Origin of the sequence: Streptomyces sp. NPDC017676, assembly GCF_044329325.1 — a bacterium.
Classification (GTDB): domain Bacteria; phylum Actinomycetota; class Actinomycetes; order Streptomycetales; family Streptomycetaceae; genus Streptomyces.
Genome location: NZ_JBIRJA010000023.1, coordinates 1 through 115,343, shown reverse-complemented (window position 1 = coordinate 115,343; position 115,343 = coordinate 1). Strand labels below are relative to the sequence as shown.

86 protein-coding genes and 1 pseudogene (1 of these 87 running past the window's edge) are annotated in these 115,343 nt (G+C 73.0%); 51 read left to right on the top strand and 36 right to left on the bottom strand.

What is annotated here, in order from left to right:
• From ACH4LD_RS37395 to ACH4LD_RS37380, 4 genes are all read left to right on the top strand, one after another.
• A protein-coding gene (locus ACH4LD_RS37395) for an LLM class flavin-dependent oxidoreductase (protein WP_398058633.1) crosses the window boundary here: on the top strand, nucleotides 1-207 show its end. It extends 900 nt beyond the left edge of the window; 207 of the gene's 1,107 nt are visible here — the last part of the coding sequence; its start codon lies beyond the left edge, outside the window; it ends in the stop codon at nucleotides 205-207.
• Nucleotides 204-1,604, top strand: coding sequence for an NtaA/DmoA family FMN-dependent monooxygenase (locus ACH4LD_RS37390; RefSeq protein ID WP_398058634.1), 1,401 nt, complete (start codon nucleotides 204-206; stop codon nucleotides 1,602-1,604). The genes ACH4LD_RS37395 and ACH4LD_RS37390 overlap by 4 nt, the downstream gene beginning before the upstream one ends.
• Before the next feature lie 91 nt (nucleotides 1,605-1,695).
• Nucleotides 1,696-2,619, top strand: coding sequence for an LLM class F420-dependent oxidoreductase (locus ACH4LD_RS37385; protein ID WP_398058635.1), 924 nt, complete (start codon nucleotides 1,696-1,698; stop codon nucleotides 2,617-2,619).
• 75 nt (nucleotides 2,620-2,694) lie between these two features.
• Nucleotides 2,695-3,519 carry a DUF1684 domain-containing protein gene (locus ACH4LD_RS37380; RefSeq protein WP_398058636.1) on the top strand — a complete coding sequence of 275 codons (825 nt, stop codon included), beginning with the start codon at nucleotides 2,695-2,697 and terminating at the stop codon, nucleotides 3,517-3,519.
• A 151-nt stretch (nucleotides 3,520-3,670) separates the two neighbouring features.
• Here the strand turns inward: ACH4LD_RS37380 and ACH4LD_RS37375 are convergent, their stop codons facing one another.
• Together ACH4LD_RS37375 and ACH4LD_RS37370 are read right to left on the bottom strand one after the other, a co-directional pair.
• Nucleotides 3,671-4,255 carry a helix-turn-helix domain-containing protein gene (locus tag ACH4LD_RS37375; RefSeq protein ID WP_398058638.1) on the bottom strand — a complete coding sequence of 195 codons (585 nt, stop codon included), beginning with the start codon at nucleotides 4,253-4,255 and terminating at the stop codon, nucleotides 3,671-3,673.
• Nucleotides 4,256-4,409: 154 nt separating this feature from the next.
• On the bottom strand, nucleotides 4,410-4,850 hold the full coding sequence (locus ACH4LD_RS37370) for a hypothetical protein (protein ID WP_398058639.1): 441 nt from the start codon (nucleotides 4,848-4,850) through the stop codon (nucleotides 4,410-4,412).
• A gap of 37 nt (nucleotides 4,851-4,887) precedes the next feature.
• Between ACH4LD_RS37370 and ACH4LD_RS37365 the strand changes: the two genes are divergently transcribed.
• The 4 genes and pseudogenes from ACH4LD_RS37365 (at nucleotide 4,888) to ACH4LD_RS37350 (ending at nucleotide 7,534) form a co-directional block, all read left to right on the top strand.
• Nucleotides 4,888-5,535, top strand: a complete 648-nt coding sequence (locus ACH4LD_RS37365; RefSeq protein WP_398058640.1) for an FMN-binding negative transcriptional regulator — start codon at nucleotides 4,888-4,890, stop codon at nucleotides 5,533-5,535.
• 42 nt (nucleotides 5,536-5,577) lie between these two features.
• Nucleotides 5,578-6,285: a B3/4 domain-containing protein gene (locus ACH4LD_RS37360; protein WP_398058641.1), complete on the top strand. Its 708-nt coding sequence runs from the start codon at nucleotides 5,578-5,580 to the stop codon at nucleotides 6,283-6,285.
• A gap of 73 nt (nucleotides 6,286-6,358) precedes the next feature.
• Nucleotides 6,359-7,032 (top strand): annotated as a pseudogene (locus ACH4LD_RS37355) (class I SAM-dependent DNA methyltransferase).
• A gap of 172 nt (nucleotides 7,033-7,204) precedes the next feature.
• Nucleotides 7,205-7,534, top strand: a complete 330-nt coding sequence (locus ACH4LD_RS37350) for a MazG-like family protein (RefSeq protein ID WP_132787926.1) — start codon at nucleotides 7,205-7,207, stop codon at nucleotides 7,532-7,534.
• Between the two features lie 127 nt (nucleotides 7,535-7,661).
• Here ACH4LD_RS37350 and ACH4LD_RS37345 read toward each other — a convergent pair whose 3' ends face one another.
• Nucleotides 7,662-8,558, bottom strand: a complete 897-nt coding sequence (locus ACH4LD_RS37345; protein ID WP_398058642.1) for a LysR family transcriptional regulator — start codon at nucleotides 8,556-8,558, stop codon at nucleotides 7,662-7,664.
• A gap of 121 nt (nucleotides 8,559-8,679) precedes the next feature.
• Here ACH4LD_RS37345 and ACH4LD_RS37340 point away from each other — a divergent pair, with 121 nt between their 5' ends.
• Together ACH4LD_RS37340 and ACH4LD_RS37335 are read left to right on the top strand one after the other, a co-directional pair.
• Nucleotides 8,680-10,050: an MFS transporter gene (locus tag ACH4LD_RS37340; protein ID WP_398058643.1), complete on the top strand. Its 1,371-nt coding sequence runs from the start codon at nucleotides 8,680-8,682 to the stop codon at nucleotides 10,048-10,050.
• 132 nt (nucleotides 10,051-10,182) lie between these two features.
• The gene (locus ACH4LD_RS37335; protein WP_132787922.1) at nucleotides 10,183-10,743 is read left to right on the top strand and encodes a nitroreductase family protein; all 561 of its coding nucleotides are present in this window, start codon (nucleotides 10,183-10,185) and stop codon (nucleotides 10,741-10,743) included.
• 14 nt (nucleotides 10,744-10,757) lie between these two features.
• Here ACH4LD_RS37335 and ACH4LD_RS37330 read toward each other — a convergent pair whose 3' ends face one another.
• Entirely contained in the window at nucleotides 10,758-11,915 is a 1,158-nt protein-coding gene (locus ACH4LD_RS37330; protein ID WP_398058644.1) for a Dyp-type peroxidase, read from the bottom strand.
• 87 nt (nucleotides 11,916-12,002) lie between these two features.
• Between ACH4LD_RS37330 and ACH4LD_RS37325 the strand changes: the two genes are divergently transcribed.
• Nucleotides 12,003-13,340 (top strand): right-handed parallel beta-helix repeat-containing protein, encoded by a 1,338-nt coding sequence (locus ACH4LD_RS37325; RefSeq protein WP_398058645.1) that lies wholly within the window; start codon nucleotides 12,003-12,005, stop codon nucleotides 13,338-13,340.
• Between the two features lie 7 nt (nucleotides 13,341-13,347).
• Here the strand turns inward: ACH4LD_RS37325 and ACH4LD_RS37320 are convergent, their stop codons facing one another.
• From ACH4LD_RS37320 to ACH4LD_RS37300, 5 genes are all read right to left on the bottom strand, one after another.
• Nucleotides 13,348-14,028, bottom strand: coding sequence for a hypothetical protein (locus ACH4LD_RS37320; RefSeq protein WP_398058709.1), 681 nt, complete (start codon nucleotides 14,026-14,028; stop codon nucleotides 13,348-13,350).
• A 318-nt stretch (nucleotides 14,029-14,346) separates the two neighbouring features.
• Nucleotides 14,347-16,869: an SdrD B-like domain-containing protein gene (locus tag ACH4LD_RS37315; protein WP_398058646.1), complete on the bottom strand. Its 2,523-nt coding sequence runs from the start codon at nucleotides 16,867-16,869 to the stop codon at nucleotides 14,347-14,349.
• Nucleotides 16,870-17,355: 486 nt separating this feature from the next.
• Nucleotides 17,356-17,628, bottom strand: a complete 273-nt coding sequence (locus ACH4LD_RS37310) for a hypothetical protein (protein WP_398058647.1) — start codon at nucleotides 17,626-17,628, stop codon at nucleotides 17,356-17,358.
• Nucleotides 17,629-17,789: 161 nt separating this feature from the next.
• Nucleotides 17,790-18,215 (bottom strand): MerR family transcriptional regulator, encoded by a 426-nt coding sequence (locus tag ACH4LD_RS37305; RefSeq protein WP_398058648.1) that lies wholly within the window; start codon nucleotides 18,213-18,215, stop codon nucleotides 17,790-17,792.
• A gap of 28 nt (nucleotides 18,216-18,243) precedes the next feature.
• Entirely contained in the window at nucleotides 18,244-19,245 is a 1,002-nt protein-coding gene (locus ACH4LD_RS37300; protein WP_398058649.1) for an MDR family NADP-dependent oxidoreductase, read from the bottom strand.
• A gap of 134 nt (nucleotides 19,246-19,379) precedes the next feature.
• Between ACH4LD_RS37300 and ACH4LD_RS37295 the strand changes: the two genes are divergently transcribed.
• The 3 genes from ACH4LD_RS37295 to ACH4LD_RS37285 all read left to right on the top strand — a co-directional run bounded on the left by ACH4LD_RS37295 (nucleotide 19,380) and on the right by ACH4LD_RS37285 (nucleotide 22,092).
• Nucleotides 19,380-20,363 carry a tetratricopeptide repeat protein gene (locus ACH4LD_RS37295; protein WP_398058650.1) on the top strand — a complete coding sequence of 328 codons (984 nt, stop codon included), beginning with the start codon at nucleotides 19,380-19,382 and terminating at the stop codon, nucleotides 20,361-20,363.
• 127 nt (nucleotides 20,364-20,490) lie between these two features.
• Nucleotides 20,491-21,186 (top strand): PASTA domain-containing protein, encoded by a 696-nt coding sequence (locus ACH4LD_RS37290; protein ID WP_398058651.1) that lies wholly within the window; start codon nucleotides 20,491-20,493, stop codon nucleotides 21,184-21,186.
• A 306-nt stretch (nucleotides 21,187-21,492) separates the two neighbouring features.
• Complete coding sequence (locus ACH4LD_RS37285) at nucleotides 21,493-22,092, top strand: DUF6058 family natural product biosynthesis protein (protein WP_398058652.1); 600 nt, start codon at nucleotides 21,493-21,495, stop codon at nucleotides 22,090-22,092.
• Between the two features lie 81 nt (nucleotides 22,093-22,173).
• On the opposite strand, the gene ACH4LD_RS37280 is transcribed toward ACH4LD_RS37285, so the two are convergent.
• On the bottom strand, nucleotides 22,174-22,788 hold the full coding sequence (locus ACH4LD_RS37280) for a ScbR family autoregulator-binding transcription factor (protein WP_132787904.1): 615 nt from the start codon (nucleotides 22,786-22,788) through the stop codon (nucleotides 22,174-22,176).
• Nucleotides 22,789-23,188: 400 nt separating this feature from the next.
• Between ACH4LD_RS37280 and ACH4LD_RS37275 the strand changes: the two genes are divergently transcribed.
• Together ACH4LD_RS37275 and ACH4LD_RS37270 are read left to right on the top strand one after the other, a co-directional pair.
• A complete protein-coding gene (locus tag ACH4LD_RS37275) occupies nucleotides 23,189-23,908 on the top strand; it encodes an HAD family hydrolase (RefSeq protein ID WP_398058653.1) in 720 nt (239 codons plus the stop codon).
• Between the two features lie 225 nt (nucleotides 23,909-24,133).
• Entirely contained in the window at nucleotides 24,134-24,787 is a 654-nt protein-coding gene (locus tag ACH4LD_RS37270; protein WP_398058654.1) for a LuxR C-terminal-related transcriptional regulator, read from the top strand.
• 426 nt (nucleotides 24,788-25,213) lie between these two features.
• Here the strand turns inward: ACH4LD_RS37270 and ACH4LD_RS37265 are convergent, their stop codons facing one another.
• The 10 genes from ACH4LD_RS37265 to ACH4LD_RS37220 form a co-directional block, all read right to left on the bottom strand.
• Nucleotides 25,214-26,560 carry a SidA/IucD/PvdA family monooxygenase gene (locus ACH4LD_RS37265; RefSeq protein ID WP_398058655.1) on the bottom strand — a complete coding sequence of 449 codons (1,347 nt, stop codon included), beginning with the start codon at nucleotides 26,558-26,560 and terminating at the stop codon, nucleotides 25,214-25,216.
• A gap of 54 nt (nucleotides 26,561-26,614) precedes the next feature.
• The gene (locus tag ACH4LD_RS37260) at nucleotides 26,615-27,898 is read right to left on the bottom strand and encodes a diaminobutyrate--2-oxoglutarate transaminase (protein ID WP_398058656.1); all 1,284 of its coding nucleotides are present in this window, start codon (nucleotides 27,896-27,898) and stop codon (nucleotides 26,615-26,617) included.
• 33 nt (nucleotides 27,899-27,931) lie between these two features.
• The gene (locus tag ACH4LD_RS37255; RefSeq protein ID WP_398058657.1) at nucleotides 27,932-28,900 is read right to left on the bottom strand and encodes a TauD/TfdA family dioxygenase; all 969 of its coding nucleotides are present in this window, start codon (nucleotides 28,898-28,900) and stop codon (nucleotides 27,932-27,934) included.
• A gap of 31 nt (nucleotides 28,901-28,931) precedes the next feature.
• Nucleotides 28,932-29,141, bottom strand: a complete 210-nt coding sequence (locus ACH4LD_RS37250) for an MbtH family protein (protein ID WP_398058658.1) — start codon at nucleotides 29,139-29,141, stop codon at nucleotides 28,932-28,934.
• A gap of 85 nt (nucleotides 29,142-29,226) precedes the next feature.
• Nucleotides 29,227-30,465 carry a cytochrome P450 gene (locus ACH4LD_RS37245; protein WP_398058659.1) on the bottom strand — a complete coding sequence of 413 codons (1,239 nt, stop codon included), beginning with the start codon at nucleotides 30,463-30,465 and terminating at the stop codon, nucleotides 29,227-29,229.
• Entirely contained in the window at nucleotides 30,462-51,557 is a 21,096-nt protein-coding gene (locus ACH4LD_RS37240; RefSeq protein ID WP_398058710.1) for a non-ribosomal peptide synthase/polyketide synthase, read from the bottom strand. The genes ACH4LD_RS37245 and ACH4LD_RS37240 overlap by 4 nt, the downstream gene beginning before the upstream one ends.
• An 8-nt stretch (nucleotides 51,558-51,565) precedes the next feature.
• On the bottom strand, nucleotides 51,566-51,820 hold the full coding sequence (locus ACH4LD_RS37235; RefSeq protein ID WP_132787887.1) for an acyl carrier protein: 255 nt from the start codon (nucleotides 51,818-51,820) through the stop codon (nucleotides 51,566-51,568).
• On the bottom strand, nucleotides 51,817-53,517 hold the full coding sequence (locus ACH4LD_RS37230) for an acyl-CoA dehydrogenase family protein (RefSeq protein ID WP_398058660.1): 1,701 nt from the start codon (nucleotides 53,515-53,517) through the stop codon (nucleotides 51,817-51,819). The genes ACH4LD_RS37235 and ACH4LD_RS37230 overlap by 4 nt, the downstream gene beginning before the upstream one ends.
• A complete protein-coding gene (locus ACH4LD_RS37225; protein ID WP_398058661.1) occupies nucleotides 53,514-55,157 on the bottom strand; it encodes an acyl-CoA dehydrogenase in 1,644 nt (547 codons plus the stop codon). The genes ACH4LD_RS37230 and ACH4LD_RS37225 overlap by 4 nt, the downstream gene beginning before the upstream one ends.
• Nucleotides 55,154-56,845 carry a fatty acyl-AMP ligase gene (locus ACH4LD_RS37220; protein ID WP_398058662.1) on the bottom strand — a complete coding sequence of 564 codons (1,692 nt, stop codon included), beginning with the start codon at nucleotides 56,843-56,845 and terminating at the stop codon, nucleotides 55,154-55,156. Before ACH4LD_RS37220 ends, ACH4LD_RS37225 begins: the two co-directional genes overlap by 4 nt.
• 319 nt (nucleotides 56,846-57,164) lie before the next feature.
• On the opposite strand from ACH4LD_RS37220, the gene ACH4LD_RS37215 reads away from it, so the two are divergent.
• From ACH4LD_RS37215 to ACH4LD_RS37190, 6 genes are all read left to right on the top strand, one after another.
• Nucleotides 57,165-58,127, top strand: coding sequence for an ABC transporter ATP-binding protein (locus ACH4LD_RS37215; RefSeq protein WP_398058663.1), 963 nt, complete (start codon nucleotides 57,165-57,167; stop codon nucleotides 58,125-58,127).
• Complete coding sequence (locus ACH4LD_RS37210) at nucleotides 58,124-58,924, top strand: ABC transporter permease (RefSeq protein ID WP_398058664.1); 801 nt, start codon at nucleotides 58,124-58,126, stop codon at nucleotides 58,922-58,924. Before ACH4LD_RS37215 ends, ACH4LD_RS37210 begins: the two co-directional genes overlap by 4 nt.
• A 104-nt stretch (nucleotides 58,925-59,028) precedes the next feature.
• On the top strand, nucleotides 59,029-59,733 hold the full coding sequence (locus ACH4LD_RS37205; RefSeq protein WP_398058665.1) for a thioesterase II family protein: 705 nt from the start codon (nucleotides 59,029-59,031) through the stop codon (nucleotides 59,731-59,733).
• A gap of 8 nt (nucleotides 59,734-59,741) precedes the next feature.
• Nucleotides 59,742-60,566, top strand: a complete 825-nt coding sequence (locus tag ACH4LD_RS37200; RefSeq protein WP_398058666.1) for an SDR family oxidoreductase — start codon at nucleotides 59,742-59,744, stop codon at nucleotides 60,564-60,566.
• Between the two features lie 92 nt (nucleotides 60,567-60,658).
• The gene (locus ACH4LD_RS37195; RefSeq protein ID WP_398058667.1) at nucleotides 60,659-63,250 is read left to right on the top strand and encodes an amino acid adenylation domain-containing protein; all 2,592 of its coding nucleotides are present in this window, start codon (nucleotides 60,659-60,661) and stop codon (nucleotides 63,248-63,250) included.
• A 106-nt stretch (nucleotides 63,251-63,356) separates the two neighbouring features.
• Entirely contained in the window at nucleotides 63,357-63,857 is a 501-nt protein-coding gene (locus ACH4LD_RS37190; RefSeq protein ID WP_132787871.1) for a peptidylprolyl isomerase, read from the top strand.
• Nucleotides 63,858-64,102: 245 nt separating this feature from the next.
• On the opposite strand, the gene ACH4LD_RS37185 is transcribed toward ACH4LD_RS37190, so the two are convergent.
• Nucleotides 64,103-64,639 carry a GNAT family N-acetyltransferase gene (locus ACH4LD_RS37185; RefSeq protein WP_398058668.1) on the bottom strand — a complete coding sequence of 179 codons (537 nt, stop codon included), beginning with the start codon at nucleotides 64,637-64,639 and terminating at the stop codon, nucleotides 64,103-64,105.
• 377 nt (nucleotides 64,640-65,016) lie between these two features.
• The gene (locus ACH4LD_RS37180) at nucleotides 65,017-66,054 is read right to left on the bottom strand and encodes a TIGR03571 family LLM class oxidoreductase (protein ID WP_398058669.1); all 1,038 of its coding nucleotides are present in this window, start codon (nucleotides 66,052-66,054) and stop codon (nucleotides 65,017-65,019) included.
• Nucleotides 66,055-66,443: 389 nt separating this feature from the next.
• Between ACH4LD_RS37180 and ACH4LD_RS37175 the strand changes: the two genes are divergently transcribed.
• A complete protein-coding gene (locus tag ACH4LD_RS37175; RefSeq protein WP_398058670.1) occupies nucleotides 66,444-66,914 on the top strand; it encodes a MarR family winged helix-turn-helix transcriptional regulator in 471 nt (156 codons plus the stop codon).
• A 17-nt stretch (nucleotides 66,915-66,931) separates the two neighbouring features.
• Nucleotides 66,932-67,861 carry an NADP-dependent oxidoreductase gene (locus tag ACH4LD_RS37170; RefSeq protein ID WP_398058671.1) on the top strand — a complete coding sequence of 310 codons (930 nt, stop codon included), beginning with the start codon at nucleotides 66,932-66,934 and terminating at the stop codon, nucleotides 67,859-67,861.
• Between the two features lie 117 nt (nucleotides 67,862-67,978).
• Here ACH4LD_RS37170 and ACH4LD_RS37165 read toward each other — a convergent pair whose 3' ends face one another.
• The 3 genes from ACH4LD_RS37165 to ACH4LD_RS37155 all read right to left on the bottom strand — a co-directional run bounded on the left by ACH4LD_RS37165 (nucleotide 67,979) and on the right by ACH4LD_RS37155 (nucleotide 72,186).
• Nucleotides 67,979-70,702, bottom strand: coding sequence for an AAA family ATPase (locus ACH4LD_RS37165; protein ID WP_398058672.1), 2,724 nt, complete (start codon nucleotides 70,700-70,702; stop codon nucleotides 67,979-67,981).
• Nucleotides 70,703-70,835: 133 nt separating this feature from the next.
• On the bottom strand, nucleotides 70,836-71,669 hold the full coding sequence (locus ACH4LD_RS37160) for an alpha/beta fold hydrolase (protein ID WP_398058673.1): 834 nt from the start codon (nucleotides 71,667-71,669) through the stop codon (nucleotides 70,836-70,838).
• A gap of 163 nt (nucleotides 71,670-71,832) precedes the next feature.
• On the bottom strand, nucleotides 71,833-72,186 hold the full coding sequence (locus ACH4LD_RS37155; RefSeq protein ID WP_398058674.1) for a winged helix-turn-helix transcriptional regulator: 354 nt from the start codon (nucleotides 72,184-72,186) through the stop codon (nucleotides 71,833-71,835).
• Between the two features lie 140 nt (nucleotides 72,187-72,326).
• Here ACH4LD_RS37155 and ACH4LD_RS37150 point away from each other — a divergent pair, with 140 nt between their 5' ends.
• From ACH4LD_RS37150 to ACH4LD_RS37135, 4 genes are all read left to right on the top strand, one after another.
• A complete protein-coding gene (locus ACH4LD_RS37150) occupies nucleotides 72,327-73,358 on the top strand; it encodes a zinc-binding alcohol dehydrogenase family protein (RefSeq protein WP_398058675.1) in 1,032 nt (343 codons plus the stop codon).
• Nucleotides 73,359-73,934: 576 nt separating this feature from the next.
• On the top strand, nucleotides 73,935-74,804 hold the full coding sequence (locus tag ACH4LD_RS37145; RefSeq protein WP_132787853.1) for an aldo/keto reductase: 870 nt from the start codon (nucleotides 73,935-73,937) through the stop codon (nucleotides 74,802-74,804).
• 93 nt (nucleotides 74,805-74,897) lie between these two features.
• Complete coding sequence (locus ACH4LD_RS37140; protein ID WP_398058676.1) at nucleotides 74,898-75,509, top strand: flavodoxin family protein; 612 nt, start codon at nucleotides 74,898-74,900, stop codon at nucleotides 75,507-75,509.
• Nucleotides 75,510-75,575: 66 nt separating this feature from the next.
• A complete protein-coding gene (locus tag ACH4LD_RS37135) occupies nucleotides 75,576-76,847 on the top strand; it encodes an MFS transporter (RefSeq protein WP_398058677.1) in 1,272 nt (423 codons plus the stop codon).
• A 552-nt stretch (nucleotides 76,848-77,399) separates the two neighbouring features.
• Here ACH4LD_RS37135 and ACH4LD_RS37130 read toward each other — a convergent pair.
• Nucleotides 77,400-77,927 (bottom strand): YbhB/YbcL family Raf kinase inhibitor-like protein, encoded by a 528-nt coding sequence (locus ACH4LD_RS37130; RefSeq protein WP_398058678.1) that lies wholly within the window; start codon nucleotides 77,925-77,927, stop codon nucleotides 77,400-77,402.
• A 335-nt stretch (nucleotides 77,928-78,262) separates the two neighbouring features.
• The gene (locus tag ACH4LD_RS37125) at nucleotides 78,263-79,702 is read right to left on the bottom strand and encodes an aldehyde dehydrogenase (RefSeq protein WP_398058679.1); all 1,440 of its coding nucleotides are present in this window, start codon (nucleotides 79,700-79,702) and stop codon (nucleotides 78,263-78,265) included.
• Between the two features lie 254 nt (nucleotides 79,703-79,956).
• On the opposite strand from ACH4LD_RS37125, the gene ACH4LD_RS37120 reads away from it, so the two are divergent.
• Nucleotides 79,957-82,686: an AAA family ATPase gene (locus ACH4LD_RS37120; RefSeq protein WP_398058680.1), complete on the top strand. Its 2,730-nt coding sequence runs from the start codon at nucleotides 79,957-79,959 to the stop codon at nucleotides 82,684-82,686.
• Between the two features lie 58 nt (nucleotides 82,687-82,744).
• Here the strand turns inward: ACH4LD_RS37120 and ACH4LD_RS37115 are convergent, their stop codons facing one another.
• The gene (locus ACH4LD_RS37115) at nucleotides 82,745-83,467 is read right to left on the bottom strand and encodes an SDR family oxidoreductase (RefSeq protein ID WP_398058681.1); all 723 of its coding nucleotides are present in this window, start codon (nucleotides 83,465-83,467) and stop codon (nucleotides 82,745-82,747) included.
• A gap of 277 nt (nucleotides 83,468-83,744) precedes the next feature.
• On the opposite strand from ACH4LD_RS37115, the gene ACH4LD_RS37110 reads away from it, so the two are divergent.
• Nucleotides 83,745-84,119, top strand: coding sequence for a hypothetical protein (locus tag ACH4LD_RS37110; protein WP_398058682.1), 375 nt, complete (start codon nucleotides 83,745-83,747; stop codon nucleotides 84,117-84,119).
• A 52-nt stretch (nucleotides 84,120-84,171) separates the two neighbouring features.
• Here ACH4LD_RS37110 and ACH4LD_RS37105 read toward each other — a convergent pair whose 3' ends face one another.
• Complete coding sequence (locus ACH4LD_RS37105) at nucleotides 84,172-85,122, bottom strand: LysR family transcriptional regulator (protein ID WP_398058683.1); 951 nt, start codon at nucleotides 85,120-85,122, stop codon at nucleotides 84,172-84,174.
• A 173-nt stretch (nucleotides 85,123-85,295) separates the two neighbouring features.
• Between ACH4LD_RS37105 and ACH4LD_RS37100 the strand changes: the two genes are divergently transcribed.
• The 5 genes from ACH4LD_RS37100 to ACH4LD_RS37080 all read left to right on the top strand — a co-directional run bounded on the left by ACH4LD_RS37100 (nucleotide 85,296) and on the right by ACH4LD_RS37080 (nucleotide 89,126).
• Entirely contained in the window at nucleotides 85,296-86,099 is an 804-nt protein-coding gene (locus ACH4LD_RS37100; RefSeq protein WP_398058684.1) for a glycine betaine ABC transporter substrate-binding protein, read from the top strand.
• Nucleotides 86,100-86,173: 74 nt separating this feature from the next.
• Nucleotides 86,174-87,199, top strand: coding sequence for a zinc-binding alcohol dehydrogenase family protein (locus ACH4LD_RS37095; protein WP_398058685.1), 1,026 nt, complete (start codon nucleotides 86,174-86,176; stop codon nucleotides 87,197-87,199).
• A gap of 206 nt (nucleotides 87,200-87,405) precedes the next feature.
• Entirely contained in the window at nucleotides 87,406-87,717 is a 312-nt protein-coding gene (locus ACH4LD_RS37090) for a putative quinol monooxygenase (protein ID WP_103811526.1), read from the top strand.
• A gap of 109 nt (nucleotides 87,718-87,826) precedes the next feature.
• Nucleotides 87,827-88,297, top strand: coding sequence for an indole-3-glycerol phosphate synthase (locus ACH4LD_RS37085; protein ID WP_398058686.1), 471 nt, complete (start codon nucleotides 87,827-87,829; stop codon nucleotides 88,295-88,297).
• A 199-nt stretch (nucleotides 88,298-88,496) separates the two neighbouring features.
• Nucleotides 88,497-89,126 (top strand): cysteine hydrolase family protein, encoded by a 630-nt coding sequence (locus tag ACH4LD_RS37080; protein WP_398058687.1) that lies wholly within the window; start codon nucleotides 88,497-88,499, stop codon nucleotides 89,124-89,126.
• A 39-nt stretch (nucleotides 89,127-89,165) separates the two neighbouring features.
• Here the strand turns inward: ACH4LD_RS37080 and ACH4LD_RS37075 are convergent, their stop codons facing one another.
• The gene (locus tag ACH4LD_RS37075; protein WP_398058688.1) at nucleotides 89,166-89,621 is read right to left on the bottom strand and encodes an ATP-binding protein; all 456 of its coding nucleotides are present in this window, start codon (nucleotides 89,619-89,621) and stop codon (nucleotides 89,166-89,168) included.
• A gap of 426 nt (nucleotides 89,622-90,047) precedes the next feature.
• Between ACH4LD_RS37075 and ACH4LD_RS37070 the strand changes: the two genes are divergently transcribed.
• Both ACH4LD_RS37070 and ACH4LD_RS37065 read left to right on the top strand, forming a co-directional pair.
• On the top strand, nucleotides 90,048-90,899 hold the full coding sequence (locus ACH4LD_RS37070; RefSeq protein WP_398058689.1) for an MBL fold metallo-hydrolase: 852 nt from the start codon (nucleotides 90,048-90,050) through the stop codon (nucleotides 90,897-90,899).
• 668 nt (nucleotides 90,900-91,567) lie between these two features.
• On the top strand, nucleotides 91,568-92,647 hold the full coding sequence (locus ACH4LD_RS37065) for an alpha/beta hydrolase fold domain-containing protein (RefSeq protein WP_398058690.1): 1,080 nt from the start codon (nucleotides 91,568-91,570) through the stop codon (nucleotides 92,645-92,647).
• A gap of 342 nt (nucleotides 92,648-92,989) precedes the next feature.
• On the opposite strand, the gene ACH4LD_RS37060 is transcribed toward ACH4LD_RS37065, so the two are convergent.
• Both ACH4LD_RS37060 and ACH4LD_RS37055 read right to left on the bottom strand, forming a co-directional pair.
• On the bottom strand, nucleotides 92,990-94,408 hold the full coding sequence (locus tag ACH4LD_RS37060; protein ID WP_398058691.1) for an FAD-dependent oxidoreductase: 1,419 nt from the start codon (nucleotides 94,406-94,408) through the stop codon (nucleotides 92,990-92,992).
• A gap of 209 nt (nucleotides 94,409-94,617) precedes the next feature.
• A complete protein-coding gene (locus ACH4LD_RS37055) occupies nucleotides 94,618-95,337 on the bottom strand; it encodes a hypothetical protein (RefSeq protein WP_398058692.1) in 720 nt (239 codons plus the stop codon).
• 251 nt (nucleotides 95,338-95,588) lie between these two features.
• On the opposite strand from ACH4LD_RS37055, the gene ACH4LD_RS37050 reads away from it, so the two are divergent.
• The 11 genes from ACH4LD_RS37050 to ACH4LD_RS37000 all read left to right on the top strand — a co-directional run bounded on the left by ACH4LD_RS37050 (nucleotide 95,589) and on the right by ACH4LD_RS37000 (nucleotide 103,994).
• Nucleotides 95,589-97,085 carry an FAD-dependent monooxygenase gene (locus ACH4LD_RS37050; RefSeq protein WP_398058693.1) on the top strand — a complete coding sequence of 499 codons (1,497 nt, stop codon included), beginning with the start codon at nucleotides 95,589-95,591 and terminating at the stop codon, nucleotides 97,083-97,085.
• Between the two features lie 293 nt (nucleotides 97,086-97,378).
• A complete protein-coding gene (locus ACH4LD_RS37045; protein ID WP_398058694.1) occupies nucleotides 97,379-98,179 on the top strand; it encodes a phosphotransferase in 801 nt (266 codons plus the stop codon).
• Nucleotides 98,180-98,332: 153 nt separating this feature from the next.
• Complete coding sequence (gene rpmG, locus ACH4LD_RS37040; RefSeq protein WP_014669330.1) at nucleotides 98,333-98,497, top strand: 50S ribosomal protein L33; 165 nt, start codon at nucleotides 98,333-98,335, stop codon at nucleotides 98,495-98,497.
• Nucleotides 98,498-98,591: 94 nt separating this feature from the next.
• Nucleotides 98,592-98,852 carry a type B 50S ribosomal protein L31 gene (locus ACH4LD_RS37035; RefSeq protein WP_132787683.1) on the top strand — a complete coding sequence of 87 codons (261 nt, stop codon included), beginning with the start codon at nucleotides 98,592-98,594 and terminating at the stop codon, nucleotides 98,850-98,852.
• A 243-nt stretch (nucleotides 98,853-99,095) separates the two neighbouring features.
• Nucleotides 99,096-99,431, top strand: coding sequence for an SH3-like domain-containing protein (locus ACH4LD_RS37030; protein WP_132791899.1), 336 nt, complete (start codon nucleotides 99,096-99,098; stop codon nucleotides 99,429-99,431).
• Nucleotides 99,428-99,736: an SH3-like domain-containing protein gene (locus ACH4LD_RS37025; protein ID WP_398058695.1), complete on the top strand. Its 309-nt coding sequence runs from the start codon at nucleotides 99,428-99,430 to the stop codon at nucleotides 99,734-99,736. The genes ACH4LD_RS37030 and ACH4LD_RS37025 overlap by 4 nt, the downstream gene beginning before the upstream one ends.
• Nucleotides 99,737-99,740: 4 nt before the next feature.
• Nucleotides 99,741-100,421: a nitrile hydratase subunit alpha gene (nthA, locus tag ACH4LD_RS37020; RefSeq protein WP_398058696.1), complete on the top strand. Its 681-nt coding sequence runs from the start codon at nucleotides 99,741-99,743 to the stop codon at nucleotides 100,419-100,421.
• Nucleotides 100,418-101,335 carry an MIP/aquaporin family protein gene (locus ACH4LD_RS37015; protein ID WP_398058697.1) on the top strand — a complete coding sequence of 306 codons (918 nt, stop codon included), beginning with the start codon at nucleotides 100,418-100,420 and terminating at the stop codon, nucleotides 101,333-101,335. The genes nthA and ACH4LD_RS37015 overlap by 4 nt, the downstream gene beginning before the upstream one ends.
• Nucleotides 101,336-101,339: 4 nt before the next feature.
• Complete coding sequence (locus ACH4LD_RS37010) at nucleotides 101,340-101,729, top strand: hypothetical protein (protein ID WP_132791888.1); 390 nt, start codon at nucleotides 101,340-101,342, stop codon at nucleotides 101,727-101,729.
• A complete protein-coding gene (locus ACH4LD_RS37005) occupies nucleotides 101,716-102,837 on the top strand; it encodes a HoxN/HupN/NixA family nickel/cobalt transporter (protein WP_398058698.1) in 1,122 nt (373 codons plus the stop codon). Before ACH4LD_RS37010 ends, ACH4LD_RS37005 begins: the two co-directional genes overlap by 14 nt.
• Nucleotides 102,838-103,271: 434 nt before the next feature.
• Nucleotides 103,272-103,994, top strand: a complete 723-nt coding sequence (locus tag ACH4LD_RS37000) for a dienelactone hydrolase family protein (protein ID WP_398058699.1) — start codon at nucleotides 103,272-103,274, stop codon at nucleotides 103,992-103,994.
• A 118-nt stretch (nucleotides 103,995-104,112) separates the two neighbouring features.
• On the opposite strand, the gene ACH4LD_RS36995 is transcribed toward ACH4LD_RS37000, so the two are convergent.
• Nucleotides 104,113-105,600, bottom strand: coding sequence for a long-chain fatty acid--CoA ligase (locus tag ACH4LD_RS36995; protein WP_398058700.1), 1,488 nt, complete (start codon nucleotides 105,598-105,600; stop codon nucleotides 104,113-104,115).
• A gap of 409 nt (nucleotides 105,601-106,009) precedes the next feature.
• On the opposite strand from ACH4LD_RS36995, the gene hpnD reads away from it, so the two are divergent.
• Both hpnD and ACH4LD_RS36985 read left to right on the top strand, forming a co-directional pair.
• Nucleotides 106,010-106,846: a presqualene diphosphate synthase HpnD gene (gene hpnD, locus ACH4LD_RS36990; RefSeq protein ID WP_398058701.1), complete on the top strand. Its 837-nt coding sequence runs from the start codon at nucleotides 106,010-106,012 to the stop codon at nucleotides 106,844-106,846.
• Nucleotides 106,847-107,085: 239 nt separating this feature from the next.
• A complete protein-coding gene (locus ACH4LD_RS36985; RefSeq protein WP_398058702.1) occupies nucleotides 107,086-107,943 on the top strand; it encodes a GNAT family N-acetyltransferase in 858 nt (285 codons plus the stop codon).
• Between the two features lie 66 nt (nucleotides 107,944-108,009).
• Here ACH4LD_RS36985 and ACH4LD_RS36980 read toward each other — a convergent pair whose 3' ends face one another.
• The 3 genes from ACH4LD_RS36980 to ACH4LD_RS36970 form a co-directional block, all read right to left on the bottom strand.
• Nucleotides 108,010-108,645, bottom strand: coding sequence for a TetR family transcriptional regulator (locus ACH4LD_RS36980; RefSeq protein ID WP_398058703.1), 636 nt, complete (start codon nucleotides 108,643-108,645; stop codon nucleotides 108,010-108,012).
• Nucleotides 108,646-108,704: 59 nt separating this feature from the next.
• Nucleotides 108,705-109,022: a MoaF-related domain-containing protein gene (locus tag ACH4LD_RS36975; RefSeq protein ID WP_398058704.1), complete on the bottom strand. Its 318-nt coding sequence runs from the start codon at nucleotides 109,020-109,022 to the stop codon at nucleotides 108,705-108,707.
• A gap of 69 nt (nucleotides 109,023-109,091) precedes the next feature.
• Nucleotides 109,092-110,342, bottom strand: coding sequence for a cytochrome P450 (locus ACH4LD_RS36970; RefSeq protein ID WP_398058705.1), 1,251 nt, complete (start codon nucleotides 110,340-110,342; stop codon nucleotides 109,092-109,094).
• Between the two features lie 1,708 nt (nucleotides 110,343-112,050).
• Here ACH4LD_RS36970 and ACH4LD_RS36965 point away from each other — a divergent pair.
• Nucleotides 112,051-115,002: an AfsR/SARP family transcriptional regulator gene (locus tag ACH4LD_RS36965; protein WP_398058706.1), complete on the top strand. Its 2,952-nt coding sequence runs from the start codon at nucleotides 112,051-112,053 to the stop codon at nucleotides 115,000-115,002.
• Nucleotides 115,003-115,343: the final 341 nt, after the last annotated feature.

Sequence of the window (115,343 nt, the reverse complement as noted above, 5' to 3'; positions counted from 1 at the left end):
CGTCACGTCGACGGCGTACGGCTGCGTCCGCTGGTGCTGGACGAGGATCTGCCCGTCCTCTCCCGCCTCGTCCTGCCCGCCCTGTCCGGTCAGCGGCTCGTCGCCCGTCCGCTGCCCGGTACGTCCCTGCGCTCGACCCTGGGTCTGGAGCGCCCCGGCAATCGCTTCGCCACCGCGGCCCCGGCCGCCCAGGAGGACGCCCGATGACCCGCACCGATCCCCTCGACGTCCCCCTGCCGCACGCCCGGCTCCACTTCGGGGTGTTCTTCCAGGGCGTCAACCACTGGACCGTCTGGTCCGCCCCCGACAGCGGCTCCCAGATCGACCCCGCCTCCTTCCGCCGTGTCGCCCAGACCGCGGAACGGGGCCTGTTCGACGCGTTCTTCCTCGGTGAGGGGCTCCGGCTGCGCGAGGTCGACGGCAAGATCCACGACCTGGACGTGGCCGGGCGGCCGGACGCCATCACCCAGCTCGCCGCACTGGCCGCCGTCACCCGCCGCATCGGTCTGGTCTCGACCTCCAACTCCACCTTCAACGAGCCCGCCGATCTGGCCCGCCGTCTGTCCGGCCTCGACCTCCTCTCCGAGGGCCGCGCCGGCTGGAACGTGGTGACCACGGACAACGCCTGGACCGGTGCGAACTTCCGCCGCGGCGGCTACCTCGACCACGCCGACCGCTACCGGCGCGCCGAGGAGTTCCTCACCGTGGCCCGCGCCCTGTGGGACGGCTGGGAGGACGGCGCCGTCGCCGGCTCCGCGGGCGCGCCGGCCTGGTCGACGCCCGGCGCCGTGCACCAAGTGCGCCACAAGGGACCGCAGTTCGACGTCGACCTCGCTCCGACCTTGCCGCGCAGCGCCCAGGGCCACCCCGTGATCTTCCAGGCCGGTGACTCGGGCGAGGGACGCGACTTCGCCGCCCGCAACGCCGACGTCATCTTCTCCGCGCACGGCACCGACTTCGACGACGCGCTGGCCTTCGCCGACGACATCCGGCGCCGGCTGCGGGCGGCCGGGCGCCCCGAGGACGATCTGCGGATCCTGCCCGGCACCGAGATCATCCTCGGCGCGACCGAGGAGGAGGCCCAGGAGAAGAAGCGCTGGGTCCGGCTGCAACAGGTCACCCCGGCAACGGCCTTGGGGATCGCGGGGCTGCTGTGGGGCATCGACCTGTCCGACCGCGACGCCGACGGGCCACTGCCCGAGGAGGATCCGGTCGTCGGTGAGAACGACGGCTCCTTCGGGGCCCGGCGCGTCGCCGACCCGCGCGCGGTCGTGGCCGAGTGGCGTGCGAAGGCGGAGGCGTACGGCTGGTCGCTGCGTGAGACCGTCATCGCGCTCGGCCCGCAGCGCGGGCACGTCGGCACCCCGTCCGCCCTGGCCGACAAGTTCGCCCACTTCGTGCGGCACGGCGCGATCGACGGCTTCAATGTCACGCCCTACCTGATCCCCGACGGCCTCGACGACATCGTCGACCTGCTCGTCCCGGAACTCCAGGAACGCGGGGTCTACCGCACCGAGTACACCGGCAGCACACTCCGCGAACACCTCGGCCTGCGCGAACCCCTCACCCACCGCTGCGCGCCGGACCGGCGGCAGGCGAGCTGAGCCACGGACGGGACCCCGTACACATGACTGACAAGAAGCTGTCACACCCGGACCGGAATGCGGGTCCGACCGGCACCCGTTCTGGACTGACATGACTGTTGGAGTAGCGCTCAACGCGTCCGACGCGCCGAACCAGGTCGACGCCACCGTTCAACTGGCTCGCGAGGCCGCCGAGTTCGGGCTCACGTCGGCCTGGTTCGGCCAGACCTTCGGCGCGGACTCACCCCAGCTCGCGGCGATCGTCGGGCGTGAAGTGCCCGGACTGCACGTCGGCACCTCCGCGATCCCCGTCTTCGGCCGCCACCCGCTGCTGGTCTCCAGCCAGGCCCAGACCGCCCAGGCCGCCACGCACGGCCGCTACCACCTCGGTCTGGCCCTGGGCACGAAACTCCTGACGGAGGCCGGCTTCGGCCTGCCCTTCGAGCGCCCCGTCGCCCGCCTGCGTGAATTCCTCACCGCGCTGCGTCAGTTGACCGAGACCGGCACGGCCGACTTCCACGGTGAACTGCTCACCGCCGCCACCCCGGTCCCGGCGCGGGTACCGGGCGCCGAGAACGGTGTCCCCCTGCTGGTCGCCGCGATGGGGCCGCAGGCGCTGCGGGTCAGCGGTGAGCTGGCGGACGGGATCCTGCCCTACCTGGCGGGACCACGCGCCCTGGCCGACCACATCGTCCCCGCCCTGACCGCCGCCGCCGAGGCCGCCGGCCGCCCCTCGCCCCGGATCGTGGCCCTCGTGCCCGGCGTGGTCACCGACGACGTCGACGCGGTGCGGGCCAAGGCCACCGAGAACCTCGCGTTCTACGAACAGATCCCGTCCTACGCCCGGGTCATCGAACTCTCCGGCGGCCGACGGGCCGCCGACCTGGCCGTGATCGGTGACGAGAAGACCGTCGAGGCCGAGGTACGCCGTTACCGCGACGCCGGGGCCACCGAGGTCGTGTTCTCGGGCACCGAGATCGCCGGAGAGGCCGACCGCCGACGCACCTGGCGGCTCCTCGGCGAACTGGCCCGCTGAGCACGCCGGTCGCGCCGAGGTCCCGGCCGGCCCCGCCCCCGTGCCCCCTCCGCACCCCGTGACGAAGGAGAACCCATGACCACCGAGGCCACCACGACGGACCGCGACGCCTTCACGGAGAACTGGCTGGACTGGTACCGCGCCCAAGAGGCCCGGCTCGCCGCCCCGCACGGGTTCCTGGCGATCACCGGCCTGCACTGGCTCGACGACCGGCCGCAGCGCTTCCCCGACGCTCCCGGTACCTGGCGCACCGGCCCCGAGGGCGTCGTCGTGGACCTCGACGACGGCGAGGAACTGGTCGTCGACGGAACGCCGGTGCACGGTGAACACCACTTCGGCGTGCTTCCCGAGCGCGGCGGCGTCGACGCGGTCTGGGGGGACGCCGTCATCGAGATCGCCCGGCGCGGCGGGCACGACATCGTACGCCCCCGGCACCCGGACGCACCGCTGCGCACCGCCTTCACGGGAACGCCCGCCTACTCCCCCGATCCGCGCTGGGCGGTGACGGGCCGCTACATCCCCTTCGACACGCCACGGCCGACCACCGTGGGCGCCGCGGTCGAGGGCCTTGAGCACGTGTACGACGCCCCGGGCAGGATCGAGTTCGAGCTGGACGGGCACCCGCTGTCGCTGACCGCGTTCCCCGGCCATGGTGCGGGCCGGCTGATGGTGCTGTTCACCGACGCGACCTCCGGGGTCACCACCTACGCCGCCAACCGGGCCCTGACCCTGGAGCCGCCCGCCGCCGACGGTACGGTCGTCCTGGACTTCAACCGTGCCGCGAACCTGCCGTGCGCCTACACGGACCTGGCCACCTGCCCGCTGCCCCCGGCCGAGAACCGGCTGCCGGTGGCGATCGAGGCCGGCCACAAGATCCCCCGCGAGCGCGGCGGTTCCTGAGTCGCACCCGGTTCGACGCCGACGGGCACCCCTCCCTCGCGGCGGGGTGCTCCGGGTGCGGGGGCGGCGCGCTCAGCGGCGATCCCGGACGCGCCACCTCGTCGGCCGGGCGTGACGGGCGCGGTCCCGCGCGGCCGCCCCACCGCGGCGGTCAGCTCGCGGAGCCAGGGCCGGGCGGGATGTGCACCGTCATGATCAGGTGGCAGGTCCCGGTGCCCGCGCCACGGTAGGTGTGCGGGGCGTCGCCGTCGAAGGTGGCCGTCTGCCCGGCCTCGACGGCATGCTCGGTGCCGTCGACGACGAGCACCATCCGGCCGGCGGTGACGCTGACCGTCTCCACGACCCCGGGCTGGTGCGGATGGCTGGGGTACTCCTCCCCCGGCTCCAGTCTCCAGCGCCAGACCTCGACCGGGGCCGGTCCCGAGGTGGTGAGCATGAGCCGCGCCTCGCCGCCCTTCTCCCCGGCCCACAAGGGCATGACGGCGTCGGCGGACACGACCCGGACACGGCCCTCGGCAGGGCCTTCCATCAGCGCGGACACCGAGATGCCGAGGGTGTCGGCGAGGCGGACGAGGGTGGCGAAGTTGGGATTGCCCTGGGCCTTCTCCAGGGCGACCAGGGCACCTTTGCTGACCTTGGCGCGCCGGCCGAGTTCGTCCAGGGACAGCCCGGCGCGGGTACGGGCCGCGCGGACGTTGTACGCGAGCGTCCGCAACGCCGCCTCGGTCTCGGCCATCGCCATCACCCTTCCGGCAGTGGATCAGTTCAGTGCACCGCGCGGTCGTTCGGTTGACGACTACCGGTCGGTGCGCTGTACGGTGTAGTCGTTCCATTGATAGTAAGGGATGACCCGTGATCGCTCTGCTGCCGGCCCTGGGCAGTTCCCCGGCCTACGGTGCGGGTGCGCCGGCTTCCTCGGCGGGCCCGGCGCACGCGAGGAGCGCCCGCCCCTCGCGTACCGCGCCGCTGCCGGCCTTCGGCGCCGGCGCCGCCATCGCGCCGCGGCTGATCTTCCTGCACCAGGCGCCCTCCGGCGGTCGCGTCGGCCCGCTGATCACCGGCCGCGCCGTGTCCAGCCCCGTCACCCTGGCCACGGCCGGGCCGGTGTTCCGGCGGCCGGGGCCCGAGAAGCCGGCGTACGCCATGTCGGCGACGGCCGGGGGCTCGACCCGGTCGCCGGCCTGCTGTTCCTGCTCGCCGCCCGCAGCGGTGACCTCGCCGTCGCCGCCGTGACCACCACTCTGTACCCGGCCGGCACGGTCCTGCCCGCCCGCGGTGTCCGCGCCGAGCGGATCCACCGCCGCCGTCGCCGTCGGCCTCCTCGCCCTCACCTGACCTCCCGCACCTCCGCCCCGTAAGGACCCGCACGTGCTCATCCACCCCTGGGACGCCGCCCTGGACGACGCCGAGTGGCAGACCTGGATCGCCGACGGCCACGACTTCGGCATCCTCAGCGTCAACGGCCTGCCCGGACAGGCGCCCGTCGTCGTACCCACCCACTTCGCCGTCGACGGCGGCACCTTGCTGGTCCACCTCGCCCGGCCCAACCCGGTCTGGAAGACGATCGAGGCCGACCCGAACGTCACCTTCACCGTCACCGGCGACTACGCCTTCATCCCCGGCCCTTGGCGCGCCCAGCCCGGCATCCCGCCCACCGACGGCGTTCCGACCAGCTACTACGCGGCTGTCCAGTTCACCTGCCGGGCCACGATCATCGAGGACCCGGCGGCCAAGGCCGAGCTGCTGCGCCGCCAGATGGCCCACTTCCAGCCCGAAGGGGACCACGCCCCCATCGACCCCGGCCGGCCGCCCTACGGGCGGATGCTGTCCGGCATCCGCGGTCTGCGCCTGGACGTCACCGAGGTCCGCGCGAAGTTCAAGTACGACGACCACAAACCCGTGGAGCAGCGCACCGACACCGCCCGCCGGCTCATCGAGCGCGGCACCGGACTCGACGCGCCCACGGCCGCCCAGCAGCGCCGCCGCCTGGACCGCATCGGCCCCTGGAAGGCCTGAACCCGCCGTACCAGCCCACCCCTTCCGAACGGACCCTCCACGATGACGACCTTCCGTCTCTGCCCCGCCGTGGCCGACGCCTTCCCCGACACCCTCATCGCCGTCGTCACCGCCACCGGGCTGCGCGGCCACGAACCGTGGCCCGCCACCACCGCCGCCCTTGAGGAGCTGGAGCGGCAGCTCGCCGACGGCGCCTGGCAGCCCGCTGACGAGAGCGACCCGCGCATCGAGGCGTGGCACACCGCCTACCGTTCCTTCGGCACCAACCCCCGCCGCGTCCGGCCCAGCGTCGACGCCCTCGGACGCCGGTTCGCCAAGAAGGGCACCCTGCCCCGGATCAACCCGGCCGTCGACTCCTACAACGCCGTCTCCGTCCGCCACGGCCTGCCCGCCGGCGCCTTCGACCTCGACCACGTCACCGGGGACGTCGACATCCGCCACGCCGACGGCGGCGAGACCTTCACCCCGCTCGGCGAACCCGGCACCACGGAACACCCCAAGGCCGGCGAGATCATCTACGCCGACACCACCGACGTACTGACCCGCCACTGGAACCACCGCGACGCCCACCGCACCCGCGTCACCGAGGACTCCACCCACGTCGCCTTCGTCCTCGAAACCCTCCACGCCACCCGCGACGGACACCTCCTCATGACGGCCGCCGGCGAACTGCGGGACCTGCTGGCCCCGCACACCGACCGGACCCAGGTGCACCACCTCACCCGCGCACAGCCACACGCCACCACCTGAACTCCCGCCGCCCGCGAGGACGGCCCCGGGCCGGAGCAGTCCCAAGTCGGCCGTGCCGAACTGTCGTTGGCGGATGCGCGCACACTCCATCGACCGCCCTGCCGATCTCGACGCGGTGCGTGAGTCCTGTGACCGCGTGGCCGACAACTACGCCCACATGGTGGTGACCACGGGGGTCGGTGACATCCGTCGCCATCCCTGGCTGAAGGCGTCGATCGACGCCTTCAGCGGACACCGTGAGGGGGCTCGGGCCGGTCCTCGACGTCGGCTGCGGTCCCGGAACGGTGACCGCGTACCTCGCCGAACGGGGACTCGACGTGTCCGGGGTGGGTCTCTCCCCCCCGCATGATCGAGAACGCGCGCCGTCTTCATCCGCACTGCCGCTTCACTGTCGCCTCCGCCACCGACCTGGACCTCGGTGAAGCCTCCCTCGGCGGCGTGCTCGCGTGGTGGTCACCGTTCAACCTCCCCCGTGACGTCCTCCCCCGCGTCCTGGCCCTGTTCGCACGCGCGTTGAATCCGGGCGGGCACCTCATCACCGGGACACACGTCGGGGACGAGGACGCGGTGCGCACCGAGGCATACGGGGGCGTCCCCGTTCGGTGGACGACGTACCAGTGGCGGCCGGAACGACTCGTGGAGCTGTTGGAGAAGGCGGGGCTGCACCCGGTCGCCGAACTCCGGCTCCCTCCGCAGGAGTACAGCGGGCCGGGTGTGGTCGTCATGGCCAGGCGCCCCGGCCGGTGACCGGCGGTCCGCTCGCGGGCCTCCCGGTCCGGCCCGAGGACCGGCTCACCCGGGGCCCTGGCGCCTGGTTCATCCTGGACCGGGCACGGCCGGGGGCGTGGATGGTCCTCGCCGCCTCGGTCGCCGCCGAACCCGCCCGTGCCCGGCCCACGACACGAAAGGACACCCGTAGATGACCCCGGAGCAGTGGGAGACCATCGGCCGCCTGGTCGACTGGCTCGACAGGGAGAACGGCCGCGACGAGCACGAGCGGGCGCTGCGCCTGATCAAGCTCACGGAGGAGGTCGGCGAGGCCGGGCAGGCGTACGTCGGTCTGACCGGGCAGAACCCCCGCAAGGGCGTCACCCACACGTCGGCCGATGTCGCCGACGAGCTGTGCGACGTGATCGTCACCGCCGCCGTGGCGCTGCACAGCTTCAGCCCCGATCCGGCCGCCACGTTCGCCGCGAAGCTGGACGCGATCGCCACCCGCACCTTCGGCCCCCCGTCCGCCACGCGGTGAACCCCCGACGAGGCCCCCGGCCGCCCCCGGTGACGAGGGGCGTGGCCGAGGGCGCCCCTGTGCGTGCGGTGCCGTCCACCTGATGCGCCACAGGGCACGAGGACGCGTCTCCCAGGTCTCCTGCTGTTCAGGGGCGGGCGGCCGCGTAGAGGACGTCGCGCAGTTCGGGCAGGGTCTCGCGGTCCTTGCGCCACACGAGGCGCAGGCTGAGGTCGGGTACGGGCAGGGCCAGTTCGACGAGGGTGCCGGCGCGGAGGCTGTCGGTGACGGCGAAGCGGGGCAGCAGGGTGACGCCGAGGCCGTGTTCGGCCCAGGCGCGCATCACGGGGACGCCGCCGGCTCGGACGCGTCGGGGGCCGGTGCCGAGGAGGTGCTGTCCGGCCAGCCAGAAGGAGCATTCCGGGACGTTGACCAGGAGCCGTTCGTCGTCGAGGTCGGCGGGGGTCAGCGCGGGCCGGGTGGCCAGGGAGTGGGCCGGGGCCGCGACGAGGGCCAGGGGCACGGGGTCGAGGTCGAGGAAGGCCAGGGGTTCGTCGGGGGCGGGGAAGCCGAGCCCGCCGAGCGCTTCCCCGGCGTCCAGCAGGAGGGCCGCGTCGAGGCGCCCGTCGGCGACGTCGGTGAGCAGCCCCTGGCGGGTGCGGTCGGAGTGGACGTCGACCGTGATGTCGGGGCGGCGTTCGGCCAGCCGGTCGAGGACGAGGGGAACGTGGGAGCCCGCGAGGGTCTCCAGGGCTCCGAGCCGTAGCCGCAAGCGCTCGCCGCGGACGTCGTGGACGGCCTGTTCGGCGGTGTCGAGCAGCGTGCGTGCCCAGCCGCGCAGCCGCTCCCCGGCGGGGGTCGGTTCCATTCCTCTGGGGCCGCGCGTGAACAAGGAGACGCCGAGACCGGCTTCGAGGGTGCGGATCTGCTGCGAGACGGAGGAGGGGGCGAGACCGAGGGCGACGGCGGCGTCCGTGACCGTCCGGTGCCGCATCACGGCCTCGAAGGTGACGAGTTGGCGTAGTTCCACGTACGCGCCCAACACCGTTGGAGCGTACGGAAATTCCGAACGCGGTGTACGGCTGCGCCGGTGGAGGGCCCCACCCGGTCGGACCGAGGGTGGGCGGCGTGACCGATCTGGCTGCTCACCGGAGGCTTCCTCTTCCATGACTGCTGTGAACCCTGTCGCCCCCGCGGTGCCCGCGCCGTCCCGGGCGAGGCGCGCGGCCGCGCTGACCGGCGTGTCGCTGGGCTACTTCATGGTGCTGCTCGACACCACCGTGCTGTCCGTCGCCGAACCCGACCTGGCCGCGTCGCTGCACACGTCGATGGCCGGTCTGCAGTGGGCCACCACCGGGTACACCGTGGTGTTCGCGGCTCTGCTGCTGTCGGCGGGGGCGGCGGCCGACCGGTTCGGTGCCCACCGGGTCTTCCGGACCGGCACGGCCGTGTTCGCGCTCGCGTCCCTGCTCAGCTCCCTGGCCCCGAACCTGGGGGCGCTGCTGGTGCTGCGGGCCGTGTCCGGGGCGGCGGCGGCCGCCTGCGTCCCGGCCTCGACGGCACTGATCGCCCGTCTCTACCCGCGGCCTGCGGCACGGGCCCGCGCGATCTCGGTGTGGGCCGCGGTCAGCGGGGCGGCCGTCGCGGCCGGCCCGATCGCCGGCGGCGCCCTGGTGGAGGCCGCCGGATGGCGGGCCGTGTTCCTGGTCAACGTGCCTCTCGGGCTGCTGGTACTGGCCCTGGCCCGGGGGCGGGCGGTGCGCTGCCCGCGCGGCGCCGACCGCGTCGACTGGCCGGCCCAGGCCGCGGCCGTCGTGGTGCTGGCACTGCTCACGGACGTCCTGATCGCCGCCGGCGCGGGGGCATGGGTCCACACCGCGTGGTCGGCGGGCGGGCTCGGCATCGCGGTGACCGTGTTCACCCTGCTCGAACGACGCAGCCAGGCCCCGGTCGTGAACCGGACACTGCTGCGGTCGGCACCGGTGCGGGCCGGGCTGCTGGCGGGCGCGGTCACCAACTTCGCCCTGTCCGGCGCCCTGTTCGTGCTGCCGTTGCTGCTCCAGCGCGAACGCCACCTGAGCGCCCTGGAAACGGGCCTGGCGTTCCTGCCGCTGACCGTCCCCTTCGCCGTGAACCCGCCGCTGACCGGCAGGATCGTCGCCCGCACCGGCCCGCGGCTCCCGATCCTCGCCGGCCTGGCACTCCTGACCGCCGGAGGCACCGTCCTGGCCGGCACGGTCTTCGCGGCAGGCGCCTACGTCTGGCTCGGGACGGGTCTGCTGCTCACCGGCTTCGGCATCTCCTTCGTCCTGCCGGCCCTCGTCGCGGCCGTCATCGGCGCCGCTCCGCCGGGCACGGCCGGTTCGGTCGGCGGCCTGCTCAACGCCGTCCGCCAGGTCGGCGCCACCCTCGGGGTCGCCCTCATGGGCGCCGCCGCGGCCGCCGGCACGGGGTGGTCACTGCTGCTGTCGGGCGGCCTCTGCGCCCTCGCCTGGCCGGCCTTCGCGCTGACGCCTGGGAGGGGAACACCCCGGTGACGGGCCCGAGTTCGGAACGGCGGTGAGGCGGCCGAGCGGGTCGGGTTCCTTCCGGTGGATCGTCCGGTGTGGGGGGTGCCCGCGCTCGTACGGGCCGGAATACGCGCCGGCGGTCGCCGGTTGCCGCGGAACATGCACCAGTCTCCGGAGCCGCCCAGCGGCATACACCCACTGCTCGCCGGGCGCTTCAGCCCCTACCGGTTCGATCCGTCGGCGGTTGTCGACGACCACGCCGTCGAGCTGCTGCTGGAAGCCGCGCGGTGGGCACCGTCGGCGGGGAACTCCCAGCCCTGGGGCTTCTTCACCGGCCGGCCGGGTGAGCCGGAGCACGACCGGGTGCTCCCCCACCTCGCGCCGAGCTCGGCCCGCTGGGCGACGGACGCGGGCCTGCTCGTCGTCACGCTGGCGCGCCGGCACGTCGACGACTCGCGGTTGCTCTACTCCGAGTTCGCGGACCACGACCTCGGCCAGGCCGTCGCCCACATGACTGTGCAGGCCCAGGCCATGGGACTGGCCGCGCACCAGTTCCGGGCCTTCGACCTGGAAGGGCTCACCAAGGAGCTGGACCCGAACCCGGGCTGGGCGATCGTCTCCATGGTCGCGGTGGGCAAGGCGGCCGGCGGACCTCCGCAGGGCCGGGAGCGGCGCAGCGTCGCGGACCTGCGCTCCGCTCCCTGGTCACCGGCGGAGTGACAGCGGAACCGTGATCAGCCGAACAGCCGGGAGCCCAGCGGGTGTCGCCGGTCGAAGCCGGGGAGGATGAGGAACGTCGCGCTCGCGGTCGTGGTGGTGAAGGGCAGCAGCGCGTCGGAGGCGTCCATGTGGGTGAGGGTGGCCGTGAAGGTCCGCAGATCGTTCTGGAAGCTGATGAAGAGCAGGCCGGGGGCGGGCTGGTCGGTGCTGTAGGAGCGGCGGAGCATCAGGCCGACCCCGACCGCGGTGGCGTGCGCTCTGCGCACGTGGGCGTCCGCGGGGACGAGATAGCGTCCGTCCGGTGTCTTGGCCCCGAGTTCCGGGCCCGAGGCGGCGGTGCCGCCGGAGAGGGGGACGCCGCTGGCCCGGCGCCGCCCGAAGACCGCCTCCTGTTCGGCCACGGACAGGGCGGCGAACCGCGGCAGGTCGAGTTCCATCCGCCGCAGCACGGCAAGGGTGCCGCCGGCGACCGCGGGGGGCCCGGCCAGCCACAGGTCGCGTTCTTGTTCGGCGGTCGTGTGCGGGCCCACGATGCCGTCGAGGAAACCGAGCGGATTGCGTGACGCGGTGAGGCCGTTGCCGACCGACACGTTGGTACCGCGGCGTCCGGACTGGCGCCAGCGTTCGTGGACACGGTCACCGGCGTGGTCCAGGAGCGCGGCGGCGACGACCGGCAGGAGCACCGCGTCGCTGGCGCAGATCTGTATCAGCAGGTCACCGCCGCGTGCGTGCGGGGCGATCCGCTCGCGGGAGAACCGCGGGAGGTCGGCGGCGCCGGGCAGCGAGGCGCCGGCCGCGCGCACCAGCCGGGGGCCCACGCCGACGGTCACGGTGAGGTCGCCCGGCGGCAGGCCCAGCAGCCGCGTGTCGGTCCCCGCTGTCAACGCCTTGATGGCTTGGCCGAGTTCGGCCAGTAACGGGCCGGGGGCCGCGGTGGCGTCGAGGTCGGCCACCACGGCGAGCAGGTGCGGCTGGGCAGCCTGGGGAAGTGTGATGCCGGCCTGATGGCGGCCCGTCGCCGGGACCGGCATCGGCGTGGCCCCCGGGGCAGGGGCGTGCCGGCCTGGCCGGGCGGAGTCCGATGTGCACCCGGCGGTCAGACCGGCGGCCATCATGGCGCCCGTGACATCGAGGAACGTGCGGCGTGACGGGTGCTGGTCGGCTCGGCGCATGGGGTGCAGAGTGCCACACCCGTGTCGTGGGTGCTGGTCAACCTGGCGATTCTGGCGTGGGATCGGGCCTCGTGCCAGACTGGGATCATGCCTCGATTAGCTCTTCGCGTGTTGGCGGCGGTGGTGGGGACGCTGACACTGGTGGCAGGCTGCGGCGGTGACGGCGGATCAGGCAGAGGCCGGCGTCCGGCCGGTGCGCACGTGACGATCCGCGTACCCTCCGACGCCCCGACGATCTCGGATGCGGTGTCCTTGGCCAGGCCCGGTGACCTGGTGCTGGTCGCGCCGGGTGTGTACCACGAGTCGGTGCGGATCGGCACGGAGCGCATCACCCTGCGCGGTCTGTCCCGGGACAAGGTCGTCATCGACGGGCGGTTGCGGCAGCCGAACGGCGTCGTCGTCTCGGCGCCCGGGGTGGCCGTGGAGAACCTGACCGTGCGGAACAACACGCAGAACGGGGTCCTGGTCACCGGTTCGGCGAAGGCGGCCGCCGGACTGCCGGGGGCGAGCGGCGGCTACGACACCGGCGACGAGCCCGTCACCTTCCTGAAGTCGTTCCTGGTCTCCCATGTGACCGCGACCCGCAACGGTCTGTACGGCATCTACGCGTTCTCCGCCCAGAACGGTGTCATCGAGCACTCGTACGCGTCGGGCGGCGCCGACTCGGGGATCTACGTCGGCCAGTGCAAGCCCTGCAACATCGTGGTGCGGGACAACGTCGCCGAACTCAACGCGGTCGGGTACGAGGGCACCAACGCCAGCGAGCACATGTACGTGGTCGGCAACCGCCTGGTCGGCAACCGGGTGGGGCTCACCACCAACTCCGACCACCAGGAGAAGCTGCTCCCGCAGAAGGGCGCCGTGATCGCGGGCAATCTGATCGCCGCCAACCAGCAGACGGCCACCCCGGAGCAGGCCGACGGCGGGTGGGGCACCGGCGTCGGTGTCGACGGCGGCAGCGACAACCGGTTCGTCCGCAACCGCATCGCCGGCAACACCAACGCCGGGCTGGTGATCACCGCGACCGCCGACATACCTCCGGTCGGCAACCAGATCGTGGACAACACGTTCACCGGCAACGGCGTCGACGTCGGCTGGACGTTCCCCACCGCCACGCGGGGACGGGCCAACTGCCTGCGGGGCAACGATCTGCGCACCACCGTGCCCGCCCGGCTCGCGACGACCGCGGACTGCCCGGCTCCGGCCCGGTCGTCCTCGCCGGCCGGCACGTGGGCGGCGCCGACGGCACCCGGGGGCATCCCGTTCTCCGAGGTGGCGGCGCCCGCTCCGCAGCCGCAGTTCCCCGACGCCGCCACCGCGGGCCCCACCGCCGTCCCGCCGGTCCCGGCCCTGCCGAGGATGGAGGGCGTCCGGCTGCCGCCGGTGTCGCTGCTCGCCGCGCACGCGCGGGTGCGGACCTCCTGATCAGCGGTTACCGGGTCGGGGTGGTTCCGGGCACCGGCTCGACCGGAACGTACGTGTGGGTGTCGAAGTCGATGACCACCGGCTCCGGCTGCGAGCCCACGCTGAAGCGGACCCGGTACATGGTGCCGTCGGAGCCGATCCAGTAGCGCACGTTGCCCGCCGTACCGGAGCGGCCGGGGGAGGACGGCCCGGTCATGACGTCCACCGAGCGCCCGTCCACCCGCTCCCGCCCCCACCAGGCGGCGCCGTTCTGCGGCAGCAGTTCGGCGTTGTCCGGCCGGTCGCCGCCGAGACCGAGCGTGATGGACAGGGAGGTGTCCAGCGCGCTGCCGGACGCCAGCAGCGGCCGGTCGTACCAGCCCGTACGGGGCGGCGACGCGGGTGCGTGCGCCGGGGCGTCCGCCATCGGGTGGACGTGCACCGAGGTGGGCGTCCACTGGATCAGCCCGTCGCTGGACCGGTCGCGTCCGGTGCCGTGCACCACGCCGTACCCCACCTTGCGCCGATAGTCGACGGACCCGGTGACGGTCAGCCCGCCGGCGGTGCCCGGTACGGTGATCGTCACCGCGCGGCCGTGCGCCTGGTAGTTGCGGAACCGCGTGATCGCGAGCCTGCTCGCCTCATCCGTCGTCAGCGAGCGCGGACCGCCGGCGTCGGAGCCGTCGTCGGCGAGCAGGAACGCGGCCAGGGCGGCCACCGCGGCCAGGGCGACGGCCGCGATGCCGATGACGGCCGCGTTCCGGCGCGACCGCGGCCATCGGCGCCGGTCGGCCGGACGGCCCGGTGGGGCTTGCCGGGTCCTCACGCCGCGCACGCGGTTCGACGCTGACACTCTCCGCTCCATCCTTTCGATCACCAGCCGTCCGGCCGCCGCGGACTGGCGGCGGCACTCGGCAGTCCGGTGGCGGACCACGCCAGGGCCGGCCCTCCTGGACCGGCCGAGACGTGATCCGCCCGTCCGCGCCGTCCGGATCGCGGACGGCCGGATCACCGTTGTGCGGTGTGTTCAGTGGTGCCGGGCGCGACGATTCCGGGTCACGAACGCGATGACCAGGCCCGCACCCACCAGCAGACCGACGATGCCGATCATCTCCGCCAGCCCGGAGGTACCGGTGCTCGCCAGCGAACCCCCGTCTCCGCCGGCCGGGGCCGGGTGGTTGGCGGGCGGCGCGGCCGACGGCGGCGTGGAGGCCGTGGGCGGCGTCGGAGTCGGTTCCGGTGTGGAGGACGACGTCGCTGTGGGAGTCGGCGTCGGGGCCGGCGTCTTCTTCGGGATGTACACCCCGGCGTCGATCGTGTGATCGACCCCGCCCGCCTTGACCGGAGCCGTGACGGGCGCGTAGCCGTTGCACAGCGGCCCGGTGGTCGGCGGGGTCACATTGGAGTCGTGCACACGGTCGGTACCGGCCCGCGGGAGCGTGAACCTCAGCCTGCTCGCCGGGGGTTGCCCGGGCACCTGGCTGGTGTCCGCGGTGCACACGTCGAACTGCACCGTGTACTTCGCGCCCGGTGTGAGCTCGTACGCGGCGCCCACACCACCGAAGTAGTACTCGCCGGCGGCGTTGGTCCTGGTCGTGGCGACCTGTTTGCCGTCCTTGTCCAGCAGGTTGATCGTCGCCCCCGGCAGCAGCACGTGCCCCGGGTCCTGGATCCCGTTGTGATCGCCGTCGAACCACACGACGTTGCCGATCTGGATCGGCGCGTTCGCCGCCGCGTACGCGATGTCACCGAGCCCGCCGGCCTTGCCGAACCCGCCTTGTGCCTGGCTGACGAACTGGAACCCGTTGGCAGTCGGGTTGTTGCCCGGGCCCTCACCGGTCGTGATGTCGTGGTACCCGGTCCCGGAGGTCGCGACGTTGACGACCGGGTCGAACTCCGTGCTGACGACCCACTGCTGCTGCGGGATGTAGGCCACCGACCCCAGCGCGGTCTCCTGGTGCGCGCCGGCGTAGGAGTCACCCGGGAAGTACTCGACGACACCGGCGGGCTGGCCGCCGCTGTTGGCGGGGGTGGCGTGGTTGGGACAGCTGCCGGTGCCTTCCCACTGGTATTCACCGGTGGGAGTGGCGCAGACCATGGTGATGTCACCACCGGACATGCCGTTCTCCGCCGTGTCGTTCCCGGGGCGGGGGTCCAGCCCGCCCCAGCTGAGCACGTCCATGAACCGGTCGCGGAAGCCCAGGATCATCGAGCCGTCGCGGCCGAAGGCGAGGGAGGACAGCTCCGGTTGGGGATCGATGAAGACGTTGCCCGCCTTCCGGTCGTCCCACGTGTCCAGGCTGGTGTTCCACGGGTTCCAGTGGGTGGCCTTGTCGCCGGTACCGAAGACGCTGCCGCGTTCGTAGGTGAGCGGGTGGCTCAGCACCGTGGTGAACCGGTCGCCGTCGTAGGTGGAGACGACGGCCTTCAGGTCCGCGCGCTGCTGCGTGCTCTCCGCGCTGCACACGCCGCCGACGTACAGCGTGTTGTTGTGGACCTGGAGACCGAACGGCCGCCAGTCGCCGGGGCTCGCGCACCCCGGGTCCGGGATCGGGACCGTCGACTTGGGCGCCGCGGCGGTGGTCCCTGTCGCGTCGAAGCTCACCAGGCTGCGGGTCCGCAGGTTCACCGCGTACAGCGTGGAGCCGTCCTCCGACAGGGCCAGGCCACCGATGCTCTCCTTGCCCGGCGCGTCGGTGAATCCGGCGTCCTTGATCATGTTGGCGGTGTCGTGCCGCGTCACCGCGGCGTCGGGCACCCGCGCGAACAGCTCCGGCGCGGCCGAGCCGTTGACGGGCACCGTGTAGATCGCGCCCCCGCCCTGCGGTCCGTAGGGGGCGTAGCGCCGGGCGAACGCGCTCTGGAACAGCCGGGTCCGGTGCGTGTCGTACGCCAGCCCGAACGTCGTGCCCACCTGGTCCTGTGTGGCCAGCGTGGCCGGGCACGCGACATCGGTGGGACATGTGCCCCGGGTCTTCGTCCCGAAGGCCACCAACGCCCGGTTGTCGGTGCTGTTGGCGCCGCTGTGGACCGGTACGAAGTACCGTGAGTCCGGCAGCGCGTAGTCGGCCGGGTCCCACACCCCCGCCACCACCGAGGCGTTCTTCCCGTCCGACACGTCCACGAACGACGTGAAGCTGTCGAAGTGGTTCTCGCCCGTCGACGCGGGCGCCGCCCGCAGATAGCCGTCGTACGGCGCGGGGACGCTGACGTCGACGCGGTACCGGCCGCCGCTCAGCACGGTCGACGGCGACACCACGACCTTTCCGGTGGCGTCCGTGACGCCGGTGACGACGTGCCCCGCGGGGTCGGAGATCTTCACTTTCATGCCCCGCTGCGGCACGTCCATCGTCGTGTTGATCACGCCGGTGCCGAAGAAGTCGCGCAGCACCTGGACCGTCAGCGTGCCGTCGGCGGCCGAAGCGGCGGCGGGTCCGGCCGTCGCTCCGACGGCGCCGCCCGCGAGCAGGAGAACGGATAACGCTATGCGCGCCGGCGGCTCCGCGAGCCTCCAGGGTAACCGGCGCGGGTCTCTGCCGAGTCGGTTCATGGCATCACTCTCCACACTTCTCTTGTCGTGAGAACGCAGCGAACGGCACGGAAGAAAAAAGGGCCCACTGTTGGTGCGTGGACCGCTCCGCGGTGATCAGATGGGGAAATTGTGGGTGAGTTGTAAGCGTCGCAGGTCGCGTGTTCTCGCAGCTCAATCACGGTGCCTTCCCCCCACCCCCGACCTCACCGACCGCCGTCGCGTGCAGCGCGCGATATCCTATCCCCTGGAGTCTCGTCGCAACCACCAGAACCCGGAATCCCTCGCATCCAGCGGGATCCGCGATATTCCCCGAGCGCCCGGGGAATGGCGACCGGAAGAATGTGCGACAACGAAATGGCCGAATCTGGTCCCGTCGGGTCCGTGCCGTCCGGGCTTACTCGTCCCGGGAGACGGCGAGTTTCCGCGCCGACGGCGGATTCCGCGCACCGTCCCGGAGAATCCACGAAGAACCGGCGTCATCGCTGGACGGGCGGCCCGGGACGGTCACGGGGTGTCGCCGGCCCAGTCGAAACGGGCCGGGTCGCCGGGGCGCGGGTCGTACACCGCGCGGCCGCCGGCGCCGAACTGCCCCAGCTCGGTGGGCAGCGCGACGCCGGTGCCGACTTCGTCATGTTTCCGGCCGGTGACGTCGAGCAGCAGCCCGTCCAGCGGCCCGCCGACCAGTTCGGCGTAGCGCCGGTCCGGCCGCGGGCCGGGGTGATCGTGGTCGGCGCCGTAGACCCGGCGGCGTAGCAGCTCCTCCTCATAACGGTCCATCCGGTCAGCCTCGCATCCGCCACTGACAGCGGGGGTCCGCCGAGCCTGGTACGGCTCTCGGTGCCCGGGCTCGACTTCGTGTCGGGCGGTGACGGCTCCCCGCTCGCAGCCGCCCGATCCGGCGCCTGCGCGGGATGCACCGGTGGGCGGTCCGCCGGGGTTCAGCGCTCGGGCTCAGGCGTGACATCGCTGCCGTCGGGGACGGTCGGCGGGACCGGGGTGTCCCCTGGTCCTCCGGCGGCTGCCGCGAGGCTCTGACGCAGGTGTGTGAGACGGGCGATCTCCGCGTCCAGGACGGCCAGGCGCCCGGCCACGACGTCGCTGAACTCGCCGGAGCCGCCGGTGCAGGCTCTCGGCGGGTCCTGGACGAGGAGGTCGAGGCGGTGGGCGCGGCGGCGGAGGTCGTCGAGGGTGAGGCCCAGCGCCAGCAGGTCGCGGATGACGCGGACGCGGGCCACTTCGGCGGGCCCGTACTCGCGTTGGCCGGACAGGGTGCGTGGCGGGGGCCGGAGGAGGCCGCGGGCCTCGTACAGGCGCAGAGCGCGTGGTGTGGTGCCGGCCGCCGCCGCTGCCTCGCCGATCCGCATGCGCTCTCCCGTCCTACGGCTCCACGTCCTACAGCTCCACGATGGTCGCCCCGAAGGAACGGCCTGCGATCAGTTCGGGCAACGCCTCCGGTGCGCGCTCGATTCCGTGGACCGTGGTGTACGGGAACCGGATGCCGCCCGCGCGCAGCCAGTCCCCGAAGCGGGCCTCCCACTCCTCCTCGACATCCGGGTGGTCCACGCCGCTGTACCCGGCGATCGTGATGCCCCTGTTCAGCAGCCGGTACGTGTCGAGCACAGCCGGCGCGCTGCCGCCCGCTCGGTCCGGGGACAGCTGACCGTCCAGTGCGCCCACCAGGGCGAACCGGGCTCCGCGGTTGGCAGCGTGGACGGCGGCCGTCAGTTGTTCCCCGCCCACGGTGTCCAGGACGACGTCGATGCCGTCCGGCGCGGCCTCGGCGAGCTGCGAGGCGATCGGGGCCGCTCCGCGCACAACTGTGGCGTCGTAGCCGAGTTCCCGCTCAAGTCGCAGGGCCTTGTCCGGTGAGCCGGTGCTGCCGACCACGCGTGCGGCACCGAGCAGCCGGGCGATCTGGCCCGCCAGAGTGCCGACGGCGCCGGCGGCCCCGGTCACGAACACGGTGTCGCCCTCATGGACCTCGGCCAGCCGGGTCAACGCGCCGTACGCGGCGGAGCCCTGGGCGAGGTGGGCCACCGGGTCGGGCAGGACGCCCTCCAGCGGCCTGCACTCGGCGGCGGGGGGCGTCGCGTACTCCCGCCACCCTTGAAGGTGCAGCACCAACTGGCCCTTCTCCAGCGGACCGTCGACCACCTCGCCGATCGCGGGGCCGAACAGGGTGTCGCCGGGGTGCAGCGGCGGCAGGGGGACATCGCGGGTCTCGCCTCCGATGAGGGTGCGCAAGCCCGGGAAGACGAGGAAATGGGTGTTGCGGACGAGTACCTGGCCGACCTCCGGACGAGGGACGGGGGCCCGCACCAGGGCGAAGTCCTGGGGAGTCGGCAGTCCGGCGGGGCGGCGGGCCAGACGTACGAGACGGTGAGTCGCGTTCATGTCCGGACGCTAAGCCCTGACCCGTGGGTCAGGGGCAAGACGGCGGGCGTGTGGTCGCGGGCGGGCACCGTGGCATCGGGCCGAGCGAGCCGGGGGACGGCCGACGGAGGTCGGACCGGCGGTACCCTCGGACGATGCCGAATCAGGCGGTGACAACGGGAGTGGGTCTCGCGCGGGTGATGGCGCACTGCGGGGGCAGTCCATCAGCAGCCGTGCACTATCTGGCGGGTGCCGTCGCCTCCGCACCGGAGGACCCCGAGCCCTATGCGGTCCTCGCCGAGTTGTGGAGGGACGAGCCGTCGGAGCTGGCCGAGCTGGTGCGGGGTGCCGACTCCTTGAGGACGGTCCTGGCGCAGTCGTACATCAGCTTCCTTCAGGGCGACATGGACGGCGCGGCACTGGCCATCGGATCGGTCACGGGTGTGCGACCCGACATCGCCTGGAGCCGCGCACCGTGGTTCGGCGATGAACGATTTCTCGGTGTGGTGAGTGCCGACGCGCTGGCCGAGGCCGCCATGCGGACGATGGACCGTGGCCATGATCTGGACACCGAGAGCATGCGGGAACGATTCCGGCCCTGGTTCGAGGCCATCGACGTGGTCTCTGCCCGCCAACCGTTGCCGGAGGCGCTGGCCAAGATGGCGATCCTGCTGCGGGCATGCGGTCTCACCGACGCGTCGTTCGCCCTCTGCGACCAGGCGGACTCCGTTGAGCGGATCATGCTGACGGAAGTCGTGCGTGCCGGCACCTGGCGCAAACTGGGTGATTCCCGGCAGACGGTGGCGGCGTTCGAGCGCGCTCTCGCCCTGGAACCGGCCAACTGGTCGCTCTACCTCGACCTGGCCGATGTGCGTGCCGAGCAGGGCGACTTCGCCTCCGCGGTCCGGCTGGTCGATCAGGGGCTGCGGCACGAGCCGGCGGAGCTCTCACTTCGCGCGGCCGGGGCCGCCTACCGTGCACGACCCACCGGTTCGCGTGCCGATCTGAGCGAACTCATCGAACTGGCGCCGGACCTGCCGAACGACTCGTACCGGGACCTGCTGATCGATCACGCGTGTGCCGGTCCCGCGCTGCCTGCCGAACTCGTGGCCGCGGCCCGGCGCGTGAAGAACAGCTGAGGCCGACGCCGTCGTCCTTCGCCCGCCACCCGATCCGGTCACAGAGTCATCACCGATTCCACACATTGCTTACCTTCCGTTTACGCTCCTCCTCTGCACCACACAGCACCACCCAGGGAGGGGCCCCGTGGCCAACTGGAAGCTCATCGGCGGCATCGCAGGCGGCGTCATCGTCATCGGCGCCATCGGCAACGCCGTCAACGGCGACAACGGCGGCAAGGACAACGCCTCCGCCGCACCGGCCCCGTCGAGCGTCGCCTCCAGCGCCGCGGCCACCCCGACACCCGCCGACGCCGACAGCAAGGCCGGCAGCAAGGCCGACGCGGTGTCACAGGAGGACGAGAAGAAGGCCGTGCCCGACTTCGTCGGCATGGGCCTGCAGTCCGCCCAGGACCACGCCCAGGAGACCGGCTTCTACAGCCTCACCTCGCACGACTCCTCCGGCCGCGCCCGCATGCAGATCCTCGACCGCGACTGGAAGGTCTGCTCCCAGAACATCAAGGCCGGCACGACGACTGCCACCACCACGAAGCTCGACTTCGGCGCGGTCAAGCTGTCGGAGACCTGCCCGGCCGAGGACCAGGACGAGCCGTCGGCCGCCGGCGGGACGATGCCGGACTTCCACGGCAAGAGCGTGAAGGCCGCCCGCCAGGCGCTGGACAGCGGCACGTCCCTCACCGTCAACGACGTCAGCGGCGAGGACCGGTTCGTGCTGTTGGAGTCGAACTGGCGAGTGTGCGGCCAGAAGCCGGCCGCGGGCGCGAAGCTGAACGGGCAGCCGGTCACGCTGAACGCGGTGAAGTACGGGGAGAACTGCCCGTAGACACGGACGAGGCCCGGCGCGCCGCTCCCCCCGGGCCTCCGCCACCCGCGCCGACCGCGCTGGAGGGATCCTCCGGTAGAAACCGCTTCACCACACCACCGCGTCACCAAACCGCCGCGCCACCACACCACCGCTCCCCCGGCGCCCCGGCACCTCGGCGGCCGGCCGCACGGGCAGCCCGGGGCCACCCGTGCGACGTGCGCCGTCCCGTGCGGCTGAGGGTTCGGTGCGTGCCGAACCGTCCGGCCCGTAGCGTGCGGAGTCCTGTGCGGGAGACGCCCGCGATGATGACGCCGGAGGCCCCTCGTGCCGGAGACAGACCTGAAGCAGCAGCTCGTGGAGCGGTTCCGGGAGGTCAACGGCGACCATCCGATGACCGATGCGGATGACGTGTACGTCAGCACGCAGTTCGTGGTCCTGGAGGAACTGTGCGCGGTGCGGGGCCGCGAAGCCGACGAGGTCCGTCGGCTGATGCTGGGGCGGCGTCTGCCGCTTCCGGGGTATCTGCGCTCCGACGGTGCCGAGATGGTGCCGGCCGACCTGTTCGCCCTCGCCGACGAGGCCGGCGGCGTGGATCTGCTCGAAGCGTGGTTCACCGCCCACTGGGCCGACCCGGCCATCGGTAAGGCGGAGTGGGACGCGTATCTCAGCGGGCAGTACGTGTGTCTGCGCTCGGTGACCCCGGCCACCATCCAGCGCAAGGATCACCTGACGGCCGCGATCGGTGCCGCGGCCGACGAGCTGGACGCCGGTTCGGCGCGGTGCTCCGAGCGGCTGCACGCCCTGGTCGACGAACTCGACGCCCTGGAACCGGCCTTCACGGCCTATGACCGTCTCCGGTTCGGCGGACCCACGTCCCGGGACACCTGCATCGACGCCATGCGCGCCCGCTTCCCGCGCACGTGAGCGGACGGCTTCGCCTCGTCCCGGGCGCGTCCGGCGCGTGCGGCCGCGCCGCACGGTGTACGGCGCTGGGCCCGGCCGTCGTCACCGGCCCGTCGGCGAATGCTCCTCGCGCGCCGGGTGCGGGCGGAGGGAGGGAAGGGTCAGCTGCCACCAGTCGGTCAGGCGGTCGGTGACGACGGCCGTGCCTTCGAGCGCCTCGGTGAGGGCGCAGAGGCCGAAGAACGCGCGCACCAGGGTGCGGGCCGTGCGGGCGGGGCGGATGTGCGCGTACAGGTGGCCGGCGAGCCGGGCCTGCGCGAGCAGTCGCGTGGCGGCGGCGGTCCACAGGGCGAAGGGGTCGGGAAGGGGGGCGTTGATGGTGGCGCGCTCGGCCCACAGGCGGGCGCCGGCACGCGTCACCGGGTCCTCGGCGAGGGCTTGGGCGATGTCGTAGCTGAGGGCGACCAGCCGCTCGACCGGGGGGACCGCCTCGTCCGCGTAGCGTGCGGCGAGTTGTGACCACGTGGCGAACCGGTCCTGGACGACCGCGACGGCGATGCCCTCCTTGCCGGCGTAGTGGAAATAGACGGCGCCGCTGGTCCGGCCCGACCGGGCGCTCATGTCGTTGACACTGGTGGCCGCGTACCCCTGTTCGGCGAAGAGCTGGGCAGCCGCTTCCAGCAGTGATCTACGGGTTGCCTTCGCCCGTTCCTGCAACGTCCCGTCCGCCCCCGCTCGTTTCCTCCGCCGGCCACGAATTCAGTGCGCCAGCGTACGCCTGGCGCAGAATAGGTCACACTCGTGCGGTAATTACGCATTTCTTTCGAAAGGGAACGCGGCCGGGTGGTGAGGGGCGTGGGTTCGTGCCGGGTGCGGCACGACCGTGCGCGTGTGCCAACTGGGTTGTCGTGACAGTCGTGTTGACGATGTCGATCGCGAACCTGCCGCTGTCGCCGCCACACGGCCATACGCCCGGATCCCGGTGCCGTCGAGTCACTGAATAGAGTTATTGCCCGATTTGCCCTGACGGAAATAACGTAGCCGTCACTATCTTTCCGTTTGCTGCGGATGGTCGGAAATGTCGTACGCCATGCGTGCGGACACCTAGGAGGCCCTCGTGAGCACCACGGTCAACGCTCTTCTCGACTGGTCACCCGAAGCGGTCGTCTTCGACTGTGACGGCACCCTGATGGACAGCGAACGCCACTGGCGGGAGGCCCGCAACCGGGCCTTCCGGGAGTACGGGCTCCAGCCACCGCCGGGGTTCGCGGAGGAGGCCACGGGCCTGCACTACGAGGACTGCGGCCGGCTGATGGCGCGGTCGGCGCACAAGCCGGAGCTGGCGGAAGCGCTGACGGCCGCGCTCCTCGACCACTTCCTGGAACTCGTCACCGACGACCCGGTGACGATGCCGGGCGCGGCCCGGCTCGTCCGGCTGCTCTCCGCCCGGCTGCCGCTGGCGGTGGCCAGCAACTGCCCGAGAGTGGTGGTGGAGGGCAGCCTCGAACGGGCCGGGCTGCGCTCGCACTTCCAGCACATCGTCGCCCCCGACACCGGGGACGGCCTGCGTCCCAAGCCGCACCCGGACCTCTACGCCACGGCGGCCCGCCTCTGCGGTGTCCGCCCGCACCGGGCGCTGGCCATCGAGGACTCCCTGACCGGTGTGGAAGCGGCCCGCCGTGCCGGACTGCGGGTCCTGGGCGTCGGGCCCCGGCCGTCGGGCGACGGCGCCACCCGGGCCGACCTGTGGTTACCGGCGCTCGACGCCCCCGAACTGCTGGCCTGGGCCGACTCCTCGGACACCCCCGGTCCGGCGCCGGAACCCTGGGGCGCATGACCCTCGCCGTGGGGCGAGCCGATCGTGCGCTTTGGGGTAAGCGATCGTGCACCGGCGAGCAATGTTCCCGAGCCACTGCCGATTAGCATGGCGAACATGCTTCCGAGTGCATCTGACGTCGGCACCCGAAGCTCCCCACAACGCACATCGCGCCCGTTCCCAGGGCAGGAGAGGCCACTCTCGATCATGGTGAATTCCGGTCACGCTTCTCAGGAATTATCCACGGTGGCAGCCGACCACCACACCACGGAACGTTTCAGTGACATCTGCCGGTCGGTCTTCGTGCAGTCCGGCATCTGTATCGCCCATCTGGACCCACAGCTGCGGATCTCGGCGGCGAACGGCCCGTTCTGCAGCCACATCGGTGCGTCATCCGCGGATGTCCTCGGCAGGGACGTCCTGGACTACCTGCACCCGGGTGTGCGGGAGAGGCTGCGTCGCGAGTTCGCCCGGCTCGCCGACGGACGGAGTGCGCGTTTCGCGGACGACGTGATCCTGGTGGACGCCGAGGGCAAGCCGCTGAAGGACGAGTTGACCGGCATCGCCGTGCACGGGAGCGCCAGCGCCCGGGTGGAGGCCATCGTGGTCCTTCTCCGGCCCAGCGGGTCCCGGAGCCCCCTCGTCGCCTCCGCACGGCAGAAGTTGTTCAGCCCCGTGCACGCCCGCGTCCTCGAAGGCGTCGCCGCCGGCGAGTCGACCGTCCAGCTCGCGTCGAGACTCTTCCTCAGCCGCGGCGGAGTCGAGTACCACGTCGCGTCGCTCCTGCGGAAGATGAAGGTGACCAACCGGCCCGCCCTCATCTCCAAGGGCTACGCCCTGGGAGTCTTCGCCGTCGGCGAGTGGCCCCCGCGCGTACAGCCCGAGTTCATCGCTTCCTGACCGCCCCCAGCCACCGCCGCACGCGCGCCGCACGCGGCCGGGCCACCGCGGCCGCGGGCGGCGCACCGGTACGGCCCCTCACCCGCCGCGCACGCTGGCACCGCCGCTCCGGGCGCGGTGCGACTGCCCGGCCGGCAGTTCCACGACGGTGGCACGGTGGCCGGCGAGGAAGAAGTGGCTTCCACCGAAGACCCGCAGGCCGAACGGCCCCAGGGTGTGGGCCTGCCACCCCCGTGCCTCCTCGACGGTCGTTCCGGGGTGCCGGTCGCACGGTTGCGCGTCTTCCGGTACGGCCGGGCCCCGGTGGGCCCGGCTCCACGGGTGAGGCGGGGTGGCGCGTCGCCCCGGTAGTCGGGTGAGGACCGGCCCGCGGGGCACGTCACCGGCCCTCGTGATCCGGTCGTCCTCCGGGGGCGTGCCGGCCGGTCAGTCGCCCACTCCGCCGCCGGCCGCCGTCCGCCCGTCGCCCAGCCGGTGCCTGATCCCCTCCAGCAGGGTGCGGGCGCGCAGCGACAGGAGGCTGAAGGAGCCGGCGTCGCCGAGTCCATGGGTGTTCTCGCACAGGCCGTTGAGGAACAGCGGCGGTCGTGCGCCGGCTCCCGGCCGGGGCGGGACGGAGTAGTCCCGCTCCACGCGGAGCACACCGGTGTCGTCCAGGGCCAGCCCGTCGGCCACCGGGCCGAGGATCTCGGGGTACGGCTCGTCGTGTTCGGCGGGGCCGAGGTCGCGGTAGCCGGTGGCGAGGACCACCAGATCGGCCGTCACCTCCTTCACCTCCCCGGTGTGGCGCTCGCGCAGGGCGAGCCGGACCGGGCCCTCGCCGGTCTCGACGCCGGTGACCTCGTGGTTGCGGTGGAGCAGGATCCGCTCCTCGCCGTCGACGCCGTCCTCGTAGCGCCGTACGTAGAGGCTCTCCAGCACGTCCTGGTCGACGGAGGAGTAGTTGCTGGGCCGCAGTTGGGCGTTCAGGTCGGCCCTGGCCTGAGGCGAGGCGTTGAAGTAGTAGTCGGTGAACTCGGGGAAGTAGGCCTCCTCAGAGAAGGGGCTGGTGTCCTTCAGCCGGTAGCCGAAGCCGCGCATGACGGCGTGGACCCGGTCGCCCGAGGCGGCGGAGTGCAGGTCGAGCGCGATCTCCGCCGCGCTCTGGCTGGCTCCGACGACCGCGACGTCGAGCGGGCCGCCCTTGGCCGCCCGCCGCTTCTCCAGCCGCCAGGTGTACTCGCTGCTGTGGCAGACGCGGTCGCCGAGGTGGGCGCGGAACTCCGCGGGGACGTAGGGGGTCCGGCCGGTGCCGACGACCAGGGCACGCCCCCGGTACGTCCGGCCGCACGCGGTCCCCACGACGTAGTGCGGAACCGGGTCGGAGGCGACGGAGACGGTGGTCGCCCTGCGGTCGTACACGACGGACGAGGACAGTTGTGCCGCCACCCAGCGCACGTAGCGGGCGTAGTCGCGGCGCAGCGGGAAGTGTGCCGGGACGTTGAGGAAGGCCAGCAGCCGGCCGGTCTCGTGCAGGTAGTTGAGGAAGGTGTAGCGGCTGCGCGGGTTGCGCAGGGTGGCGAGGTCGCGGCTGGGGTGGTGCTGGGTGTCGGAGCCGCGCAGCAGCATGCCCGGCTGCCAGGCGGCCTCGCTGCGGCTCTCCAGGAAGAGGCAGTCCATGTCGGGTGCCTCCTCCTCCAGGGCGGCGGCCAGCGCGATGCCGCCCGGGCCGAACCCGACGCCGATGACGTCGTGGATCGTCTCCTGCGCCGTACGGCCGTTGTCGATGGTCACAGTTGGTCCTCGTCCTCGTCCTTGTCGTGTGCGTGCGTGGGAGGTGATGGATCGTCAGGCGGCCTGGTGGACAGCCGTGTCGACGGTCTTGACGACGACATCGCCGATGGTGAGCGCCACCGCCTCCCATTCGGCGACGGGCATCGTCAGCGGCGGCAGGAACTTCAGCACCCGCCCCTCCCCCGCGCTCTCGGCGATGATCCCGGCCTGGAACAGCGCGCGGCGTACGTTCTCTACCGGCTCGGGCCCGGTGAAGCGCAGCCCGCTCATCGCACCGCGTCCGGCGACCTGGGCGACGCCCTCGGGAAGCCGCGCGACGATGTCCTGGAGCGAGGCGCGGATCGCCTCCGTGAGCCGGGCCACCTGGCTCGTGAACCGCGGGTCGGACCAGTACTCCAGCGCCACCGTCCCCGCCACGAAGGCGAGGTTGTGGCCGCGGAACGTGCCGTTGTGCTCGCCCGGTTCCCAGACGTCCTTGTCGCGGCTGATCAGCAGGGCCGCCATGGGCAGGCCCATCCCGCCGAGCGACTTGGACAGGCACACCAGGTCGGGCCGCAGGCCGGGGACGTGCTCGAAGCTGAAGAAGGTCCCGGTACGGCCGCAGCCCGCCTGGATGTCGTCGACGACGACGAGTGCGCCGGCCTCGTCCGCCAGCTCCCGCACCCGGGTCAGCCATGCGGGGCTCGCCACGTTCAGGCCGCCTTCGCCCTGGACGGTCTCCAGCAGCACGGCGGCCGGTGCCTCGGCGCGCGAGGCGGGCCGCAGCGCACGCTCCAGCGCGTCGAGGGAGGTCCGCCCGTCGCGCTCGTCGTCGCGGGGCAGGATCGTCACGTCGCGCAGCGTGGTGCCGGCCGCGGACCGCAGCAGCGGCGAGGAGGTGGCGGCGAGGGAGCCGAGGGAGACGCCGTGGAACCCGTCGCGGAAGGCGATGACCCGTGAGCGTCCGGTCGCCTTGCGGGCCAGCTTCAGGGCCGCCTCGACGGCGAGGGTGCCCGCCGGGCCGGGGAACTGCACGACGTAGTCGTCCATACCGCGCGGTGCCAGCACCGACTCGGCGAGGCGGGTGAGGAACTCGGCCTTCGCGGTGGTGTGCAGGTCCAGGGACTGCACGGGTCCGCCGGCCGCGAGGTGGTCGATCACCCGGACGACCATCTCCGGCGGGTTGTGACCGTAGTTGAGCGCGCCGGCACCGCACAGCAGGTCGGTGTACCGCCGTCCCTCGACGTCCCACAGGTGGTGCCCCGACGCGCGCTCGAACACGGCCGGGAAGCCGCGGCAGTAGCTGCGCACACGGGACTCGTGACGGGTGAACACGGTGGTGGGGTCAGGCTCGGTCATGCTCGGCACTCCCTGTCCTTCGCTGTTCGTCGCTCACTTCACCAGCACGTTTCCGTCGGCCGGCCGGTGGTCCCGGGACCGGCGCAGATCGGTGAAGGCGAATGTCCGCTGGAGCCAGCGGTCCCCTCCGTCGAAGCGCGGGACGAAGGAGGACCGGCCGTGCAGGGTGACCCGGTTGTCCACGACGGCCAGGTCTCCGGCGCGCAGCCGCACACCGTCGTAGCTGCTCCGGATCACCGCGCTCAGTTCCTGGAGCGCGGCGCGGCCGGCGGGGGTCAGGGCCCGGGTGGCCGACTCGTCGTAGCAGAGGTCGGGGTCCTCCGGGTCGCCGGTGAGGACGCCGTGCAGGCTTCCGGCGCCACCGCCGCCGAAGGAGGGCGGGGGGTCGGTGACGAACTCGGGCCGGGCCAGTGCCTCGCGGGTGCGGTCCGTCAGCCGGGGCAGCACCCGGCGCGAGCAGCAGGTGCGCAGCTCCGCCTGTCCCTCGTGGTCGGTGCGCAGGCAGAGCAGCAGGACGTAGTCCGGCCGGTGCGGGTGGAAGGCGTTCTCGGTGTGGAACGTCAGCTCCACCGAGCCCGCGTTGCCCTGGAACTCCTCCTGGCCGGGCACGGGGACGACGTCCTGCACCAGGGCGCCGTTCTTCTCCGCCGCGAACGAGGCGGGATCGCCCAGTCCGTGGGCGATCAGCAGGAGCAGCGCGGCGGGCAGCGTGGGGGTCCGCTGCGCCGAGCCCATGACCGTCGGTGTGCCGGGCAGCCGGTCGGGGCGGATCGGCAGTCCGGTGAGCAGGAGTCTGCCGTCGGCGCCCGAGTCCCGCCGGAACTCCCGTACCCGTGCGCGCAGCCGGGCGGGGGTCTCCTCCCAGGCGCGGCGGGCGTCGGCGACCCAGGCCGGGTCGTCGACCCGGTCCGGCGCCCCTTGCAGCAGGCCGTGTGCGATCCGCGAGAGGTCCGCCAGGTCGGTGCCGGTCAGCTCTGCCGGGCGCTGTTCGGTGGCGGTCACCTCGGTCCTCCCGTCGGGTGTCGACGCGCTGTCATGCGCCCATCGCCTCGATCAGGCTCTGGGGGCGCATGTCGGTCCACTCCCGCTCGATGTACGCCAGGCACTCCGTGCGGCCGTCGGGGCCGAAGCGCGCCTCCCAGCCGTCGGGCACGGCCACGAACTGCGGCCACAGCGAGTGCTGGCCTTCGTCGTTGACCAGGACCAGGTAGGTGGCGTCGGGGTCCTCGAAGGGGTTGGTCATGGTGGTGTTTCCTGTTTCGTGAGGAAGGGGGGTGACGGGGTGGTGCGGTCGCCGGACGGCGTGTGCGATGCCGTCCGGCCGGCGGTCAGGCGACGAGCCGTACGGGCAGCGAGCTGAAGCCGCTGAGCATGGAGGAGTAGACGGGTTCGGGTCTGCCGGTGAGTTCGATCCGGTCGACCTGCTCGCGCAGGGCCTTGAGGAGGCCGGCGATCTCCGCGCGGCCGAGGTAGGCGCCGACGCAGTAGTGCGGTCCGTGTCCGAAGGACAGGTGCTTGTTGGGCGTGCGGCCGAGGTCGAAGCGGTCGGGTTCGGTGAAGGCCGCCTCGTCCCGGTTGGCCGACGCGTTCCACACGGTGACGATGTCGCCGGAGGCGATGGGGACGCCGTTCAGCAGGGTGTCGGCGGTCGCGGTGCGGCCGAAGTGGAGGGCCGGTGTCGTCCACCGCAGCACCTCGTCGACCGCGGAGTCGACGGACACCTCGCCGTTCTTGAACGCCCGCCACTGGGCGGGGTGTTCGGTGAACGCGAGCACGGCGCCGATCATGGACAGCCGGCTGGTCTCGTCGCCGCCGAGGATGAGGCTGTAGCAGTTGGCGACGACCTCGTCCATGGTCAGCGGCCGGCCCTCGGTCTCCGCGGTGGCCAGGACGCTCACGGCGTCGGTGCCCGGTCGCTCCCGGCGGCTCGTCGCCAGCTCGCCGAAGTAGGCGAGGATGTCGTTGCGGGCCTGCCAGACCTCGAAGGGCGACTGGTCGGGCCCGTCCGAGCTGAGCGCGGTCCTGGTGAGGCTCAGGAGGAAGGCGCGGTCCCGCTCCGGGACGTCCAGCAGGTCGCAGATGGCCTTCAGGGGCAGGCGTCCGGCGACGTCCTCGGCGAAGTCGCACTCGGGGCGGCCGACGACCGCGGCGACCAGGTCGCGGCCGGCCTGCTCCACCTTCTCGACCACTGCGGCCAGGGCGCGCGGCGAGAACGCCTTGAGCAGCACGCGCCGCAGTTCCCGGTGGCGCGGCCCGTCGGTGACGGCGGCCATCACTCCGGAGGCCGAGTCGCCGCCCTGGAGGAGCGAGGCGAGGACGTTGCCCCGTTCGGAGGTGAAGCGGTCGGGCGCGCGGTAGACCTCGGTGGCGTCCGCGAACCGCGTCACCACCCAGAAGGCGGGGCCGCCCCCGGCCGGCCGGTGGAGGTGGACCGGGTCCTCGGCGCGGAGCGCGCGCCAGATCTCGGACAGGTCGTGGCGAGCGTGGGTCGCGGGGTCCGCGAGGTCGAGGCCGGGCAGCGCCGACGGCGGCAGCGGGGTGCGGACGGGTGTGGTCGGCGGGGTCATGACGCGTTCTCCTCCTCGCGTGCGGCGTCGAGGGCGCCGAGCAGGCCGGCGAGCAGGTGTCCGACGGCCGCGGCGGGGCGCTCGGCGAGCAGGGTGTTGTGGGTGGCCTCCACGTCGTGGACCTCGATCCGGCCGGTCACGTACGGGGCCCAGAGCGCGGGCAGGCGGCGCGACTCGCCCTCCTCCAGCTCGGTCGCGGCGCAGAACACGACGTCACCCTGGAAGGCGCGGGGCGTGTGCAGGCCCGCGATCGCGCTGTTGTTGAGGAACACCGCCTTCAGGTGGGTGAGTTGGTCCTCGGTGAAGGCGGCGAGCATCTCGTCGGGGACCTGCACCCCTTCGAGCACCTCCTCGGGTGTCGGCTGGGCGGCGCCGAGGTCCCGGGGGAAGGCGTCGAGCAGCACCAGCAGTTCGACCTCCTCGCCCGCGTCCTGGAGCTGGACGGCCATCTCCTGGGCGACCAGCCCGCCGAAGGACCAGCCGAGCAGCCGGTAGGGGCCGGACGGCCGCACCTCGCGCAGCCGGGTGAGGTAGCCGGCCGCCATCTCCGCGATGGTGGACGGCAGCGGCGCTGGTTCGTCGAAGCCGGCCGCCTGGAGCGCGTACACCGGGTGGCGGCCGTCCAGGTGCCCGGTCAGCGCCCGGTAGGCCCAGCCCAGGCCGCCCAGCGGGTGGACGCAGAACAGCGGGGTGCCCGGGCCGCCGGTGCGCAGCGGCAGCAGCACACCGGTGGCTCCGGCGGTGTCGCCGGTGTGCAGGGCCTCGGCGAGCGCGGCCGGGGTCGGGGCCTCGAAGAGGGTGCGCACCGAGACCTCGTGGCCCAGTTCGGCGCGGATCCGGCCGGCCAGCCTCGCCGCCATCAGGGAGTGTCCGCCGAGGGCGAAGAAGTCGTCGTCGACGCCCACCTCGGTGACGCCGAGCAGTTCGGCGAAGAGGGCGCACACGGCGCGTTCCTCCTCGGTGCGCGGGGCCCTCGGGGCCGGCCGGGCGGTGTCCCGGGGCGCGGGCAGGGCCGCGCGGTCGAGCTTGCCGCTGGTGGTCAGCGGGAACTCGGGGAGGACGACCACCGAACGCGGGACGAGGTGCCCGGGGAGGCGGGAGGCCAGTCGGCGGTGGAGTTCGCCGGGGGTGGCGTCTGCGGTGACGTAGGCGACCAGCGTCTCGTCGCGCAGGACGACCGCGGCGCGGGTGACCGCGGGGTGTTCGGTGAGGACGGCTTCGATCTCGCCGGGCTCCACCCGTACGCCGCGCACCTTGAGCTGGTGGTCGGAGCGGCCGACGAAGTCCAGCCGGCCGGCCCTGTCCCAGCGCGCCAGGTCACCGGTGCGGTACATCCGCCCGCCGGGCGTGAACGGGTCCGCCACGAACCGCTCGGCGGTCAGTCCGGGGCGGCCGGCGTAGCCGCGGGCGACCTGGTCGCCGGCGACGTACAACTCGCCGGGGACGCCGGGCGGGACGGGCCGCAGCGTCGCGTCCAGCACGTAGACGCGGGTGTTGTGGACGGGCACGCCGATCGTCACGGGGGGCCGGGCGCCCGGATCGGTCTCCGGGTCCCAGACCGTGGCGTCACAGGTGACCTCGGTGGAGCCGTACTTGTAGTGCAGCGGCACCCCGAACGCGGCGGTGAACCGCTCGTACAGGTCGCGGGTGAGCCCCTCGCCGCCGACGAAGATCCGGCGCAGCCCGGCGAGCCGGGACCGGTCCGCCTCGGCCAGGAGCACTTCGAGCATGGAGGGCACGAAGTGGACGGTGGTGATGCCGTGCGTGGTGAACATGCGGGTGAGGTAGTCCGGGTCGCGGTGGCCGTCGGGCTCGGCGACCACCGTGCAGGCGCCGGTCTGCAGGGGCCAGAACAGCTCCCAGACCGACACGGTGAACCCGATGGGCGTCTTCTGCAGGACGCGGTCGTCCGGGGTCAGCCGGTAGGTGTCCTGGAGCCAGCCCAGGTGGTTGACGACGGACCGCTGGGAGACCACCACCCCCTTGGGGCGGCCGGTGGAGCCGGAGGTGAACATGACGTACGCGGGGTGGTCCGGCAGGAGCGGGGCGGTGCGGTCCCGGTCGGCCGGATCGGTGTCCGGCCGGTCCGCGAGTACGGACGCGGTGTCCGGGTCGTCCAGGAGCAGCGCGGGCAGGGCCGCGGGCAGCCGGCCGCGGTGCCCGGTCGTGGTGACGGCGAGCGCCACGGCGGCGTCCTCGCAGATGCGGGAGATCCGCTCGGCGGGGTCCTCGGGGTCGACGGGGGTGTAGGCGGCGCCGGCCTTGGCCACGGCGTGCGCGGCGACGATGAGGTCGAGGGAGCGGGGCAGGGCCAGCGCCACCACGGACTCCGGGCCGCAGCCGAGGCCGATGAGCTGGTGCGCCAGCCGGTTGGCGCGGGTGTTCAGCTCGCGGTAGGTGAGGTGGGTGCCGTCGGTGCGGACGGCCACGGCGTCGGGAGTGGCCCGCACGGCCTGTTCGAACAGGTCGGCGAGGGTGGCCGTCCGGCGCTCGCGCCCGGTCCTGTTCCACTCGTGGAGCAGCCGTTCCTCCTCGCCCGGCAGCAGGACGTCCAGCGCGCTGAGCGGCCGGTCGGGGTCGTCGCAGGCCTGGTCGAGGAGGAGCAGGAGCCGCCCGGCCAGGGCGCGCACGGTCTCCTCGTCGAAGAGCGCGGAGGCGTACTGCACCTCGCCGCGCACCCCGTCGGGCTCGCCGGCCGGGCCGAAGCCCTCGGTGAGGCTGAACGACAGGTCGAACTTCGCGGTGGGGAGCCTGGTCTGGACCGGTTCGGCGGTGAGTGACGGCAGGGAGAGGTCCGCCCGGGTGTTGTTACGGAACGACAGCATCACCTGGAACAGCGGGTGGCGGGCGGGCGACCGGGCCGGGTTCAGCGCCTCCACGAGCCGCTCGAACGGCACCGCCTGGTGCTCGTAGGCGTCCAGGTCGGTACGGCGGACCCGGGCGAGCAGTTCGCGGAACGACGGGTCGCCCGAGGTGTCGGTGCGCAGTACCAGGGTGTTGAGGAAGAAGCCGACCAGGCCGTCGAGTGCCTCGTCGGCGCGGCCGGCGACCGGCGCGCCGATGGGCAGGTCGGTGCCCGCTCCGAGCCGGGTCAGCAGCGCGGCGAGGGCCGTGTGGAGCACCATGAACACGGTGGCGCCCTCGGCCTCGCCCAGTTCGGCGAGGCGGCGGTGGAGGCCGGCGGGAAGGTCGAGGGGGACCGCGGCGCCCGCGCCGGAGGGCCGGGCGGGCCGGGGCCGGTCGGCGGGGAGTTCCAGTTCCTCGGGGGCGCCCGTGAGGACGGTCAGCCAGTGGGCGAGCTGCTCGCCGCCGGGACCGGCCGGGTCGTCGAGGTCGCCCAGGACGTGCCGCTGCCAGACGGCGTAGTCCGCGTACTGCACGGTCAGCGGTGTCCACCGCGGGGACTCGCCGAACAGCCGGGCCCGGTAGGCGGTGGACAGGTCGTCCGCGAGCGGGCCCATGGACTCGGCGTCCCCGGCGATGTGGTGCATGAGCAGCAGCAGCACCGCTTCCTGCGGACCCTGCCGGAAGACCTCGGCGCGCAGCGGGATCTCGGCGGTGAGGTCGAAGGCGTACCCGACGGCCCGCTCCAGCCGGCCCGGGACCTCGGCGGCGGTCACGTCCGTCACCGTCAGCTCGGGCACGGCCGTCGCCTCGGGCAGCACCACCTGGTACGAGCCGTCGCCGTCCTCGGCGAACACCGTGCGCAGCGACTCGTGCCGCCCGACCAGGTCCCGCAGCGCCGCGCGGAGGGCGTCGGTGTCCAGGGGGCCGTGGAGCCGGAGGGCGAGCGGGATGTTGTACGTCGCCGAGGGACCCTCGAAGCGGTGCAGGAACCACAGCCGCTCCTGCGCGAAGGAGAGCGGGAGACGGTCCGGCCGGGGCAGCACCCGCAGAGCGGCCTGCGCGTCGGCGGCCCGGTCGAGCCGGGCGGCGAGACCCGCCGGTGTCGGGGCCTCGAACACGTCGCGCACCGGCAGTTGCACGCCGAGCACCGAGCGGACCCGGCTGATCAGGCGGGTCACGCGCAGCGAGTGGCCGCCCAGTTCGAAGAAGCCGTCGTCGATCGAGACCGACGGCACGCCGAGGATCTCGGCGAACAGCCGGCACAGGATCTCCTCCTGGGGCCGGCGCGGCCGGCGGCCACGGGGGTGCGCGGCCCGTTCGGGGGCGGGCAGCGCGCGCTGGTCGACCTTGCCGTTGGGGGTGAGCGGCAGCTCGTCGAGGACGACGATGCCCGCGGGGACCATGTAGCCGGGCACGGCGGACTCCAGCAGGGTCCGCAGCTCCTCGCGCTCCGGCCGCCGGTGTCCGGGTGCCGGTACGACGTAGGCGTACAGGGCGCGTTCGCCCCGGGCGTCCTCGCGGGCGGCGGCGACGGCGCGGCCGACGCCGGGGTGGCCCGTGAGGACGGCCTCGATCTCACCCGGTTCGATGCGGAAGCCGCGGATCTTGACCTGGCCGTCGGCACGGCCGGTGAACTCCAGCCGCCCGTCGCGGGTGTACCGGACGACGTCTCCGGTGCGGTACATCCGGCTGCCGGGGGCGCCGAACGGGTCGGCGACGAAGCGCTCGGCGGTGGCGGCCGGCGCGCCGGCGTAGCCGCGGGCCAGACCGAGCCCGGCGAGGTACAGCTCGCCCGGGGCACCGGGCGGCACGGGGGCCAGTGCCGCGTCGAGGACGTAGGCCCGGATACCGCTCATGGCGCGGCCGATGGGGACGGTGCCGGGCAGCGCGTACGGGCGGGGCACCCGGTGGGCGGTGGCGAAGGTGGTCGTCTCGGTCGGCCCGTAGACGTGCACGAAGGTGGTGTCCGGGCAGGACGTGACGGCGCGCCGGAACGCGGCCGGCGAGGCCTGCTCCCCGCCGGTCCACACCTCGCGCAGGGTGGCGAGGCACTCCGGGTCCTCTTCTGCGATGACGTTGAACAGCGCGGTGGTGAGGAACACGGAGGTCACCCCCTCGGCCCGGAGCAGGCCGCGCAGCGCGTCGAGGGTGAGGTCGCCGGGCGGGGCGACGACGACCCGGCCGCCGGTCAGCAGCGGTACCCACAGCTCGTAGGTGGAGGCGTCGAAGGCGTGCGGCGAGCGCATCAGCACCCGCCGGTGCGCCTCGCCCTCCCAGCAGGGGTCGAGTGCCAGGGAGACCACGTCGCGGTGGGTGACGGCGATGCCCTTGGGGGTGCCGGTGGACCCGGAGGTGTACATCACGTAGGCGAGCCGGTCGGGGTGGGCCGCGCCGGCCGGTGCGGCGGTGCCGTCCGCCGCGTCCGTTCCGCCGTCGTCCGGCTCCGGGGCGTCGACGTCGATCAGGGGCAGGCCGTGGTCGACGTCGAGCCGTGCCGCCCGGGAGTGCGTCAGCACGGCGGCGGCTCCGGTGTCGGTGAGGATCCGCCGCAGCCGGGAGGCGGGGTACCGGGTGTCGAGCGGTACGTAGGCACCGCCCGCCTTGAGCACGGCCAGGGTCGCCACCACGAGCGACAGGGACCGCTCCAGGTGCAGGGCGACGGGTGTCTCGGGTCCGACCCCGAGGGCGCGCAGCCTGCGGGCCAGCCGTTCGGCGCGGGCGTCGAGGTCGGCGTACGTCGTCGCGGTGCCGTCCGCCACCACGGCCACGGCCCGCGGGGCGCTGCGGACGCGCTCGGCGAAGAGGGCGGTGATCGTGTCGGTCGGGGCCTGGCGCGGGGTGCCGTTCCAGGTGTGGAGCACGTTGCACCGGTCGGTGTCGGAGAGCACGTCGATCCGGCTGAGCGGGTGGTCGGCCGCGCCGTGGGCGACGGCGGTCAGCAGGCGGACCAGCCGGGCGGTCAGCTCGGCGACGGTGTCCTCGTCGAACAGGTCGACCGCGTACTCCAGGCCGCCGTCCAGGCCGCCGTGGTCCGCGTCCGCGAACGACAGCGAGAGGTCGAACTTGGCTGCGGGCGCGACCGGTTCCTCCGCCCGCACGTCGACGCCGGGCAGGTCGAGCGTGACGGGCCGGACGGTGTTGTTCAGCATGATCGTCGCCTGCACCAGTGGCTGGTGGGCGGTGGAGCGCACCGGGTTGAGGGCCTCCACCACGCGTTCGAACGGCACGTCCTGGTGGGCGTAGGCGTCCAGGTCGACGGCGCGGACCCGGTCGAGCAGTACGCGGAAGGTGGGGTCGCCGCCCAGCGGGGTGCGCAGTACGAGGGTGTTGACGAAGGAGCCGACGAGATCGTGGGCGGCCTCGTCGGTCCGGCCGGCCACCGGGGTGCCGAGCACGACGTCGTCGCCGGCGCCGTGCTTGGCGAGCAGCGCGGCGAACGCGGCGTGCAGCACCATGAACAGGGTCGTACCGGTGTCGCGGGCGAGTCCGGTGAGCGCTTCGTGCAGCGCCCGGGGTATCAGGAACCGTACGGTGCCGCCGCGGTGGGAGGCGATCGCGGGCCGGGGCCGGTCGGTGGGCAGGGCGATCAGTTCCGGGGCACCGGCGAGCGTGGTGGTCCAGTGGCGGAGCTGCCGGGAGATCTCGCTGTCCGGCTCCTGGTCGGAGCCGAGCATCCGGCGTTGCCACAGGCTGAAGTCGGCGTACTGGACGGTCAGCGGCTCCCAGTCGGGAGCGTGGCCGGCGTGCCGGGCCCGGTAGGCCGTGGCGAGGTCGCGGGCGAGGGGCGCCATGGAGACGGCGTCGGCGGCGATGTGGTGCACGACCAGGACGAAGACGGCCTCGTCGGGCGCGGTGCGCAACAGCCGGGCGTGGACCGGGACTTCCCGGCCGAGGTCGAAGCGGTGGCGGACCGCCTCGCGTACGGCCGCCGGCAGGGTGTGCTCGTCCACGTCGGTGACGGCCGGCTCGGGCAGTCCGCGCTCGGGCGGCAGGATGACCTGGTGGCTGCCGCGGGCGTCGGTCGCGTAGACCGTGCGCAGGATCTCGTGCCGTTGTACGAGGTCACCGAGGGCGGCCCGCAGTGCCGCCGGGTCGAGGGCGCCCGACAGCCGCAGCACGACGGGGATGTTGTAGGTGTCGGAGGGGCCGTCGAGGGTGTGCAGGAACCACAGCCGCTCCTGGCCGTAGGACAGGGGGAGCCGGTCGGGGCGCGGGGCCGGGGTGAAGCGCTCGACCGTGCCGCCCGGGGTGAGCCCGGCGGCGAGTCCGGCCACCGTCGGTGTGTCGAACAGGTCGCCGAGCCGGACCGGTGCGCCGAGCGCGTTCCGGGCGCGGTTCACCAGCTGGGTGGCGAGCAGCGAGTGCCCGCCGAGCAGGAAGAAGTCGTCGTCGATCGACACGTCGGCGATGTTGAGCACCTCGGCGAAGAGCGCGCACAGGATCTCCTCCGCGGGCGTGCGCGGGGCCCTGCCGCCGGGGACGGCACCGGTGGTGTCCGGGGCGGGCAGGGCGCGCCGGTCCAGCTTGCCGTTGGGGGTGAGCGGGAGCCGGTCGAGGACCACGAAGGCCGACGGGACCAGGTGCGCGGGCAGGGTCGCGGCGAGCGCCGGGCGGGGGTCGCCGACCGGCACGCCGGGGTCGGCGGCGACCAGGTAGGCGACCAGCCGCGGGTCGCCGGGGCGGTCCTCGCGGGCCACGACCGCCGCCTGGGCGACGGTGTCCAGGGCCGTCAGCGCCGCCTCGGTCTCGCCGGGCTCGACGCGGAAGCCGCGGATCTTGACCTGGTCGTCGGCCCGGCCGCCGTACTCCAGGAGGCCCGAGGCGTTCCAGCGGGCCCGGTCGCCCACCCGGTACATCCTGCTCCCGGCGGGGCCGTAGGGGTCGGCGACGAAGCGCTGCGCGGTCTGCCCGGGTCGTCCGGCGTAGCCGCGGGCCACCTGGTCGCCCGCGAGGTAGAGCTCTCCCCAGACGCCGTCGGGGACGGGCTGGAGGAACGCGTCGAGGACGTACACCCGCGTGCCGCCGGTCGGGCGGCCGATGGGGACGGGTCCGTCGGCGAGCGGTTCGCCGGGTCCGACGCGGTGCACGACGACGCCCACGGTCGTCTCGGTGGGCCCGTACTCGTTGGTCACCACGGCGTCCGGGTGGCGGGCGCGCCAGCGCCCCAGCGGCTCGGCGTCGAGCGCCTCGCCGCCGATGACGAGGTCCGTGGCGGCGCAGGCCCGGTCGGGCAGGGTCTCCAGCAGCCGCAGATGGCTCGGGGTGATCTTGAGCAGGCCGGTGCCCGGGCTGTTCTCGTCCAGCGCGGCGAACCGGACCCGGCCGCCGGTGACGAGCGGGGTGAACAGCACGGTGACCGGCATGTCGAAGGCGACGGAGGAGTGCGCCAGCGCCTCGTCGGCGGCGGCCGGGTACAGGGCGGTCGCCTCGTCCAGGTACGCGGCCAGCGCGGCGTGCTCGACGACGACGCCCTTGGGCTGTCCGGTCGATCCGGAGGTGTAGACGAGGTAGGCGGCGTCCCGCGGATGCGGCCGGACGCCGAGCGGCGTGCCGGGGTGGTGGTCCAGGTCGGCCGGGAAGGTGTCCGGGGTGAGGGTCACCCGCGCGCCGGCGTCCTCGACCAGGAGGTCGACGCGGCCGGCGGGGTAGGTGTCGTCGATCGGCAGGTAGGCGGCTCCGGTCTTGAGGACCGCCAGGAGGGCCACGAGCAGGTCGGGGGTGCGCGGCAGGACGACGGCGACGACCGATCCGCGGCCGACGCCGAGACCGGCCAGGTGCCGGGCCAGCTTGTTGGCCCGCGCGTCGAGTTCGGCGTAGCTGAGCGTCGTGGAGGGGGAGACGACCGCGACGGCGTCCGGGGTGCGGGCGGCCTGCGCCTCGAACCTCTCCGGAAGCGGGGTGCCGGAACCCCGGCGGGGGGTGGCGTTGCGGGTGACGAGCAGTTCGGTCCGCTCGGCGTCGGTCAGCAGCGGCAGGGCGTGGACGGGCCGGACCGGGTCGTCCGTCACCGCGGCGAGCAGCCGCAGGTAGCGGTCGGCGAAGGACCGGACGGTGGCGCGGTCGAAGAGGTCGGTGGAGTACTCCAAGGCCGCGGACCACTGCCCGCCGTGCTCCGACACGGTCAGGGACAGGTCGAACTTGGCCGCGCCGGAGGGGGTCTCGCCCAGCCGCACGGTCAGGCCGGGCAGGGCCGGCGGCGCCGTCTCGGCGTTCAGGGTCAGCATCACCTGGAACAGCGGGTGCCGGGACCGGGACCGCGGCGGGTTGAGCGCCTCCACGAGCTGCTCGAAGGGCACGTCGGCGTGCGCGTAGGCGTCGACGTCGAACCGCCGTACCCGGGCGAGGAGTTCCTCGAAGGTGGGGTCGCCGGAGACGTCGGTGCGCAGCACCAGGGTGTTGGCGAAGAGGCCGACGAGTTCTTCCAGCGCGGCCTCGGGCCGCCCCTCCACCGGGCTGCCGATGACGATGTCGTCGCCCGCCCCGAGGCGGCTGAGCAGGAGCGCGAGGACGGCCTGGAGCACCATGAAGGGGCTCGCGTCACGTTCGCGCCCCAGCCGCTCCACGCGGGCGCGCAGGGCGGCGGGCACGGTGAAGGCGACGGTGTCGCCGCGCGGGGACAGGATCGCGGGCCGTGGCCGGTCGGTGGGCAGGTCGGTCTGTTCGGGGATGCCGGCGAGCGCCGTGGTCCAGAACGGGAGCCGGTCCCCGGGCAGGTCGCGCTGCCACAGGGCGTAGTCCGCGTACTGCACGGGCAGCGGGGCGAGCCCGGAGCCGGTGCCGGTCAGCCGCCCGGCGTAGGCAGTGGCGAGATCGGCCGCCAGGGGGCCCATCGAGCCGCCGTCTCCCGCGATGTGGTGCAGCACCACCAGCAGGGCGTACGTGCCGCCGCCGGTGTCGAACAGGGTGGCGCGGACCGGGAGTTCACGGTCCAGGGCGAAGGGGACCGCGGCGGCGCGGGCGATCTCCGCGTCCAGCCGGCCGGCCGGGCAGGCGGTGACGGTGAACGGGGCCGGGCCGGCCACGACGACCTGGTGCGCGCCGTCGGCGTCCTCGGCGATCAGGGTGCGCAGCGACTCGTGCCGCTCCACCACGTCGGCGAAGGCCGCCCGCAGCGCGTCGATGTCGAGGTCGCCGGTCAGCCGCAGCACGATCGGGATGGTGTACGTGTCGGACGGTCCCTGGAGCCGGTCGAGGATCCACATCCGCTGCTGGGCCGTGGACAGCGGCACCCGTTCGGGGCGCTGCCGGGCGACGAGCGGCGGCCGTGCGTCCCGGGCGGCACCGAGCAGCCGGGCGATCCCCGCGACGGTGGGGTTCTCGAACACGTCCCGGATGGACAGCTCGACGCCGGACTCCGCGCGGATCCGGTTCACCAGCCGTGCGACGAGCAGGGAGTGCCCGCCGAGCAGGAAGAAGCTGTCCTCCGCCCGTGCCTCCGGTACGCCCAGCACCTCGGCGAAGAGTCCCGCGACCCGCTCCTCGGCCGGGTCCGCGGCGGCCCGCTCCCCGGCGAGGTCCGGCGCGGTCCGCCGGGCCGGGTCCGTCGCGGTGTCGTCCGTCGCGTCCGTGGCGGCCGGGCCGGCGGACGGAAGGCTCCGGTCCGGTGCGGGCAGCGCCTTGCGGTCCAGCTTGCCGTTGCCGGTCAGCGGCAGTTCGCCGAGGACGACGAGCGCGGCCGGGACCATGTGGTCGGGCAGGGTGCGGGCCACGCTCGCGCGCAGCGCCCGGGTGTCGGCCCGCGCTCCCGGCTCGGGCACGACGTAGCCGACGAGCCGCCTGTCGCCGGGCTGGTCCTCGCGGACCACCACCGCGGCCCGGGCGATCTCCGGTGCCGCCGCGAGCGCGGCCTCGACCTCGCCGGGTTCGATGCGGAACCCGCGGATCTTCACCTGGTCGTCGACCCGGCCGACGAACTCCAGCAGACCCGCCCTGGTCCAGCGGGCCAGGTCGCCGGTGCGGTACATCCGGGAGCCCGCGGGTCCGTACGGGTTCGCCACGAAGCGGCCGGCGGTGAGGCCGGGCCGGCCGTGGTAGCCGCGGGTGACCAGGTCACCGGCGACGTACAGCTCCCCGGGGGTGCCGACCGGGGCGGGGCGCAGCCGTCCGTCGAGCACGTACACCTGGGTGTTCCACACCGGGGTGCCGATGGTGATGACGCCCGGGGGCAGGCTGTCGCCCGGTGCGATGCGGAAGACCGTGCAGCCGACCGTGGTCTCGGTGGGACCGTACTCGTTGAGCACGGTCACCCCGGGGTGGCCGGCCCGCCAGGTGTCGAGGGCCTCGCCCAGCAGCGACTCCCCGCCGAGGACGAGCTGTCCGCTCGGGGAGTAGCTGTCGGCGACCGCGCCGAGCAGGGTGAGGTGGCTCGGGGTGGCCTTGACGAAGTCGGGGCGGGTGACGCCGTACTCGGTGTCGGGCCCGGCGGCGTTCCAGCGCACGAGTTCCACGCAGCCGCCCGTGACGAGCGGTCCCCACAGGCCGGTGACGGTGAGGTCGAAGGCGATCGGGGAGTGCACCAGGGCACGGCCGCGCAGGCTCCGGTAGGTGTCGGTGGCCCAGGCCAGGTAGGCGGTCAGCGAGCGGTGTTCGACGACGACGGCCTTGGGCCTGCCGGTGGAGCCGGAGGTGAAGATGACGAACGCGGCGTGCCCGGGCAGCGCGGGTACCCCGGTGACCGCGGTGGCCGGCTGCGCGGTCACGGCCGGGTCGTAGGGCAGCACGGCGGGGATCGCGCCGAGCCGGCCGGCCCGGTCGGGGGTGGTCACCACGGCGACGGGGGCGATGTCGCCGAGCATGAACGCGATCCGCTCCTCGGGCAGTGCGGGGTCGAGCGGCAGGTAGGCCGCCCCCGACTTGAGCACGGCGAGCAGGGTGACGGGGAGCTGTTCGGAGGTGGGCAGCAGGACGCCGACGAACCGCTCGGGGCCGGCGCCGAGTTCGATGAGCCGGCGGGCCAGCCGGTTGGCGCGGGCGTCGAGTTCGGCGTACGTCAGCCCGGTGGCGCCGAAGACGACCGCGAGGGCGTCCGGGGTGCGGGCCGCCTGCGCCTCGACGAGCGCGGTGAGCGTGGTCGCGGGCAGCTCGCGGGCGGTGGCGTTCCACTCGGTGAGCAGCTGCCGGCGCTCGGCCGGGCCGACGATGTCGAGGTCGCCGATGGGCGTGCCGGGAGCGGTGACGGCGGCGGTGAGCAGGTCGACGAACCGTTCGGTGATCCGCTGGGCGGTCTCCCGGTCGAACAGGTCCGTGGCGAACTCCAGGAAGCCCGTCAGTCCGCCGCCGCGCCGTTCGTTGACGAAGAACGCCAGGTCGAACTTGGCGGTCGGCGAGGTGAGCGGCAGCACCTTCCCGTCGAGGCCGGGGAGGTGTCCGGCGAGGTCCTCGACCTCTTCCAGTTCGGCGTCCACCCAGTTCAGGTTGGTCTGGAACAGCGGGTGCCGGGCCGTGGAGCGGACCGGGTTGACCGCCTCGACGATCCGCTCGAAGGGCACGTCCTGGTGGGCGTAGGCGGCCAGGTCGGCCGACCGGACCCGGGCGAGGACCTCGGTGAACGCGGGGTTGCCCGCAAGGTCGGTGCGCAGGACGAGGTTGTTGACGAAGAACCCGACCAGGCCGCCCAGGACCTCGTCCGGGCGGCCGGCGACCGGCGAGCCGATGACGATGTCGTCCCCGGCGCCGAGCCGGTGCAGCAGGGTGACCAGAGCGGCCTGGACCGTCATGAACGGTGTGACGTGGTGCTCGCGGGCGAGCGCCGTCAGGGCCGCGTGCACCTCGGCGGGCACGGTGAAGGCGACGGTGTCCCCGCGGTGGCCGGCCACGGCGGGCCGGGGCCGGTCGGTGGGCAGCTCCAGTTGTTCGGGAAGCCCGGCCAGGGCCTCGGTCCAGAAGCGGAGCTGGCGGGAGATCTCGCTGTCCGGGTCGTCGGCCGGGCCCAGCACCGAGCGCTGCCACACGGCGTAGTCGGCGTACTGGACCTCCAGCGGGGTCCAGCGCGGGGCGTGGCCCTCGGACCTCGCGGTGTAGGCGGTGATCAGGTCCTCGGCGAGCGGGGGCATGGAGAAGGCGTCGCCGGCGATGTGGTGCAGCACGACGAGCAGGACGTGCTCGCCGGAGCCGAGCTGGAACAGGGTGGAGCGCATGGGCGGTTCGACGGCCAGGTCGAAGGGGACCTGGACGGCCTCGGCGAGCCGGTCGTCGAGCCCGGCCGCGTCGGTGGCGAGGACGGTCAGCGGCGGCACGGAGTCCCGGACGATCTGGTGCGGGCCCTGCTCGTCCTCGGCGAAGACGGTGCGCAGCGCCTCGTGCCGGGCGGCGACGTCGCCGAGGGCCGCGTCGAGGGCCGCGATGTCGAGGTCACCGGTGAGCCGCAGCGCGACGGGCAGGTTGTAGGTGGCGGAGGGGCCCTCGTAGCGGTGCAGGAACCACAGGCGTTCCTGGGCGTAGGACAGCGGCAGGCGCGCGCCGCGCGGCTGGGCCGTGACGGCGGGCCGGCGCGGGGCGGCGCCGTCGAGGCGGGCGGCGATCCGCGCGGGCGTGGTGGCCTCGAACAGGGTGACCAGTTCGATGTCGGCGCCGAGGACGGTGCGGATGCGGTTGGCCAGCCGGGCCACGGACAGCGAGTGGCCGCCGAGCGCGAAGAAGTCGTCGTCGAGGAAGACCTCGGGGACCCCGGTCACCTCGGCGAACAGCCCGCACAGGAGCTCCTCGCGCGGGGTGCGCGGCACGCGGCCCGCGACCGGTGCGAAGTCGGGTACGGGCAGCGCCTGCCGGTCCAGCTTGCCGCTGGTCAGCTGCGGGAACCGATCGAGTTCCACGAACACGGGCGGGACCATGTACTCGGGCAGCTCGGCCGTGAGCCGGGCCCGCAGTTCCTCGTGGTCGACGGGGGCGGAGGTGATGAGGTAGCCGACCAGCCGCTGGTCGTGGACGGCGGCGGCGGCCTGGGCGACGCCGGGGTGCGCCCGCATCGCGGACTCGATCTCGCCCAGCTCGATCCGCTGGCCGCGCAGCTTGACCTGGTCGTCGGCGCGGCCGAAGTACTCCAGTTCGCCGCCGCGGGTCCAGCGCACCAGGTCGCCGGTGCGGTAGAGCCGGCTGCCGGGCGTGCCGTAGGGGTTGGCCACGAACCGTTCGGCGGTGAGCGCGGGGCGGTCCAGATAGCCGCGGGCGAGCTGGACGCCGCCGAGGTAGAGCTCTCCCGTCACGCCCGGGGGCACGGGGCGCAGGGTGCGGTCGAGCACGTAGGCCTGGGTGTTGAGCACCGGTCCGCCGATGAGGACGGTCCCGGGGTCCTTGGGGGTGGGCCACCGGGTGACGTCCACCGCGGCCTCGGTGGGGCCGTAGGCGTTGGTGAGGACCGGGTCCGGGTGGCGGGAGACCTGGTGGAAGCGGCGGATCAGCTCGGCCGGCATGATCTCGTCCCCGGACTCGATCGCGCGGACCGAGGCGGGCAGTTCGGCCTCGGCGAGGAACGCGGCGAGCCGGGAGGCGCCGAGGTGCAGCACGGTCACGGACTCGTCGTGCATGAGCCGGGAGAGGTAGACCGGGTCGCGGTGGCCGCCGGGCCGCGGTACCACCAGGGCGGCGCCGCGCGACAGCGTCCAGAACACCTCCCAGACCGAGACGTCGAACCCGGTCGGCGTGGCCTGGAGCACCCGGTCCCCGGGGCCGAGGTGCAGGTCCTGCTGCATCCACCAGAACCGGTTGGTCATGCCCTCGTAGGTGTTGAGGGTGCCCTTGGGGCGGCCGGTGGAGCCGGAGGTGTAGATGATGTACGAGGTGTTGCCGCCGTGGGCGGTGATCCCGAGGTTCTCGGCGGACTCGTCCCCGGCGTCGACCGGGATCCGTTCAAAGCCCTCGACGTCGTGCTCGGCCAGGATCAGCCGGGCGCCGGAGTCGCGGAGGATGTAGGCGATCCGGTCGGCCGGATAGCCGGTGTCGATCGGCACGTAGGCGGCGCCGGCCTTGATGACGGCCCAGAGCGCCACGACGAGGTCCACCGAGTACGGCAGCATGACGGCGACCCGGGTCTCGGGGCCGACTCCGCGCCTGCGCAGGGCCCGGGCGAGGCGGTTGACCCGCGCGTTGAAGGCGCCGTAGGTGACGCGCTCCCCTTCGAGGACGACGGCGGGCAGTTGGGGGTCCTGGGACTCCATCAGCTCGACGACGGAGGTCGAGTCCATGGTGCTCGCGGTGTCGTTCCAGCCGTGGAGGATGAGCGCGCGTTCCTCGTCGTCCAGCAGGTCGACCTCGGAGATCCGGCGGGCGGGGTCGCCCGTGACGGTGTCGAGCACGCGCAGGAAACGGGTGACGAGGGCCTCGGCGGTCTCCCGGTCGTACAGGTCGGTGGCGTACTCCAGCCGGCAGTCGAGGCCGCCGTCATGGGCGTCGACGACGCAGTCGAAGTGCGCGTCGAACTTGGAGGTGCCGCTGAGGACCGGGGCCGTGCGGGCGCTGACCCCGGGCAGGGTGAGGCGGGCCTCGGAGAAGTCCAGCCAGGCGACCATGACCTGGAAGAAGGGGTGGCGGGCGCGGGACCGTTCCGGGGCGAGGTCCTCCACCAGCCGTTCGAACGGCACGTCCTGGTGGGCGTAGGCGGCCAGACCGGTGTCGCGTACGCGGGCGAGCAGTTCGGTGAAGGCGGGGTCGCCGGAGGTGTCGAAGCGGTAGACGAGGGTGTTGATGAAGACGCCGACGACACCGTCCAGTGCCGAGTCCGGGCGGCCGGCGATCGCTCCGCCGACGGGGATGTCCTCGCCGGCGCCGTGGGCGGTCAGCAGCAGCGCGACGGCGGCCTGGAGCACCATGTACGGCGTGGTCCGGGTGCGGCGGGCGAGGTCCAGCATCCTCTCGTACAGCTCTCGCTCGACGCGGAACTCGACGTGGTCGCCGCGGTGGGCGGCGACCGCGGGCCGGGGCCGGTCGGCCGGGAAGGTGACCTCCTGGGGCAGTCCGGCGAGTGCCTCGGTCCAGTAGGCGATCTGCCGCGGCAGTTCGGGGGCGAGCGTGTCGCGCTGCCAGAGGGCGTAGTCGGCGTACTCCACGGCCGGCGGCGGGCAGTCGGCCGCCTCGCCGGCGAGGCGGGCGGTGTACGCGGCGGACAGGTACTCGGCCAGCGGCCGCATGGAGGAGCCGTCGGTGGCGATGTGGTGCACCACCAGCAGCAGGGCGTACTCCTCCCCGCCGAGGTCGAAGAGGGTGGCGCGCACCGGGAGTTCGGTGGTGAGGTCGAAGGGGCGGGCGGCCCGGGCGGTCAGGTCGGGGTCACGGTCGCGGACCACCTCCAGGGCGAAGCCCGTGCGGCCGGGCGCCAGGACGACCTGGTGGGGGCCCTGGGCGTCCTCGGGGTAGAGGGTGCGCAGGGCCTCGTGCCGGTCGATGAGATCGGTGAGCGCGGCCTCCAGCGCCGTGGTGTCGAGCGGTCCGCTGAGCCGGATGTCGAGCGGGATGTTGTAGGTGCCGCTGCCGCCCTGGAGACGCTGGAGGAACCACATGCGTTCCTGTGTGAAGGACAGCGGTATCCGCTCGGGCCGCTCCCGAGGCACGATCGTGGCGGAGGCCGACGAGCCGTCCGCCAGGAGCGCGGCGAGGCCCGCCACGGTCGGTGCGGCGAACACGTCGCGCAGGGAGAGGCCGACGCCGAACTCGTCGCGGATCCGGTGCACCAGCCGGATCATCAGGATGGAGGTGCCGCCGAGGGCGAAGAACTCGTCGTCCACGGCGATGTCGTCCAGGCCGAGGACCTCGGCGACGACCGCGCGCAGACGTTCCTCCGTACCGGTGCGCGGTGCCGTCGTGGAGGCGGGAGCGGCGGTGGCGCCGTGCCGGACGGCCGGCTCAGCGGCGCGCTCGCCGCCGGTCACCGTGTGCCGGTCCTCCGGGGTGACCACGGCGAGGTCACCGGCCGGCCGGTCGAGGTCCTCGGCGGCGAGGGCGGCGAGCCGGGCCAGCCGGCCGGTCAGGACCGCCAGGGCGTCGGCGGTGAACGCCCCGGTGCGGTAGGAGAAGCGCAGCCGCAGGGCGGGGCCGGGGAAGAGGGCGACCGACAGCGGGTAGTGGGAGTGCAGGAGGAGGTCGGCGCCGGCGATCCGCAGCCCGCCGGCCTGCGTGCCGCTGTCCATCGGGTAGTTCTCGAAGGCGAGCACGGTGTCGAACAGCTCGTCCACGCCCGCGGCACGGGTGAGGTCGGCGAGGCCGGCGTCCGCGTGCCCGGCCAGGACCGCCTGCCGGGTCTGCACCGAGGCCAGCAGCTCGGCCAGCGGTGCCCGGGGATCGATGCGCACCCGCACCGGCAGTGTGTTGATGAACAGGCCGATCATCGACTCGGCGCCGGGCAGGTCGGCGGGGCGGGTGGAGACCGTCGCACCGAGGACGACGTCGTCACGGCCGGTGAACTCGCGCAGCAGCAGCGCCCACAGGCCCTGCATGACGGTGTTGAGGGTGAGTCCGCGGCGGCGCGCCGCCGCGGTCAGGGCCGCGGTGACGGTCTCGTCGAGGACCAGTTCGTGTTCGGCGTGGCCGTCCGGGGTCCGCCGTCGCGGCGCGAGCAGGGTGGGGCCGGGCAGGCCCGCCAGTTCCTCCTTCCACACGGCGGTGGACGCGGCGCGGTCGCGCCCGGCGAGCCAGGCGGGGTAGGCGCGGTAGGGGGCGGGCGCGGGCAGGTCGGCGCCGCCGTACAGCTCGAACAGCTCCCGGACCAGCAGGGGCAGGGACCAGCCGTCCAGCAGCAGGTGGTGGTGGGTCACCACGAGCCGGGTGCCGAGCGCGGTGAAGCGCAGCAGCGGCGGGCGCAGCACGCTGAAGCCGCGGGCCCGGTCGCGGGCGAGGAAGGCGGCCGGCTCCTCGTCCCGCTCCTCCCAGGGCACGGTGGTCTCGGCGGGCACGACCTGCACGGGCGCGCCGGCGGAGCGGCTGCGGAAGCCGGCGCGCAGCAGCGGGTGGCGGTGCAGCAGGGCGGTGGCGGCCTCGCGCATGCGGGCCGGGTCGAAGCCGCCCTCGATGTCGAGGACGAGCTGGCCGACGTAGGGGTCGTGGTCCTCGTACAGGGCGAGGAAGAGCAGACCTTCCTGGAGCGGGGAGAGCGGCAGCACGTCCTGGGCGCCGGGGTAGCGGTCGAGTTCGCCCTGGTCGATGGTGACGAGGGGGACGTCCGCCGGGGTCAGGCGGGTGCTCGGGCCCGCCGCGGGTGCGGCCGGTGTGCCGGCGGCGGCCGGGACGGCCTCGGCGAGGGCCGCGAGGGCTTCGACGGTGGGGTGGGCGAACACGTCCTGCGGGGTGAGGCCGATCCCGGCGGCGCGGGCACGGGCGGCCAGGCGCAGGGCGTGGATGCTGTCCATGCCCATGGTGAACAGCTGGTCGTCGGCGCCGAGTTCGGGCCGTTCGATCAGCTCGGCGGCGAGGTCGCGCAGGACCCGCTCGGTCTCGGTGCGGGGCGCCCGGCCGGGTGCCGGCGCCGCCGGTTCGGGCAGCGCCTTGCGGTCGACCTTCCCGTTGGGGGTGAGCGGGATCTCCGGGAGGGTCAGCACCGCGGCGGGGACGAGGAAGGCGGGCAGCCGGTCGGCGAGCCAGGCACGCAGGTCGGTCCCGGGCTCTCCGGTGACGTACGCGACGAGCTGGTGGGCGCCGCTGGGGGTGCGCCGGGCCACGACGACGCTCTGCCGGACGCCGGGCGCGCCGTCGAGCAGCGCCTCGACCTCACCGGGTTCGGCGCGCTGGCCGGCGATCTTGACCTGGTCGTCGACCCGGCCGGCGTACTCCAGGGTGCCGTCCGGGCGCAGCCGGGCGAGGTCGCCGGTGCGGTACATCCGGGAGCCCGCGGGGCCGTGCGGGTCGGCGGTGAAGCGTTCGGCGGTCAGCGCGGGGCGGCCGTGGTAGCCGCGGGCGAGCTGGACGCCCGCCAGGTAGAGTTCGCCGGTCGTGCCGGGCGGTACGGGGTTGAGTCCCGAGTCCAGGACGTGTGCGCGGGTGTTGGCGCCCGGCCGTCCGATCGGCACCGTCTCGTCGTCCGGGCCGGTGGCGTACGAGGTCACCTCGATGGCGGCCTCGGTGGGGCCGTAGAGGTTCCACAGCTCGGCGTCGACGCTCTGGTGGAACCGGCGGACCAGCTCGGGCGGCAGGGCCTCGCCGGTGCAGGCGACGAGCCGTACGGAGGGGCCGAACTCGGCCTCGGCGAGGAAGCCGGCGAGCATCGACGGCACGAAGTGGACGATCGTGACGCGCTGTTCGCGGATCAGCTCGGCGAGGTAGGCCGGGTCGCGGTGGCCGTCGGGGCGTGCCACGACGAGGGTGGCGCCCTGGACGAGGGGCCAGAAGAACTCCCACACCGAGATGTCGAAGCCGATCGGCGTCTTCTGCACGATGCGGTCGTCCGGGGTCATCCGGTGGTCGCGCTGGAGCCATGACAGGCGGTTGAGCAGGCCCTCGTGCGGGACGACGACGCCCTTGGGACGGCCGGTGGAGCCGGAGGTGTACATCACGTAGGCGGCGTTGCCGCCCCGGACCCGGATGCCGGGGCCGTCCGCCGGCTCGTCGGCGCCCGCGTCGGGGGCGATCCGCTCGAAGCCGGGTACGTCGTCGGCGGCGATCACCAGCTCGGCGCCGGAGTCGGCGAGGACGTAGGCGATCCGTTCGGCCGGGTAGCCCGTCTCGACGGGGACGAAGGCGGCGCCCGCCTTGAGGACGGCGAGGAGGGCGACGACGAGGTCGGTGGAGCGCGGCAGCAGGACGGCGATCCGGGACTCGACGCCGGCGCCGCGGCGGCGCAGGGCGTGGGCGAGTCGGCCCGCCCGTGCGTTGAGTTCGCCGTAGCTGAGGCTGCGGCCCTCGAAGACCACGGCCTCGGCGGACGGGTCCTGGGCTGCGATCCGTTCCACCAGCGAGCGGGGGTCGAGGGGCTCGGCGGTGTCGTCGAAGCCGGCCAGGAGGCGGTGCTCGTCCGGGCCGAGGAGGTCGAGGGTGCCGATGGGCGCTCCGGGCGACTCGGCGGCGGCCGTGAGGAGCCGGGTGAACCGGTCCCGGTGGGCCGTCACGGCGGCCGGGGTGAACCGGTCGGGGTGGGCGCCCAGGGTGAGGCGGATGCCGTCGGCGGCGGTGTCGTCGGCGACGGCGTTGACGGTGAGGTCGCGGACCGGGCCGGAGGCCACCTGGTGCGCGGTGGCCTCGGCGCCGCCCACCATGAGCCGGCCGGGTGCGAAGGAGAGCACGTTGACGGTGGGTCCGGCCAGGGCACCCTGCCCCTCGGCGCCGAGTTCGCGGCGGATGCGTTCGCCCGGGAAGCGCTGGTGACGGACGGCCTCGGCCAGCCGGGCCCGCACCTGTTCGACGAGTTCGGTGAAGGTGGCCGAGGGCCGGACGGTCAGCCGCAGCGGCAGGTCGTTGACGAGCATCGCCGGTGTGGCGAGGGCGTCCGGGGTCGTCCGTGCCGCCAGGAAGACCCGGAGGACGACGTCCGCCGCACCGGTCGTGCGGTGGGTGTACGCGGCCAGGGCGGCGATCACCGGGAGGGACCAGCGGGCGCCGGGCAGGGCGCGCAGCCGCTCGGCGGTGTCGGCGGGCACCAGCCCCGTCACCGGCGGCAGGCCGCGGGCCAGGGACGAGGGGCCGCTGCCCAGCTCGGTGGAGGCGGGCAGGTCCGCGCACCGGCGGAGCCAGTAGGCGTGGTCCCGTTCGTGGCGCGCGGAGCCGGTGTAGGCGTTCTCCTCGGCGACGAGGTCGGCGAGCGGCGCGAAGGCGGCGGCTGCCGGGCGGTCGCCCGCGGCGAGCGCGTTGTAGACGTCCAGCAGCCTGCGGACGTACAGCGTCTGGCCGTAGGCGTCGAGCAGGATGTGGTGGTAGCGGAAGTACAGCCGGTCGTGGTCCGGGCCGAGCCGCAGCAGCGTGTGGGAGAAGAGCGGACCGTCGGTGAGCGCGGGCGGGGCTTCCGCCTGGCGGGCTTCGGTCCAGGCGGCCGCGGCGGCCCGCGGGTCCGGCTCGCCGCTCAGGTCGACGACGGTGAGCGTGCCCTCGATCGCCGGGTCGACGTGCTGGCGGACCGTGTGTCCGTCGTCGGTGAAGCGGGCCCGCAGTGCCTCGGTCTCCGTCACCGCCTGCCGGATCGCCCGGTCCAGCAGCCGGGGGTCGAAGGGAACCGTGGTGTCGACGTGGACACCGCAGACGAACATGGGGGAGCCGGGTTCGAGGTGCTGGGCCACCCAGACGCCGTGCTGGGCGGCCGTCAGTGCGAGGCCCCCGCTGTTGCCGGTCGCTGCCATCTCCACGGTCAGGCCTTCTCCTCGATGAGGGCGGTGATCGCCACGCCGAGCTGGTCGATGGTGGGGTGGTCCCAGGTCGTCTCGGGCGGCAGTACGAGGCCGAACTCGTCCTCGATGTCGGCGGAGACGGCCAGCGCGGTGAGCGAGTCCAGCCCGTACTCGGACAGCGGCAGGGTGGTGTCGATCTCCTCGGGCGTGCGGCGCAGGTAGGTCGCCACCCGCTCGGTCAGCCAGGCGCGGACGTCTTGGGTGCCAGTACTCATCGTGTGTTCTCTTCTCGGTGGAGCAGCGGGCGGGCGGCGAGGCCGAAGGAGCGGTGATCGCGGTGGCGGGCGAGGAGTTCGTCGAGGAGCGCGTCCTCGACCGGGCCGGGGAGCGGGGAGGGCCGGCGGGTGCGGTGGACGGCGGCCAGCACCCAGGCGGGGTCGGCCAGGAAGGGGTCGGTGGCGTGGCGCTGGACCTGGAGGCAGCAGACGCGGGTGAGCAGCGTGCTGTACCGGTCGGCCAGGTCGTAGGTGGCGGGAGAGGCGTCGACGCCGCATTCCGTCACGGGCAGCGCGGCGCAGGCGCGGGCGAGGTGGCCGAGTTCGGCCAGGTCCGCCTCGAAGGCCGCCCGCAGGGGCCGGCCGGGGCCGTCCCAGGGCCCGTCCAGTGCCGCTGCCAGCGAGGCCGCGAGGGGGTCGCGGCCCCCGGCGTGCAGGGCCAGCCGGTCGTAGCGCAGCGCCGGCAGATCCGCGTCCAGGGCGAACAGTGCGTCCGGGGCGGGGGCGCCGTCGGCCCAGGAGCGTCTGGCGAGCAGCGGGAGCTGGGGCAGCAGGCTCATCTGGCAGGCGGCCCGGGCGATGTGCCCGAAGCCCACCGGCGCCAGGTCGCGCAGCAGCTTCTGGAAGATCGCGCTCGGTCCCTCGCGCAGGTAGAAGTGGGCGCCGAGCAGTTCGGCGAGCCGGTCCACGGCGTCCAGCAGCAGCTTGGACACCGTGTACTTGACCACGGCCGAGTAGACGCTCGCGGACCGCGGCACCAGGTGCAGGGCGCGGGTGCCGACCGCGCCGACCGCCTCGGCCCGCAGCAGGTCGGCCAGGACGCCGGCCAGCACGGAGCGGACGTGCGGGATGCCGATGGCTGCGCCGCCGTACAGGACGCGGGACGAGAGGTGGTCGACGGCGGTCCGCAGGGCGGTGTCCAGCACCCCGGAGGCCATGGCGGGCAGGGTGGTGCGGGTGATCTGGAGTGCCTTGAGAGCGGTCTCCAGTCCGCTGCCGACCGGTCCGAGGACCGCCGGGCGGGGCACGCGCACCCCGTCGAACTCCAGACCGCCGAGCTGGAGACCGCGCATGCCGGTGGTGCCGAACCGGGGCAGGTCGCGGATGCCGTCGCCGGGCAGGGCGGTGCGGTCGACCAGTACGAGGGAGTGGCTGCGGGGGCCCGGCCGGGGGTCGGTCCGGGCGAGGACGACCAGGGCCTGTGCCCGGCTGATGTTGGTGACGACCTCCTTGCGCCCGCTCAGCCGCAGGTGATCGCCGTCGGCCGCCGCGGTGAACTCGGTGCCGGCCATGTCGTTGCCGTGGGCGAGTTCGTGGAAGGCCACCGCGACCTTGTGGCCGCCGAGCAGCAGGTCGGCGACCCGCGCGGCCTGTGCGGTGTCCCCGGCGGTCCAGACGTTGACGCCGGCGATGAACGAGCTGGCGCCGTAGCCGAGTCCGAGCACGGGGTCGCGGCGGTAGACGGTGCGCATCACCTCCACGAGGTGGTCGGCCCGGGTGAGCCGGCCGCCGTACTCGGGCGGTACGAACTCCGCGTTGAGGCCGTAGGCGTCGAGGGCCTGTTCGCCGGCCGCCGGCGTCTCCCCGCGTTCGTCGGCGTCGAGGACCGCGCGGATCCCGACGGGGTTGGCCGGGTCCGCGGGGTCGCCGAGGAGGCGGTCGAGGGCCGCGGTGCGCTCGGGGACGAGAGGGGTCACGGGGCACCGTCCAGGAGGCTGAAGCCGGGTCCGGTCCAGTCGGTGAGGGTCTGGGCCAGCTCGTCGTAGGCCGGGTCGTCCGGCAGGTCGAGCAGGTGGGCGAGGCAGGCGCGCAGGCGGTGGGTGTCCTCGTCCGGGTCCCCGGCGCGGTGGCCGTACCGGCTGAGGAACAGGTGGAGGCAGGCGGAGGCCGCGTACAGGCGCTCGTAGCGTTCGGCGAGGGTGAACGCGGTGCTGGGGAGTCCGCCGCCGACCGGGACGAAGTCCGCGAGTTCCGCCGCCAGTTCGCGGCCGCGTTCCAGCACGGCCTCGGCGAGTGCGGTCAGTCGTGGGTTCCCTCGCGCGCGGATCTCCTCGACGGTGGCGGGCAGGCTCTGTACGACGCTGCACCCGGTGGCCGAGACGAGGGTGAGCCGGGCCGGGTCGAACGGGGCGGGCGCCGCGGCGGGGTCGGCCGCGGCGCGTACTCCCGCGGTGTCGTGAGCGCCCCGCCGCAGCAGCCGTCCGAGCCGGGGCATCTGGGTGAGCAGCGCCGTACGGTTGACGACCGTGCTGCCGTCGAAGATGGCGCAGATGCGGTGGTCGCGCTCCAGCTTGGCGAAGCCGCCGCCGGGCGGGGAAGTGAGGAAGCCGCGCACGCCGAGGACCTCGCCGAGCCGGCCGAGCGTGTCCTGGACGGTGGTGGGCACGTACGCCTTGGCGATGGCGGAGGTGACGGAGAGCTCACCGGGCAGGGCGTGCACCGAGCGGGTGGCCAGGATGCCCACGGCCTCCGCGGTGAGCACGGCGGCGGCGGCCCGGCCGAGGGTCCGGCGGACGTGCGGCAGGGAGCCGAGCCGGCGTCCGTAGAGTTCACGGTGGGTGGTGAAGTCCCGGGCGAGCCGCAGGGCGTGGTCGGCGGCGCCCAGTGAGAGCCCGACGCAGGCGGTGCGGGTGAGCTGGAGGGACTTCAGGACGGTGGCGATGCCGTCGCCGGGGCGGCCGATCAGCGCGTCGGCGGGGACCCGGGCGCCGCGCAGGACGAAGCCGCTGATGTCGGCGCCCCGGATGCCGTGCGTGCGGACCTTGGGGAGCACCTGCCAGGCGTCGGGCGGCAGGTGCGCGCGGTCGACGAGGAAGAGGCTGAAACCGCGGCTGCCGCCGGCGGGGTCGGTGCGCGCGAGCACACAGCCGAACCGGGCCCGGCCGGCGTTGTTGATCAGCCACTTCTCGCCGTCGAGCCGCCAGTCGCCGTTCGCCTCCTCGGTGGCGGCGAGTTCACCCGCCAGGAGGTCGCTGCCGTGGTCGCGTTCGGTCAGCCCCCAGCACACGGGGTCCCCCGCGCGGACCCGCTCCGCGAGCTCGCGGGTCTGCGCGGGCGAGCCGGCGATCCACACGGGTACGGACCCGAGGAAGGTCTTGCCGTGCGCGATGGCCACCGTGAGGTCGCGCCGGGCGACGGTCCGGATCAGTCCGACCAGTGCGGGGAAGTCGCTGCCGGGGGTGAGGACGTAGCCGGCGGACAGCCCGGCGGCGTCCAGCACCGCGACGGCGTCGGCGGGGAACTCCTCGCGGGCGTCGAGCGCTGCCAGCGTCTCCACGTCCCAGGCACCCGACGCGTGCCCGGCGAGGATCTCTTCGAGTGCGGCCGCCCCGATCACCGCGCCTCCTCGGGCGCGCGTGCGGCGAGGGCCGCGGTCAGGTGGGGGTCCTCGCTGAGGAGCAGAGGGTCGAGGGCGCGCTCCAGATAGCGTGCGCGCATCGCCGAACGCTCCACCTTGCCGCTGGTGGTACGGCGGATGCCGCCGGGCCGGAGCAGTAGGACCGCGGCGACCGGTACGCCGAACTCCCGGGCGACGGTCAGCTTCATGGCCGCGGCCAGCCCGGTCATCCGCTCGGTGCCCCAGTGCCCCCTGATCTCGTGCAGGACGACGACCGACTCCCGGGGGCCGGTGCCGTCGTCCCATGCGACGGCGAAGGCGGCACCGTGCAGACCGCCCAGCTCCTCGTGCTGCGCGCGGAGTTCGGCCTCGATGTCCTGCGGGTGGATGTTGCGGCCGTGCAGGACCAGGACGTCCTTGCGGCGGCCGGTGACGAACAGGTCGCCGTCCAGCACTCCGCCGAGGTCGCCGGTGCGCAGGAAGGGGCCCTGTCCGTCGGAGGTGACGGCGCCGAACGCGGCCTTCGTGGCCTCGCTGTTGCCCCAGTAGCCTGCGGTCACGCTCGGTCCGCGCAGCCAGATCTCCCCGACTCGGCCGTCGGGCAGCACCTCGCGGGTGTCCGGGTCCACGACGCGGACCTGCGGGCCGATGCTCGTGCCGCAGCCCACCAGGTGCCGGGCGGGCACGCCGGGTGCGGCACGCCGCAGGACGTTGCCCTCCAGCGCGGCCGTGTCCGCGCCGGCCACGAACGGCGGGCGACCGCCGCTGCCGGCGACCAGCAGCGTCGACTCGGCGAGCCCGTACATGGGGACGAGCGCGTCGGACGGGAACCCGGCGGCGGCGAAGCGTGCCGCGAAGCCGGTGACGGTGTCGGCGCGGACCGGTTCGGAGCCGTCGACGGCGGCGTGCACCCGGGACAGGTCGAGGCCGGCGAGCTGTTCGTCGGTGACCCGGCGCAGGCACAGGTCGTAGCCGAAGTCGGGTGCGGCGGTGCCGTTGACGTCGTAGGCGTCCAGCATCAGGAGCCACTGGTGCGGGCGGCGCAGGAACGTCATGGGGTCCATCTGGACGTAGCCGGCGCAGCGCAGGACGCCGGGCAGCATCAGGCCGATCAGGCCCATGTCGTGGTAGAGGGGTATCCAGCCGCCGAGGCGGTGGCCCGGCCGCAGTCCGAGCGAGCGCGCCACGGCGTCGGCGTTGGTCAGCAGGTCGCGGTGCCGGACCATGACGCCCTTGGGGCTGCCGGTGGAGCCGGAGGTGTACTGGAGCAGGGCGAGGGCGTCGGGGTCGGTGGGCACCCGGGGACGCCAGGCGCCGGGGGCGCCGTCCGTCCCGTCGGTCGCGTGCGGGAGCAGGTCGGTGAGGCCCTCGTCGGCGGCCCACTTCTCGACCTCCGGCAGCCCGCGCCGGTCGCTCAGCACGACGGTGGCCCGGGCGTCCCGGGCGATCCGGGCGAGCCGCCGGCGCTCGTGCCGGTAGCGTCCGGGCAGCGGGCCGGGGACCGCGATCAGCCCGGCGTACAGGCACCCGAAGAACGCGGCGGTGAACTCGACGCCCGGCGAGTACAGCAGCAGGACCCGGTCACCGGGCTCGGTGCGCCCGGCCAGCCACACGGCGGTCCCCCGGGCCCGTGCGTCCAGCTCCGCGAAGGAGAGGGAGTCGTGGTCCCGGGCCCGCGGATCCCTCACGAAGGTGACCGCATCCCTGTCCGGAGCGTTCCCCACGCGTCCCCTGAGAACGGACACGAGGTCGGCACCGGACGCCAGAGCGCCATTCACGCGAAAAGCACCACCCAGATGTTCGGAAAGGTCCACTGACCGTGCCGGCACCCGGAATCACGCCGGAACCAGCGACTGGAGACTAAGCAGAGAGGAACTAGGGAAATCACTAGTCTCCGCACCAGGCGACTTCGCATCACATGCAGGTTGCACCTTCCGGAAGGAACCTGCTACGTTCCGGCCGCACCACGTTTCTGCACGCAAGGACCAGAAAACGAGTGGGTCTCCCGTGAATCCCAAAGAAGACGGGCCGACGGTTGTCGTCGAGGGAATACAAAGAAGGCATAAAGACATCTGGGCTTTACGGGACGTCAGCCTTCACATATCAACGGGCGAGATCCTCGCCCTGCTCGGCCCCAACGGAGCCGGCAAGACGACCCTCGTCCGCATCCTCAGCACCCTGCTGCGCCCCGACGCCGGGCGCGCGAGAGTGGCCGGCTGGGACGTCGTGGCGCACCCCGCGCGGGTGCGTGCCGCGACCGGGCTGGCCGGGCAGTACTCGACCGTCGACGGCATGCTCACGGGGGTCGAGAACCTGTCCCTCGTCGCCCGGCTGCGCGGCATGGACCGGCGTGCGGCCCGGCGGACGGCCGGAGAGCTGCTCGACCGGTTCCGGCTCGCGGACAGCGGCGGCCGGCTGGTGAACACGTACTCCGGCGGTATGCGCCGGCGGCTGGACCTCGCCGCCTCCCTGGTGGCCTCTCCCCCGCTGATCATCCTGGACGAGCCGACGACCGGGCTGGACCCGGAGAGCAGGCTCGACACCTGGGACGCGGTCGGCGAACTGGCGGCGGGCGGCACCACGGTGCTGCTCACGACCCAGTACCTGGAGGAGGCCGACCGGCTCGCGGACCGGATCACGGTGATCGACCACGGCAGGGTCGTGGCGGCCGGGACCAGCGACACGCTGAAGTCCGCCGCCGGGAGCCGCCTGGTCATCGTGGTCGCCGAGGACCACGAGGTGCCGGCGGCCGTGCGGGCCGCGGCCGCCTGCGGTGGCCCGCCCGTGGTCGACCGACGGTGCCGCCGGGTCGAGACGGCCGTCACGGGCGGGCAGTCCGCCCTGGCGCGAGCCCTGTCCGTCCTCGCGGACGAAGGGGTGGAGGCGCTGGAGGTGGGACTGGGCCGGGCCACGCTCGACGATGTGTTCCTGGCCCTGACCGCCCGGCGGGACCCGGCGGTCACGCGGTGAACGCGCTGATCCGGGTCGGCCGTGAAGGCACCGACCTCGCCTGGCGCAACCTGCTCCATCTGCGCCGCACCCCGACCGCGCTGATGGGCAATCTGGTCGAACCGGTCATGTTCGCGCTGCTCATCGGCTACGTCTTCGGCAACAGCCTGGGCGGGGCGGCGTACCGCGAGTACATGGTGTCGGGGCTGCTCGCGCAGACGGTGACCTTCAGCACCGCCGTCACGGCCCTCGGGCTGGCCAAGGACCTCCAGGAGGGCACGGTCGACCGGTTCCGCGCCCTGCCCATCTCCCGCGCGGCCCTGCTGCTCGGCCGGACCGTCGCCGACCTCACCACGTGTTTCGCCGGCGTGCTGGTGACCTCCCTGTGCGGACTCGCGCTGGGCTGGCGGCCCCACAGCGGGGTGGCGCACACCCTGGCGGGCTACGCGCTGGTCGTGCTCTTCGCCTTCGCCATGTCCTGGGTGGGCGCCTTCATCGGCGTCGTCGCGCCCAACGTCCAGGTGGCCGCGAGCCTCGGCCTGATCTGGATGTTCCCGGCGAGCTTCGTCTCCTCCGGCTACGTCTCGACCGCCAGCCTGCCGGGACCGCTGGCCACGGTCGCCGCGTGGAGTCCCATCACGGCGCTGTCGAACGCGCTGCGGGAGCAGTTCGGCACCCCCGTCCCGGCCGGGTTCTCCCGGCCGCACGGGTGGCCCGTGGACCACCCCGCCTCCTATCTGCTGCTGTGGTCCGCGGGGCTGATCGCGCTCTTCACGACCCTGGCGACGGCACGCTTCCACGCGAAGACGAGAGGGTGACGGTCGCCCGCAGCCGGCTCGCCGGTGAATTCCACGTTAATTCCACCCGTCAATTCCGCACGCCCCTGCCCCGTCCGACCCGCCACTTCGGAAAGCGATCCGCCGTGCCCCCAGAAGTCCGACGCACCACACTCGTCTGCCTGCCGTTCGCCGGAGCGGGAGCCTCTTTCTTCCGTCCCTGGTCCCGGTTGAACGACTCGCTCGAAATTCTTCCGCTACAGCTTCCGGGGCGTGAGAAACTCATCGACACAGCCCCCTACCGAGAAGCCGGAGAAGCGACCGAAGGGCTTTTCCAGGCCCTGGTCGAGCAGCTCGGCGAGACACGCCGACTGGCTCTTTTCGGCCACAGTCTCGGCGCGGTCCTCGCCTACGAACTCGCCCACCGCGTGGTCGCCGCACCGGACCTGGAGCTCCTGCGGCTGTTCGTCAGCGGCTCCCCCGAGCCCGGCACCCAGCGGCCGCGCCGGGCGACCGGACTGCCCGACGACGCGTTCCTGGACCGGGTCACCGAGTTCGCCGGCTACAGCCACGAGGCGCTGGACGACCCGGAGATGCGGGAGATGATCCTGCCGACCCTGCGGGCCGACGTCGAACTGCACGAGAACTACACGCCGAGCACCCACCAGCGGCTGGACGCCCCCGTCACCTCGATCCGCGGCACCGACGACACCCTGGTCGGCTCGGACGACGCCGCCGGCTGGGCCGAGGTGGCCGGCCGGGACTTCGAGTACGTCGAGATCCCCGGCGGCCACATGTACCTGACCGATCGCGCGCCGGCCCTGCTGCGGCTGATCGCCGGCAGTCTCTGAGGAGCGCCATGCGTCTGACCGGCAAGACAGCCCTCGTCACCGGGGCCGCCCGCGGGCTCGGCCGGGCCACCGCCCTGGCCTGCGCCGCGCAGGGCGCGGACCTCGTCCTGCTCGACATCTGCGCCGACCTGCCCGGCGTGCCCTACCCGCTGGGCAGTCCCGGACAGCTCGATCACACCGCAGCCCTGTGCCGCGCCGCCGGCGCCGGCGTCCTCACGTCCGCCGCCGACATCCGGGACACGGACGCGGTACGGGAGGCGGTGGTGACCGCGTACGAACGGTTCGGCCGGATCGACGTCGTGGTCAACAACGCGGGTATCGCGGCACCGTCCGGCAAGCGGGTCGACGAGATCAGCGAGGAGGAGTGGGCGCTGATGATCGACGTCGACCTCTCCGGGGCCTGGCGGGTCATCCGCGAGACCGGCCGGGCGATGTGCGCCCAGCGCTCGGGCAGCATCGTCAACGTCGCCTCCACCGCCGGGCTGGTCGGCTACCGGCACTTCGCCGGGTACGTCGCGGCCAAGCACGGCCTCATCGGCCTCACCAAGGCCGCCGCCCTCGACTACGCGCCGATGAAGGTGCGGGTCAACGCCGTCTGCCCCGGTTCGGTCCGGGACGAGGCGTCGTCCGAGGGCCGCATGCTCGCCGAGATCGCCCGGGCGCTGGACGTCCCGTTCGGCGAGCACGAGCAGGCGTTCACCGAGGCGCAGCCCATGAACGCGCTGATCGAGCCGGAGGACGTCGCCGCCGCCGTCGTCCATCTCGCCTCCGACGACACCCGGCAGGTGACCGGGTCCGTGCTGACCGTCGACGGCGGCTTCACCGCCCGCTGAGGCAGAAGGGACGTGCCGTGCAAGGCAACAGGGGCTCGGGGTCCGGGACGGGGGCGCGGTGCCACGCCGTCCTGGTCAGGACCGACAAACCGGTGGACACCGCAGCGCTCACCGCGCGGCTGGCCGGCGTCCACGGCACCCGGCTGTGGGTGGAGGACCTGCCCATGGCCTCCACGGATCCGCTGGCGGAGCGTCGCCGTTCGCTGGAACTGGGCAGGCCCGCCGACACCGCCCGCGGAGTGCTGCTGCGCTGGTCGGACGGCGTCGCCGAGCTGGTTCTGGTGGCCCGGCGGGACCTGCTCGACCGCGCGGCACTGCTGCGGCTGTCCACCGGAGCGGACCCCGGGCAGCCCGCGCAGCCCTCGCCCGCGGACGTGGCCGTGGCGGTCTCCGGCCCACCGTGGGGCCTGGGCGAGGAAGGCCCGGCGGATCCGGTGGCCTTCCGGATCGCCCTCACCGGCGACGCGCCGGGTGACGAGCACAGCTGGCTGACCGCGCTCACCGTCACCCTGCACCACTACGACCCCGAGCGGGCCCCGGTGATCGGTACGCTCCGGGGCGCGGTCACCGCGTCCCCGCAGGGCCCGCTGCGTGCCGTCGGGACACTGCCGACGGACCAGCCCGCCTTCGCGGGGCTGCTGTTCGACGACGCTCCGGGCCCGGGGACGTACGTCCCGTGCCTGGCACCGCCGTTCCCGCTGACCGTGTCGGTCTTCCAGGACGACGGCGGCCGGTGGCTGCGCTGCGATCACCTGCCGGGTCGCGTCGCCCCCGAGATGGCGCGGCAGTTCGTGCGGCATCTGGCCGAGGTGCACCGGCAGGTGCTGCGCGACCCGGACCGGACGGTCGCGCGGACGGAGCTGCTGGACGAGGCGGAACGGGCGCGGGTCGTCGCGCTGGGGCGCCCGGCCACCGACCTGGTCACCACTCCGCGGACGCTGCACGCGGCGTTCCGCCGGATCGCGGCCACGGCTCCGGACGCGGAGGCCGTCTCCGACGGGACCGTGCGGCTGACCTACCGCCGGCTCGACGAGCGCTCGGACCGGCTGGCGGGCGGGCTCCGGGCCCGCGGCGTACGGGACGGCGACCGGGTCGGGGTGTGCCTGGGGCGCACGGCCGACCTCGTCGTCACCCTGCTCGGCGTGCTCAAGGCGGGTGCCGCCTATGTGCCCACCGACCCGGCCTACCCCGCCGAGCGGCTGCTGCACACCGCCCGGGACGCGGGCCTCGGTGTCGTCGTCACCGACCTCGCGGAGTTCCCCGCGGATTCCGGGGCCGAGGCAGTCTCCCCGGACGAGCTGATCGCGGCCGGCGAGGACGGGGCACCACCATCGGCGGTGGCGCCGGACGATCCGGCGTACGTCATCTACACCTCGGGGTCCACGGGCCGGCCCAAGGGAGTCGTGGTCCCGCACCGCAACCCCGTGGCGCTGGTCGACGCCACCCGTGAGGGGTTCGCGCTGGGCCCCACGGACGCGTGGACGTTCTTCCACTCCGCCGCGTTCGACTTCTCCGTCTGGGAGATCTGGGGCGCACTGCTGACCGGCGGCCGGATCGTCGTCGTTCCGTACGACGTCTCCCGGGAGCCGGACCGGTTCCGTGACCTGCTGAGGGCGGAGGGCGTCACCGTGCTCAGTCAGACGCCCTCCGCCTTCGCCCAGCTGCTGGACGTGGACCACACGGACCTGGCCGTCCGGCTCGTCGTCCTCGGCGGGGAACCACTGGACGCGCGGATGCTGCTGCCGTGGTTCGACCGGCATCCGGAGTCCCGCTGCCGGGTGGTCAACATGTTCGGCATCACCGAGACGACGGTCCACGTCACCGCGCAGCCCCTCACCCGCCGGCTGGCCCTGGCCGCCACGCGTTCGGTCGGTACGGCACTGCCCGGCTGGCACCTGTACGTGACCGACCCGGCCGGACGGCCGCTGCCGCCGGGCGTCGCCGGTGAGATCCGCGTCGGCGGGGCCGGGGTGGCCCTGGGGTATCTGGGGCAGGAGGAGCTGACCGCCCGCAGATTCGTGCCCGACCCGTTCACCGGGGGCAGGCTGTACCTCAGCGGCGACCTCGGGCGGCTGCGGCCGGACGGCACCCTGGACCACCTCGGCCGGCTGGACAACCAGGTCAAGGTGCGCGGCTTCCGGATCGAACTGGACGAGATCCGCTCGGTGCTCCTGGAGGACCCGAGGGTCCGGGCAGCCGCCGTGGTGGTCCGCCGGGACGACCCGGCTGACCCGGCCACCGCGCGGATCGACGCGTACGTGGTGCCCACCGAGGACGCCGACACCTCCGCGATCCAGGCGCGCGCCGCCGGCGTACTCCCCGCGTACATGGTGCCGGCGACGGTGACGGCGCTGCCCGCGCTGCCGCTGACCGCCAACGGCAAGCTGGACCCGTCCCGTCTGCCGGAGCCCGTCCTGACGCGGGCCACCCGGCCCGACGCTCCGCCTCCGGCGGACGAGGGCCTCGCCGCCCGGCTGACCGCGGTGTGGAGCAAGGTGCTGGGCGTGCCCGTCGGCCCCGACGACGACTTCTTCGAACTCGGCGGCAACTCGCTCTTCGCCATCCGCATCGGTACGGCGATGCGCGCCGAGGGGCTGCCCGCCGTACGGCTGAGGGACCTGTACCGCCGGCCGACCGTCCGGGCCCTGCTGACGGCCCTGACCACCGAGGAGGGTTCCGGCTGATCCGGACACGTCGTGTGCCGGTGCCCGCACCGGCACACAACGGCCGGACCGGCCGGAGGCGGACCGCGCGTGAGAACGGTGCCCGGCGGAATGTCAGGATAGGGGCATGACGACCAAGGTCTACTTCGATATCACCATCAACGACGAGCCCGCCGGGCGGATCGTCTTCAACCTGTTCGACGACGTGGTTCCCAAGACGGCGGAGAACTTCCGCGCCCTGGCGACCGGCGAGAAGGGCTTCGGTTACGCGGGCTCCTCCTTCCACCGTGTCATCCCCAACTTCATGCTCCAGGGCGGTGACTTCACCCGGGGCGACGGCACCGGCGGCAAGAGCATCTACGGCGAGAAGTTCGCCGACGAGAACTTCACCCTCAAGCACGACCGGCCGGGCCTGCTGTCCATGGCCAACGCCGGCCGGAACACCAACGGCTCGCAGTTCTTCATCACGACCATCGTGACCGACTGGCTCGACGGCAAGCACGTGGTGTTCGGCGAGGTCGCCGACACCGAGAGCATGGAACTCGTCAAGAGGATCGAGGCGCTCGGCTCCTCCCCCAGCGGCCGTACCTCCGCGAAGATCACCATCGCCGAGTCCGGCCAGCTCTGACCCTTCCGCCTCCGGGGCTGCCGAGGGTCGCTCGCGCGGCAAATCCTCGGCGGCCCCGGCGGGCCGATGGTGTCCTCACAGGGACCCGCACGGCCGCCGGGCGTCGAGGAGCGCGGCGTGGACGTTGCGGTGGGCCACCGCGTCACCGGTGCGGAACAGCCGGCGGGTCCCGTCCTCATGGGTCACCCGCTGCTGTGGCCGGCCGTCGGCGTGTCCCCGCCGCGCTCGACGGGCGCAGAGCCCCGTCAGCACGGCCCACGGGACACGCGGCTGAGGCTCCGCTGCCATCGGATCTCGCCGTCGTGCCGTTCGTCGGTGGGGCCGAGTCCGGCGGCAGCGGCGACGGCGGCGGATGCCCGGTGTTCGGGGTGGATGTGGGCGATGACGGTGTGCACCGGCTGCGAGCCGAGCCAGTCGACGAGTTCCCGGGCCGCCTCGGTGGCGATGCCCCGCCCCTGCCACGGCGTCCCCACCACCCAGGCGATCTCGGCGACCGTGCCCTGGCCGGAGGGGCCCACCGTCGCCTGGACGGTGCCCGTCAGGCAGGATTCCGCACGGAGCCGGATCACCCAGTTCAGCCAGGACACGCTGGGATCGGGAGAGCCCGCGGTCATCCGCTGGTAGCGCGAGCGCAGGGCTTGCGGGGTGTCCGGAGTGCCGCCGATGAAGGTGTGCAGGGCCGGGTCGGACAGCACCTCGGCCATCTCCCCGGCGTGCTCGACGTGCAGCGGCAGCAGGTCCAGCCGTCCGGTGCCGAGGGCCTGGGCCGCGAGGGCGCTCATACCGCGACCGCCCCGGAGTGTTCGAGGACGTCGGCTACGGCCGGGCTTCCGCCGGGCGTCGTACCGTCCCCGTCGACCGGTGTGAGCATCGGCCTGCCTTCCTGGCCGGCGCGGCGACGTCGGCCTTGTTCGACGACCTGTCGGTCGATCCATCTGAACGGTACGCCTCCTCCCGTCAGGAGCGATCCACAGGGGTGAGGATCGTCGGCCGTTCCGCCGAGGTCGCTGCCGGAAGGGGGCGGCGCCGGACGGCCTGACGTGACCGGGGGCGGCCGGCGCACGGCCGGGCGTCGGTGGCGTTCCGCTCCCCAGGACGCGGAGGATCACAGGCACGCTCCGGACGGCCGAGGGCGCCGCGGGGCCGTTGCCCGGTGCCGTCAGAGCGCGGCGACGGCGTCCGCACCGGTCGCGCTCGCCGCGTCCGGGGTGGGGAAGTGCGGCAGCACCGTTTCGGCGAGTTCCTGGAGGACCTCCTCGACGGGGCGGTCGCCGGGCCGCAGGTTGAAGGAGACGTGGGTGACGCCGAGCCCGCCCATCTCCCGCAGGTGCTCGATCAGGGCCTCACGCCCGGTGCGCAGGCCGAGGCGGATCGCGGTCGCGGCGACGGCCGGGTCCTCGGTGAGGTCCAGTTGCATCGGGGTGAGGTACGGCTTGGGGGCCCCGGCGGTGAGCTGCTGCCACTCGCGGGTCTTCAGCCGCAGAGCGCCCAGAGGACGGGGGTAGTTGAGGGAGGCGTCGGCGTTCCGCGCGATCCACTCCGGGGACTGCTGCGCATGCCCCGCGATGGCGACGGGTACGGTGCGGCCCGTCGGCTTGGGCAGCACGTCGAGGTGGCGCTCGGCGCCGAGTCCGAGGTCGGGCAGGCTGATGCCCTGCCCGCTCGGCCGGGTGGCCCAGGCCTCGCGCAGGATCTCCACGCCCTTGCGGAACGTGGCACCGCGAGCCTCGAAGTCCTCGCCGAACAAGGGGTACTCCACCGGCCGGTCGCCGCTGGCCAGCCCGAGTACGAACCGGCCGCCGGAGAGGACGTCCACGGTGGCCGCCGCCTTCGCGACGAGCAGCGGCGGCCTCAGCGGCAGCACGATGGCCCCGGTCCCGAGCACGACCCGCTCGGTGACGGCCGCGAGATGACCGAGATGGGTGAAGGCCTCGAAGACGGAGCCGGCGTCGCCGAACTGCTCGGGGTCGTACAGGGGCACGTCCCGCACCCACAGGCTCGCGAAGCCCAGGGCGTCGGCGAGGCGCGCCAGTTCGGTGTGACGGGTCAGGTCGGGGACGCCGAAGGGACGGCCGGCGGCCCGGTCGGCACGCAGACGCGTGTGGCCCCAGTCATTGTCGAGGGGGAGCTCAAGGCCCAGGGTCGGCAGGCCCGCGGGGTTCACGAGCCGCTTGAGGGCAGGAGGAGTGAGAGACATGGGAGGACACCTTTGGTCAGGGGCTGGTCCGGGCCAGGTGGGCAGCGGGTCAGTGGGCGATCGGGGCGCTGGTTCACTGGGCCGGCGCGTGCGGGGAACCGGCCACGACGCTGCCGACGCCCCGGCGCGTGCGGCGGTCCGGGAACACGGCGAGGAAGGACGTCAGGAACTCGGTCGTGCCGATCCCGAAGGCCCCGGCCGGTTGGCCAGGGCCAGGAGCGCGAGAGGCATGGGAGAGACCTTCCGAACTATTGCGTCGAACGCTTACGTGCGGACACACATTAGTTGCATACGCGCTATACCTGCAAACGCGGTATGCCTGTTTTTGCAATAGATAGTGCACGCAAGTATGCTGGAGAGTGACCGGCCCGCCGCCGAAGGAGGCTCCTGTGACCGCCACCGCCCCAGCGCTCTCCGGCCTGGCTCAGGGCTGGTGCGCCCTCTCCTTGCTGCACGGCAGGATCGAGACACACCTCGAACGCGCTCTGGAAGCCGGTCACGGCCTGAGCGCCCGTGAGTACGCGCTGCTCCACGTGCTCAGCCGGCAGCACGACGGAGAGGGAGGGCACCTGCAGATGAAACAGGTCGCCGGCGCCGTCGTCCTCAGCCAGAGCGCCACCACGCGCCTGGTCACCCGCCTGGAGGACCGCGGGCTGCTGTCGCGGTACCTGTGCCCCACCGACCGCCGCGGGATCTACACCGACGTCACCGACGCCGGCAGACAGCTGCTCGATGCCGCGCGTCCCACCCACGACACCGCCCTGCGGGTGGCACTCGCCGAAGCGGCTCAGGACGCCAGGCTCGAACCGCTGGTCCGGGCCCTGCAGTCGCCGCCCACCCCGATCGCGGTCGCCGCCTGAAAGGAGCACATCCGTCCATGAAAGCCATGGCACTGCGCCGGTACGGCCGTACCGAAGACCTCGAATGGACAGAGCTGCCGGACCCCAAAGTGGCACCCGGTGAAGTCCTCGTCCGGGTGAGGGCCGCCGGGGTCAACCCGGTCGACTGGAAGCTCGCCGAAGGGCGGCTCGACGCCGTCATGGAGACCGGCTTCCCGCTGATTCCCGGCTGGGACGTGGCCGGCGTCGTCGAGCGAGTGGGTTTCGACGTCACCGAGTTCGCCCCCGGCGACGAGGTCTTCGGCTACATCCGCAAGGACTGGGCACAGTTCGGCGCCTATGCCGAGCTGGTCTCCGCGCACGTGCGCCTGCTGGCCCCCAAGCCCGCCTCGCTCAGCTGGGAGGAAGCGGCGGGCGTACCCCTCGCGGGACTCACCGCCTACCAGGCCGTCCAGCGCGTCGGCCTCCAGCCGCGCGAGACGGTGCTCGTCCACGGCGCGGCCGGGGGTGTCGGCTCGTTCGGAGTCCAGATCGCCACCGCCCTCGGGGCACGGGTCATCGCGACGGCGAGCGAGCGCAACCACGACTTCGTCCGGTCCCTGGGCGCCGTCCCCGTGACCTACGGGCCCGGTCTGCGCGACCGTGTCCGTGAGCAGGCCCCCCAAGGGGTGGACGCCGCCGTGGACTTCGCCGGGCACGACGCGGTCGACGTCTCGCTCGACCTGCTGGACGACCCCGTCCGGCTGGCCTCCGTCGTCGACCCGGAAGCCGCCGCCAAGGGCGGGCACTACGTATGGGTGCGGCCGGACCGGGCCGACCTCGACGCCCTGGCCGCCCTGGCCGACGACGGCCGGCTGACCGTCCCCCTCGACCGTGTACTGCCCCTCCGCGAGGCCGCGGAAGCGTGGCGCATCAGCCAGGGCGGTCACACCAGGGGCAAGCTCGTCCTGTCGGTCCCCGGGAACTGAGCGGCCCCGGGCCCGCTCCGAAGGAGCACGTCCTGACAGCAGCCCGCCTGCCTTGCCGGCTCTGGACCCCGGCGGCCGGCGGGGCCTGCGGTCTCGTCCTTCGGGCCGGCCGGCCGGTCACCACGTCTGTCGTTGGTCGAGTGCGGCCAGGGCGTCACGGAGCGCCGCGCGGGAGGTGATGCCGAGTTTCGGGAAGACCCGGTACAGGTGGGCGCCGGCCGTGCGCGGGGAGATGTTGAGCCTGCGCCCGATCTCCTTGTTCGACAGTCCCCCGGCCGCGAGTTCGGCGATCCGGCGTTCCTGAGCGCTCATCGGCACCGCCGTCCTGCCCTCCGGTACCGGCACCCCGACGCCGGCGGCGCGCAGCTCCTCGCGCGCCCGCTTCGCCCACAACGGCGCCTTGAGACGGTGCTCGAACAGGTCCAGGGCCACGCTGAGGTGGACTCGGGAAGCGGTGTAGTCCCGGCGCCGGCGCAGCCATTCGCCGTAGAGGAGACGGAGCCGTGCGTACTCATAGGCCCACAGGGAGGCGTCCGGTACGGCGAGCGCGGCCTCGTAGAGCTCTCCGGCGTCCTCGTCCGCCGCGGCGACCGCGGCGGCCACCGCGAGAATGATCTCGTGGTGCGGCGATATGGCGCCGAGACGGGCTTGCCGGCCGGCCTCGACGTGGGCCCGCGCGTCGGCGGTCCGCCCGGTGCGCACGGCCGACTCCACCAGGTCGAGGAAGACCCGCTGCACATGCGGGTAGTAAGCGGGGAGCTGACCGGGCGGGGTCAGCAACACCGCCTGCTGGTAGGCCTCTTCGAAGTCGCCGCGGCCGATGGCGGTGGTGACGCGGGTTTCGGCGACCGCCGCCAGCAGCAGCCGAACCCTTCTCGGCCCCGCCCACGCGGTGATGGCGTCGCAGTGCCTGCGCAGCGCCTCCTCGTCACCCCGTCCGGCGGCGACGGAGGCCAGTCCGTAGGTGAACATCATGTGGGTGAAGTTGTACTCGTGCTCCGCGGCATCGCCGGTTCCCTCGGTGGCGATGACCAGGGTGGTGTCCCAGTCACCCCTCATGAACGCGTCGTGGGCGCGGGCGAGCAGCACGAACCGCTGGCTGTCGTAGGCCGCCTGGCCCACGAAGTCCCGCCACACGTTGTCGTAGTAGCTGAAGGCATCCAGGTACAGAGCGGTGTAGATCAGCCAGTTGACCCGCCAGAAGGGTGTGTGCGGTGACAGCGCGGCCGTCGCACGGTCGAGCCGCTCCCGCACGTCATGAGCCGTGCGTGCCGGGTCGGCGACGCAGTCGAAGCACATGCGCGCGATGTCGGACACCCGGTCCAGCACCCGCTCCACGGGGGGCCACAGGTCCGGACGGTTCCCCCACACGGCCGAGTTGAGCAGTACGTAGAAGGCGTCGTCGTAGGCGGCCAGATCGTCGGAACGCGTGCTGTAGGGCGCCTCGTTCAGCGCGGGCAGCAACGTGTGGAACACCGCGTCGACGTCGCCGTCCCGGTGGAACAGCACGTAGGCGGCGGCCGCCGCGCCCCGCAGGGTTTCCGCCGACCCGGCGGTGACCAGTTCGCTGGCCGTCGCCAGCTGACCGCTGACACCGGCGGCGAACGCCGCCTCGTCCAGTCGCCGGGCGCGGGCCTTCCCGTCGGGGCTGAGCTCGGCCGCCCGGCGGAAGGCCGCCGCGGCCTCGGCCGCACCGCCGCGGGCCAGAGCCCGCTGGGCGGCCCTGGTGAGCTCCAGCGCGACCGCTTCGTCGGGGCCCTCCGCGGCGTGGGCCAGGTGCCAGGCACGACGTTCGGACGTGTCGTCCATGACCGCGGCCAGGGCCCGGTGCGCGGCCCTGCGCCGCCCGCTCGGCGACATGTGCACCAGGCAGGAGCGCGCCATGGGATGGCGGAAGGACACACGGTCCTCCATGTGGTCGATCCGCAGCAGTCCGCTGCGTTCGCCGTCCTCCAGGAGGGTGTCGTCCCACGGTTCGCCGGCGGCGCGCAGCGCCGCCCGGATCTGCCGCACATTGCCCCTGCGCTGCCCGTCCAGCGCGACCAGCAGCAGGAAGAAACGCGTGGCCGGGGTGAGGAGCAGGACTCGGTCGGCGAACACGCTCTCCAGGCGTGAGCTGAGCGGAAGGTTGGCCGGGAGCAGCTCGCGGCCCTGGCGTTGGGCCGGCTTGAGTTGTTCCGGCAGCTCCATCAGCGCCAGCGGGTTTCCCTCGGCCTCGTCGAGGATCCGCTGCCGGGCGGACTCCGCGAGGCCGGGATGGCTGCGTTCGAGCAGCATCCGCGCGTCCTGGAGGTTCAGCGGGGGTACGGCGAGCACGGGCAGCCCGGTGGGGTCGACGAAGCCGTTCCACCCGCTGCGTGCCGCCATGACGAAGGCGACCCGGCAGCCGCCCAGCCGGCGGGCCACGAACATCAGGACCTCGGCGCTGGACCGGTCGATCCAGTGGACGTCGTCCACCACGACGCACAGGGGCTCTCTTCTGGCCGCCGCCTGGAGCAGGGCCAGGGCCGCCGCGGAGATGGCGAACCGGCCGGGTGCGGAGCCCTGGCGGATGGACAGCGCCTGCTCCAGCACTCCGGCCTGGAAGGCGGGGATACCGGGCAACTGGTCCAGCAGCGGGTACAGGAGCTGGTGCAGGGCGGAGAAGGCGAGGTCCTCTTCCGCCTCCACGCCGACCACCCGGAGCACGTTCACCCCGTTGGCCCGTGCGGCGCTCGCCACGGCGTCCAGCAGCACGGTCTTCCCGACTCCCGGGTCGCCCAGGAGCAGCAGTGCCTCGCCGTCGACGTTTCCCTCCGCGAGGACTGCTTCGAGAGCACGCAGTTCGGACGTGCGACCCACCAGCGACACAACTCCTCCAACGCCGGCGCGCCACGTGCGCTCCGCCGGCACGGGAATCCTGGCAAACCGGGGGCCGCGCACGCATCTGTCACGTGACTGGTTCCGAGCACGGAGCCCGGTGACGGGGCGCCGCTCAGCGCAGGAACGCCAGCACGTCCCGCGCGAACTCCGTGTGGTGCTGGAAGAGGAAGCCGTGACCCGAGTCCGGGTAGGTCTTCAGCCGGGCGTCCGGCAGCAGCCCCGCCAACAGGTGGGACGTCGCCGGCGGCATCACCAGGTCGCTGTCGCCCCCGGCCACGAACACGGGGTTGTCGATGGCCACGAGCCGCTGGAGGGCCGTGTGGTCGGGGACGCCCCACTCGACCACGGCCTCGTACTGTGCCGCTCGGACCGCCGCGGCGACCGGGAGGTCCCGGCCCCGCTCGCGTTCCAGGTAGCGGCCGATGAACTCCAGGCCGCTGCGCTGGCTCGTCGCGCTGTGGTGGAAGAAGACGTAGAGGTAGTCCTGTATGCCGAGCCGCTCGAAGCCGGCGTGGCCCAGCACGTCGTCCGGGTAACCGTGGATGCCGGGGCCACCCTTGGGGGCGGTGGCGGCGAGCACCAGGCGGCGCACCGCGCGGGGACGGAGCAGAGCCAGCTCCTGTGCGGTGAAGCCGCCCATCGAATGGCCCAGCACGTCCGCCTGCCGCAGTCCGAGCGCCGTCAGGAAGGCGAGCGTGTCCACCGCCAGGTCCCGGACGGTGCGGCACACCTGACCGGTGCTGAGGCCCACCCCGGCGTTGTCGAAGGTGATGACCTCGCGCTCGGCGGCCAGGGCATCGACGAGCGCCGGGTCCCAGCTGTCCAGCGTGCCCCGGAAGTGCTGGAGCAGGAGGAGCGGCGGGGGACCGGTGGGGCCACAGCGGCGGTACGCGTACCGCACGCCGTTGGCCGCATCGATCACCTGATTGGGGGCGTCGACGTACATCTGGGTTCCTCATCATGGGGGGTGCGAAGACCACGGACGTCGTCGAGTGTGCCGTCCTGACGCGTCGGCGCCATAGGGCATTTGACCGTGGGCCGCCCGGCGCGGGCACCGACGAGGAGGGCCACGAGCACCGCGACGAGGGCACGCGGACCTCCGGTCGCGCCTAGGCGATCTCGTCGACGTGGTCCTCCACCCAGCTCCGCAGCTGGGCGAGCGGCTGGGCCACGCTGCGTCCCAGGTCCGTGAGCGCGTACTCCACGTGCAGGGGCACCGCGGGGTAGATGGTCCGGTCCACGAACCCCTTCTCCTCCAGGCGGCGGAGCGTGGAGGTGAGCACCTTGGGGCTGACGCCCTCCAGGCGCCGCTGGAGCGCCCCGAAGCGCTGGGGCCCCTCCTCCATCGCCCCGATCGCCAGCGCCGACCACTTGTTGGCCAGCAGGTCCAGCACATCGCGGCAGGGGCACTGGGCCGCGTAGACGTCGTGGTGGTCGTGTCGTTCGGATGCGCATGTCGTCACCAACGGACGCGTCCTCCGCTCCTGGATCGGCCTCTACCAGCTTACTTTCCAAAGGGAAGTAGGTTCCGTTGAAAGTTACTACCTCCCCCGGGCTACGTTATCGCCGCAGTCAGCCCCTACGGCACCATCAGGAGCGAGAGATGAGTGAGATCCCCACCACCATGCCGGCGGTCGCCTACCGCAAGAGCCTTCCCGTGGACGACACGGAGAGCCTGGTCGACGTCACGCTGCCGGTGCCGCGGCCCGGCCCCCGCGACCTGCTCGTGCGGGTCGAGGCCGTCGCGGTCAACCCGGTCGACTACAAGGTGCGGCAGAACAGCGATCCGGGCGGCGAGCCCAAGGTCCTCGGGTGGGACGCCGCGGGCACGGTCGTCGCCGTCGGCGACGAGGTGGAGGCGTTCGCGGTCGGCGACGAGGTCTTCTACGCCGGCGCCATCGACCGGCCCGGCGCCAACTCCCTCTTCCACACGGTGGACGAGCGCATCGTCGGCCACAAGCCGGCCACCCTCTCCTTCGCCGAGGCGGCGGCCCTGCCGCTGACGTCGCTCACCGCGTGGGAGGGCCTCTTCGAGCACCTCGGTCTGCGCGAGGGAGCCCTGGAGAAGACCGGCACCCTGCTGGTCACCGCGGCCGCGGGCGGTGTCGGTGCGATGGTGGCCCAGCTGGCGCGCGCGCTGACCAGCCTGACGGTGATCGGTACCGCTTCGCGCCCGGAGACCGCCGAGTTCGCCCGCCGCATGGGGGTGTCCCATGTCGTCGACCACCGCGAGCCCCTGTCCCCGCAGGTGGCCGAGGTGGCACCGGGCGGGGTGGACTTCGTCTTCAGCACCGCCGGCACGGACCGGAACCTGACCGCCTACGCGGACATGCTCAAGCCGCTCGGACGGCTCGTCGCCATCGACGACTTCGGCCCGGTCGAGATCGGTGTGCTCAAGTCCAAGAGCATCTCGTTCCACTGGGAGTTCATGTTCACGCGCTCGCTCCACCAGACGCCCGACCAGGCGGTGCAGCGGCACATCCTCGACCAGATCGCCCGCCTGGTCGACGCGGGCATCCTCACCACCACCGCCACCACCGACCTCGGCACGATCAACGCCGAGCACCTGCGCGAGGCGCACCGCGTCCTGGAGTCGGGCAAGGCGATCGGCAAGATCACGATGACCGGCTTCTGAGCCCGGTCCCGCACGGCCGGCCCGCCGGGCTCCGCCCCGGCGACGCGGCGGGCTCCCCCCGGCGACGCGGCGGCGGAGGGGGCGCGCGGGGGTGGCCGGCCGGTGCCCGGACGCCCACGGCGCCGGTGCGGAGCTCCCGGCCCACGGCGGACGGGTGTCGCGGGCGGCACGCCCGGCCGGCAGCGTGCCCGAACGGACCCCACAAAGTATCCACAAACGACGGACATGCTGGTCGGGCCGGCAGCGAGAGGCCCGACGACGGGGTCGGCCACGCGACCGGCGGACCGCCCCCGGGCCGACCCGTGGCCCGTCGGCGGCCCCTCATCCAGTCCCCGCCACTGTCACGGTTCGCCGAGGAGAGGTGATGGTCCCCGCCTCTCGGCACCGCGCCACCTCCGCGGGTGCCGCGCCGACGCGACCACGGCGTCGCGATCACCGGTGTGACGCCGGCCGCGCACGCGCCGCCGCGGGTTCCGTGCCGGCGCGGCGATGCCACACGCACAGACAACACGGCACCGCCACGGTGCCGGGGGCCGCCCCGAGGGCGGGCGGCCCGGACGAGAAAGGCAGCGAGACATGAGCACCATCTCAGCGGAGTCATCCGGGTCGTTCACCCTCGGCGGTGAGTTCGTGGTCAACCGACTCGCTTACGGGACCATGCAGTTGACGGGTCCCGGAGTGTGGGGTCCGTTCCCCGACCCGGACAGGGGTGTGCGCGTCCTGCGCCGTGCCGTGGAGCTGGGCGTGACCCTGTTCGACACCGCCGACTCCTACGGACCCGAGACGGCCGAGGAGCTCCTGCGCGAGGCACTGCACCCGTACCCGGAGAACCTGGTCATCGCCACCAAGGCCGGGTTCACCCGACCCGGCCCCGGGCAGTGGCGGATGAACGGCCGGCCCGACCACCTGCGGCGGCAGGCGGAGTCCAGCCTCCGCCGACTGGGTCTGGAGCGCATTCCGCTGTTCCAGCTGCACCGCGTCGACCCCGCGGTGCCCTTCGAGGACCAGATCGGCGTCCTCAAGGAGCTGCGCGACGAGGGCAAGGTCGCCCACGTCGGGCTCTCCGAGGTCGGCGTCGACGAGCTGGAGCGGGCCCGTGCCATCGTGCCCGTCGCCTCCGTGCAGAACCTGTACAACGTCGCCCAGCGCGACTCCGAGGACGTCCTGCGGTACGCCGAGGCGAACGACATCGCGTTCCTGCCCTGGTTCCCGCTGGCCACCGGGCAGCTGGCCCGGCCGGGCGGTCCGCTCGCCCGCATCGCGGCCCGCCTGGCTGCCTCACCCTCCCAGGTGGCGCTGGCCTGGCTGCTGCACCGCTCGCCCGTCGTCCTGCCGATCCCCGGGACGTCGTCGGTCGAGCACCTGGAGGAGAACGTGGCGGCCGCCGCACTGAAGCTGACGCAGGCCGACTACGACGCCCTGGGCGACCCGTTCTCCCGGGGCTGAGAGCGCGACACCCCCGCGACGCCCCTCTCAGGGGCCGGGAGGCACGCGGCCTCCCTCCCCTGTCCCGAACACTCACTCTCACAGGAGCCTTCCATGTCCGAATCGTCCTCCACCCGCCCGTCCGTCGCCGTCGCCTACCACTCCGGCTACGGACACACGGCGGTGCTCGCCGAAGCGGTCCGCCGCGGGGCCGAGCAGACCGGAGCCGACGTGACCTTCGTGGACGTGACCGCCGTGACCGACGAACAGTGGCAGCGGCTGGACGGCGCCGACGCGATCGTCTTCGGATCGCCCACCTACATGGGCGGCGCCTCGGCCGGCTTCCACACCTTCGCCGAAGCGACCAGCGGCCGCTGGGCCGAGGGACGGTGGGCGGACAAGCTGGCGGCGGGATTCACCAACTCGGCTTCCAAGAGCGGCGACAAGAACAACACCCTCGCGTTCTTCGCCGCCTTCGCCGCCCAGCACCGGATGCTCTGGGTCAGCCTGGGACTGGCTCCGGGCTGGAACTCCACCAGCGCCTCCGAGCACGACCTGAACCGCCTCGGCTTCTGGAGCGGGGCGGGCGCGCAGACGCCGATGGACGGCGGCACGGACACCGTCCACGGTGCCGACATCGCCACGGCCGAACACCTGGGCACGCGGGTGGCCCGGCAGGCGGCTCTGATCAGCGCGGGGCGCCGGGCCCTCGCCGCGGCGGTCTGAGCACCGGTGTGACCCTACGGGCCGGCCCCGCCCGACCCGTCCGGACAAGCGGCCCGAGGAGACGCCGTGAAGCTGTCTGCAGTCCCTTCCTCACATCAGACCCCGGCGTCCTCTCCGGACCCGGCTGCGCCCTCCGGGCGCGGCCGGCCCCTGGCCACCGCCGGCGTGGTGATCGCGTCGATCGCCGTCGCCTTCGGAGCCGGCGCCGGCAGCCCGCTCTTCGTGCTCTACCAGCGCGAGTGGGGATTTCCCGCCTGGCAGCTCACCACGGCGTTCACCGTGTACGCGGTGACGCTGCTGGCGACCCTGCTCGTGGCGGGGTCCGTGTCGGACCACATCGGCCGCCGGCCGGTGCTGGTCGGCGCCATGCTGCTGTTGCTGGTCACCAGCGCGCTGTTCCTGGCCGCCGACGGCATCGGCTGGATCATCGCCGCACGGGCCGTGCAGGGCATGGCCACGGGAGCGGCCACCAGTACCTTCACCGCGGCGATCATCGAGCTCGCCGCGCCGCGGCACCGGCCGGTCATGACGGTGCTGACCAGCGCCGCCCCGGTGGGCGGGCTGGCCCTCGGCGCCCTCTTCGCCGGTCTGGCCGTCCAGTTCAGCAGCCACCCGACGGCGATCGTGTTCCTCGGCCTGGCGGTGGTCCTCGTCTACGGCATCGCCTCCGTACTGGCCGCCCCGGAGACGGCGGACCGGCACCCGGGTGTGCTGGCCTCGCTGCGCCCGAGGCTGAGCGTCGTCCGCGCGGCCCGCGGATGGTTCTGGTCCCTGGCCCCCCTGGTCGCCGCCGGCTGGATGTTCTCCGGCCTCTTCCTCGGCCTGGCGCCGTCCTTCGACGCGTCGGTCTTCGGCATCCACGACGCGGCGGTGAACGGTGCGATCGTCGCCGTCCAGCCGATGGCGGCGGCGGTGGCCGGCATCGGCTTCGGCCGGCTGTCCGCCGGGCGAGCCACCCGCACCGGCGCACTCCTGCTGTTCGCCGGCGCCGTCCTCACGGTCATCGGCGTCGTGACAGCGAGGCTCCCGCTCGTCGTCACCGGCGCGCTGCTGGGCGGCTCCGGGCAGGGTGCGGCCTTCGGCTCCTCCCTGCGCATACTGGGCCCGCTCGCGGACAACGCGAGCCGGGGCGGCCTCTTCGCCGCGGTCTACCTCGTCGCCTACACGGCGTACGGCGCGCCGGTCCTCGTAGCGGGCATCGCCAGCGATTTCGTCCCGCTGACCGCCACCGTCGCGGTCTACGGCCTGATCGTGGCCCTTCTCGCCGCGAGCGCGGCCCTCTCGCTCGCCCTGAGGTCACGCCGGGACGACCGCGCGCGGCTCACCCAGGAGACCTGAGAGGCCGCGCGTGCGTGTGCGAACCCGGTGACCGGACCCGGGCACGCCGTCGCGTCACCCGCCAGGGACGCGACGGCGCACACGTGTCCGACATGTGCGCGGGCGGCGGATGTATCGAAGCGGGACCTCCGGCCGTACCCCGTCGCCGACGGCCCGGCCGCGGACGCGACGGCATGCGGACGACGAGCACCTTTCCGCGCGCGTGCACGGCACACCCGCCACCGGCACCCCGCGCGCCGGGCGATGGCGACGTCGCGGTCGTCCCGGGCACGGCACATCCGGCACATCCGGCGCGCGGGACGCCTGGTCCACCCGGGGGCCGGGCCGGGTCGGGCCGGCCCGGCCCCCGCGGTCCCGCGCCGCACAGCCCGGGCCCCGGCACCCTCTCGGCGCGCGGCCGGCCCGGGCCACGGGGACCGTACGTCACGGTGTCTCGGCGCGGATCACGGGTCTACGGCGGCGATCCACGGGCTCGGCGGACACCTCGCCGGCCGCGACAGGCAGTGTCGCGGCCGGCGAGGTGTCCGGGCGTCAGTCGGCCGAGCCGGGGCGTCAGTCGACGGAGAAGCGGGCGGTGATGACCGCCCGGGCCAGCGTGTGACCCGAGAGGTTGAAGCCGAGGAACGCCGGCGGAGCGGCGTGGTCGAGGCCCAGGGTCTCCACGTCCACGGCGTGGACGGCGATGTAGTAGGTGTGCTCGCCGCTGCCGGCGGGCGGGGCGGCTCCGATGTACCGCCTCAGGCCGGCGTCGTTGGGGAGCTGCCAGGCCTTCTCCGGCAGTCCGGCACCCGACTCGTCACCGGCCCCGGAGGGCAGCTCGCTCACCGTGGCCGGGATGTCGGCGACGGCCCAGTGCCAGAAACCGCTGCCGGTCGGGGCGGTGGGGTCGTAGACGGTGACGGCGAAACTCCGGGTCTCCTCGGGGAATCCCGACCAGCTCAGCTGGGGCGAGGTGTCGGTGCCGCCGGCCCCGAAGACGCCGCTCGCCTGAGGGAGCGGAAGCCTTCCGCCGTCGGTGAAGTCGGCACTGCTGAGCGTGAAGGAAGGGACTCTCGCGATGAGGTCGTAGGGAGTGGACATGTGACTTCCTCTCGGTGTGCGCGGTGCCCCGGAGTGCGGGCGCGTGCCGCCGCGTGCCTCGGTGCACGGGGACGCGCTCCGGCCCCGGCCGGCTGCCGCTGGACGCGTGGTCGCGGTTGGCGCGACTGACACACATCGTCGTGAGCGGACCGGGATCGGTAATCCGTCGATCGACTGACGCGAACGGAAAGGGGGCGGTGACTGCGTCCGGGTACCGGCCCGACGGTCGTCGGCTCCGGGCCGGTGGTGCCCGGCCTGACCGCTGGGCCGAGAGTGAGGGGTGCGGCCTTCGCTGGTGTTCGCGCGGAGGAGGTGGTGGTCGCGGTGGTGTGGGGTCAGGCGGCGATCGTCTTGTACTCGACGTACTGGGTCAGGCCGACCGTGCCGAACTCCCTGCCGATGCCGCTGCTCTTGAACCCTCCGAAGGGGCCGTCGAAGGAGAACGGCGCGCCGTTGACGGAGAAGGTGCCGGTGCGGATGCGCCGGGCGATCTCCAGGGCGCGGTCCTCGTCGGCCGTCCACACGCCGCCGCCGAGGCCGTACGGGGAGTCGTTGGCGATGCGGACCGCGTGGTCGTCGTCGTCGAACGGGATGACCACGAGCACCGGGCCGAAGATCTCCTCCTGTGCGATGCGCATGGAGTTGTCGACGTCGGCGAAGAGGGTGGGGGTGACGTAGTAGCCGTCTTCGAGACCGGCGGGGACCCCGGGGCCGCCGGTGACGAGCCGGGCGCCCTCGCGGATTCCCGTCTCGATGTACGAACGTACGCGTTCCTGCTGGTCCGCCCTGACCATCGGGCCGATGAAGGTGGCGGGGTCGGAGGGGTCGCCGACGGTCAGCGACTCGATGAGGTCCTTCAGCCTGGCCACGGCCTCGTCGTAGCGGCCGCGGTGCACCAGGATCCGCGTGTGCGCGACGCAGGCCTCGCCGTTGTTGGCGAAGGAGAGGAACTTCAGGCCCTCCACCATGGCGTCGAGGTCGGCGTCCTCCCGCACGATGGCGGCGGACTTGCCGCCGAGTTCCAGGCTCACCCTCTTGAGCTGCCGGCCGGCGATGGCCGCGATGGCGCGTCCGGCGCCCGTCGAGCCGGTGAACGCGATCTTGTCGATGCCGGGATGGGAGATGAGGTACTCGCTGGTGGCGCGGTCGGCGGGCAGGATGCTGACCACGCCCTCCGGGACACCCGCGGCGGTGAGGATCTCCCCCAGCAGCAGCGTGACGAGGGCGTTCTCGGGCGATGCCTTGAGCACGACGGTGCAGCCCGCCAGAAGAGCGGGGACGATCTTGACGAGCGCGGACTGGTGCGGGGCGTTCCAGGGGATGACGGCCGCGACGACACCGACCGGTTCCCGGCGTACCAGGATGCGGCCCGTGGCGCCGTCGGTCCGAGGCAGTTCCTCCTCCCACGGCAGGGCGGCCGCGGCGCGCAGGAAGGCGTCGGTCTGCTGGGACAGCGCGGCCGCGGTCCAGCCGGTGAACCAGCGGGCGCTGCCGTTCTCGGCGGTGGTGAGGTCCGCGATCTCCTCGGCGCGCTTGGCGTAGAGGTCGTTGAAGCGGGCGATGACGTCCTGGCGTTCGGCCGGGGACAGGCGGGGCCAGGGACCTTCGTCGAAGGCCTTGCGGGCGGCGTCGACGGCGAGGTCCACATCGGGCTTCGTGGCCTCGGCGGCCAGCCCGACCAGGGACCGGTCGTGCGGGGAACGGACCTCCAGCAGGTCCTTCCTGGCGGGCTCGGTCCAGCGGCCGCCGATGTACAGCTTGTCGTAAGTGATCACTGGGAGTCCTTCTCGTGGGGTGCCGCCCGGAAGCGGGGAAGGCCCCCACGTTAAGAGAACGGCGTTCTCTTAGTCAAGAGAACAGGGTTGCGTTAAGCTCGGACTCCGCTCCCGGCGACCGCCCCTATCTGAACGTGTACATGTCGCCATGGCCGAAAAGTGACGTATAATGTGGTTGGTCGACTTGCGGTGAGCACATGTCGCGACGCATCGGTACAGGTGGCCACTGCCCGCGGGACAACAGAAGTAGGTACGTGCACGTGATAGGGCGGGAACCGGAGTTCACACAGCTGACCGCCCTTGTCGATGCCGCGCGAGAGGGACACGGCACCTCGGCACTCGTGCACGGGGAAGCGGGCATCGGCAAGAGCAGGCTCGCGTCCGCGGTCGTGGAAGCCGCGTCCTCCGCAGGCTTCGCGGTCCTTTCCTGCCACGGCATCCGCGGCGGCGGCGCGGCCGGTTTCGAGGGGCTGCACGAACTGCTGCTCCCCCTGCTCGACCGCATCGACGACCTGCCGCCGCGCCAGCGCACGGCCCTTAAGGTCGCGTTCGGGGCGGAGGGGGAACCGGCGGACCGATTCATCACCGGGCTCGCCGTCTTCGGGCTGCTGGAGGAAGCCGCGGCGCGAGGTCCCCTCGTGCTGCTGGTCGAGGACCTGCACTGGCTCGACCGGTCGACAGCCGACGTCGTCACCTTCCTCGCGGCCCGCATGAGCGTCATGCCGGCGCTGCTCCTGGCCACGAGCCGGACCGATCGCGCCTACCCCGACCGCAAGCCGCACTTCGAGCACCACGTGCCCCTCGCGCCGCTGGGGCAGGAGGACGCGCTGAAGCTGGTCGCCCTGCACGCGCCCGCGCTGACGCTGCCGCAACGGCGCCGTCTGGTCGAGCGCGCACTGGGCAACCCGCTCGCGTTGACCGAATGGTCGAACAGCTCGGCGTGGTTCGAAGGACCGCCTCCTGCCGGACGCGGCGGTGTCCCGATGAGCAGACGTCTGGAGGACGCGTTCCTGGCCGAGGTCGCCCTGCTGCCCCCGGCGACGCGGCAGGCCCTCCTCGTCGCGGCCGCGGGAGAGGACTCCAGCAGTCATGAAGTGCTGGAGGCGGCCCGCAACCTGGGGCTGGACCAGAGCGACTTCGTGCCCGCCGAGAGGTTCGGTCTGATCACGCTCACGGGTGGCACGTACAGGTTCCGCCACCCGTTGGTGGCCTCGGCGGTCTACGACTACGCCGACTTCGCCGCGCGGTCCCGCGCGCACACCGAACTGGCGGCAGTCGTCGTCGACGCCGCACGGGCCGTCCAGCACCGGGCCGCGGCAGTGGCCGGATGGGACGAGGACGTCGCCGCCGAACTCGAAGAACTCGCCGTGACGGCCGGCCGACGGGGCGCACGGACCGAAGCCGCCGCCGCCTGGCGCCGCGCGGCCGCGCTGACCCCGGTCGCGGCGGACCGGGCGCGACGCACGGTGATGGCGGCGGAAATGGCGCGGCAAGCGGGCGCGACGGCCGACGCCGTGGCCCTGCTCGCCGAGGCGAGACCGATCGTCGACGACGAGGCGTCGATGGTGCAGTTCGCCCGTACCGAATGGATGCTCGCCGGCACCAGCACGACGCTCCTGGGGCGCGGCGGCGACGAACTGGTCGCGATGTCACGGACACTCAGCGATCCGGCCGACCGGGTCGAGGTCCTCACCTGGGCGGCGGCGCGCAGCTACCTCCGCCAGGACTCCTCTCCCGACATCGCGGCAGCCGTCGCGGACGCACTGCGGCGAACCGACGCCGACGTCACCGAGTCGCATCAGGTGCTCCGGACCATCGGCTTGGCCCTGATCAGCCCGGCGGACCGGATCGGGTCGGTCGACCAGGCCTTGTCGATCATGCAGCGGGAGGCCCGCGAGGCGTACGGGACACTTCTGAACTGCCTCGCGTTCGCCGTCGAGGACACCCATGACCTCGCCGTCGCCGACCGTGTCTGGGGCGCGGGGGTCGACATGTTCCACCAGTCGGCACGGGCCAGCGACGTGGCGGTGGCCCTCTCCGGACGCAGCACCGTGCGCATGACCGCCAACGCGATCGCCGCCGGCCTCACCGACGCGGAACTCGCACTGCGCCTCAGCTACGACCTCGATCTGCCGGTGGTCGGGGCCCTGGCCGGCGCGAACATCGCACGCGCACGTGCATGGCGCGGCGAACACGAACTCGTGACCGCTGCCCTGAACACCTGTACCGAACTGTCCGGGCCCACCCCGGCACCCAGGGTGGCGGCCGTGGCGTCCTGGGCGTCGGCCCAGGCGGCGGCGAACGAGGGCCGCGCCGACGAGGCGCTCGCCCACTTGCTGGAATGCGTCGAGCACCCGCCCATCGGGGTGTGGGCGGGCGGCGACCTCGCCGACACGGCCGTGCGGGCCGGCCGGCCCGAGGCGGTGGAGGGCTGGCTCGACATGGCTACGACCGCCCTCGCGTCCAGCGACTCCGACCATCTCGCGATGCTCGTCGAACGGTCGCGGGCGCTTCTGGCGCAGGGCGGCGACGCACGTGTCCACTTCGAGCGGGCGATCCAGCGCGGTGAGGCGACCACCGCGTTCCTCGACCTGGCCAAGACCCGGTTGTTCTTCGGCGAGTGGCTGCGCCGGGAACGCCGCATCGTGGAGGCGCGCAGCCATCTCTCCGCCGCGCTGCACGTCTTCGAGTCCCACCACGCGGCACCGCTCGTGCGGCGAACGGCACGGGAGCTGGGCGCCGCCGGCAGCACGGTGCAGACCACACAGCCGCGCCAGACCTTCGACGCCGGCGCCGTGCTGACCGCCCAGGAACTGCACGTCGCCCGGCTGGCCGCCCAGGGGTACACGAACCGGCAGATCGCCGACCAGCTGTACCTCTCCCACCGCACCGTCGGAGCACACCTGTACAAGGTCTACGCGAAGTTGCAGATCAACCGGCGGTCGCAGCTCGCCGCCGCCCTCGCGTCCGACACGCTCGACTGACGCGAGGCAGGGCCCGCGACCGCCGGCCCGGTGACCGGCCGCCCTCCGGGCCCCGGCTCTACGCCAGGCGCGCGCCGCCGTCGACGTGCAGAACCGTTCCGGTGACGTACGGATTGTCCATGGCGAAGAGCACCGCCTTGACGACGTCGTCCGCGGTTCCGACCCGCCGTACGGGGTTGGTGTCGGCGATCTGCCGGAGGAATCCCGGCTTGGCGTCACCGAGCCTGTCCCAGGCACCGCTGTCGATGATGCCGGGGGACACGGCGTTCACGCGCAGCGGGGCGATCTCCACGGCCAGGGCCTGGACGAGGAAGGCCAGGGCGCCGTTGGTGGTCGCCATGACCGTGCGCTCGGGCGCCGGGCGCCAGGCAGCCACCCCGGAGAAGAAGGTGAGGGAACCGCCCTCGCGTGCCTGACCGGCCAGGTGCTTGGCGATGAACAGGGGACCGATCACCTTCGCCGCGAAGGCCCGTCGGACGTCGGCCGGTTCGAGTTCGGCCAGCGGCCCGTTGGCGGGAACCGCCGCCGTGGACACCAGGTGGTCGAAGGGGCCGACCTGGTCGGCCAACCGCGCGACGGAGTCGTCGTCGGTGATGTCGAACTCCACGGTTCGCCACGGGCCGCTCAGTTCCCCGGCGGTGTCCTTCAGCTTGCCGAGGTCCGGTCCGGCGAGGACCAGTTCGGCGCCCGCCGCCGAGGCCGTCCGTGCGAGTTGCCGTCCGATCGCCGAGCCGGCTCCGATGACGACGATGCGCTGTCCGGAACGTTCCTGTGTGGTCACGTGGATCTCCTTGGGTGAAGCGCCGTGGCGCGGCCGATGTGGCACGAGCGTCACTCTCTCCCCCGCACACCGATGAGGCCAATGATTGTTTTCGTCGCTCCCCATAAGTTCCGTTCATGGCGGCATGGGCAGTCACCGTCCGGTCCGGCCGGGGTGGTGACACTCCTCGCGGTCGCCGGCAGACGGCTTGATCACACCTTCTGGCACACATGTGAGCCGCGCTAACTTTGCGCTCGACGTGTCACCCGTTGCTACGACTCGACAAGGTGGATGACGTATGGCCAGTCGGACCAACCGGGCAACCCTGCGGATCCTCGCCGTCGCCGGAGCCGCCGCCGCCCTCGCGTGGCCGGCGGCGACGCCCGCCGGAGCGGCGGAGTTCCCGGGATGGGGCATCAGCCTGTACAGCGGAGCGGACCTGACCGGGACGCGGACCGTCGTCGACCTCGACGACAGCGGTTGTCACACCCTGTCCGAAGCCGCGCTGTCGGCCGTGGACGTGTCCGACGCGGACCTCTACGCGTACTACAACACCGACTGCCGGACCGGCCTGCCGGGACAGGGCGGGGACTCCTACTTCATCGTGGGCAGTCTGCACACGGCGCAGTTCCCGCTCCCCGTGCTCAGCTACCGGGTGGTCCGCAACGGCTGAGGTCCTTCGGGAGGGACGGCCGGAGTCGCGCCCGCCCCCGTCGCCCTGCGGCTCACTCCCCCGTCGGCGGGCGGCGGGCGGGGCGGTCGGCGGTGCGCAGGCGTCTGGCGACGTGCGCGGGCATCAGCGGGGCGTGTTCCCCGAGGGCCTCCAGGAAGGAGGAGGTGACCGGGTCCGGACTGGTGCGGGTGTATCCGGTCAGTTCCCGGCGCAGGGGCGGGTCGGGACGCAGGAACGCGCCGGCGAAGTGCGGCGGGATGGCGTTGGCGGGCACGAGGGTGGGCCCGAGCCCGGCCGCCGCGTACCCGATGGCCGACCCCGCCTGCTCGGTGCGCACCGCGACCCGGGGCCGGAACCCGGCGGCGCCACAGGCCCGTTCGAGGATGTCGGACAGGCCGCTGTCGGGCGTGAAGTGCACCCACTCCCGCTCGGCGAGGTCGGCCAGCCGGACGTCCGGTGCGCGGTCGGAGAGCGCCACCGGGTCGTCGGACCGGGTGACGACCAGGAACTCCTCGGCGCCGATGTGCCGTGCGGTGCCCTCCCAGTTCTCCGGCAGCGGCCCCACGGCGACATCGGCCTGGCCCGCGGTCATGGCCTGCGCCATCTCGTCGCTCCGGCGGTGTTCGAACAACCGGATGCGCACCCCGGGGTGCTTGCGGCGCCAGAGCCCGAGGACCGTGGGCAGCACGCCCGAGCTGACCGAGTAGAGCGTGGCCAGGTGCAGCTCACCGGTGGAGACGCCGGCGGCGCGGCGGGCGGAGACGGTGGCCCGGCCGGCCTCGGCCAGCGCGGCCCGGGCGTGGGGCAGCATCGACCGTCCGGCCGGGGTGAGCCGCACGCCGCGCGGCAGCCGTTCCAGGAGCGGCCCGCCGACCTCCCGTTCCAGTGCCTGGAACTGGTGGGAGAGTCCGGGCTGGGTGACGTTGAGGCTTTCCGCGGCACGGGTGAACGAACCCTCGTCCACGATCGCCACCAGGTACTCAAGCTGTCGCAATGTCGCCATGCGCTCAGCTTATCGAAAGAATGCCAAAGAGTTCTTGGACTTATGGCTGGGTGCGGGAGCACGATGAACGGGTCCCGGGGAGCGGACGGCCCGAAGAAGCCGGACGACTCCGGACGACCCGTCCTACATGGCGGAGTTTCCGCAGCTCAGGCGCATATGTCCAAGGAGTCGTCATGTCCCCCTCCCGCTCGGAACCGACCATCACCGTGGGCAACGTCGCCCTGTCGTTCCACCGGGCCGCCGCCGCGGTCACACGCCGCGTCCTGAAGGCCCACGGGCACCGGGTGAACAGCGTGGAGGCGCCGCACGAGCAGTTGTTCCGGCTCCAGGAGGAGGGCGGCATCGACGTCCTGGTCTCCGCGTGGCTGCCCTCCAGCCACGACACGTATCTCTCCCGCTACCGGGACCGGGTCCGGGTGCTGACGCCGCACTACCAGCCGTACTGCGTGTGGGCGGTGCCGCCCTACGTCCCCGAGGACGAGGTGCGTCAGGTCGCCGACCTGACGCGGCGGGGGGTGGCCGGGCGGATGACGAAGGTCATCGACGGCATCAACCCGGGCGCCGGCATCAGCCGCTTCTCCGCCCGGATGGTGGACGCGTACGGTCTGGCCGGGCTCGGCTACTCCTTCGCTCCCGGCAGCGAGTCCGGCTTCCTCTCCCGGGTGGAGCGCGGCATCGCCGCACGGGAGTGGTTCGTCGTCCCGCTGTGGCGCCCGCAGTACCTCAACCGCCTGTACGGCCTGCGCCCCCTGGAAGAGCCCAAGGGCCTGCTGGGCACCGTGGACGACGCCAGTCCGGTCGTCCGCCTCGACGCGCTGGACCATCTGCACCCCGACGCGGTCGCCCGGCTGGACGGCCTGTACCTGGGCAACGACGGTGTCGAGGAGATCGACGCCCTGATCAACGTGGACGGCCTCACCCCCTTGCGGGCCGCGGACCGCTACCTCGCGCAGCACGGCCACGCCCTGACGGTGTGACCCGCCCCGCGGCGACGCGCCCGTACACCACGACCTACCCGTTCGAACAGCACACGGAAAGCGAAGATGTTCCCATGAACAAGACCACCATGCGGGCCGTCGGTTACCGCGCGAGCCTCCCCGTCGGTGACCCGGAGAGCCTGGTCGACGTGGAACTGCCCGTCCCCGAACCCGGCCCGCACGACCTGCTGGTGAAGGTCGAGGCCGTGGCGGTCAACCCCGTCGACTACAAGATCCGGCAGAGCAACGACCCGGGCGGTGAGATCAAGGTGCTCGGCTGGGACGCGGCGGGCACCGTGGTCGCGGTCGGCGAGAAGGTCGAGACGTTCGAGGCGGGCGACGAGGTGTACTACGCCGGCGCCCTGGACCGGGCCGGCGCCAACTCCGAGTACCACACGGTCGACGAGCGCATCGTGGCCCGCAAGCCCGCCACGTTGTCCTTCACGGAGGCCGCGGCCCTGCCGCTGACCTCGCTGACCGCCTGGGAGGGGCTGTTCGAACACCTCGGCCTGGAGAACGGCGGACTGAACCAGGACGGCGCCCTGCTGATCACCGCCGCGGCCGGCGGCGTCGGTTCCGTCACGGCCCAGCTGGCCCGCGCCCTGACCAGCCTGACCGTCATCGGCACCGCCTCCCGTCCGGAGACCGTGGAGTTCGCCACCCGCATGGGGGTGCGGCACATCGTGGACCACCGCGAGCCGCTGGTCCCCCAGCTCGCCGAGGTGGCCCCGAACGGCCTGACCCACGTGTTCAGCACCGCCGACACCGACGGCAACCTGGGCGCCTACGCCGAAGCCCTGCGGCCCTTCGGCAGGATCGTCGCCATCGACGACTTCGACTCCCTGCCCATCGGAGTGCTGAAGGCCAAGAGCATCTCCTACCACTGGGAGTTCATGTTCACCCGCTCCCTGTACCAGACCGCCGACCAGGACCGGCAGCGGCACATCCTGACCCAGATCGCCCGTCTCGTGGACGCGGGCGTCATCACCACCACCGCCATGAAGGACCTCGGCCGGATCAACGCGGCGAACCTCCGCGAGGCGCACCGCGTCATGGAGTCCGGCACCGCCATCGGCAAGATCACCCTCACCGGCTTCTGAGCCGCCCGCCACACCCCGGCCGGCCACGCGACACTGCCCCCGGGCGCTCATCACCTGCGCTCACGGGCACCGACGACCGGAATCATGTGTCCGGCCGGTGCGCGGTGACGACAGTTGTTCCCGAACGCGGCCGGCCATGCGCGGTCCACGCGGACGCGCACGGCCGCATCCGGCCCCGGGCCACCCGACGACTTACGGAGAATGCCATGACCCACCCTGAGAACGGGCCCATCGTCCTCGTCGCGCGCATGCAGGCGCGCCCCGGCAAGGAGCAGGAACTGCGGGACGCGCTGCCCGCTCTGGTGGCCGCCACCCGACAGGAGGACGGTTGCCTCACCTATGTGCCGCACCAGGGCCTGGACGACCCCGGGCTGCTGGTGATGCACGAGGTGTGGCAGAGCGAGGAGCACCTGCGCGCCCACGCGGCCAGCGACCATCTGCGGCGGTTCGCGGAGCTGGCGGAGATGCTGACGGTGGGGGGCATCCAGATCGAGCGGCTGACCGAGCTGGCCGTGTAGACGGTACGTCCGGCCGGCTCACCGGGCCGGGAGCGGGTCCCCGGCGGCGGGGCGCTAGCGTTGCTCACCGTTCGCGCCCCGCCCGGGGCGCACCGAGGTTGGGACCCCGATGTTCACCAGCGTTCTTCTGATCGAGCAGCAGCTGTCGGCGGCGGACGTCAAGTTCGTGACGACTCTCCACGACGACGAGACGTTCTTCGTCGTCCTCATGCAGCCACGGGGCGCCGAGAACCGGCTGCTGCGCTCCCTGGACGACATCGCGCTCGGCGAGCTGGAGCGGGCTGCCCGCGAAGGTGAGGAGCCGGAGGGCGAGGAGGCCAGGCAGCAGGCCGCCCTGGCACTGGAACACTCGGTCCGGAGCCTGCGGGAGGCCGGCAGCGAGTCCGTCGGGCAACTGGTCGGCGGCCACCCCCTGACCCTTCTGCGGTCGGTGGTCGAGGAGACGGGTGCCGACGAGGTGATCGTGCTGACCGCTCCGCACCTCGTCGAGGAACTCCTCCACCTCGACTGGGCGGGCCGGGCCCGTCACACGGTGGGCGTCCCGGTACTGAAGCTGTACGCACACGACGACGAGAGCTGACCAGCCGCGCGCACGCCTGCTCGAAGGGCGGCGGCACCGCCGCCCGGACCGCGCGGCCCCCTCGGTCGGCGGGGCGGCGCGGACGCGTCAGTCACACGACCGATGCCTGGACGCACCACCGGTGACACGCTCCGAACGGCTCGGCCCCCACCCGGCCGGCACGCACCACGACGGTGCGGCGGAGGAAAGGACATCCTTCATGACCACCGCGTCCACGGCTTCGGCACCGATCGGTCTGGTTCTCATCGCCACGGTCAACGAGATCTTCTCCGATGAGGGCAAGGGATATCCCGGCTTCAAGGCCGAATTCGAGCGGATCGGCACCCTGGGCAACCTGCGCCGTCTGCTCGCCGGTTTCCGGGACAAGGACCTCCCCGCGTTCTTCTCGCCGATGTCGTACACCGACGAGGAGTACGCGCACTGGCGGCACAAGTCCGGCATCCACCACATGATGTTCGACAACCGCATGTTCGAGGCGGGCAGTTGGGGTGCCGAGTTCCACCCCGACCTCACGCCCGGCCCCCACGACGTGACCATCGCGCCGCACAAGAACCTCGACGTCTTCGCGACGACCGATCTCGACATCCAGTTGAAGCGGCGCGGTGTCGAACACGTCGTCGTGGCGGGCATGATCGGCACGATGTGCGTGGAGTCGACGGCGCGCAGCGCCATGGAACGCGGATACCGGGTGACCTTGGTCCCGGATGCCACGGCCCCCGACGGCGGACCGGACTCCTACGAGCAGATGCTGCGCCGTTACGCGCTGATCGCGCACGCGGTGCTGACCACCGACGAACTGCTGGCGACGGAACCGTTCCGGAGCCGCTGACCCGACGTGCCGGGGCCGTCGCCGTGGCGGGACCAGCGGTCAGTCCGGCTCCGGCTCCCCGATGCCGGTGTGGAAGACGGCGGTGACGGCCTTGCCTTCGAGCGCCGGACGGGCGTGCCAGGAGTCGGCGAGCGCGGCGACGAGGTGAAGGCCCCGGCCGGACTCGGCCAGCGGGTCCGCCTCGGCCGCGCTCGGCCAGCTCGTCGTCCCGCCCTTGTCGAAGACCGTCAGCGAGATGGCGTCCCGGTCGTGGTGGAGCATCAGGCCGCGGACACCGGCCGTGTGGGAGACCGCGTTCGCCACCAGCTCGGTGACGACGAGGAGCGCGTCCGGCAACCTGGCTCCGAGGAACTCCGCGCAGGTGCCGCGCACCGCTTCCCTGGCCCGCTGCTCCGCCCGGCCGGAACCGGCGAGGCTGATCACCCGGCAGGCGCCCGGGGAGGGCCGCACCTCCACCCGCACGCCTTCTCGCTCAGGGCTGAGTGTTCTGTTCACGATCGTGTCCTCCCACGCCGGAGCCGCTGTTCGGACCAACCGATCCGTTGAGTTGGATATTCCAACTAACTAGTTCGCCGCGTGAGTTGACCGCCGGGCGCGACGGGCACCGTCTGCGTACGACGGATTCCGTCTCCCCCTGGTTCGACAGGCGGGACCGTCACGTGTGTTGAGGGCAGAAGGGCTGCCCCAACGGCTCGTTCCTGCCCCTCCGCGGCCGCTCGCGACCCTGGCGGCAGCAGGATGAGGGCCGCGGGTTGTGGATGACCTCGCAAGGAGGGGAACGCGGTAGCGCCCGTTCCCCTCCGCCCGCGACACGGCGCCGGTACGGCCGGCTCGAAGCAGGCGACCCGCATACGCTCAGCGCCCCGGCCGGGCGTCGTCCCGGTGGCGTTCACACGTTCTCATCAGGTGAGAGGAACCACGATGACGTCCTTGGCCCATGCCGTACACGTCAGTCCGATGCAGCCGTTGGCGCCGACGGCCCTGCCTCCCCGGCCGGACGGCGGCCCGCTGGTGTGGTCTCCGCTGACCACCACCCTCCTCTACGGTCCCCGCGAGGCCGTCCTGGTCGACCCGGGGCTGACCACGGAGCAGGGGGCCGCCGTCGCGGAGTGGGCCGCCGGTTTCGACCGTACGATCACCGGCGTCTACGTCACCCACGCGCACGGCGACCACTGGTACGCGACGGCGGCCGTGCGTGAGCGGTTCCCGGACCTGACGGTGTGGGCCACGCCCGAGACGATCGCGGAGATGGAGCGGACCACGCCCGGCGGCCGGCCGAACCCCTTCTGGGGAGCGGCGTTCCCCGGCCTGATCGGCGACACCCCGGTCATCGCCGAGGCCGTCCCGGAAGGCGGGCTCCAGGTCGACGGGCAGCCGCTCGTACCGCATGCCGCCGGGCACACCGACACGGATCACACCACGTTCCTGCACGTGCCGTCCTTGGACCTGGTCGTCAGTGGCGACGTCGTCTACAACCAGGTGCACCAGTACCTCTCCGAGGCCGGCACCGACGGCATCGACAGCTGGCTCGACGCGATCGACGCCGTGGCCGCCGTCAACCCGACCACCGTCGTGGCCGGGCACAAGAACCCCGAGCGTGACGATCCGGCGTCCATCATCGACGACACGCGCGACTACCTGCGTGCGGCCGCGGAGGTCTTCGCGGGTGCCACCAGCCGGGCGGAGTACTTCGAGGCGATGACGCGGAGGTTCCCGGCGTGGCTTAACCCGGGCATCGCGTGGCTGACCGCGGTGGGGCGCTGGGCCGAGTGAGCCACGTGTGAGGCACACGAGGGGGCCGTGCCGCCGGTGACGGTCAGCACCGGGTGCGGCCCCCCGCCCCGTCCGCCCGGCGCCGGACGGCGGACGGCACGGTGTACCCGTTCACCAGGGAGACGATCAGCCCCTCCTCGTCCAGTCCGGCGGTCTCGACCCCCGCGACGCGGGGCGGTGCGGAGTGCGGCCGCGATGTGGAGGGGCACCGAAGCCGCGGCCGATGAGCGGCCCGTTCGGCTTCCGGTGCCGACGGGCGGACAAGTAACATGCCCAGTGCGGCAGTTGCCCTGCCCGCGCGGTCCGCTCACGACCGGCACCCGGGTCGCCGGACACCGGTGCACCCGCGTGACCGCTCGACGGCGCCGGGCCTCCGCGGAAGCGGTGCCCGCGGCGACCGGCTTCCGGCAGAGGGCGACCGTGCGGCGACCCAGCCGGCTGTGATGAACGCGAGGCGGGACGCAGAGGGGTCCCTTACAAGCTGACGGGCTGTCGGGTTATCCCCACGGCAACTGTGGGGCTTATGCCCAGAAAGACTCGGGTCGGCCTCACAGGCACCGTCGGCATCGCACTCCCACACTGTTCAGGTCGCTGTGTGGTCCCTGTGGTCTCCCCATCCACACCAAGACCACTCAGTTTGCTTCCCGACCAGCGCTAGGAGACAGTTCATGCCCGCACGTAGCCGTACGGCCCGGACCGTGGCGATCGCTGCCGCTCTGCCGCTCGCCTTCGGAATCCTCTTCGAGGCCAACACCGGTGCCAGCGCGAGCATCACCCCCAAGACTCATAAGCAGCCCGGCGTGGTCCTGGAGCCCGCCGCCCAGGCCTTCGCCGACCAGGCTGCCCAGCAGCCGCCGGTGTACACGCTCGGCGTGGCCAAGGCGCGCAAGGCCCTCGACGACCTGCAGGCCCACCCCAAGGGGCTGCTGCCGGCCGACATCTCGCACCGGGTCCTGCCCGTCGGGCCGACCGGCAAGGTGACGGTCAGGATCGTGCGTCCCAAGGGCGCCACCGGCAAGCTGCCCGCCATCATGTACTTCCACGGCGGCGGCTGGGTCCTCGGCGACGAGAAGACCCACGACCGCCTGACCCGGCAGATAGCCAACGGCGCGCACGCGGCTGTCATCTTCGTGGACTACACCCGCGCGCCCGATGCCCAGTTCCCGGTCGCCAACGAGCAGGCGTACGCGGCCACCAAGTGGGTCGCCGAGCACGGCAGTGAGATCAACGTCGACAGCTCCCGCATCGCCGTCGCCGGCGACTCGGCGGGCGGCAACATGGCCACCGTCGTCGCGCTCATGGCCAAGCAGCGGCGAGGTCCGGCTCTGCGCGCGCAGGCGCTCTTCTACCCGGTCACGGACGCGAACTTCAACGACTCCAGCTACCGGGAGTTCGCCAACGACTACTGGCTGACCCGCAAGGGGATGGAGTGGTTCTGGAAGAACTACGCGCCCAACGCCAAGGATCGCAAGAGCATCTACGCCTCCCCGCTGCGGGCCAGCCTGAACCAGCTCAAGGGGCTGCCGAAGTCGCTCGTCATCACTGAGCAGGCCGATGTACTGCGCGACGAGGGTGAGGCGTACGCCAACAAGCTCCGCGCGGCCGGCAACGACGTGACGTCCATGCGCTTCCAGGGCATGATCCACGACTTCCTCATGCTGAACGCGCTGGCCGACACCAACGCCGACAAGGCGGCCATCACCGAGGCCGACAGCTTCCTGTACCAGAGCCTGCACGGTACGAAGTAACCCCTACGGCATCGTGATGAGGGCGATCCGACCTCTCGGACGGTAGATCCGAGGCGCGCCGCGCACGGTCGCTCCGGCGGGACGGCGTCCGCGCCCACCGTCCGGGGATCCGCGCCAGACTGCACCTGCCCGGCCGCGAAGTGGTCGGGCAGGTGCAGCGATGAGTGCCAGGGTGCCGACGGCGGCGCGACCGGGGCACATCGGCAGGCAGACTCATGCGCAGCGGCCGTTCTCTCGCACGTCGTCACTCGGCATTCCGGAACGCGGAGAACGGCCGCCCACGCTGTCCCAGAAGAACCGCAGGTCAGCAGGACGAGCGACCTGCGATGTCAAGCGCCGAGCTCAGGCGGCGGGCCCATAGGCGCGGTCGAACTCCTCGTCCGGCACGCCGTTGGCCCGCGCCGCACGCCGTACGAGGCCGGGCGCGAGCAGTGTCGCCGGGTGCGCGAGCATGAAGCTCACGTCCCGGAACGCCTCGGCCACCCGGCTGTCGTGAACCGCCGCGGCCATGATGTGCCGCATCGCCCAGTCCGTGCGCGACCGCGGGCCGGCTCCCGGGCCCTCCGCCAGGCCCAGGCGTACGGCGTCCGCGGTCGCCGACGTCTGCCATGCGGCGTCGACGACCACGTGTTGCAGCGCGAAGAAGTGCCGGGCGGGCATATCGAGGTCCGGCTCACCGCACAGGTACTCGGACAGGCAGGACGCGTGCAGCATCGCGGAGCTCATGCCCTGGCCGTAGACCGGGTTGAACGACGCCACGGCGTCCCCGGTCGCCACCAGGCGGGCCGGGAAACGGTCGAGGGCCTCGAAGTGGCGCCGGCGGTTGTCGGGGTGCCGGAAGGGTACGGGCCGACCGGTCAGCCGGCCCTTCACGGCTTCCTGGTAGACCGGTTGCAGTGCGGCGCACCGGGCCCGGAACCCCTCGGCGTCCGACACCTGCGGGTCGTCACCGTAGGAGGCGAGCATGACGGCCCATCGCCGGTCCTCGACGGCGTTCACCGCGGCCCCGGCGAACCGCCCGGACGCGAACCGCGGGCTGTGGCGCGTGATGCCGCTGAGCGGACCGGTCCAGCCGGGCGAGCGCGCGAAGTGCGCCGTGACGTAGCGGACGTCGACGTGGAGCCGCTCCGTGCGCGGCCGGGGCCACTCCCCCGCCGCCAGCCAGTCGGCCATCCTGCTGCCGCGTCCGGTGGCGTCCACGAAGAAGTCGCCGGCCCGGACGACCTCGCCCGCCCCGGTCGTGTACCGCACCGCCGTGACGCGCCGGCCGTCGTGGACCAGACCCGTGACGCGGCCGGCGACCGGCTCGACGTTCGGCAGGCCGAGGGTGCGTTCGCGTACCAGTCCTTCGAGGAAGGGCCGGGTGCAGAGGAGGGGGTCCACGTTGGGGGTGGGGATCTGCTGGACCCCGTCCACGTAGGACGCGCTCCGGTCCGGACCCGGCAGTACCGCTCCCCGTGCCTCGGCCTGGCGTGCGGCTCCGGGGTACCACCGCTCCAACTGCCGGAGCCCGCCGGGCAGCAGGGTGTGCACCTGGGACCCCTGGGGCACGCCGGGGCGCGGAGCGCGGCCGTCGTCCCCCGCTCCCGCGTCCGGGTCGATCACGACGACACGCTCGGCGTGGTCGGAGAGGACCCGGGCGGCGAACAGTCCCCCGATTCCCGCGCCCAGTACATGCACGGTGCCGAACAGGGCGGGGGTGTCGGCGGGCGCACGGGAGGCACCGAGGCGCTGGAACACGGCAATGGGTGAGGCTGACACGCGCTTCTCCAGGTCGGTCCGGGGCTCCACGGTGACATACGTATCACGGGAGACACCTGTGGCACCGACACATGTATCACACCCGGCGATCCCGCATCCCGGCGGAACCCGCCGGGGGTTCCGGTCCCGGCCACGGCCGGGACCGGGCCACCCCGGCAGGGCGGGTCGACGGCCTGGTAAGGAGTGTTGCCGGCCTGCCGGACCGGTGCTCACTCGAAGCGGTAGTCGGACAGGTCGACGGAGACGATCAGCGGCTCCGGCGCCGGAGTGTTGTCCGGCTGACGCGGGTAGATCCGCAGCTTGGACGGCAGCGTGATTCCCTGGACCTGCACCGGATCGATGAGGTAGCGGGCCGCGGGGTTGCTGCCCTGGATGTCCACTTCGTAATCGTGGCGGACGAGAAGTCCGCTCACGTTGAAGTAGTACGTCTGGACCTTGCTGTGCGTCGCCATGGTGTCCGGGAAGACGACGCGCAGGCGCCGCCACTCCTCACCGTTCTCCTGCCACGGCTCGATCTCCTCGGCCGTCACGCCCGGCTGCTTGAGGAGGAAGGGCGACGTGAGGTAGGTCCACATCGTGTACCCGCTGAAGTACGCCACCTGCGCGTCGCTCCAGGGCGTCTCCATCTCATAGCCCGCGAACGACTTGCGCGGCTCGTCGAGTTCCTCGACCACCTCACCGTCCGGGGTCTCGATCGTGACCCGGTCCGGCGTGAAGACGGAGTGGTTCCGGGTCGGCGCGAACGGCCAGTGGGACACCCGCTCACGTGTGAGGTCGACCCGCACATGGCAGTCCTCCAGGACCGTCGGCTTGCCCTTGAGGCCCCACAGGACACCGCCCTGGTGCAGCTTGGCGGTCAGCGAGGAGAAGCGGCGGAACCGCTCCAGCCCTCCGTGCGCCTCGATGGCAAGTTCGACGAGATCACTCATGTTCGTACTCCAGGTGGTTCTTGTGGTCCGGGGGCTCTTGTCCGGGCCCTTGCCCGGGGTTCTTGTCGCCCTCCCCACTGTGCGGGGGGCCTTCGGCGTCGGCATCCGACACATGACTTAGCGATGCGTGCGGACGGCCCGGCGGCTCAAATGACCAACTGGTCATTACAGCGGAAGAGTCGTATCCTCTCAATGACCGTCTGGTCATTTACGACCCGGCGGCGCGTCCAAGCGTCAGGAGTTGAGACGGCATGTCCGAAGACAGGGAGCCCACGCGTCACCAGGTGGTCATCGTCGGCGGCGGCCCCGTCGGCCTGTGGACCGCTCATGAACTGGCCCTCGCGGGCGTACGCCCCCTCGTCCTGGAGCAGGGGGAGCACCGCAGCCCGCACTCCAAGGCCCTGGGCGTGCATCCCCGCACGATCGAGGTACTGGCCATGCGCGGACGCCACGAGGAGATACTGGCGGGCGGCCGGCCCATGCCGATGTGGCACTTCGGCATGCTGGACAACCGCCTGGACTTCCGGGAACTGCCCACGCCCTTCCCCTTCATGCTGGCCTTCCCGCAGTCGGCCACCGAGGAACTGCTGGAGCGGTACGCGGTCGAGTCGGGCGCGGAGGTCCGGCGGGGCCACGAGGTGGTCTCCCTGACCCAGGACGACGCGGCCGTCACCCTCCGGGTCCGGGGCCCCGCGGGCACCTACGCGGTGACCGCCGAGTACGTCGTCGGCGCCGACGGCACCCGCAGCACCGTGCGCCGGGAAGCGGGCGTCGACTTCCCCGGGACCGGGACCTCCGCGTACGGGTACCTCGGCGAGGTCGTGCTGGACAGTCCGCCGCCGGCCGGGTTCCAGGCCCTGAACGCGGCCGGTCGCCTCCTGGTCGTGCCGCTGCCGCACGGCAGGTACCGCGTCACCGGGTACGATCCGCTCAACCAGCACCGCGATCCGCTCACGCTGGACGAACTCCGGGACGCCGCGCGGCGCATCGCCGGCACCGACTTCGGCATGCGCGACCCGTCCTGGCTGACCCGGTTCGGCAACGCGACGCGCCTGGCCGCGTCCTACCGCGCCGGCCGGGTGCTGCTGGCCGGGGACGCCGCGCACAGCCACTTCCCCGCGGGCGGGGTCGGTCTCAACGTGGGGCTCCAGGACGCCATGAACCTCGGCTGGAAACTGGCCGCCGTCGCACAGGGCAGGGCCGACTCGGAGCTGCTCGACACCTACCACTCGGAACGGCACGCGGTGGGCGAGGAGCTCGCTGAGCACACGCTGGCGCAGAGCGCGCTGATCACGGGTCTCACCCCGGACGTCACCGCGCTGCGGTCCCTGCTGAGCGACGCGATCGCCGACGAGCCGCACTTCTCCAGGATGCTGGCCGGCAAGCTCTCGGGACTCGACACGGCCTATCCGCCGGCCGACGCGGACGCCCATCCCCTCACCGGGGTCCGGGCCTACGACCCCGAGGGCGAGGGCGTCCTCCCGCTGCTGCACGACGGCCGTCCGGTGCTGCTGGCCATGGGTGACACCCCGGTCCCCACGGAGGTGGCCGAACGGGCGGCGACGGCCGGCGTCGCCGTCCACCGCAGCCGGCTCTCCACCACCGGCGGGGACCACTGGGCCGGCGTGACCGCGGCACTGCTGCGGCCCGACGGTCACGTGTGGTGGGCGACCGGACAGCCCGCCGCCACGGCCGGCTTCGCCGCTGAGACGGTCAAGGCCCTGGACAGCCTGCCCGCGCGGTTCTGAGCGCCGGGGCGTGCCGCCGGGCCGGCCCGGGAGCGGGCGGTCCGGCCTCGGTACCGGTGAGCTCGCACGTCGAGGTGTCGCGCGCCGGAGCTGAGACGACCGGGTGGAAAGGCTGGGATTTCCCCGGGTCACCCGGGCCGTGTCACCCACCAGGCACGGCCTGCTGGACACGAGGACGCCGTGCCCGGGTTCCCGGCCGCATCCGGGTCCTCGCGTGTGAGCGCCGGGCGCTCGTCCGTGCCGGGTCCGCGGCCCCGCCCGCGCGGGCCCGGTCCGGCGATAGCGTGCTCCTCATGACGGCTGAGGACGAGGCGCTGGTCGGCGGGATGATGAACGCGGGGGCGGTCTTCCAGCGGGGGGAGCTGGTGGAGCGCCCGGCACCGCGCAACGCACGCGCCCTGCACGCCCATCTCCTCGCGCTGAGGGACCACGGCTTCGACGCGGCGCCGGTCTCCGTCGGGGGCACCCCGGACGGCCGCGAGCAGTTGACCTTCGTCCCCGGCGACGTGCCTCTGCCGCCGTTCCCGGACTGGGCGATGACGGAGAGTGCCCTCGAATCGGTGGGGAGCCTGCTGCGGCGCCTGCACGAGACCAGCGCGGCCGTCGAGGTCGACACCCGTGCCGAGTGGCCCCGGGACCTGGCCGACCCGGAGGGGGGAACGATGCTGTGCCACAACGACGTGTGCCCGGAGAACGTCGTCTTCCGCGCCGGCCGTGCCGCCGCCCTGATCGATTTCGACCTGGCGGCCCCGGGCCGTCCCCTCTGGGACATCGCCATGACCGCCCGCTACTGGGTGCCCATGCTCGATCCCGCATCCGCGGCCGCCCTGCATCCCGGCGGGCTGGACGCGCCCGCACGGCTGCGGATCCTTGCCGACGGCTACGGCCTCTCGGCGGACGACCGCGCCGAGCTGCCCGGCGTCATCGAGCAGGCCACGGAGGTCTGCCGGGCCTTCGTCGCCCGCCGCGTGGCCGACGGCGACCCCGGCTGTCTCCGGGCGCTGGCCGAGCGCGGCGGATGGGAACGCTGGGACCGTGTGCGGACATGGCTGGTGGACCACCGCGAGACGTTCACGGCCGCCCTGCTGAGCTGACCGGACCGGACGTGCGAGGACGAACCCACAGGGCGTTCTCGGTGCCACCGTTCGTCCCCGGTCCCGGGAATGCATCGCGGGGTGGTGGTGTTGAGAGAACTGTCTGACATGTTCGAGTCAACGGGCTCGGGCGGTCGGCGGAAGGAGTCCCTCATGGCACGCAGCACCACACGCCCGGTCGTCAAGCTGAAGTCGACGGCCGGCACCGGAGTCACCTACGTGACCCGCAAGAACCGTCTGAACGACCCCGACCGGCTCGTCCTGCGCAAGTACGACCCGGTGGCCGGCGCGCACGTCCTGTTCCGCGAGGAGCGCTGACCCCCGCGGGGAGCACTGACCCCCGCGAGGAGCGCTGACCCCCGTGCACTCCGGCCCTCCTGAAGAACGCACTTCCCCCGAGGAGGAACACCCCATGAGGAACGGCATCCACCCCGTCTCCCGCCCCGTCGTCTTCCGCGACCGCGCGGCAGGCTTCCAGCTGCTGACCCGCTCCACCATCGAGTCCCAGCGCACGGTCGAGTGGGAGGACGGCACCACGTACCCGGTCGTCGACGTCGAGATCTCGTCGGCGAGCCACCCGTTCTACACCGGCACCTCGCGCGTCGTGGACACCGCCGGCCGGGTGGAACGCTTCCAGCGGCGCTACGGCCGCACCACCGCCGACCGCCACTGAGCGCCCCCGACCGCCACTGACGCCGCACCTCCACGGCCCGGCACCGCACCCGCGGTGCCGGGCCGTTCCCGTACCCCGCGCGTCCGCCGGCCCGAAGCGCCCACCACGCCGCGTGACGCCGTCAGTCGATTGACCGATGCCCCGGACCGGCCGCCACCGCAAGCTCCCTCCCAGGTGTTCGTAACGGACACGTGAACGGGGTCCCGTACCGGCCCCCTCGCGTGCGAGCGTCCAAGGAGAGCAATGGCCACCAAACGCGACATGGTCGTGCGCCCCGCGCACGACCTCGGCGGACTGCCGGCCGGGCCGGTCGTCCAGTCGGACCACGAGATGACCCCCTTCGAGAAGAGCTGCCACGCGCTGCTCAACGTCCTCGCCGAGCACAAGCTCGTCAACACGGAGGAGAAGCGCCGCGGGGTGGAGGACCTCGGTGCGCAGCTCGTCGGCGAACTCACCTACTACGAGAGGTGGGCCGTCTCGGCGTCCAAGGTGCTGATCGAGAAGGGCGTCATCACCTCGGAGGAACTGGGCGCCAAGATGAACGAGATCCGGGCGCGGCTGACGGAGGCCGCCGCGTGAGCACTCGCTTCGTCAAGGACCAGAAGGTGCGCATCGCCGACCGCGACGCCCCGGGCCACGTACGAACCCCGGTCTACGTCCGCGGCAAGGAGGGCCGGATCGAGCGCGTCCTGCCCCGCTTCCTCAATCCGGAGCGCGAGGCGTACGGCGTCAACGAGGGCACCGACGTGCGCCTGTACCGGGTGCGCATCGAGCAGTCCGCCCTCTGGCCCGACTACGACGGACCGGCGGACGACGTCCTCGAACTGGAGATATACGAGCACTGGCTTGAGCCGGTCGACCACTCCCCCATGCAAGGAGCCTGACCTCGTGTCGACCACGCACGACCCCGCGCACGGCATCGTCGACCACGGCGACCACACGCACGGCGGCACGGGTGCCGCGGACCCGCACGCACCCATCGAGAACACCGCCGGGGAACCGGACTACTTCGACGTCCTGCAGCAGGCCATCCGCGAACTGCTGGTGGACAAGGGCCTGATCTCCGCCGACGAGGTGCGCGCCATGGTGGAGACCCTCGACGCGCACCGGCCCGCGCTCGGTTCGGCGCTGGTCGCCCGGGCATGGACCGACCCGGCCTTCAAGGAACGCCTCCTCGCCGACGGCACGGCCGCCATCGAGGAGTTCGGCATCGACAACTACGACGGCACCAAGCTGATCGTGCTGGAGCAGACGCCCGACGTGCACAACCTGGTCGTGTGCACACTCTGCTCGTGCTACCCGCGCCCGGTCCTGGGCCTGCCGCCGGACTGGTACAAGAGCCGCCCCTACCGTGCCCGTGCCGTGCGTGAACCACGGACCCTGCTGCGGGAGTTCGGCACCGAGGTGCCGGACGAGGTGACCATCCGCGTCCACGACAGCAACGCGAACATGCGCTACCTGGTGCTGCCGATGCGTCCCGCCGGCACGGAGGACATGAGCGAGGAGGAACTCGCCGCTCTCGTCACCCGGGACACCATGATCGGCGTCACCACGCCCCGGCTGCCGTGACCGGGGCTCTGCCAGGGCCGGGCGCGGCGGCGGACACCCCGGTTCCGCACGCCGCGCCCGGCGGCGAACCGCACGAGCCGCCGCGGGGCCCGAAGACCCAGGCCGCCGGCGCGCGGTGGGTGGTGCTCGGCCGTCCGGTCTCGTCGTACCTCGCGGAGGCGCTGGGCACGGCCTGGCTGGTCCTGGCCGCTCTCACCGCGGTCTCCTTCACGATGCGGGCCGACGGGCGATACCTGTCCTCCTGCCCGCTGACCGCGCGCCTGGCCGTGGTGGGACTCGCGGTCGGCGGCAGTGTCGCGGCGTTCGCCCTCACCCCGCCGGGCAAGGAGTCCGGTGCCCATCTCAACCCGGCGATCAGCCTCTTCATGGCCCTCCGGGGCGTGCTGGGCATCACCGATCTGGTCGCGTACAGCGCCTTCCAGCTCGGCGGTTCGGTGCTCGGGGTGCTCGCCGCCCGCGGGATCTGGGGCGAGCGGGTCACCGCGGTCCACGACGGGCTGATCCAGCCCGGTCCCGGCTGGGACGATCCCGTCGTCGTGGTGCTCGGCGAGTCGCTGAGCACCGCCGTCCTGTTGTGGGTGCTGGCGGTCATGACGGCCAGGCCCCGGCCGCGGTCGACGCCGTGGGTGGTCGGCGCCGTCGTCTGGGCGCTGATCACCACGACCGGTTCCCGGACGGGTGCGAGCTTCAATCCGGCGCGCAACTTCGGACCGCACGTCGTCTCGGGTGACCACCACCTGTTCTGGGCCTACATGGTGGCGCCCCTGGCCGGAGCCCTGGTGGCCGCGGCGGCGCCGGCCCTGTCCGGGCGGGGCAGGGCCTGGACCAACAAGGTGTGCTGTGAGCGCGACATCCACCGCTACCACCAGTTCCGGCCGCGTCCGCGGCACCGTCTTCCCTCCTCCCCCCGGTGATCCCATGTCCCACACCATCAACGGCGCGGACAGCGAGGCCTTGCGCCGGCAGGCCCGGTCCGTCGTCGCCGCGCTGGGCCTCGACGGCACCCCGTCGGCGCCCGGCCTCATCTTCTCCCTGCTGCGCGCGGGATTCGGCGTACAGACCGAGGCGCTGACCGGAGGAGTGGAGGTCCGCGCCTGCCCGGAGCACTACGGGCCCGGGTCCCTCCTGATCAGCTGGGCCCCGCACGAGGCGGCGTACACACCCCTCGACCCGCGCGTCACCCAGGTGGAGAGCATCATGACCGACGCCCTGCTGAACACCGTACGGGCGCTGGGGTTCCCCGCGGAGCGCCTCGGCGTGTCCTACTCGGTGCTGGTGCGGCCCGGGAGTTCCGATGCCCCTTGCTGACGTGATGGGCAGGTTCGTCAGGGAGCACCGGAGCACGGTCGCCCTGGTCTCGGTCATCGCCGTCACGACCGTGTGCGCCTTCGCGGTGCTCGCCTGTGTGGTGTCCGCGCACCGGTTCTCGGTGGGCACGCAGGTCTTCGGCACCGGGCTGGGCGTCACGGCGTACGTGCTCGGCGCCCGGCACGCCTTCGACGCCGACCACATCGCCGCGATCGACAACACCACCCGCCGGTTCCTGGCCGAAGGGCGGCCCTCGGCCGACCTGGGCTTCTGGTTCGCCCTGGGACACTCCTCGGTCGTCGTCGTGCTGAGTCTGCTGACGGCTGTCGGAGCCCGCCTGGCGACCCGGCTGACCGACGACTCGTCCGCCGCCCACCGCATCCTGTCCGTGCTCGGTACGTCCGTCTCCGGGGTGTTCCTGTGCCTGGTGGGCGTGTTCAACCTGCTGGCGCTGCGTCGCATCGCCGCCGTGTACCGGTCGGCGCGCCGAGGGGCGTACGACGAGGAGCGGCTGGAGCGGGTCCTCGACGAGCGGGGGCTGTTCTCCCGGCTGCTGCGCCGTCTCACCTCGTCGACGACCCGTCCGTGGCACATGTTCCCGCTCGGCCTGCTCTTCGGGCTCGGCTTCGACACCGCCACCGAGGTGTCCCTGCTCGTCCTGTCGGGTGCCGGTGCCACCTCGGGCGTCCCGTGGTACGCGTTGATGCTCCTGCCGCTGCTCTTCACGTGCGGCATGAGTCTCTTCGACACCCTCGACGGGGCCTTCATGTCCGCCGCGTACCGGTGGGCCTTCGTCCATCCGCTGCGGCGCATCCACTACAACCTCACCACCACCGGCCTGTCGGCCGCGGCGGCGCTGCTGGTCGGAGCCGTGAACCTGATGACGTTGCTGCGCAGCAGGGTGCCCGCGGTGGAGCGGACCGTGCCCTGGCCGGCCGGCATCGACCTCAACGGTGTCGGCTACCTGATCGGCGGTCTCTTCCTCGCGGCCTGGATCAGTTCCTTCCTCTACTGGAAAGCCGCCGGCCGGCCCCGCGGCGGCCCCGGGTTGCCTGACAGGTCACCGGACGCGGACCATGAGGGCAGGCCGGCCGCGTCGGTCTTGTGAGCCGGCGCCGGCCGCTGCCACGCTCGTGGGGCCGGTCCGGGCGCGCCCCGTCGTGGACCGGCGGGCGGAGTGGCCGACCGGCGTGTCCCCGGATGCCGGTCGGCCGCCCGCGGTGCGACATCCCGCGGGTTGCCCTGGGCCCGGCTGGGTCCCCGGCCCGATGCCCGCCCCTGAACCACGGTCGCGGCATCCTCCCGGACACGGTCGGCTGCCGCATGGAGTCCGCCCCGTCGTTGCCGGTGGACGTGCTGCCCGCCCGCGCCGAAACCCGTTGGCGGACCACGGCGACCGTTGCTAGTCTCCCGGAGGCCGTGCGAGAGAACGAGGAGGTGGTACCCGTGAACGTATCGACATGGGTGCTCCCCTCCGGGGTCACGGTCGGGCGATAGGTCGTCCGGGAGCGCCGTTCACGCGCACTCCCGAAAGGCACGACCGTGCACTTCACTTCCGAACAGCGCCTCGACGACGGCGTCATAGAACGCGAATTCACCCTCGGCGAGATCCCCGGCACCCTGTGGACGCCCGGCTCCGCACCGGCCCCGCTGGTCCTGATGGCCCACAACAACGGCCTGCCCAAGGCGGACCCCCGGCTCGTGGCCCGGGCCCGGTACACCGCGGCGCGCGGCTACGCGGTGGCCACCATCGACGCCGCCGGGTGCGGTGACCGTCCCCGTTCCGCCGCCGACGAGCAGGCCCGTGCCGAACTCCGGCGGGCGACGCGGGCCGGGGAGCCGGTCGACGAGATCCTGGAGTCCTTCATCGGCCCGCTCGTGGATAACGCGGTCCCGGAATGGCGGACCACTCTGGACGCCCTCCTCGAACTGCCCGGGATCAGCGGCCCGGTCGGGTACTCCGGGGGCTGGACCGCCCTCGGTATCCGGCTGGCGGTGGCCGAGCCACGCATCGCGGCCGCGGGCTTCTTCGCCGGGGGGTACGTGCCCCGTGCCCAGCGCGAGGAGGCCCGGCAGGTCACCATCCCGCTGCTGTTCCTGCTCCAGTGGGACGACGAAGGGAACCCCCGGCAACGGGCCCTGGACCTGTTCGACGCCTTCGGCAGCAAGGAGAAGACGCTGCACGCCAACCTCGGCGGGCACACCGGCACCCCGTGGTTCGAGCTGGAGGACGGGTGCCGGTTCCTGGACCGGCACCTGAAGTGAGGCCGGGCCGTCCCGCGGGCGGCGCACGGTAGGCGGTGCCGGCCAGGGCGCCGTCATCGCGGAGGCCCCGCCCTCCCCGATGACGGCGCTCGGCCACCACTGCGGTGGGCCGTACGGGTCATCGAGGGAGGCGGATCTCCCGCTTCAGGATCTTGCCGGTGGATCCCTTCGGCAGGGAGGGGAGGAACCGGATCTCCCGGGGGTACTTGTACGGGGCGACACGCGCCTTCACGAAGGCGCGCAGCTCCTCCTCCGTGGCCCGGGCGTCCGGCAGGAGGACGACGGCCGCGGCGACCTCCTCGCCGAGGGACGCGTGCGGGACACCGAGCACGGCCGCTTCCAGGACGTCGGGGTGTTCGTACAGCACGTCCTCCACCTCCCGTGGGTAGACGTTGTACCCACCCCGGATGATCATGTCCTTCTTCCGGTCGACGATGAAGAAGTAGCCGTCGTCGTCCTGTCGGGCCAGGTCGCCGCTGCGGAACCACCCGTCCGGGATCGCCTCGGCCGTGTCCTCGGGCCGGTTCCAGTACCCGGCCATGACGTTGTGGCCCCGGATGGCGATCTCACCGACCTCGCCGGCCGGCACGTCGTGTCCGGCCCCGTCGACCAGACGCACCTCGACCCCTTGGATCGGGGTGCCGATCGAGCCGGCCCTGCGGGGTCGGTCGAGGTGGTTGAAGGTGGTCACCGGTGAGGTCTCGGACAGACCGTAGCCCTCCCCCACCGCGCAGCCGAAGCGCTTCTCGAATCCGTACAGCACCTCGGCCGGCAGGGGGGCTCCGCCCGAGACACACACTCTCAGGGCACCCGCCTCGGGACCGGTGGTGACCGGGGGCTCGTGCAGCAGCGCGTTGTACATCGTGGGCACGGCGACGAAGACGGTCACCCCGAACTCGCCCAGCATGGACAGGACCCGGGTCGCGTCGAAGCGGGGTACGAGCACCAGGCAGGCACCCCGGCGGATCGCGGAGTTCATGCTGCCGGTCTGGCCGAAGGCGTGGAAGAGCGGCAGGCACGCCATCATGACGTCCCGGTCGGTGATCCGGACGACGTGGTCGGCCAGGATCTCAGCGTTGCGGCCCAGGTTGCCGTGGGTGAGCGCGGCGCCCTTCGGCGTTCCGGTCGTCCCGGAGGTGTACAGGAGCGCGGCGAGGTCGCCGTCGTCCCGGGGTGACGGCTCGGCGAGCGGCCCCTGTTCGCCGGCCGGCGGCAGCACCGCACCGACCGCGGTCACCGGCACACCCGCCCCGGCGGCGGCCGCCGTCGCCTCCGGTGCGACGTCCTCGTACACGAACAGGCGGGCCGCACCCGAGTCGGTCAGGCAGTGCCGGATCTCCCGCTCCTTGAGCAGCGGGTTCATCGGTACGACGACTCCGCCGGCGCGCAGGACGCCGTAGTAGAGCGCCACGAACGCCGGGACGTTGGGCAGCATCACGCACACCCGGTCACCGTCCGCCAGCCCTTCCGCCCGGAGCGTCCCCGCGATGCCGGAGGCAGCGGTGTCCAGTTCCGCGTACGTCATCACGGTGTCACCGAACCGGAGTGCGGGTTGATCGGGGTGGAGCCGCGCCGTCGCCGACAGGTTCTCCGCGATGTTCGGCATATGTCCTCCTGCTCAACGGCCCCGTGGCAACCCCCCGTCCGTGCGCGCGAGTTCGGCGAGGCACGGCGCGGCCGTACGGCCGCCACACATGTACGCGGAGCAACATAGCAGTCGGTCGCCGACACGTGCCTTGCTGTCCAGCGGTGCACACGTATGTGCTCTGTCGCGCGGGACGGCTTCACACGTCCCGCAACGGCGGGCCGATCGGGACGACTTGCTTCCCCCCTGGACACTCCCGGTTCGGCGCCCTGTGCGACTGCCCTACGCTGGCGTACCGCGTCCGGCGGCTCCGGTGGTGAGCGTTCGGGCCTCTCCTTGAGCGGAAGAGTTGATCAGTGTGGCCGTGTTCCATGACCACTCCGGTGCCCGGACGGACGATGTGCGGGCGGCATACCGGCATTGCGAGGAAGTGACGCGCAACGAGGCGAAGAACTTCAGTTACGGTGTCCGGCTGCTGCCGGGCCCCAAGCGGCGTGCCATGTCGGCGATCTACGCGTTGGCGCGCCGGGTGGACGACATAGGCGACGGTGACCTGGAGACACGGCGCAAGACGGAACTGCTCGGGCGCGTCGGCTCGATGGTGGACGGGCTGATGTCGGGGCACGCCGACCCGGAGGACGCGGCGGACCCGGTCCGCCTGGCGCTCGCGGACGCGGCCCGGCGTTTCCCGATCCCCCTGGAGGCGTTCCACGAGTTGATCGCCGGCGTCACGATGGACGTCGAGCAGAGGGATTACAAGACCTTCGCCGATCTCCTCTCCTACTGCCGGTGTGTCGCCGGCTCCATCGGGAGGCTGTCCCTCGGGGTCTTCGGCTGCGCGGACCCCGACCAGGGACGGGAGTACGCCGACACCCTGGGACTGGCGTTGCAGATCACCAACATTCTCCGGGACGTCCGCGAGGACGCCGCCATGGGCAGACGCTATCTGCCCGCCGAGGACGTCGAACGCTTCGCCTGCGCCGACGCCGATTTCACGACAGGCTCCGTCCCCGCCGGCGCGGAGTTCGACGACCTCGTCAGGTTCGAGGCGGGCAGGGCGCGCGCGTTGTTCGAGGAGGGCTTCAGGCTGCTACCGTTGCTCGACCGTCGCAGCCGGGCGTGCGTCGGCGCGATGGCGAGCATCTACCGGGGACTGCTCGACACCATCGAGAGCGAGCCCGCGGCCGTGCTGGCCGGCCGGGTCTCCCTGAGCACGAGGGAGAAGTCACACCTTGCGCTCGCGGCCCTGCTGGGCCGTGTGCGCTGACGCCGGCCTCCGGCGATGTGTGACCGGCCGCCGACTCGCCGTCCCACCCCGGCGCACGCGGGACGCCGGAGCCGGCGCAGGAGTTGTTCGCCGCGCGCAGCCGGCCGGACACCCGCCTGTGCGAGCCGCGGGAGAGCGGCCACTTCGGGCATGTCGAGGAGGCGGACGTGTTCGCCGCCGCCGTGCTGGGGTCCGTGCACGACCGCACGACCGCACGACCAGGAGAAGGAGAACCAGGAATGAGAACCACCGTGCCGGTCGACCTTGGCGAGCGGACCGAGATCGAGGCCTACGCGGACTTCGTGACCGGCGCGCCGCCGTCCCTGCGCAACGCGCTGGGCATCGGCTCCCGGCGGTTCGGCCCGGTGCTCGCGGTGGCGGTCCGGGAGAACCCCAGCCGCTTCTTCGACCGGGCCGGCGGGTTCGGTGCGGAGCAGCCGGTCACGGCGGACGCCGTCGCGGAGGTGTGCGACTTCTACCGTGAACAGGGCATCGCCCAGGGCTCGTTGATGATCGCCCCGGCGTTGTTGCCGCCGGACTGGGCCGCGACCGCCGCACAGCTCGGCCTCACCGAGGGGAATCGTTACGTCAAGCTGGGCTGCGACACGGAGAGCGCGCTGGCCGCGACCGACGGCGTCGCGGCGCTCGAACCCGGTCTGCGCGTCGGCCCGGTCCGGCCCGAGCAGGCGCACGAGTGGGCCACGGTCATGATGACCACCTTCGGTGTCACCGAGCCGGCCGCCCTGATCGACATGGCCGCGTCGTGCGTCGGCAGGCCCGGCTGGCGGCAGTACGCCGTCTGGGAGGACGAGCGGATCATCGCGGTCGCGAGCGTCTTCCTGAACGGTGACTGCGCCGACATGTTCGGCGCCGCCACCCTGCCGGAAGGACGCCGTCGCGGCGCCCAGTCGGCACTGCTCACCGTACGCGCGCGGGCCGCCCGGGAGGCAGGCTGCCGATGGCTCGTCGCCGAGACCGGCGCGGAGGGCCCCGGCGACCACAACACGTCCCTGCACAACATGCTGCGCGCCGGTTTCGAGCGGCTGTACGAGCGGGTCACCTGGGTCTGGCACGCCCAGGCCGCCCCGGCCCCGTGACGTCCAGGCGGCTTCGAGCGGTCGGGCGCACGCGTCCGGGTCCGCCACGGTGGCTTCCGCCGGCCGTCACCGTCCCAGGCCCCGCCCGACGGGCGCGTCCGCGGTGCCGGAGTTCCCGTGGAGCAGGGCTTCGAGGGAGGCGGTGAGGTCCGCGGTCAGTTCGTCCGCGCTCATCTCCGCCAGGGCTCCGGCGCGTACGACGTACCGGCTGAACGTGACGCCGACGAGCAGGGCGGCGACGAACGGCAGCCGGTGCCGCAGGTCGTGCTCGTCCAGGAGCCGGCGGTACACCTCGTCGGTGCGTTCCTGCATCGCCACGTACAGGGCGGCGGCGCTGCCGGTGTCGGCGGCGGCGCTGCGCAGCAGCGCCACGAACGTGTCGTTGCCGTCGGTGCTCTCCATGCGGTGTACGTAGCCGCGGGCGATACGGGCCGCGAGGGGTTCCCGGGTGTCCTCGGCCAGGGCGTCGATGTCCCGGGTGCCCGGGACAGCCGCCAGGAACAGGCTCTCCTTGCTGCCGAAATGACGCAGCACCGAGCCATGGGTGACGCCGGCACGACGGGCGATGTCCCGCAGGGTGGCCCGGTGGTAGCCGCGCTCGGCGAAGGCCTGTGAGGCGGCCTCCAGAATGGCCCGTCGGTGCAGCTCCGGGTTGCGCGTGCGGCGGGGCGGCGCGGGCGGGTCGGTGTCGGGTGCGGCCATGGGCCGAGCCTACCGTCGCGGTCGTTCCCGTCGCCGTCGCCGGCCCCTTGCCCGCCGGCTCAGCGCAGTCGTGTGAGGGTCCCGAGGCGGGCGTGCGGTTCGCCGCCGGGCAGCGCGATACGCGAGTGCACCCGCCCGCGTTCGAAGTCCTCCAGGTGGAGGACCCTGGTACCGCGTCGCTCCCGCCAGGATGTGAGGTAGACGTGGGGGCGGACCTCGGCCACCGTGGTGGTCACGGTTTCGGTGTGCCCGTCGGGCAGTACGCCCCCTCCGTCGACGACGGTGAGGTGCATCGTCGAATCGGCGCCGTAGCGCATCTCGAAGGTGAGGACGCCGAGGTCCACGAAGTGGCGTCGGCCGTTCCGCCGGTGTGACATGTCGCGCCTTTCAGCAACGTTCGCGTCGATACGGCCAACCCTTCCTCCTTCCCGCCACGCGGGCATCGGTCATCCGACCGACGCGCGGCGGTCGGTGCGGCCCGGTCGGTCCGCCGTGCGGACCGGGAGCGCGAGCAGGCCACGCGAGCGCATGGACGGGCGCCGGCGCAGGTCCTGCGGGGGGACGGCGAGCGAGAGGCCGGGGAAGCGGTCGAAGAGAGCGGTGAGCGCGATGCCCGTCTCCATCCGGGCCAGCGGAGCGCCGAGGCAGTAGTGGATGCCGTGCCCCAGCGCCAGGTGCCCGGTGGCGTCACGGCCGAGGTCCAGCCGGTCGGGGTCGGTGAAGCGGCGGGGGTCGCGGTGCGCGGCGGCCAGCGACAGCAGGACCGTCTCGCCGGCCGGGACCGTGACCCCACCGATGACGATGTCCTCGGTGGGGAAACGGCGGATCGCCAGGGGTACCGGACCGTCGTAGCGCGCCAGTTCCTCGACCGCCCGGTCCAGCAGACCGGCATCGGCCCGCAGCGCCGCCAGCTGGTCCGGGTGGGCGAGCAGTGCCGCGACCGCGTTGCCGATCAGGTGGACCGTGTTCTCGTACCCCGCGACGAGGATCAGGAAGGCCAGCGACATCAGCTCGTCCTCGCTGAGCCGGTCCTCCTCGTCGCGTACGGCGATCAGGGCGGACAGCAGGTCGTCGGCCGGACGGGCACGCTTGTCGGCGATCAGCCGGGTGAAGAAGGACAGCAGCCGGCCGACGGCCTCCCTGGCCCGTTCCGGCCGCGCCGGGTCGGGCGCGACCAGGGCGTCGGTCCAGGCACGGAAGTCGGGGCGCCGCTCCTGGGGCACGCCGAGGAGGTCGCAGATGACGATGATCGGCAGCGGGGCGGCGTAGGACGGGATCAGGTCGGCCACGTCCTGTCCCGACAGGGAGTCGAGCAGCCGGTCCGCGGTGCGCCGGATCGGCACCCGGAGCCCTTCGACGTGCCGGGGGGTGAACACCTTGGACACCATGCGCCGGATACGTGTGTGGTCCGGCGGGTCCATGTTGAGGAGGTTGGCGTCCAGCGCGGGCGGCAGGGCCATGCCCCGGTAGCCGCCCGGGGTCGCGTTGCGCTTGTCCAGGGACAGCCGGGGATCGGCGAGCGCCTGTCGGACGTCGTCGTACCGGGTGACCACCCACGCGGGAAGGCCGTCCGTCCCGGTGATCCGGTGGACCGGTCCCTCCTCGCGCAACCGGCCGTAGACCGCGTAGGGGTCCTGGAACAGCTCAGCGGAACCAACGACGGGTTCCGAAGGGGAGGTTGGGTTGGGGTTGCTCATTGCGACAGCTAAGCAGACGGGGTGACGGGGGCGCCGAGCACCCTTCGCGGTGGGACCGATTCCCGGCCTGGTGCGGTTGTCGGGAGCGCGTCCGCAGAGGACGGCTGTCGCACAGGACGGCTGTCGAAGGCATCCGCTGCGGCACGGGACGGCCGGGACGCAGGGCCTCGCCGGCCGTCGCGGACAGCGCGACCCGTCCGGGCGTGGCGAGCCTCCGCATGGCCGCGGTTGTGCGGTGGAGCCAGTAGCCCTCGCGGGACAGGACGACGCCGCCGCTGTCCGCGAGGGTGAGGCTCGGCCGGTGCGGACCGGGCAGGCGTAGCCGGTGCGGGCCGGGACGCGCGTCCACGAAGTCCACCGTGAACGCGCGGGCGACGACGCCGGGGCGGGCGCTACGGCATCCACGGCACCCAGTCACCCCCTGCCCGGCGGCAGGGGCAGCCGGAGCCCCGGCCACCCCTGCCGGCCGCCGCCCCGCCGTGGCGGCCGGACGTCCTGGGCAGCGGCCCTCGCCCCGTGAGACGCCGTCGGCGCTTCAGGAGGCGGATCGGCCTCGGCGGCAACGCCACCGTCGGGCCGTGCACGGACCCCCCACGGATCCGGTGCGTGCGCAGTCTCGCCGCTCTTGGTGCGGACGCTCGGCATCCCGAGGACCGCTCCGCCCGATCGGGCAGCGTTACGGCCTTGTCGCGCACCTCGAAGACCCCACAGCACCCTGCGCACCCCGCGCCCCGCCAGGGGCGGGTGACCACCCTGTCCGTTCTGGGCGATTCGAGCCGAAGCGGAAGGTGAGACCGGTTTGACAGAATGAAAATGACCGACCATATTGAAGTGAGCGCCGCACACTTGGCGTGCATCGACGGGCTTGGGGGGAGTGCCGTGATCAAGCGGTCCAGCCGAGCCCACCCGCACGAAACCCGCACCGATCCGGCCGCCGGGAGATCCCGCGGACGGCCGGAACCGTCGACATGTCTCCCGAAGCCGTCGGTGCCGGCCACACGGCGGTGGGGCTCCTCCGTGACGACGTGGAGAGGTCCATGACCGAGTCCGTCCCCACCGATACCGTAGAGCCGGCCGAAACGGGCGCCGCGTTCCGACGACCGTCTCGTGCCCTGCGCGGCGGGCCGTCTCGTGCCCTGCGGACAGGACAAGGGTCGTGCTCCGCCTTACGGAGGGGCGCCGGGACTTCTCCTGCCGTCCGCGACGACCCGGCCGGGCCCCGGAACGAAGCCCCCGGACCTGGATCCGCGCTCGGATCCGCCGAACCGGTCCCCGCAGCCCTCATGGCCTGGCTGTGCGCCTTCCGCCGGTACCCGGGCCTCCTTGCCGGCCGGTACGGGTACGGGGGCGGGGCGACGGCCGGCCCAGGAACCCGCCGCGTCGTCCTCCGGCTCGCGTAGGTGCCTGCGTAGGTGCTCGCGGCCGATGCCCCCTCGGCTGTCAGCGGTCGGCCGTAACCGGAACCGGCGCAGCGGCCGGTCGGAACGGGCGGAGCGGCCGGCCGCCACCGACGGCCGGCGGAGGCGGAAGCTCAGCGCATTCCTGCAACCGAACAGCCCGCTCCGCTGACGATCCGAACGACGTCTCGGCGAACGACACGTATGAGCAGCACACAGTAGACACGAGCCGGCCATGACCGGCCGGCGCCGCTGAACGGTGGGGGAAGCGGTGGCCGGAGAGCGGGGTCGGCGGCAAGGAGAGATCCACGATGACAGGGTTGTCGCGCGAGTCAGGCGATCACGCCATCCAGTTCTCCGTCCTGGGACCGGTACGCGTCTGGCGGGGCGGCGGCGAGCTGCTGCTCGGCCCGAAGCAGCAGCGGCTCATCCTCGCCGTGCTCCTGGCGCGTGCCGGTCGGCCCGTCTCGATGCACGAGTTCATCGACCTGCTGTGGGACGGTGATCCGCCGTCGAGTGCGTCCAACGCGGTGCACCGGTACGTCGGGGCCCTGCGCCGGCTCCTGGAACCGGACCTGCCCGCCAGGTCGCCCGGGCGGTGGCTCGCCCGGCAGGCGGGCGGGTACCTCCTGCGCGTCGACGCCGACTGCCTCGACCTGCTGAACTTCCGGGCCCTGGTCGACCGGGCGCGGCAGGCGGACGCGGCGGGCGATCCGGCGGGCTCCCTGGGCCTGTTCACCGCCGCTCTGGGCCTGTGGCAGGGGCGGTGCGCGGCGGATCTGGAACCGGTCAGCAGCAGCCACCCCGTCTTCGTCATGCTGGAGCACGAATACGTGTCGGTGGTGTGCGAGGCGGCGGACACGGCACTGCGCCGCGGTCGTGCCGAGGCGGTGCTGTTGCCGCTGCGGCAGGCCGCGGAGCGCAATCCGCTGGACGAGGCGCTGCTGGCGCGGCTGTTGCCGGCGCTCGCCGCGGACGGCAAGCGGGCCGAGGCCCTGGCGATGTACGAGGACATCCGGCTGCGGTTGACGGAGGAACTGTGTGTGGACCCCGGCGCCGAGCTGCGGGCCGCCCACGAACGGATCCTGCGGCAGCGCTTCGACGGCGACGCGTCCGCGGAGGCGGAGGCGGCGGCAGCAGCAGCAGCGGCGGCGGACGAGGGAGCCGCGGCCTACGGCCCACCCGTTCCGGCCGGTTCCGAGCCGTACGCGGCCCCTTCGCCGAGGACGGCGCGGCCGGCCCAGTTGCCTCCCGACCTGCCCGGATTCACGGGACGGCAGGACGCGCTCGCGCAGGCCCGAGCCCTGGCGGCGCGGGGAGGGGGTGCCTTGCGGGTGCTGGCCGTCGACGGCATCCCCGGCATCGGCAAGACCGCTCTGGCCGTGCATTTCGCCCATCAGGTCGCCTCCGACTTCCCCGACGGACAGCTCTACGCCGACCTGCGCGGTTTCGCCCCCGACGGCAGTCCCGCCGACCCCTCCGACGTCCTCCAGGGCTTCCTCGACGCCCTCGGCGTCGCCCCCCAGCGCATCCCCGCCCCACCCGACACCCGCTCGGCGCTCTACCGCAGCGTCCTGGCCGACCGGCGCGTCCTCGTCGTCCTCGACAACGCACGCGACCTCGCCCAGATCAGACCCCTGCTCCCCGGCACCGGCAACTGCATGGTCGTCGTCACCAGCCGCAGCCGCCTGACCGCGCTGGCCGCCGCCCACGGAGCACACCTGCTCACCCTCGACGTGCCCTCCCCCTCCGAAGCGACCGCCACCTTCCTCGAACGCGTCCGCGCCAGCCGCCCGCACGCCGGCGCCGACGAGGTCCACCGCCTCGTGGAACGCTGCGGCCGCCTGCCCCTCGCCGTCGCCATCGTCGCCGCCCGAGCCGCCGCCCACCCCGAGCGCACCCTCCACGACATCGGCCTCGAACTGTCCACCACCGACCACAACCTGGACGGCTTCAGCGACGACAACCTGGACAACGACGTGCGCGGCGTCTTCTCCTGGTCCTACCGCACGCTCGGCCCCCAGGCCGCACACCTCTTCCGGCTCCTCCCCCTGCACCCCGGACCCGACGTCACCCCCGCCGCCCTCGCCGGCATGGCCGGCATCACACCGCGCGAAGCATCCCAGGCCGTGGGCGAACTGGTACGGGCCAGACTGCTGACCGTGCGCGGACACAACCGTTACCGGGCCCACGACCTGATCCTCGCGTACGCCGCCGAACTGGCCGTCCAGTACGGGACGGACCGGCCGGCCGTCCGGTCCCGCATGTACGACCATTACCGCCAGACCGCGCACGCCGCGAACCTGCTGCTGCGGCCCGGACCCCAGCAGGCCGCTCCCGCGTCGCCCCTGCCGTCCGTGACACCGGAGCCGCTGGCGGACACGGCCGCGGCGACCGCCTGGTACACGCGGGAACGGGCGGTACTGCGTTCCGTGGTGGAATCAGCGGCCGCGCACGGCGACAGCCGGGTGGCGTGGGAACTCGCCGTGACCCTGCAGATGTGCCAGCAGCGCATGGGATGGTGGCACGACTGGGCCGCCACCATGCGGGCCGCCCTGGCGGCAGCGGGCAAGGCCGACGACGTCGAGGGCATGGCGCGGACCCACCACGGCCTGGCCGGCGCCCTGCACTACCTCGGTGACCTGTCCGGCGCGCTGCGCCACCTGGAACAGGCGCGTCGCCACTTCGAACAGCTGCGCTCCACCACCGACCTGGCACACGTCCTGAGGAACATCGGCGTCGTGTACAACTCCCAGGAGGATCACGTCCGGGCCCTGCGTCACCTGGAAGCGGCCTTGGAACTGCTGAGCGGACCCGGGCCGCGCCACCTCAGGGCCGCCACTCTCGCGGGCGCCGCCATATCGCGTGTGAAACTCGGTGATCCGGAGGAGGCCCTGCGGCTCGCGAGCGCCGCTGTCGCGATGTTCCGCGACTTGCGTGACCTCAACGGGGAGGGACTGACCCTGACGGTCATGGGGCAGGTGTTCCGCCACCGACGCGACTACGGCCAGTCGGCCTCGTACTACGAACGCGGCATCGAACTGATGCGGCTGGCCGGCAGCCGGGTGAACGTGGCGGAGGAACTGATGGCGCTCGGCGACGTGCGGCTGGACGCCCGGGACGCGGCGGGAGCCCGGCGGGCCTGGACCGACGCTCTCAGGAGCATGGATGATCCAGAACTGCCGCTGGCGGCCCAGGCCAGGGAGAAACTGGCGCTGCTGGACACGGTGAAGGAGCGGCGGGGAGCGGCATCGGTCATTTGACCACCCGGGGGTTCCCGGGCCGTGTCAGGCCCGCCGCCGACGACCCCGGTGACGCCTCGACGGGCCGAAGTACGTCCTCGTCGGCGGGGAGAACCCGGAGCACCGCGAGGGGCGGACCATGCGCTCCGGCCTGCTGCGCGGGGCGCGATCCGGGTCGGGGACCAAGAGATAAGTCGTTAGACAGATTCGGCCGTGCTCGCTGTCGGGGGACGGTGGGTGTGCCGCCCGGCGGTGCGGTTTCCCCGCACCGCCCCACACCGAAAGGCCACCACCATGCCCTACATCACCGTCGGCCAGGAGAACACCACCGACATCGAGCTGTACTACGAGGACCACGGCAC

Bases quoted from the DNA above. Each gene is read 5' to 3' on its own strand.
- ACH4LD_RS37390 (WP_398058634.1), top strand. From the start codon at position 204: ATGACCCGCACCGATCCCCTCGACGTCCCCCTGCCGCACGCCCGGCTC.
- ACH4LD_RS37385 (WP_398058635.1), top strand. From the start codon at position 1,696: ATGACTGTTGGAGTAGCGCTCAACGCGTCCGACGCGCCGAACCAGGTC.
- ACH4LD_RS37380 (WP_398058636.1), top strand. From the start codon at position 2,695: ATGACCACCGAGGCCACCACGACGGACCGCGACGCCTTCACGGAGAAC.
- ACH4LD_RS37375 (WP_398058638.1), bottom strand. From the start codon at position 4,255: ATGGCCGAGACCGAGGCGGCGTTGCGGACGCTCGCGTACAACGTCCGC.
- ACH4LD_RS37360 (WP_398058641.1), top strand. From the start codon at position 5,578: ATGACGACCTTCCGTCTCTGCCCCGCCGTGGCCGACGCCTTCCCCGAC.
- ACH4LD_RS37350 (WP_132787926.1), top strand. From the start codon at position 7,205: ATGACCCCGGAGCAGTGGGAGACCATCGGCCGCCTGGTCGACTGGCTC.
- ACH4LD_RS37340 (WP_398058643.1), top strand. From the start codon at position 8,680: ATGACTGCTGTGAACCCTGTCGCCCCCGCGGTGCCCGCGCCGTCCCGG.
- ACH4LD_RS37335 (WP_132787922.1), top strand. From the start codon at position 10,183: ATGCACCAGTCTCCGGAGCCGCCCAGCGGCATACACCCACTGCTCGCC.
- ACH4LD_RS37330 (WP_398058644.1), bottom strand. From the start codon at position 11,915: ATGCGCCGAGCCGACCAGCACCCGTCACGCCGCACGTTCCTCGATGTC.
- ACH4LD_RS37325 (WP_398058645.1), top strand. From the start codon at position 12,003: ATGCCTCGATTAGCTCTTCGCGTGTTGGCGGCGGTGGTGGGGACGCTG.
- ACH4LD_RS37315 (WP_398058646.1), bottom strand. From the start codon at position 16,869: ATGAACCGACTCGGCAGAGACCCGCGCCGGTTACCCTGGAGGCTCGCG.
- ACH4LD_RS37310 (WP_398058647.1), bottom strand. From the start codon at position 17,628: ATGGACCGTTATGAGGAGGAGCTGCTACGCCGCCGGGTCTACGGCGCC.
- ACH4LD_RS37305 (WP_398058648.1), bottom strand. From the start codon at position 18,215: ATGCGGATCGGCGAGGCAGCGGCGGCGGCCGGCACCACACCACGCGCT.
- ACH4LD_RS37300 (WP_398058649.1), bottom strand. From the start codon at position 19,245: ATGAACGCGACTCACCGTCTCGTACGTCTGGCCCGCCGCCCCGCCGGA.
- ACH4LD_RS37295 (WP_398058650.1), top strand. From the start codon at position 19,380: ATGCCGAATCAGGCGGTGACAACGGGAGTGGGTCTCGCGCGGGTGATG.
- ACH4LD_RS37260 (WP_398058656.1), bottom strand. From the start codon at position 27,898: ATGACCGAGCCTGACCCCACCACCGTGTTCACCCGTCACGAGTCCCGT.
- ACH4LD_RS37250 (WP_398058658.1), bottom strand. From the start codon at position 29,141: ATGACCAACCCCTTCGAGGACCCCGACGCCACCTACCTGGTCCTGGTC.
- ACH4LD_RS37245 (WP_398058659.1), bottom strand. From the start codon at position 30,465: ATGACCCCGCCGACCACACCCGTCCGCACCCCGCTGCCGCCGTCGGCG.
- ACH4LD_RS37240 (WP_398058710.1), bottom strand. From the start codon at position 51,557: ATGGCAGCGACCGGCAACAGCGGGGGCCTCGCACTGACGGCCGCCCAG.
- ACH4LD_RS37235 (WP_132787887.1), bottom strand. From the start codon at position 51,820: ATGAGTACTGGCACCCAAGACGTCCGCGCCTGGCTGACCGAGCGGGTG.
- ACH4LD_RS37200 (WP_398058666.1), top strand. From the start codon at position 59,742: ATGCGTCTGACCGGCAAGACAGCCCTCGTCACCGGGGCCGCCCGCGGG.
- ACH4LD_RS37190 (WP_132787871.1), top strand. From the start codon at position 63,357: ATGACGACCAAGGTCTACTTCGATATCACCATCAACGACGAGCCCGCC.
- ACH4LD_RS37185 (WP_398058668.1), bottom strand. From the start codon at position 64,639: ATGAGCGCCCTCGCGGCCCAGGCCCTCGGCACCGGACGGCTGGACCTG.
- ACH4LD_RS37180 (WP_398058669.1), bottom strand. From the start codon at position 66,054: ATGTCTCTCACTCCTCCTGCCCTCAAGCGGCTCGTGAACCCCGCGGGC.
- ACH4LD_RS37170 (WP_398058671.1), top strand. From the start codon at position 66,932: ATGAAAGCCATGGCACTGCGCCGGTACGGCCGTACCGAAGACCTCGAA.
- ACH4LD_RS37160 (WP_398058673.1), bottom strand. From the start codon at position 71,669: ATGTACGTCGACGCCCCCAATCAGGTGATCGATGCGGCCAACGGCGTG.
- ACH4LD_RS37150 (WP_398058675.1), top strand. From the start codon at position 72,327: ATGAGTGAGATCCCCACCACCATGCCGGCGGTCGCCTACCGCAAGAGC.
- ACH4LD_RS37145 (WP_132787853.1), top strand. From the start codon at position 73,935: ATGAGCACCATCTCAGCGGAGTCATCCGGGTCGTTCACCCTCGGCGGT.
- ACH4LD_RS37140 (WP_398058676.1), top strand. From the start codon at position 74,898: ATGTCCGAATCGTCCTCCACCCGCCCGTCCGTCGCCGTCGCCTACCAC.
- ACH4LD_RS37130 (WP_398058678.1), bottom strand. From the start codon at position 77,927: ATGTCCACTCCCTACGACCTCATCGCGAGAGTCCCTTCCTTCACGCTC.
- ACH4LD_RS37110 (WP_398058682.1), top strand. From the start codon at position 83,745: ATGGCCAGTCGGACCAACCGGGCAACCCTGCGGATCCTCGCCGTCGCC.
- ACH4LD_RS37105 (WP_398058683.1), bottom strand. From the start codon at position 85,122: ATGGCGACATTGCGACAGCTTGAGTACCTGGTGGCGATCGTGGACGAG.
- ACH4LD_RS37100 (WP_398058684.1), top strand. From the start codon at position 85,296: ATGTCCCCCTCCCGCTCGGAACCGACCATCACCGTGGGCAACGTCGCC.
- ACH4LD_RS37095 (WP_398058685.1), top strand. From the start codon at position 86,174: ATGAACAAGACCACCATGCGGGCCGTCGGTTACCGCGCGAGCCTCCCC.
- ACH4LD_RS37090 (WP_103811526.1), top strand. From the start codon at position 87,406: ATGACCCACCCTGAGAACGGGCCCATCGTCCTCGTCGCGCGCATGCAG.
- ACH4LD_RS37085 (WP_398058686.1), top strand. From the start codon at position 87,827: ATGTTCACCAGCGTTCTTCTGATCGAGCAGCAGCTGTCGGCGGCGGAC.
- ACH4LD_RS37080 (WP_398058687.1), top strand. From the start codon at position 88,497: ATGACCACCGCGTCCACGGCTTCGGCACCGATCGGTCTGGTTCTCATC.
- ACH4LD_RS37070 (WP_398058689.1), top strand. From the start codon at position 90,048: ATGACGTCCTTGGCCCATGCCGTACACGTCAGTCCGATGCAGCCGTTG.
- ACH4LD_RS37065 (WP_398058690.1), top strand. From the start codon at position 91,568: ATGCCCGCACGTAGCCGTACGGCCCGGACCGTGGCGATCGCTGCCGCT.
- ACH4LD_RS37055 (WP_398058692.1), bottom strand. From the start codon at position 95,337: ATGAGTGATCTCGTCGAACTTGCCATCGAGGCGCACGGAGGGCTGGAG.
- ACH4LD_RS37050 (WP_398058693.1), top strand. From the start codon at position 95,589: ATGTCCGAAGACAGGGAGCCCACGCGTCACCAGGTGGTCATCGTCGGC.
- ACH4LD_RS37045 (WP_398058694.1), top strand. From the start codon at position 97,379: ATGACGGCTGAGGACGAGGCGCTGGTCGGCGGGATGATGAACGCGGGG.
- rpmG (WP_014669330.1), top strand. From the start codon at position 98,333: ATGGCACGCAGCACCACACGCCCGGTCGTCAAGCTGAAGTCGACGGCC.
- ACH4LD_RS37035 (WP_132787683.1), top strand. From the start codon at position 98,592: ATGAGGAACGGCATCCACCCCGTCTCCCGCCCCGTCGTCTTCCGCGAC.
- ACH4LD_RS37030 (WP_132791899.1), top strand. From the start codon at position 99,096: ATGGCCACCAAACGCGACATGGTCGTGCGCCCCGCGCACGACCTCGGC.
- ACH4LD_RS37010 (WP_132791888.1), top strand. From the start codon at position 101,340: ATGTCCCACACCATCAACGGCGCGGACAGCGAGGCCTTGCGCCGGCAG.
- ACH4LD_RS37005 (WP_398058698.1), top strand. From the start codon at position 101,716: ATGCCCCTTGCTGACGTGATGGGCAGGTTCGTCAGGGAGCACCGGAGC.
- ACH4LD_RS36995 (WP_398058700.1), bottom strand. From the start codon at position 105,600: ATGCCGAACATCGCGGAGAACCTGTCGGCGACGGCGCGGCTCCACCCC.
- ACH4LD_RS36985 (WP_398058702.1), top strand. From the start codon at position 107,086: ATGAGAACCACCGTGCCGGTCGACCTTGGCGAGCGGACCGAGATCGAG.
- ACH4LD_RS36980 (WP_398058703.1), bottom strand. From the start codon at position 108,645: ATGGCCGCACCCGACACCGACCCGCCCGCGCCGCCCCGCCGCACGCGC.
- ACH4LD_RS36975 (WP_398058704.1), bottom strand. From the start codon at position 109,022: ATGTCACACCGGCGGAACGGCCGACGCCACTTCGTGGACCTCGGCGTC.
- ACH4LD_RS36970 (WP_398058705.1), bottom strand. From the start codon at position 110,342: ATGAGCAACCCCAACCCAACCTCCCCTTCGGAACCCGTCGTTGGTTCC.
- ACH4LD_RS36965 (WP_398058706.1), top strand. From the start codon at position 112,051: ATGACAGGGTTGTCGCGCGAGTCAGGCGATCACGCCATCCAGTTCTCC.